We start from the raw sequence: 111,177 nt of genomic DNA, 5'->3' as shown, positions 1-111,177 counted from the left end.
CGCGCGGCGTTGAGCGGCCCGCCATGACCATTGTCGCCATCGGCGATCAGCGGCACGGGTGCGCATGTGCACGCAATCGCGCGGACACGCTCGGCCATTTCCGCCGCACTCACAAGGCCGACATCCGGTAATCCGAAACTCGCGCCCGACACGCCGAAGCCCGTCATGTAGACCACCTCCGCGCCTGCCTTCGCGGCGAGCTTTGCCGACAAGGCGTCATAGGCGCCGGGCGCGACAATGATGCCGGGAGCGGCGAGACGTTCGTGCAGGTTCGTCATGCTCTTTTCTTCTTTCTTTCCTTCGCCGGCGTCTTGCCGATCACCGGCGGCTCTCCCCAGTCGGCAGTGACCAGACGGCCCAGTTCACTCACGGCCTGGCTGCCCAGCCTCTCTTCCAGTTCGGCTTCGAGGCCCATGACAATTTCCATCGCCTCCTGCCGCATCGCCGCCCCTTCCGGTGCGAAACTCACCAGCTTGCAGCGCGCGTCATCCGGGTCCGCCGCCATGTAGACGAGCCCCTTCTCCTCCAGCTCGCGCAAGGCCGTGTTCACGGATTGCCGCGTCACGCCGAGAAGCCGCGCAAGCTCGCTCGGACGGCGCACACCCGCATGAACATAAACCATGCACATGGATTCAAGGCGGCGCACCCCGCCATGTCCGCGCGCATCAAGGCTCTTCTGGAGCGCGCCGTCGAACCAGATGAAACGGTTTAGCAACTGCGCCATCAGCAGTCCGGGTTTTCTTTCCATTTTGGGTTCCGCTTTTCGGCTTGAGTCATTCGTCAGTTTATCTTACATTTCTGCCGGTCATGCAACGGGAGGATGAGCATGCCGAGATTGAGACAGGTCGCGAAGGCGGACGCAGATCCGCTCGCGCAACAGATATACAAGATGCTTTTCGGTGAACGTGACCCGGTGAAGGAACCGGGCACGGCGACCGGCACACCCGGAAACTGGTGGACCGTCTTTGCGCTGGTTCCCGATGCTTTCAAGCACACGACCGAAGGCTTCCAGTTCTATCGAGACCCCAAGCGGAAAATCAGCCCGAAGCTTCGCGAACTGGGGCAGATTCGCGCAGGCTTTGCGCGCGGCTCGCAATTCGTCTTCTCACAGCACTGCAAGGCCTGTCGCGATGTCGGATTCACGGAAGAGCAGATCGAGGCGATCCCGCATTGGCAGATTGCCGATTGCTTCAGCCCGCTCGAACGCGCGCTGCTTGCCTATACGGATTGCCTCGTACTCCAGAGCGGCCGTGTGCCGGAGGCGATCTTCGATGCGATGAAGAAGCATCTTTCGGACGAAGAGATACTTGAGTTCACCTACATCACCGCGACCTATGACATGCATGCGACCATGTCCCGCGCGCTCCGGCTTGAATATGACGATGTTGACGAACGGATCGTCGAGATTGCCGCACCCGAGGGCAGTTCCAACGATGTGATGAATATGGTCGACCAGAAAGAGAAGGACTGACGCAATGGGCTATCATCACCTGGCGCTTGCCGCGCGCGACATGAAGGCGATCCATAATTTCTATGAAGGGGTCATGGGTTTCGAGCTTGTAAAGGTCGAGATCGGCCCCTCGCCCGAAGGCGGCTGGGCTAAACATTTCTTCTACCGCATGGAAGATGACTCGAAGTTCATCGCCTTCTGGGAAATGCACGACATGCCAGGCACGGAGAATTTCGAGACCAATCTCTCCAGGGCCGCCGGCGTTCCAGACCATATCAATCACATTTCCTTCGATGTGAAGGACAAGGCGGAACTCGAACAGCGCCGTCAGCGCTGGCTCGATGCGGGGCTCGATGTGCTGGAAATCGACCATAACTGGTGCCACTCGGTCTACACGAAAGACCCGAACGGCAATTTCGTCGAGTTCTGCCTCACAACCGGCGCCTTCACGAAGGAAGACCGCGAACACGCGCTGGCCGCGTTGAAGTCCGACGACCTGCCGCATTCGAAGCCGCCGTCGAAAATCGATTTTCACAAGCCACAGGCGGCCTGAAATCAACCGTGAGATCTGAACGATGATGGAATTGCTTGCGCCCTGGTATGCGCAGATCAAGTTCCTGCATGTGATCTTCGTCGGAATATGGGCCTTCTCGACCGCCGTCGCCTATCAGAACTACGTGATCCCTGCGTTCCGCCATGCGATGGCGGCACCCGGGGACGCGAAGGCGATCGCGCATCGCAACCGCATGATGGAAGCCTTCGACAAGGGTGTGGTGCTGGAGCATGTCGCCTTTCCGGGCATCCTCGCAACGGGGCTTCTCATGCTCTGGCTCGGCGGCTGGTCGCCCGCGGAATCGTGGTGGCTGACAGCGAAGCTCGCCCTTGTCATTCTGGTCTTCATTCCGATGGAGATCGTCGATTATCGCATCTCGCATTTCTCCAAGCCGAAGCGGCAGATGCGTCTCGACGGCGAGACGGAACGGCTCGAAGCCGCCATCGCCTTCCACTGGAAGTTTCTGCGGATCAGCACCTTCTTTGTCGTGACGACAATTCCGGCTGCGATCTATCTCGCTGTCGTGAAGCCCGGGTGAACGGTCAGAACGACAGGCTGATCTTTCCGGTGAGCGTGTAATCCGGCGTGCCCGCCACCCCGAGACCGGCGATGCCCGTCACCATCTTCATGTCGAGCAGTTCGTCCATTGCCTTCAGAAAGATGCCGGTCTCGACGTCGCCCGTGATTTCATCATCGATCTTCGCGGCCGCGCCCGGCGCCTCCCGCTCGCTGCGGTCGAAGGTCCAGTGCGTCTCGACATTCGCGTAAGGCCGCACCGTCGAAAAGAAGCCGGTATCCACAGCCTCGTAGACAAACCCGTTGCGCCAGGTTGCGCGGCCGCGCGACCGCGCCTCGCCAAAAGCGGACGAAGAATAAAGCTCGATCCGGTTGAGGCTGATCTCGCCGGCAGGCTTGAACTGCAATGCGCCAAACGTCCATGCGCCCTCCAGGCTCGCGCCCGAGTGAAGGCTCGTGCCGCTATAGGTCGCGCTCCACAAGGCAGCGTCCACATGGTCCGTCCGCGTGCCCGCGCCCGCATAGGCGCGCAGGCTCAGATGTTCCGTCAGGCCCTGGGTTACGAAGGGCGAGACATAGAGCGATTCCGCATTCCAGACCGTCGAGGTGTCGCGCCAGGAGCGGCCCCAGCTCATGGCGGCGCCGATCTTCGTCGTTTCAGCGAGCGGCCAAGCCGCGCCGCCCGACACGACGAGCCGGTGTTTCGCACCATTGAGCGTCCACGCTCCGCTCGTATCGCTCCAGACCTGCATATCGTCGGGAAGGAGCGGCTGCGTTTCGTCGAGCAGCATTCTTTCGGCATAGCCCGTCGCGATACGGGCGAAGGGAATGACGTTGTCGCTTCCTTCCACGGCCTCGGCATCGCGCTCCGGCGCGGTTTCCGGCAGCGCAAAGCGTTCGGCGATCCGGCGGCGGTCCTCGTCCGCGAGGCGAGCCTGCTTTCGCTTCGGGGCGTATCGCCGGTCCAGCGCATCCATTTCACCGTCCGAAACCCAGCCCGTGCGGATGCGCTGCGGCGCCTCCGGGGCGCCGCCTGGCGGCGGCATCGTCCGGTTCAACACGGCGAGGTAGCGCACCGCCTGCTCGGCGGTGATTTTCCGTGCGGCACTCAATGTATGAACGGCGGCGACCTGCCAGCCATGCACGATGCGACGGATGTAGCGCAGCGCATAAGCGCGGCGCGCGGGAGCGCTTTTTACGCCGGGCGGCTCGGCGCGGGCCACCGCAGGCCGCATAACATCGTAACCAGCGCGCCACCCCTCTTTCAGCGCGCGAAGACGGGCTTCCTCGAACAGGCCGACGGGCAGACCGAGGCTCGCTGCCGCAGGCCCCGGCTGGCAGCGCGGGCAATCCGCCCTCATCGCGAGGGCGGCAACCGTCAATCCGTCTATTTCATGGAGGTCAGGAAGCGGCGGCAGCGATGCAGGGCGCTCCGTCGTGAAGAAGGAAGAGACGGGCGGCGGCTTCGGGCGGCTCGTGGGAGCGCCGTTCAGAAGCTTCTCATGCGCATCCAGCACCGCGACGTGATCGGAGAAAATTGCCGCATCCGGAGACCCCTCGAAACCGGCGCGCGCAGGCGCGGCGAGCGCCCATGAGAGCAGCCCGCAGACAAGCGCATAGTAGCCGGCGGCGGCGCGCAAACGCCGCTTGGGGTTCGCCATGACGCGATCCTCAGCATCGTCTAATTTTCGGGTTGGTCCGGTTTATGTCGCAGAAGTTCCGCCCGCTGCCCCGGTACCGCCATCACTCTACTGTCGAGCACGGTCAACGGGAAATGAAAAACCCGGCGCAACAGCCCGTTACACCTCGTTTTTCCGCATTTTCCAGACACCGGCGACACACACATGCCATAAAACGGAACTTCATCTGTATACGGATAGATTTCCGTGGAACGATTACGGAAATTATCCCCCGGCTCAGAAGCTCGGTGGCGTACAGGCGGAAACGATCACGCAATCGATGGTGCCGGGATTTCCGAAACGGTGGGGAAGGCGCGAGTCAAAATAATAGGCATCGCCGGGGACGAGACGCCGGACTTCGCCGCCGACGGTGAGCTCCAGGACGCCGGAGATGACAATGCCGCATTCCTCGCCTGCATGGGAGAGCATCTCGTCGCCCGTATCGGCGCCTGGCGCATAGCGTTCGTGCATCATCTGGATGGCACGGCCCTTCGTGTCGCGACCGACGAGGCGGAAGGAGACGTCGCCACCGGCGATTTCGCGCAGTTGCTTCGCCTCGTAGAAGACCCTCGAACGCGGCTTGAGATCCAGCGTCAGAAAGTCGGCTATCGAGATCGGGAAGCCGTCCAGCACCTTCTTGAGCGAGCCGATGGAGGGGCTGATACGGTTCTGCTCGATCAGCGAAATAGTGCCGTTGGTCACCCCCGCGCGCTTCGCCAGCTCGCGCTGGGAAAAGCCGTGCATCTTGCGCAACTCGCGCAGCCGCGCGCCAATATCGGGATTTGCCTCGTCACCATCGGCCTTGTCCAAGCCTTCGGTAACGGGCGCGGTGCTGTGCGCGCGTCTCAAGTCCCCTGCCATTTGTCCAAGATACTAAACACTTATGACAGAGTCACGCAGGAGAATGCTTGCTTTCAGGACGTCGCGGACTTTCAATCGCAGAAATTATTAAACGGAGACCTTGCCCATGAGTGCCGACGCGATGCCGAACGATCTCGAATCCTTCTGGCTGCCCTTCACGCCGAACCGTCAGTTCAAACGCGAGCCGCGCATCGTTTCGCGCGCGAAGGACATGTATTATTACAAGCCGGACGGGACGGCGGTGCTCGACGCAACGGCAGGGCTGTGGTGCTCCAATGCGGGCCATTGCCGCGAGCCCATCGTGAAGGCGATCCAGGCGCAGGCGGGCGAACTCGATTTCGCCCCCTCCTTCCAGTTCGGTCATCCCAAGGTCTTCGAACTTGCGAGCCGCATCGCGGAAATGGCACCCGGCGACCTCGATCATGTGTTCTTCTGCAATTCAGGCTCGGAAGCCGCCGACAGCGCGCTCAAGATGGCGATCGCCTATCACCGTGCGAATGGCGAGGGCACACGCACGCGCCTCATCGGCCGCGAGCGCGGCTATCACGGCGTCGGCTTCGGCGGCATCTCGGTCGGCGGCATGGTCGCGAACCGCAAGTTCTACGGCCCGCTGCTCTCGGGCACGGACCACCTGCCGCATACCTATAACCGTGCCGAGCAGGCCTTCACCGTGGGCGAGCCCGAATGGGGTGCGCATCTCGCCGACGAATTGCAGCGCATGGTCGAGCTTCACGATGCCTCGACCATCGCGGCCGTCATCGTGGAACCGATGGCCGGCTCGACGGGCGTCCTTCCGCCGCCGAAGGGATATCTCAAGCGGCTGCGCGAACTTTGCGACAAGCACGGCATCCTTTTGATTTTCGATGAAGTCATCACAGGCTTCGGACGGCTTGGCCACGCGACGGCAGCGGAACGCTTCGGCGTCACGCCAGACATCATGACTTTTGCGAAGGGCGTCACGTCGGGCACCGTGCCGATGGGCGGCTGCGTGGTGCGCAAGCATATCTACGAGGCCTACCAGACAGGCCCGGACCACATGATCGACCTCTTCCACGGCTACACTTATTCGGGCCATCCGCTTGCCGCCGCTGCGGGCCTCGCGACGCTCGACCTCTACCGCGACGAGGGGCTGTTCGAGCGCTCGAAAAAGATGGAGCCCGTCATGGCGGAGGCCGCGATGGGCCTCAAGGATCACGGCCTCGTGCAGGACATCCGCACCATCGGTTTCGTGGCCGCCTTCGACCTCGCGCCCGTCGAGGGACTGCCCGGCAAGCGCGGCTTCGACGCGATGCGCATCGCCTTCCACGAGGAGAACATGATGGTCCGCGTGTCGGGCGACACCATCGCTTTCTCGCCGCCGCTCATCGCGGAGGAAAAGCATATCGACGAGGCCTTCGACAAGTTCCGCCGGACGCTCGACAAGGTGTCGTGAGAAGCATTCCTTATACGGATAAAATCAGGCGGGGACAGGGCAACTTGTCCCCGCTTCCTTTTGCGTAGCGGGCATAACTCGCGCCCACCGTCACACGAACGTCACTGAAACGTCGTAAACGGCGCGGTTATCCCCGATTGCGGTTTATCCCCGCGTTCAGGGTGCGCGCTTCCCCGACCCGGTTTCCCGAGCGGGACGAGCCAACCGGGAGACGCCATCCGCTTTACCCCCGCCCCCGTTCGGGGACAAAATGGCGGCACATTGTCCCCGCATTACAGCTTCCGCGATCATGCACAGCTCGCAAGCTACCGGGCATAACTCACGCCCACCGTCACACGAACGTCACTGAAACGTCATAAAGGGCGCAGTTACCCCCGCGCGTTTAATATGTTGTGAATTGTCCAGATGAAGAGTCTTCACTTCTTGCCGCCGACCGCGAGATTCACGAAGGGAGTTATGTGAGGCGGAAGATCACACATCCCTGAATGCTGCGATTCAGGTATTTGGCTTTGCGGACGAAAACTCCGCCAACATACCTATCAAATCGCGCATGTTCTTCGGAAGTTCTTCCATCTTCATTGCGTCGACTATTGCCGTAGCCGTCACGCTCACACCATGCGAAGCCTGCGCACTCCTATTTATAAAGCCGATAGCATCTTTACCGGGAATAAGATTCAGTTTCTTGCTCGGATTCGACCAATCACGTTCGAATGCCTCTAGAGTTGACTCCGTCAACTGCGATTCATGCAAAGTGGTCCCAGATTCCCTTCCATACCGTCGGCGCTCTGCAATCAATTGCGATTGAATGTAGTTTTTTTTCAAAACTGAAAACTCTTCGAGCACACCTTCCGTGCACGGCTCAAATTCAGCCGCAACGCCAGTACGTCTAACTTTGTCGCCCACTCGATACGATAGAGCGCGATCAATCGCGGTCGGCACCAGAAGAAAATTCTCAATCTCCTTGCAACTATGAACCACAGCATAATCACAAAATTTCTTACATTGGGTCACTATCTCTCGGCACTCTTCTTCACACCTGTAGTCTCTATCGAGAACAATGGCTGAGAGAATCTTTGCTCCGAGCGTGGTTTCCATACCCGACTTCAGGATGCGCACTCTCTCAGGATTAAACCCCTCGACAGGCACTACCGCGAAATCTCGACGCGAACCCACGCCGTCCTCCCCCAATTTTCTGGCAAACTTTCCCAGTATCTGAAAGTCTTTCCCTTCCACAAACACAGCACGGCGTGTCTTCGCCAGTTGAGTCAGGATGGGGTTCATGTTTGAGCCCAAGGCGCTAAAAACTTCGGTGAGCTGAGATGGGTCTTGAATTCTTTTCGCGCTGCGCCGTACTTTGTTAACCAGCAAAATGTCATCCGCTTCGGCCTCGGAGATAATTTCCGTGGAGTGAGTTGCCAACAAAACATCCGGGCCTAGGTTTCGGAGCAATCCGAGAAGCTGCCTCTGCAAATCTGAATGAAGATAGATGTCCGGCTCATCGATTAGAAACATCGACACATCTCGGGATTGGATTAGATGCGTGAGCATCTGACACCAAACCTGAAAGCCGAACCCTGCCCAGAAGAGTTCTCTCAGCACACGTTGCTCTGGGCAGTACATATGTAAACGTGGCTTGCTGTGACTTGTGTCAACTTCTGGCGGCAAAATATCCATGCCGGGCCAGGTCTGACGAAGCGCCTCTCTGAAATCCTCAAACTTTTCTGGTCGGTGGTACCAGATATTCCGAAAGTTTCTTGCCGCCCGATAGTTAAATAGGGCAAGTCGCGCAGCCTCTTCTTCGTAGAGTTGCTCATGATGCTCTACGGGACCGAGTATCGGAACAAAACCTATTTGGCAGTTAAACTGAGCGCGAAATCCGCTCGGAGTAGTGACGGGGCGAGATTTGGTTTCCGGCAACAGATAGCAGACGCCCTGCTCCGGGAAGTAAAGCGTCAACGTGTTGCGATTAGATAGCTTGAAGACCACATGGGCGGACTCAGAGTCGTCATAGTTGTAGAAAATGTTCTCTTCCGCTACCGAGATTGAGGAAAGATCAACTTCGTATCCACGCACGGCGCCCAGAGGCCCACGCACAAAAGTGGGCTTGCGCGCCCTCGCACGCCTCATTCCTGAAGCCAGTATGCGAAAGGCGGCAAGGATCGTCGATTTGCCTGCGTTATTAGGGCCAACGAGTATGTTGAAATGTCTTAAATCTATCGCAAATGCTTTGAAAGCTTTGAAGTTTTTGAATTCAACTCGAGTGAATTGATCGACGTTTTCCATCGCGAATCTCCCCTACAACGCATCTTAGCAGAGGAATGGCTCTTGCATTCCGCGTGAACCTTCGCTCCCGCTCGGCAAACGCACCAAGCAGGAAAGAGCGTGTCTCCCTTTTCCGCTCGGATGCCGCCTTGCGGCGCGCGGTGCGGCTTGTCCGCCGCCCGCTTCGCTTCCCGCGACGTCCCGCCGCAGGGGGAAGCCCTTGGAGGCGGCGGAGGGCGACCCTATCTGAGTATTGTTCCCTCTAAGGCGGGCCCGCTTCCTCCCCCCTCCCCCTCGAACGGGTCCGCACATTTCAACCTCCCGGCTTCGGCCGGGAGGTTTTTTGTTCCGGGTTACTTCGGTCGAGAGGCTTTTGCCGGGTGCCGAGAGCGGAAGAAGCCCCCCACCCGAAAATCCCCAGGATTTTCGACCTCCCCGCGAGGCGGAGGTGTGAATGCGGGCGGTACCGGGCGCTACACGTCGTTCTTGCCCGCCTTGTGCGCGCTTTCGCGCTCGGCCCAGCCGAAGACGCCTTTCGACATAAGCGAGAGTTCGGTCTTGCGGCGCGCGCCATAGACATTGGCGCGGGCCATATGCGCATCGCGGTTTTCCGGCTCGGCGAGCGTCGCGGCTTCGACCAGATGACAGGCAAGACGCATATCCTCTTCCTTGCCGGTGGCGGCGAGGGTTTCCGCGCGGGCGCAAAGCTTTGCGACGCCGCCCGCGAGATGCGCGATCTCGGCGGCGACGGCGGCATCGGGCGCGGGCTTGAGGCGCGACGGATTGCCGTCATACCAGCCGCCATAGAGGCGCCAGATATTGTGGATGATGAATTCCGGCTCGTCATAGACGGGCTTGAGGTAAGGCTTGTCCATGAAATGCGCGGGCAGCTTCACGCCATGGATCAGATCGTCGAGGCGTGCGCCGTCATTCATCATGTCGAGCGAGCGGGAGACGAGGAATTCGAGCGCGGAGGCGATGGTATCGAGGACGCCCGCAATGCGCGCCTTGCCGGCGATGGGAAGACCATGCGCGGGAAGCAGAAGCTCGGGCTCCTTCGCCGCCATTTCGCGCAGCGCCTTCGCCCATTCGAGCGGGTAGCGCTGCACCTTTTGCGGGTTGCCTGCATTGGGAAAAACCCAGGTGACGAAATCGCCCGAGCAGATCGCCTTGTGCTCCGGCACCCAGGCCCAGAGATGATCATCCGTCTCGCCGATGGCATGGCGCAGATCGAAGCGGAGATCGCCCGCGCGGAACTCCATCGCGTCGCGGAAGGTGACATCGGGATCGACCCAGGGATCGGGACCGAAGCGGCGGACCGGCGGCTTGCCGCCGCTGTTATCCGCGCCGCCCCCCATGCGCAGTTCGGTGGCGGGCGCAAACTGGCGCGCATTGATGGTGAAGTTGTAGCCGTTGGTCTGCTCGTAGCGGCGGAAGCGCGGGCTCACATTTTCATGGCCGGTGATGCGCGGGCGCGGGTGGCCCTTCTCGCAAGCCTCGCAGAGAATGGCGCCGGTGCCGCCGACATGGTCCGCATGGCCATGCGTGTAGCAGATATGGGCGACGGGTTCGTCGGACCATTTGCGGAGCGACTTCATCACGCCGCCTGCGAAGGCTTCCAGGCTCGTATCGAAGAGGACGAGGCCGTCACCGGTGCGGAAGGCGACGACATGGGAGAAGGCCTCGATGAGGGCGACGCCATCGGCGACCTCCGACAGCTCGGTCGTCGGGCGGTTGACCAGCCCCGCGCCTTCATAGATGTCGTTGTCGATGAAGCGCGCGGCGGTCGCGAGAAGGTCGGCCATGTTTCTCTCCCTTTTTGCCCCCGGAAACGGGCGCGAGCGATTTGCGCCGAAGCGTACTCGCGGGAGAGAGATTGTCTACAATGCTTGAAAGGAATTCCGTGGGGCGGAATTATCGGCGGCACCGTGCCTGACGGCGAAAAAGCACCTACTTCTCCGCCTTGCCGACAGTTTCCACATAGGCCCGCAAAACGGCATTGATACGGCTCTGATAGCCTGGACCCTGCTTCTTGAAGAACTCGATCACCGAGCGGTCGAGGCGCATGGTGACGGGCTGGGCGGCTTCCGGCATCAACATTTTCGCGGCGCGGAAGAAGTCGGGCCCGAGTTCGGGAATGTCGGAATAATCGATCTCCCTGTCCAGCTTCGCTTTCAGCCGCGCAAGCTCTTCATCCCGCTTGGGCTTCGCGCCACTCCTTGTAGGCTTTGCGCTCATTCCTGTTGGCCTTTCGTGCCGAGACGATCCGTCTTTTCTCGCCGCGCCATGTGTAGACGACGACGATCACAACAATGCCGTCGATTTCGCCGACGGCGATGAAGCGCCGCTCGACCCCATGCGCCGTTTCGTAGCGGCGGGAGTCTTCGGCGACGAGAACGGGCTCCGTGAAAATCTCGACCGCCAGATCAAAGGAAAGACCATGCTTCTCAAGATTGGCGCGGTTCTTCCGTTCGTCCCATTCGTAGCCAAATATTGTCATTTGTACGTATAATTGTCAATATGGCGGCTCTTGAGGCGTCAGGCACGCCTACGGCTTCTTCAGCCCCAGCATGTTGGCGATCATCTTGTCGAGCATGGTCTTCGGGGCGAGCGCCATCATCAGCTTTTCGGCGAGGCGGCCCTTCACGGCCGAATAGCGGATCTTGGGGTTCGGCACCGTCAGCGCCTTGTGGATGAGACGCCCCAGACGCTCGGCCGGATAGCCCTCGCGCCCCTGCTGGATGAAGACTTTCTGGAATTTTTCGAGGATCGGCAGATAGGGCGAGTTCGAATAGCGCGCGATGTCGATCTCTTCTGCCTTGTCCCAGATCGCCGTCTTCACGGGGCCGGGGCCGATGACGATGACGGGAATTTCAAACAGCATGAGTTCACGGCGGAGCGCCTCGGAGAAACCTTCAATGGCGAATTTCGAGGCTGCGTAGGGGCCGATGAAGGGCATGGCGCGAATGCCGCCCACGGAGGAAATGTTGACGATGCGGCCGGGCGTGCCTTTCAGCGTGCTATCCGCACCAAGCAGCGGCGCAAAGGCCTGCGTGACGAGAAAGGGGCCCGTGACGTTCACATCCATCTGCTTGCGGAAGTCATCCGGGTCCACCTCGATGAGCGGGCCGGAAACGGCAATGCCCGCATTATTGACGAGGCCGGCCAGCGTCTCGCCCTTGAGCGCCGCGCGGACCGTTTCCGCGCCGCGCCGCACGGCGGCTTCGTCCGTCACGTCGAAAATGAGCGGGGTGAACTTGCCGCCGAGCTCCTTTTTCAGGCGCTCTGCATCCGCTTCCTTGCGGACGGAACCGAAGACGTGAAAGCCCTTGTCCGCAAGCACCCTGGCTGCGGCATGTCCGATGCCGGTGGATACGCCCGTGACGACGACAGATTTCATGATTGCTTCTCCCCGATGACCCAAGAAGAACAAATGGTCATTCGTGCTCAGAGGTCAAGCTCGTAACGCAGCCAGTCCGTTCGCCGGGCGAGCTTGTCGTAAAGAAACTGCGCGGTGTTGTTGGTGCGCGCGGTCTGCCAGTAGAGGCGGAGCCAGCCTTCGGCCCGGCCTTTTTCAGCCAGTGCCTCGATCAATGCGCGGCCTGCGCCGCGGCCGCGCGCCGCCTCGTTCACATAGAGGTCTTCGAGATAGCAGACCGGCCGGGGGCTCCATGTGCCGGGGTGAAGGATCGCATGGGCAAAGCCGAGCGGGCCATCCGCCCCTTCCGCGATCAGGCCCACATGGCCGGGGGCGGCGTTCACGAAGCGGGCCCAGGTGTCCTCGCTCACTTCCGGCGCGAGTGCCGTCTCATAGAAAGCGAGATAGCCCGCCCACATTTCGTCCCATGCCGCGCGGTCGCGTGGCTCGAAGGAACGGATGGTGAGCGGGCCGCTCTTCATATCAGGCGGAGGTCGCGCCGCCGTCGATGACCATGGTCTGGCCGGTCATGAAGGCGCCGGCGGGGCTCGCGAGGAAGACCGCCGCGCCCGCGATCTCGTCGGGCATGCCGATGCGCTTCAGGGGCGCGCCCGCCGTGGAGCGTTCCAGGATGTCGGGATTGTCCCAGAGCGCCTTGGCGAAATAGGTCTTGATGAGGCCCGGGGCGATGCAGTTCACGCGGATATTCGAGGGGCCGTATTCGACCGCGAGATTGCGCGCGAGCTGCATGTCGGCGGCCTTGGACACGCAATAGGCGCCGAGAATGGGCGAACCGCGCAAGCCGCCAATGGAGGAGATGATGGTGATCGAACCGTCCTTGCGCTCGACCATCTGCGGCAACACCATATGCGCGAGCCAATGGTTCGACTTGATGTTGGCCGACATGATCTTGTCGAAGGCGTCGTCCGGCAGATCCTTCGAGGGACCGAAATAAGGGTTCACGGCGGCATTGCAGACGAGGCTGTCGACGCGGCCCCATTTCTTCATCGTCGTGTCGACGAGGCGTTCGAGATCGCCCTTGTCGGAAATGTTGCAGGGGACGGCAATGGCGCTGTCCGCATACTTCGCATTGATTTCGCCGGCCACCTTGTCGCAGGCATCGCCCTTGCGGCTCGACACGACGACTTTTGCTCCGTGTTCGGCCATACGGTGGACGATCGCCTCACCGATGCCCTTCGTGGAGCCGGTGACGATGGCCACTTTTCCTGTGAGATCAAACAAACCCATGACGCACCTCCCTCTTTTCATTTCGGCCTTATCATTTCGGCCTTATCATTTCGGCCTTACTGGCCGAATTGCGCGTTTTCCGCCGTCAAATCTGTTCTCGCCGGGCGCTGCCTTTGATAGGCTGGGCATGGACCAGCGGGGTATGGGGTCTTCTTACACCATCGGGCGCTGAAACCACAGACGGGAACTCTCTCGGCCCCGTCTGCGTTTTCAACTCCCGGGCAACATCAAGCGGAGAATAAAATGCTGATGAAGAAATTTGCGGTGCTGGCGATTTGCGCGAGCTTCGGGCTTGCGGCATGCCAGACGCAGGACGCCTATACCGGGGAGCAGAAAACCAGCAAGGCCACCTATGGCGCGCTTGGCGGCGCCCTGATCGGTGCCCTTGGCGGTGCGCTGATCGGCGGCGGCGACTCGACCGACCGGCGGCAGCGCGCGATGATCGCCGCAGGCGTGGGCGCGCTCGCGGGCGGCGGCATCGGCTATTACATGGACAAGCAGGAAGCCGAACTGGCGCAGAGGCTGCGTTCGTCGGGCGTCAGCGTGACGCGTGTCGGCAACGACATCATTCTCAACATGCCGGGCAATGTCACCTTCGCCACCGACTCCTCCGACATCAATGCACGTTTTTACGACGTGCTGAACTCGGTCGCGATCGTGCTGGAGGAATATAACCAGACGCTGATCGACGTGACGGGCCACACGGATTCGACGGGTTCGGACCAGTATAATCTCGAACTGTCGCAGAAGCGCGCGCAGAGCGTTTCGAGCTATCTGATCGGCCAGGGCCTGGACTCGCGCCGCTTCTACATTGTCGGCGCGGGCGAGAGCCAGCCCATCGCGACCAACGACACGGCAGCCGGCCGCGAGCAGAACCGCCGCGTGGAAATCCGCCTGTCGCCGCTGACGACGAGCTGATTTCAGCTTTCATCCCGATACGGAAGGCCCGGTGGAAGCGCCGGGCCTTTTCGGTTTTGAGGAGGCATATCCTCCCACCCTCCCCTTCGGGGAGGGTCGAAATTTGTGAAGCGCCAGCAAAACAAATTTCGGGGCGGGGAAGGTTTCGCTTCCGCGTCCCCCGCCCCGAAAAATTCTCGCTGCCGCTCGAATTTTGTCGACCCGCCCCCAGGGGCGGGTGGGAAGAGAGGCATTGCTTCGATCGCGAACCCAACCCCTAAGGCGCGGGGAACTGCGTCAGCGGGTTATAGGGCAGGTCGGTGCTGCCGTAGTCGAGGCCCATATGGGTGAGCTCGGAGGTCACCTGCGAGCGATGATGGGTCGCATGGTTGAAAAGCTGCGCCCACCAGAATCTGCGCGGCAGACGGCGGCCGGACGGCATTTCGATCGCTTCGTCGAACCAGCTTCCCTCCGCGCTTTCGCAAGACAGGCGCAGCCGTGCATCAAGACCGATGCGCGCGGCGCGGAGATTTTCGAACTCGGTTTCGATGCGGCGCTTCGGATCGAAGGGCGGCGGCGCGATGCCCTGGATGTAGCCGAAGAGATGCGTGTCGACCATGAGGATGTGATCGAGCGTCGCCAGCATGTCGCCGAAGAACATGCCGCGATCACGCGTCAGCCCCTCGCGGGGAAGCAGGGCGAGCAGCTTGTAAAGTTTTTCGTTCTGCCACTGATTGTAGCGCGAGAGTTCGATGGCGATGGGGCCGTAGCCGCTCACCCGAGCAGTCTTTCGATCTCGTCGACCAGCGCCTTGTCGAGCGGGCTCACCTTGCTCGGATAGATGTTCACGAGGGCGCCGTCCGGGCCGATCAGATATTTGTGGAAGTTCCAGCGGGGTCGCGCATCCTCGCCCGCAACTTCGCTCACCCAGAGATAGAAGGGATGCGCCTCGCCTCCCACGACCTGCTGCTTTGCGGTCATTGGGAAGGTGACGGAATAATTCACCTCGCAGAAGGTGGCGATCTCTTCTTCGGTGCCGGGCTCCTGCGCGCCGAAATCGTTCGACGGTACGCCGATGACGGCAAGCCCGCGCTGGCGGTATCTCTCCCAGAGGCCCTGAAGCTCGCGATACTGGGGCGTGAAGCCGCACTGGCTCGCCGTATTGACGATGAGGACAGGCTTTCCCTCGAAGCGCGAGAGCGGCAGCGCCTCGCCCTGAATGGTGCGGAATTCGAATTCAAAGGCCGTCACGTCGCTCGCCATGATCTCGGTCTCCTCGCTCATCACCGGCGCTCATTATAACATGGACAAGACTGACAGCGAGAGAACGGGACCAAAAGGGGCGAATCCATGTGCGATACGCTGGTGGCGCGGGGAGAGACGACGGCGGCAGGGGCCATGCTCTTCGCCAAGAACTCCGACCGCGAGGCGAACGAGGCGCAATATCCGCTGTTCGTCCCGGCGGCGGCACATGAGGCGGGCGCGCGGCTCCGCTGCACCTATATCGAGATCGCTCAGGCCCGGCGCACCCATGCCGTGCTGCTGTCGCGGCCCTTCTGGATGTGGGGCGCGGAGATGGGGACGAACGAACATGGCGTCGTGATCGGCAATGAGGCGGTACATGCGAAGATCGCGCCCTCACCCACGCCGTCGCTCATCGGCATGGACCTGTTGCGCCTCGGGCTCGAACGCGGCGCGAGCGCGGAAGAGGCGCTCGATGTCATCACCTCGCTGCTGGAACAACACGGACAAGGCGGCAACTGCGCCCATAAAGGCCGCTTCGAATATCACAATGCCTTCATCATCGCGGATGCGCGAGACGCCTTCGTACTCGAAACGGTGGGGCGCGAATGGGCGGTGGAGCGGGTCGCCGCCAGACGCAGCATCTCGAACGCCTATACGATCGGCCGCAATTTCGAGCGGGCAAGCCAGGGCGCCGAGGCGCTGGCGCTCGATCACGGGCTGATGGAGGCGGGCGAGGCGCTCGACTTCGCGGGGGCCTTCGCGAACCGGAAGCGCTCGGCACTTGCCAGCGGGCATCAGCGCTGGTGCCGGACAAGCGCGCTGCTGGCGGCACGGCGAGGCGGGCTCACGCCTGCCGACATGATGCGCTTCCTCCGTGACCACGGCGCGCAGGCGGCGCGGCGGGCGGACTGGCGGCCGGACGGCATTCTGGGCGGGGCGGTCTCGGCGCATGCGACCTATGGGCCGGTCCGCCGCTTCGGCCAGACGACCGCCTCATGGGTCGGGGAGATCGGAAACGGGCGCGGCGTGCACTGGCTGACCGGCACTGCGGCGCCCGATACCGGCATCTTCAAGCCTGTCTTTTTCGGGCCGGGCTTCGCGGAGGCGAGGCTGCCCGATTTCGGCCCCGCGCCGGACGACACATATGATGTGCGTACGCGCTGGTGGCGGCACGAGCGGCTGCACCGGGCGGTGCTGCGCAACTATCCCGAACGGATGGCGGCCTATGGGCCCGAGCGCGACCGGCTGGAAGCGGGCTTCATCGAACGGGTCGAGGCCTTTCTCCGGCGGGGCGGGAGCGCGGCGGAGGCAGGCGCGTTGTCGCGCGAGATCTGGCGGGAGGCGGACGCCGCCGAAACCCGCTGGTATGAAAAAGTGAGGAAAATCGCCGAAAACCCGGCATATCTCCCCTCCGGCCCCATGACGGCGCATTGGGGAAGCCTCGCCCGGCAGGCGCGGATGAGGGAGTAGGCCCCCACCCGAAAATACGCGTTCCGCGAATTTTCGACCTCCCCGCAAGGGGGAGGTGAGGGTTTACATAGTTAACGGTTTTTCAAGAGCCTCGCCTTACGGTGAAGAACAGATGAATTTCCGGTGGGCCGTATCTCGTTTTGGGGGGCCTGCGAGATTCCGGGGGATACCGCGCCATGCCGATGCCTTTGCCGCTCAAGCATCTTGCCGCCACCATGCTCTATGCGGTGCCGTCGATCGGGCTTGCCTATGGTCTCATCCATTTCTTCGGCTTCGACCCGAAACTTGCCGCGCTTGGCGGGCTCATTGCCGCGCTGCTCGGTGCGGAAGCCCATGCCGCGATTTCGCGCAGTGTCGAACGCAAGGCCGTGCGCAAGGAATTGCAGGAACTGACGAGCCTCGCGGCCGGGCTTTCGCGCGATCTCGACGATGCCGCCGACAAGATCGTCGAGCTGGAAGAACGCTTCGAGCGCGAGACGACCGAGCGCATGGAACGCATCTTCTCGGAAATCCGCGTGGTCGAAAGCCTCGTGAAGCGGCTCGCCGAAACGCGCGAATTCTCGAACGCGATTGCCGCGCCCGCCGCGGCGGAAGGACCTGCGCCGGAAGCGCAGACGGAGAGCACACAGGCGCTCGCCGACAGCGATGTGCCGCCGCCCAAGCCGGAAAAGCGGCTTGAGGACATGGACGATTCTGAACTGCTGGACACGATCCGCCGTTCGCTCGAAACGAACCGCGTCGATCTCTACCTCCAGCCGGTGGTGAGCCTGCCGCAGCGCAAGACCCTTTATTATGAGGGCCTGTCGCGCCTGCGCACCGACAAGGGCGAGCTCATCATGCCGCGCGACTATATGCGCGTGGCCGAGCCCGCGGGCATGATGCCCACCGTCGACAATATTCTGCTTTTCCGCTGCATCCAGGTGGTGCGCAAGCTCGCGCAGCGCAACAGCAAGGCCGGCGTCTTCTGCAACATCTCCGCCTTCTCGCTGCTGGACGAGGATTTCTTCCCGCAGTTCATCGACTACATGCAGCACAATACGGATCTCGCGCAGCACCTCATTTTCGAGTTCAGCCAGATGACGGTGAACGGCGCAGGCCCTGTGGAACGCGCGAGCCTGGAAGCGCTGGCCGAACTCGGCTTCCGCTTCTCGATGGATCAGGTGACCAACCTGCGTTTCGACGCGGCAACGCTGCACGACCGCAATTTCCGCTTCATCAAGGTTTCGGCTGCGACCATGCTTGAGGGCACGCATATGGCGGGCGACATTCACGCCGCCGACCTGAAGGAACTGCTCAAGCGCAACGGCATCCAGCTCATTGTCGACAAGGTCGAGAATGAGCGCGAGGTGGTTGACGTGCTCGACTATGATGTCGAACTCGGCCAGGGCTATCTCTTCGGCGAGCCGCGCCCGGTGCGCGAAAGCGTGCTGGCCGAGGAGCCCGCCAGCGCCCAGAAGGCGCCGGAAATGCCGCTCGCGGCGGATTGACGTTCCCGGGCAAAACCGGCCTCGCTTCCTTCTTTTGCCTCCCCCTCGCGGGGAGGCCGGATCGCCCTCTTGATCTGAATAGGGCGATCCGGGTGGGGGGGCGCTGCTCCGAAAAATCCCTCCATCATTGGTGCGTGGTTTACCCCCCACCCGAAAATCCACGTTCCGCGAATTTTCGACCTCCCCGCAAGGGGGAGGTGAGAGTCCCCGGGCGCTCGCTTCCGGCCTTGGTTGACAGGGGTGCCCCCCCGGCTATCTTGCCCCGGCAAAACAAGCCGAGAGAGCGAACCCCATGAGCCTTGCCGACCTCAAGCCCGTCATCGAACAGGCCTTCGAAAACCGCGATCAGATCAACGCCCAGACGAAGGGCGAGGTTCGCGACGCCGTCAACGAGGCGCTGAACGCGCTGGACAGCGGCAAGGCGCGGGTCGCCGAGAAGCTCCCGAAAGACATGGGGGGCGAGTGGGAAGTGCATCAGTGGCTGAAAATGGCCGTGCTGCTCTCCTTCCGCCTGAACGACATGACGACCATCGCGGGCGGGCCCGGCAAGGACACAAACTGGTGGGACAAGGTGCCCTCGAAGTTCGACGGCTGGGGCGAGGCTGAATTCCGCTCGGCGGGCTTCCGCGCGGTGCCGAACTGCATCGTGCGCCGCTCGGCCTATATCGCGCCGAATGTCGTGCTGATGCCCTCCTTCGTGAACCTCGGCGCCTATGTGGACGAAGGCACGATGGTCGACACCTGGGCGACGGTGGGCTCCTGCGCGCAGATCGGCAAGAATGTGCATATTTCGGGCGGCGCGGGCATTGGCGGCGTGCTGGAGCCGCTGCAGGCGGGCCCCGTCATCATCGAGGATAACTGCTTCATCGGCGCGCGCTCGGAAGTCGCCGAAGGCGTGATCGTGGGCGAGGGCGCGGTGCTCTCGATGGGCGTCTATCTCGGCGCCTCGACCAAGATCATCGACCGGGCGACGGGCGAAGTGCATATCGGCAAGGTGCCGCCCTACGCGGTCGTCGTGCCCGGCGCGCTGCCCGGCAAGGCAAGCCCGGACGGCTCACCCGCCCCGAGCCTCTATTGCGCCGTGATCGTGAAGACGGTCGATGCACAGACCCGCTCCAAGACCTCGATCAACGAGCTGCTGCGGACTTAATTTTCCGGTCGCATTTGACGGCCCCATTTGACGGCCCCATTTGACGGCATTGGGGGCGCGGGGTACCAAGTTGCCCATGAACGCGCCCGCCACACCCGCCTCGCCCTACGATCCGCTCGAGATCGCCAAGGAACTCATCCGCTGTCCAAGCGTGACGCCGGAGGATGCGGGCGCGCTTTCCGTGCTCGAAAAATGGCTGAAGCCGCTCGGCTTCACCTGCGAGCGGATGCGCTTTTCGGCGGAGGGCACGCCCGATGTCGACAATCTCTATGCGCGGCTCGGGACGGGAAGCCCCCATTTCTGCTTTGCCGGACACACGGATGTCGTGCCGGTGGGCGATGCCGAGGCATGGACCGCCGATCCTTTCGCCGGCGATATCAGGGACGGCATGCTGGTCGGCCGCGGGGCCGCCGACATGAAGGGCTCGATTGCGAGCTTCGTCGCCGCCGCGTCGCGGCTGGTGCAGGACGGCAAGCTCGGCGATGGCTCGATCAGCCTGCTCATCACCGGCGACGAGGAAGGGCCGAGCGTCAATGGCACGGTCAAGATGCTGCAGGCGCTGAAGGCGCGCGGCGAGACATTCGACCATTGCCTTGTCGGCGAGCCGACCAGCGCCGACAGGCTCGGCGACATGGTGAAGATCGGGCGGCGCGGCAGCATCAATGGCTGGCTGACCGTTTACGGCACGCAGGGCCACGTCGCCTATCCGTATCAGGCCGACAATCCGCTGCCCCGTCTGATGGAAATGCTGCGGCGCCTGAACGCCCATGAACTCGACAAGGGCAACGATCATTTTCAGCCGTCGAATTTTGAAGTGACGACCATCGACACGGGCAATACCGCGACCAATGTCATTCCCGGCACGGCGCGGGCGGTGATGAACATTCGCTTCAACGACGAACATTCGGGCGCGAGCCTCGACCGATGGATGCGCAGCGTCTTCGACCAGGTCAGCCAGGAGATGGGCGGGCGCTATACATTCGAGACGAAGATTTCGGGCGAGAGCTTCATCACCCAGCCGGGCGATTTCTCTGCACTGATCGCCGATGCCATCGAAAAGGTGACGGGGATCACGCCCGACCTCTCCACCACGGGCGGCACCTCGGATGCGCGCTTCATCCGCGCCTATGCGCCGGTGGTCGAATTCGGCTTCAGGAATGCCACCATGCACAAGGTGGACGAACAGGTGCCCGCCGATGACTTCGGCAAGCTTGCCGACATATATGAAGCCATTCTGAGCGGCTATTTCGCTGGACGGATATCTTGAACATCGCGGACATCACAAACGGGCTGACCGGTGCGTGGCGCATCACCATGCGCGATGCGCAGGCGAAGGATTGCTTCGACCTGAGCGCGGCGGGCGCGATGCGCAGCTTCGGGGCGCTGCTCCTTGCGCTGCCTGTCATCTTCTTCACATCGACGCTTTCCTGGCGCTTCGCGCGCGAGGCTTTCGATATCGGCGAGGACGTTTCCTACGGGCTCTTCATCACCACGGAACTTGCGAGCACCATCATCTATTGGGCGCTCTTTCTCGCGGCGATGGCGCGCGTCTCGCGCATGCTGAAGCTCGAGGCCTATTTCACGCCCTATCTCATCACCTATAACTGGGGCACGCTGTTCACGACCATCGCCTTCGCACTGCCGCTCATTCCGCATGCGCTGGGCATCTACTCCGCCACGACGGGCTTCATGCTCGCCATGCCGGTCATGGGGCTGCTCGCCTGGTATCGCTGGCAGATCACGCGCGACGTGCTGGGCGCACAGGCGGGGCCGGCATTCGCCATCATCGTTTTCGAAGTGGTGCTGAGCCTTTCCGTCGACCAGATACTGGGCATGCTGCTGATGCCGGGCGTCGGGGTTTCAACATGAGCGCAAGGCGCAACGCCGCAAGCGGAAGAGACAAGCCGATCGGCGTCTTCGACAGCGGCATTGGCGGGATTACGGTATTGAAAGCGCTGCGCAAGGCGCTGCCGCATGAAGATCTCGTCTATCTCGGCGACACGGCGCGGCTTCCCTATGGCACGAAGAGCCCGGAAACGGTCACGGCCTATGCGACGCAGGCGACGAAACACCTGCTCGGCCATGACGTGAAGATGATCGTGATTGCCTGCAACACCGCGTCGGCCGTCGCACTCGGGCCGCTCACACAGGCGCTCGCGCCCATCCCTGTGATCGGCGTGATCGAGCCCGGCGCAAAGGCGGGCGTGAAGGCGACGAAGACCGGCCGCATCGGCGTCATCGCGACGGAAGCGACGGTGAAGGGCGGGGCCTATGCGCGCGCCATCCATGCACTGAAGCCCGAGGCGGACGTGCGCCAGGCGCCTTGCGGATTGTTCGTGACGCTGGCCGAAGAAGGCTGGACGAAAGGCGAAGTGGCGGAGGCAGCCGCGAGACGCTATCTCGCGCCGCTCTTCAAGGGACGGAACGCGCCGGACACGCTGGTCCTCGGCTGCACGCATTTCCCCGTGCTCGCGCGCACGATCAAGAAGGTGGCCGGCCAGGGCGTGAGGCTGGTCGATTCGGCGGCGACGACAGCCAAGGCCGTGGAGGAAGCGCTCGCGAGCCAAAACCTCACGGCCAAGCGCCAGCGCAAGGGCAAGACGCGCTTTCTTGCGACCGACAGCGCGGAACGCTTCGCGCGCGTCGGCGGCATTTTCTTTGGCGAGGAAATCCGGGCGAAGGATGTCGAGCTTGTGGATATCAAGCCGGAGTGAGCCGCCACAGGCCCCTCACCCAACCCTCTCCCCGGAGGGGAGAGGGCTTTAGGGCTCACTCGTAATCCACTTGCAGAAGATAGAGCCCGTCCGGCGGCGCGACCGGTCCGCAGGCCGAACGGTCGGCGGCGGCCAGCGCCTTCTCGACGCCGCGCCGCGTCCACTTGCCCTCGCCCACCACCTTCAAGGTGCCCACGAAGGAGCGCACCTGATTGTGCAGAAAGCTCCGTGCACGGCAGATCACCTCGATCTCGTCGGCATAGCGCGAGACGGTGATTTCGTCGACCGTCTTGACCGGCGATTTCGCCTGGCACTGGACGGAGCGGAAGGTCGTGAAATCATGGCGGCCGACAAGCGCCTGCGCCGCCTCATGCATCGCTTGCGCATCGAGCGGCTTGTGCACCAGCCATGCCTGCCCCCTGTCGAGCGTCAAGGGCGCGCGGCGATTGACGATGCGGTACATGTAGTGGCGCTTCACGGCGGAGAAGCGCGCCTCGAAGGTCTCGGGCACCGCCTCCGCCCCGACGATCGCAACGGGATGCGGCCTCATATGCGCGTTCACGGCGTCGCGCAGCGTGTCGCAGGCGACATCGCGCGGCAGATCGACATGGGCGACCTGCCCCAGCGCATGAACGCCCGCATCCGTGCGGCCCGCGCCATAGACCTTGATGTCCTCGCCGCAAAAGCCCTTGAAACCCGTTTCCAGCACCTGCTGGACGGAGCTGCCATTCGTCTGCGCCTGCCAGCCGACAAAAGGCGAGCCGTCATATTCGATGGTGAGCTTGTAGCGCGGCATCAGGCGAGAACCTTGCCGGGTTCCAGCGGGAAGCCGCGCAGGAAATCGCGCGCGAACATGGGCGATTTCCCGGAGCGCTGAAGCTCCTCGATTTCGAGCGCGCCCTGCCCGCAGGCGATGACGATGGTGCCGAGCACGGACAACACCTCGCCCGGCTTGCCCGACTTCGCGACGGGTGTTGCGCGCAGCACCTTGATGCGCGTGGCGTCCTTGCCCTCGCCCGCCTCGAAAAAAGCGCCGGGAAAAGGCGTGAGGCCGCGGATCATGCAATCGAGTTCCTTTGCCGGGCGCGACCAGTCGATGCGGGCTTCCGCCTTTTCGATCTTTTTTGCATAGGTGACGCCCTCTTCGGGCTGCGGCGCCGGCACGAGACCGCCGCGCGAGAGGGCGGCAAGCGCGCGCACCATCAGCGATGCGCCGGTCTGCGAGAGCCGGTCATGAAGGCTGCCCGCCGTTTCCCGCGCGCCGATTTCGGTGCGCTCGGCGAGCAGGACCGGGCCCGTATCGAGGCCCTCCTCCATCTGCATGACCATGACGCCCGTCTCCTTGTCGCCCGCCATGATGGCGCGCTGGATGGGCGCGGCGCCACGCCAGCGCGGCAGCAGCGAGGCATGAAGATTGAGGCAACCGAGACGCGGCGCCTCCAGCACCGGCTTCGGCAGAATGAGGCCATAGGCGACGACAACCGCCGCGTCGAGATCGAGCGAGGCGAAAGCCTCCTGCTCGGCCTCGCCCTTGAGCGAGGCGGGCGTGAAGACGGGAATGCCATGCTCTTCGGCAAAGCGATGCACGGGCGACGGCTGTTCGGCCATGCCGCGGCCCGCCTTGCGCGGGGGCTGCGAATAGACGGCGACCACCTCGTGACCGGCGGCGAGAATCTCGGCGAGAACGGGAACGGAGAAATCCGGCGTTCCCATGAAGGCGAGCCGCAAGATGCTCAAGCCGGTTCTTTCTGGAATTTCTTCTGCTTGGCGAGCTTCTTCAGCATCATGTCACGCTTGGTGCGCGAGAGATGGTCAATGAAGAGAATGCCTTTCAGGTGGTCCATTTCATGCTGGAGGCAGGTGGCGAGCATCTCGTCGCACTCCTCCTCGCGAATCTCGCCCTGATAGTCGAGATAGCGCACACGGCATTTGGCCGAGCGCTCCACATCCTCGTAGAAATCGGGGACGGAGAGACAGCCTTCCTCGTAGACAGAGGTATCTTCCGAGGACCAGGTGATTTCCGGGTTGATGAAATAGCGGGGCTGGGGCTCCTCGCCTTCGCGGGCGAGGTCCATCACGATGACCTGCTTGGGCACACCGACCTGAATGGCGGCAAGGCCGATGCCCGGCGCGTCGTACATGGTCTCCAGCATGTCGTCCATGAGCGCGCGCAGCTCGCCGTCCACCCGTTCGACGGGGGTCGAGACCTGTTTCAGCCGGGGGTCCGGCGCGGTGATGATTTCGCGTATGGCCATGGGCTTTGAGATAAGCCGGGGCGGCTACCGGGTCAAGCGGCGGCAAGGGGATAGTGATGCGGGACCGGGGCGCCGAAACGCCGGGAATCGGCCTATAGTCGGCTCAAACGGAGACAGAAAATGAACGAAACGCTCATTGCCGGGCTGGTCGTCGGCGCGGCCGTCATTGTGGCGGCCTTGTTGCTCGTCTTTTTTCGCCGGAAAGGCGGCACGGATGCCGCCATTCTGGACGACTTGAAGACCAGGCTGGAGCAGCTGGACGGGACGCAGAAAGCCCAGGGCGGGCAGCTTACCGCGATCCTGAATGCACAGTCGCAAGCCTCGGGCGAACTGACGCGAACGCTTAATGAGCGCCTGACGCAAGGCGTCGAGAGCATTCAGGCCAGCGTACGCGCCATCGGCGAAAAGCTCGACCGGGACGTGGCAGCAATGGAGAAAAGCGCCGTCGAAGGCCGCGAAGGCCTGCGCACGCTCGTGGAACAGAAACTCGACGCCTCGACCACGAAACATTCGGACGCCGCCACCGCGCTGCGTACCGAACTCACGCAGAATTTCGACAAGACCAGCACGCTCATTTCCCAGACGCTTCGCCAGATGAGCGGCGACCAGCAGCAGCGGCTGAACGAATTTTCCGAAAGGATCAAGGCGCTCACGGAACAGTCCGCCGAAGGGCAGGAGAAGCTGCGGCAAACCGTCGAAACGCGCCTTGAGGTTCTTCGCAAGGACAACAGCGAAAAACTCGACGAGATGCGCAAGACCGTTGACGAGAAACTGCAATCGACGCTCGAAAAACGGCTTGGCGAATCCTTCAATACGGTCAGCCAGCAGCTCAAGCATGTCCATGAGGGACTGGGCGAGATGCAGAAGCTCGCGACCGGCGTCGGCGATCTCAAGCGCGTTCTGACCAATGTGAAAACGCGTGGCACATGGGCGGAAATCCAGCTCGGTATGCTGCTGGAAGATTATCTGACGGCAGATCAATTCGTGGTGAATGCGGCCATGAGGCCCAACAGTTCGGAGCGTGTCGAATTCGCGATCCGGTTTCCGGCACGGGATTCGGACGGGGCGGATATGTATCTTCCCATCGACTCGAAATTTCCGCGCGAGGATTATGAGCGGCTGGTCGTTGCCGCCGAAGCCGCCGATCTCAATGCCGTGGAAGCCGCAGCCGCAGCCCTCGAAACCTCGATCAGGAATTCGGCAAAGACGATCTCGGACAAATATATCAGTCCGCCGCATACCACCGATTTCGCCATTCTCTTTTTGCCGACGGAGGGCCTCTTCGCTGAAGTGCTGCGCCGCCCCGGCTTCCTCGACAAGCTGCAACGCGACTACCGCGTGACAGTGGCCGGCCCGACCACGCTTTCCTCGCTCCTCAGCGCCTTCCAGATGGGTTTCCGCTCGCTTGCCATCCAGCAGCGTTCAAGCGATGTGTGGAAGGTTCTGGGCGCGGTGCGCACCGAGTTCGGAAAGCATGGGGCAGTTCTCGACAAGCTCAAGAGCCAGCTCAATGCCGCGTCCAACAGCGTGGATGCGCTGGGCACGCGCACAAGGGCCATGAACCGTCAGCTCAAGGACGTGGAAGCCCTTCCGCTGGAAACAGAGGCACTTCTGAACATCGCCTCGCCCGATGGCGAGGCCGGAGAAGACGAAGCGGCCGACTAACAGCTTCCGCCCGGCACGTGCCGGTCTGGCCGATGCCTCCATATTGCCACGATACAAACCAGCTTTTTTGAGGGACAGCGCCGCTTTCTTTGCTAGGGTCACCACAAGCAGGGGTTGCCGCACCGCAGAAGCGGAGACGGCATAGTGACGGGGGCAAGGCATGCAGGCGCTACACGACTTCGTGGAGATGATCGACGGGTATCTCTGGGGCCCGTGGATGCTTGGCGCATTGGCGCTGACCGGCGTCTTCCTCACCGTCGGGCTGCGCTTCATCCCCTGGCGTAAACTGCCCGAGGCTTTCAAGTTCGCGCTTCAGCCCTCCAAAGGCCCGGGCGACATCTCGCCCTTCCAGGCGCTGATGACGGCGATGGCCGCAACGGTCGGTACCGGCAATATCGCGGGTGTTGCGACCGCCATCTATTTCGGCGGGCCGGGCGCACTCTTCTACATGTGGGTGATCGCGCTTGTCGGCATGGCGACGAAATATTCCGAGGCCGTTTGCGCCGTCGCCTATCGCGAGGTCGACGAGCTCGGCAATCACGTCGGCGGGCCGATGTATTACATCAAGAACGGCGTCGGCGCGAAATTCCCGAAAGTTGCGCTGGTGCTGGCTCCGGCCTTCGCGATCTTCACCGCCTTCGCAGGCTTCGGCATCGGCAATGGCGTGCAGGCGAACTCGGTGGCACTGGCGCTGCGCGATACGTTCGCGGTTCCCGTCGAGGTCACCGGCCTGCTGCTGATGGTCATTGTCGGCCTCGTCCTTATCGGCGGTATCCGCCGTATCGCGGATGTCGCCAGCGCGCTCGTGCCGACCATGATCGTTGTCTATCTCGGCACCGGCCTTGTCATCCTCGCAATGAACTATGCGGCGCTGCCCGGCGCCGTCGCGCTGATTTTCGAATCTGCCTTCACGCCGGTCGCAGCGGAAGGCGGCTTCCTCGGCGCCACCGTCATGCTTGCGATCCGCTGGGGTTTCGCGCGCGGCATCTTCTCCAATGAAGCGGGCCTCGGCAGCGCCGCCATCGCTCACGCGGCGGCAAAGACCGACGATCCGATCCAGCAGGGCCTTGTCGGCATGCTCGGCACCTTCATCGACACGATCATCGTCTGCACGATCACCGGCCTTGTCATCATCACGACGGGTGCGTGGATGAGCGGCGAGAACGGCGCGGTTCTCACCAGCACCGCATTCGGCGGCGCGCTGCCCTATGGCGGCATCATCGTCGCCGTCTGCCTCGCGCTCTTCGCCTTCACCACCTTGCTCGGCTGGAGCTATTACGGCGAGCGGGCCGTCGAATTCCTGTTCGGCGTGAAAGCGATCGTGCCCTATCGCATCGTCTGGGTGCTGGCGGTGCCGGTCGGCGCGGTCACCAGCCTCGACTTCGTCTGGCTGCTCGCCGATGCGCTGAATGCGATGATGGCGATCCCGAACCTGATCGCGCTCCTCATCCTCTCGCCCGCCATCTTTGCGATGACGCGGAACTACTGGGCGAAGGACAAGTAGGGCCGCTCTAGAAGGGGCGGCGGGACTTCATGGCGGCGGCCAGCGTGCCATCGTCCAGATAGTCGAGTTCGCCGCCCACCGGCACGCCATGCGCGAGTCGCGAGACGGCAATGCCGAGGCCGGAAATCCGGTCGGTGATGTAGTGCGCGGTGGTCTGGCCATCGACGGTCGCATTCATGGCCAGCACGACCTCCTTCACCTCGCCGCCCGATAGCCGCTCGACCAGCTTGCCGATATTGAGGTCGTCGGGGCCGACGCCGTCGAGCGCGGAGAGGACGCCGCCCAGCACATGATAGCGCCCCTTATGCGCGCCCGCGCGCTCCAGCGCCCAGAGATCGCCCACTTCCTCCACGATGCACAGCACATTCGGGTCGCGGCGGCCATCCGCGCAGATCGCACAAGGGTCTTGCGTATCGACATTGCCGCAGGTCGAACAGACGCGCGCCTTATCCGCCGCATCCGCCATCGCCTGGGCGAGGGGAATGAGCAGCGTTTCCTTCTTCTTGATGAGCTGAAGCACGGCGCGACGCGCGGAGCGGGGGCCGAGGCCGGGCAGCTTCGCAAGCAGCGCGATCAGGCGCTCGATCTCGGGACCGGTAACGGCCATTCGTGTCAGAGCCCGAGGCCGGGCGGGATCGGCAGACCGCCCGTGACGGCTTTCATCTTCTCCGCGGCCATTGCTTCGGCTTTCGCCTTCGCATCGGCGCAGGCCGCGACCATCAGGTCTTCGAGCACTTCGCGCTCCTCATCCTTCATGAGCGAGGGATCGATCGACACTTTCTTCACCTCGCCCTTGCCCGACATGGTGACGGCGACGAGCCCGCCGCCCGCACGGCCCTCGACCTCGGCGGCCTCAAGCTCGGTCTGCAGGTCCTGCATACGGGACTGAAGCTGCTGCGCCTGCTTCATGATGTCGAACATGTTCTTCACTAGTGCCCCGCTTCCAAAGTTCGCTTTACGTTGCAGCACCCTCCCGAGCGAACTTCGGACGCGAAAGGGCACTAGTAACTCTATATTTCCAGTGTGGTTCCGGTTTTCAGTTCCTGTGATGAGCAGGCCGCAAGGAAGACAGGAACTTCAAAACCACCACACTAGTCGGGCTCCCTGCTGTCATAATCGGCGGCCATCGCATCGAGGTCGATGCCTGGGTCGTCGGGGTCGGCGGGTATCACGTCCTCGCCTTCCGGCAGGGCGAGATCGGGCGAGCGCACATCGACGATCTCCGCGCCGGGGAAGGCGGCGAGTGCGGCCTTCACCAGCGGATCGGTACGTGCGTCTTCCTTGGCGGCTTCCTCGCGCGTTTTCGCCTGCTCGCGTAAGGTCGGTGCGGCGGGCGCCTCGCCTCTCGCAACGGAAACGAACCAGCGCTGCCCGGTCGCCTTCGACAGCGCCTCGGAAAGCTCGTTTGCAATCGTGCTCGGCGTGCCTTCGAGCGGCGCGATCTCGATGCGGCCTGCCTCGAAGCTGACGACGCGCACGCCAGCTTCCAGCGCATGCTTGAGGCGGATGTTGCGCTCCTTCGCGAGCAGCGCCACCACATCCTCGATGCTCGACAGCATGAGGGCCGGAACGGCTTGGGCGGGTGCCGGACGCGGTTCGCTGCGCAGCGACGACACGGAACGCAGTTGCGCGCGCGGACCGTCCGATGAGGGCGCAGCGGTGCGCGATGCGCCCGGCGTACCACCGCCACCGCTCTTCAGCTGTTCGGCGAGTTCTTCCGGGCTCGGCCCGTCCGCGACATAGGCGAGGCGGACCATGACCATTTCGGCGGCGGCAATGGGCCTTGCCGCGCCCTGCACTTCGGTGAGGCCCTTCAAGAGCATCTGCCATGTGCGCGACAACACGCGGATCGGCAGGCTCTTTGCCATTTCACTGCCGCGCTGGCGTTCCGTCTCCGACATGGCGATGTCCTCGCTCGCGCCGTCGACGAGTTTGAGGCGTGTCAGCCAATGCGTGAGGTCGGCAAGGTCGGAGAGCACGACGGCCGGATCGGCGCCGACATCATATTGCGCGCGAAGCTCGTTCAGCGCACCGCCTATATCCCCCTTCATCAGCAGGTCGAAGAGATCGAAGATGCGCGCGCGGTCGGCAAGGCCCAGCATGTCGCGCACATCGTCCTCGCGCACACCGTTCTGCCCATGCGCAATGGCACGGTCGAGCAGCGAGAGCGAATCGCGCGCCGAACCATCCGCCGCCCGGGCGATGAGCTTCAACGCGGCGTCTTCCGCCTCGACATTTTCCTTGCCCGCCACGCTGCCGAGCAGGCCCGCCAGCTCCTCCACCGAAAGACGGCGCAGGTCGAAACGCTGGCAGCGCGAGAGCACCGTCACCGGCACCTTGCGTATTTCCGTCGTCGCGAAGATGAATTTCACATGTGCGGGCGGCTCTTCAAGCGTCTTCAGCAGACCGTTGAAGGCCTGCTTGGAGAGCATGTGCACTTCGTCGATGATGTAGACCTTGTAGCGCGCCGAAACCGGCAGGTAGCGCACGCTGTCAATGATCTCGCGAATGTCGTCGATGCCGGTGCGCGATGCCGCGTCCATTTCCATCACGTCGACATGACGCGATTCCATGATCGCCTCGCAATGAACACCAAGCCCGTCCATATGGATCGTCGGGCTGTCCACGCCCGGCTTCTCGTAGTTGAGCGCCCGCGCGAGAATGCGGGCCGTCGTCGTCTTGCCGACACCGCGCACGCCGGTCAGCATGAAGGCATGGGCGACGCGGTTGGTCTCGAAGGCGTTCTTGAGGGTGCGGACCATCGCCTCCTGCCCCACCAGATCCTCGAAGACGCGGGGGCGGTATTTGCGGGCCAGCACCTGATAGCCAGCGGTATCGGACGCGCGCGCGGGCTCGGCTGCGGCTGCCGGCGCGGGGTCGCCGCCGAGGTCGAAACCGGGCTCCGTCGCCGGATCCGGCACATGGGGCGCGTCTTCGCTCTCGTCACCCGCCAGATTTTCCACGCTGTCAGTCATGGAAATCGCGGGCTCCTCTACGGCTGGAAGGGGGAACAAAGGTGGGAGACTGGACAGCGACCCGAGCGAAACTCGTTACGGCTGCTTCCTTCCGGATCTGACCGGGTTGGCGAGGGACTCGTCCGCGCCAGCCTCCCGAGGGGACTATATCAGGGGAACGGGCCGCGGATGCAAGGTCTTGCGCCCGAATCCGTCCGCTGTCCAAGAAGATTGAGCGAATTTCCGGCCTGTGCCAGTCTGCGCCACCCCGCCATTCAACAAAACAATCCGGAAACGCCAATGGCCCTGCCCGAAAATCCCAATATTTTCGCCAACAACCCGCTCGACCGCGCCAGCTACCGCCGCACCGACAAGGCCTGGATCGCGGAGCAGCTGGCCAATCCCGTCAGCCTCTTCGTGCCGTTCCGGCGTCTGCCGAAGCGCGACTGGGAGCCATTCGTGCTGCCGGAAGCGGCTCCCTCTCAAGGCAAGGATATCGGCTGGCTGCCCGCCGCCCTCATCCCCGAACTCGCGGGCGAGGGATGTCTCGTCTTTCTCGGCATCAACAAGCGCGGCAAGGCCCTTTTCGCGACCGATGTGAGCGAGACGAAAAACGCAGAAGAGCACCCCGCCCTCAAGGGTCAGGGCGCTTTCGAAGATCTGCGCGGGCTCGCCATGGCAGGCGAGATCACGCCGAGCGAACTCGCAATCATGGCGCAGGCGAAGTCGATGATCGACTGGCACAGCCGCCACGGCTTCTGCTCCGTCTGCGGCCACAGGAGCGAAATGGCCGAAGCCGGCTACAAGCGTCAGTGTCCCTCCTGCAAGGCGGAGCATTTCCCGCGCACAGACCCCGTCGTCATCATGCTCGCGATCCATGACGGCAAGTGCTTCCTGGGGCGCCAGAAGATCTGGCCGAAGGGCATGCATTCGGCGCTGGCGGGCTTCGTGGAGCCCGGCGAATCGATCGAGGAGGCGGTGGCGCGCGAACTGGACGAGGAAGCGGGCCTCAAGGTCTCGGAGGTGAGCTATCACTCGACGCAGCCCTGGCCCTATCCCTCATCGCTGATGATCGGCTGCCACGCCGTCGCCGATACGGAAGATTTCGAGATCGACGGCGTGGAGCTTTCCGAAGGACGCTGGTTCACACGGGAAGAAGCCAAGGCGATCATCGCCGGTCAGGGCGACGGAACGGCGTGGTTCCCCCCGCCCTTCGCCATCGCGCATCAGCTCATCAAGGCTTTTGCAGAGGGCTAGGCAGAAGGATACTGCGGCGGCGAAGCGCGGTATGGGCGGTGATGAAGAGGCAGAGCGTACCGAGAAGTTCGGCGCTCTCCTCCATCATGAGGTTTGCCTCCTTGGCGGCGAATACGAGTTCCTTGTCGCCAAGATCGCCCAGCAGATAGGCCGCCAGTCCTGCTGCCATCCACCGGCCTGAGCCCTTCAGCACCCATGCCGCTCCGGCCTGCACCACCGGCATCGTGGCGCGGCGCGAGGACAGGAAGAGCAGGACGGCCAGGAGGCCGGTAACGGCATATTTTATTTCATGCAGGAAAGACGGGACGCTCCAGGCGGCAAACCGCGTATCCTCGAACTCGATTTCGCGCATCAGAAGGGCAAGGATGAGAAGCGCAAGCCACAGAAAGGCGAGGAAAGATATCCTGTCGCGCGCCCGCGTCGCCGCCGCGATGAAGAGCCCGCCGCCCGTCCAGAGAAGCATGCACTGGCTGAGTTCTATCAGCGCGTTCTCTCTATAGAGGCTGATATGGCCGAGAGAGAAGACGAGCTCCAGGCAAACAGCGAATATGGCCGCGCCCGTCAGCCAGTCCCCCATATGCCGGATATCTGGAATGCGGATGACGGCGCCCGTGGCGGGAACAAGGCCGGGTCCGCTATTCTCTGAACGGAGACTGCTGTCTGCACTCAATCTGGATTCCCGCTACTGTTGTCATGGCGCCGGCACGGCGCGCGGCAACGCCAGGACACCGTAGCGCCTTTGGCCCGCTTTATAACAACTTTGTAACAGAGATCGGGTTCCCCGGGGAGCAGGGAAAATCCGCTAGATTTGCCCGCCCGCAAGGCTCGCCCGGTAACCATGCGCCTTGTAGATGCCGAGAATGCGCAGCTCGCTCGTGAAGAACTCCAGTTCTTCGAGCGCCAGGCGGACATTGCGCGAATCCGGGTGGCCTTCAATATCGGCATAGAACTGGCTGGCGTTGAAGCTGCCTTCAAGCTGGTAACTTTCGAGCTTCGTCATGTTGACGCCATTGGTCGCAAAGCCGCCCATCGCCTTGTAGAGCGCGGCGGGTACGTTGCGCACACGGAAGATGAAACTCGTGATCACGGGCCCCTCGTCCGGCCCCGCATCGTCAGGCTCGTTCGCCATGATGATGAAGCGGGTCGTGTTGTGCTCGGCATCCTCGACATTCGCGCGCAAGATATCGAGGTCGTAGATCTTCGCGGCAAGCTCCGATGCGAGAGCCGCCTGCGCCGGGTCGCCCGCCTCCGCAATCTGGCGCGCGGCGCCCGCCGTGTCGGCGGCGACGACAGCCTTCAGCCCCAGTTCGCGGATCACGCGGCGGCATTGACCGAGCGCATGCACATGGCTGTGCACGGATTTTATGTCCTCGATCTTCGTACCCTTGAGCCCGAGCAACTGATGCCGCACGGGCAGGAAGTGTTCGCCCACGATATAGAGGCCGGTGCCGGGAATGAGATGATGCACATCGGCGACGCGGCCCGCGAGCGAGTTCTCGATGGCGATCATGGCAAGGCGCGCGCGGCCCTCGCTTACCGCCGCGAACACGTCCTCGAACGTGTCGCAAGGCAGGACCATCATGCCGGGAAAGGCCTCGCGGCAGGCGATGTGCGAGTTCGCGCCCGCCTCGCCCTGAAAGGCAATAATATTGTCGGCGCTGGCGGTATCCGTCATCACGCAGGTCTCCCGGATAGCGCCGCACGGGCTTTTTCGAGGTCGGCCGAAGTATCGACACCGAGCGGAACGGTGTCAACGAGCGCCACTTCTATTGCCATGCCCGCTTCGAGCGCGCGCAATTGCTCCAGCTTTTCGCGCATTTCGAGCGGCGAAGGCGGCAGCGAAACGAAACGGGCCAGCGCCTCGCGGCGATAACCGTAAATCCCGATATGATGGTAGAGCGGTCCGTCGCCCCAGGGCGCGGTGGCGCGCGTAAAATAGAGCGCGCGCGCGATGCGGCTCTCGCCGAACGAGGTCACCACCTTCACGACATTCTGGTTGGTGCGTTCTTCCTCGTCGGAAATTTCGGCCGCGAGGGTCGAAATGTCGGCGCCCGGACGAACAAGCGCTTCATAGGTGCGGCGGATGAGCGCCGGGTTCAGCGTCGGCAGGTCGCCCTGCACATTGACGATGACGGTGTGGCGCCCTTCCGGGTCGATGCCGCAGACGGCAGCCCACACGCGGTCGGAACCGGAAGGGAGATCGGGATCGGTGAGAACTGCCTCGCCGCCCGCTTCGCGCACAGCATCGGCAATTTCGGCCTCGGCGGCGGCAACGACGACACGGCCCACGCCCGCCTCCATCGCACGGCGCCAGACCTGAACGATCATCGGGGCGCCGCAGATATCGGCGAGCGGCTTGTCCGGCAGCCGGGTCGAGGCCATGCGGGCGGGAATCACCACAATCGGATGCCCGGCAAGGTCGCTCCCCGCCTTCGTCGCCTGCTCCGCCATCTGCCTCAGTCTCCCTTTGCCTGCTGCGCGCGGCTCCGGTGCGACGGATCGCCGCAATTTGAGCCTCTCCTCGCGCCCCGTGCCGCACCGCCGGTGCACCAACGGACCGCCATACAGGTGTTTTTCCTTGATACACGCGGATTTCGCGCACTTATACGGCTTGCGGCACGGCGGCGGAAGCGGCTAATCTCCGCGCCAATTCCGCGGGGGCCTCGCTGAAGGGCGGAAACGCGCATTTTTGCCTGTTTTGCCGCATGGGCTACCGTTCATCAAATAAACGAACCGGCCGGAGCAGGAGCTAATGGACTCTTTCGAATTCAACAAGTTTGCAGGCGCACTGCTCGGCTCCATCCTCTTTATTCTTGCGGTGTCTCTTCTCACCGAGACTCTCTATGAGACGGAAGAAGCCAATCCGCAGGCCTATGCGGTAGCGGCGCTCGAAGAGGGCGGAGAAGGCGGCGGCGCAGCCGAAGCGGTCAAGGAAGTGCCGCTTGCGACGCTCCTCGCGCAGGCCGATGCGGGCCGCGGCGAAAAGGCTGCCAAGAAGTGCGCGGCCTGCCATACGTTCGACGAAGGCGGCGAAGCACGGATCGGCCCGAACCTTTACGGTATCGTCGGCGCGAAGCACGCCCACATGGCCGGCTTTGCCTATTCTTCTGCCATGCAGGAGAAGTCCTCAGAGGCGTGGGGCTTCGAAGAACTCTCTCACTTCATTGAGGATCCGCGCGGTTACATCCCGGGCACGGCGATGAGCTTTGCCGGCATCAGGAAGCCGCAGGAGCGCGCGGACCTGCTGGTCTATCTGAACTCGCTCGGCTCCAACCAGCCGCTCCCGGAACCGCCTGCGGAAGAAGCAGCCCCCGAAGAAGGCGCTGCGGCCGAAGAAGCCGCGCCGGTCGAGGAAGGTGCTGACGCCGGGGAAGGCGAAGAGCCCGCCGCCGAGTAATCCGGCAGCGATACAGGATTTGAAGCGCGCCCGGAGAAATCCGGGCGCGTTTTCTTTTGTGCCAGCCCCCCGGATGACTTTGTTTTAATGGGATAAAACCGCTAAAACAGAGCACAATAAGAAACCGATCGAGGGGGCGCGGCACGGCGGCCCGACATGTCCGGCGCGCTGCATCGGGCAAGAGGGAGAATAAGTGTGCGTGGTTTCATGACCAGGCCGGTGGTAGCCGGTGCGGCCGTCATCTTTTTGATGGTGGCGGCGATCTTCTATTTTTCAGGCGGCGACGAGGCCAGCCGCGAAGCCGGACAAGAAGCGGGAATGGCCGGAGCGACGGCTGCGGGACCGGCGGAAACCGCCGGGAGCGCCGCAGGCCCGGCCGAACAGACTTCCGAAGAGGCGTTCCGCCGCCCGAATGAAGTCGTCATCCCGGTGACGGAAGATGCCGATTTCGATCCGACCATCCCGCGCCACGGCTCCTCGCTTTTCGGCGAGTTGAAATACGGGCCGGATTTCGACCATTTCGACTATGTGAACCCGGATGCGCCCAAGGGCGGCGCGGTGCGCTACGGCGTCTTCGGCAGTTTCGACAGCCTCAATCCCTTCATCGTGAAGGGGCAGGCCGCTGCGGGCAGCAGCACCTATATTTACGATACGCTGATGACGGCGAGCATGGACGAGCCCGCTTCAGAATACGGGCTTCTCGCCGAAAGCGTCCGCCATCCCAAGGACTATTCCTCCGTCACCTACAGGCTGCGCGCGCGGGCGACGTGGCATGATGGCGAGCCGGTGACGCCGGAGGATGTCGTCTGGACCTTCGAAACGCTGAAGAAGAGCCACCCCTTCTACAACGCCTATTACGCAAACGTCGTGAAGGCGGAGAAGACCGCCGAACACGAAGTGACCTTCACCTTCAACCAGACGGGCAACCGCGAACTGCCGCAGATCGTCGGCCAGCTTCCCGTGCTGCCGAAGCACTACTGGACGGGTAAGAACGCGAAAGGCGAGACCCGCAACTTCGCCGAGACAACGCTCGAACCGCCGCTCGGCAGCGGCCCCTATCGCGTGGGCAAGGTCTCGCCCGGCCGCTCCATCACGTTTGAGCGCGTGCCGGACTATTGGGCGGCGGACCTGCCGGTAAATGCCGGTACCAATAATTTCGACAAGATCGTTTTCGAATATTTTCGCGATACGACGGTGGCGCTCGAAGCCCTGAAAGGCGACCGCGTGGACTTTCGCATCGAGAACAGCGCGAAGAACTGGGCGACGGAATATGACGTCCCGCCCGTCCGCCGCGGCGATCTCAAAAGAGAAGAAATCCGCACGATGAACCCGGCCGGTATGCAGGCCTTCGCCTTCAACACCCGCCGCAACAAGTTCAAGGATGCCCGGGTGCGCGAGGCTTTCAACTGGGCTTTCGATTTCGAGTGGATGAACAAGAATCTCTTCTACGATTCCTATACGCGCACCGACAGCTACTTCGCCAATTCAGAACTGGCCGCACATGGCCTTCCGCAAGGCCGCGAACTTGCCATTCTCAAAGAGTTCGAGGACAAGCTGCCGCCGGAAATCTTCACCGAGGCTTACGAGAACCCGAAGACCGATGGCAGCGGCAACAACCGCGCGAACCTGCGCAAGGCGGCCGCGCTTCTCAAGGATGCGGGCTGGACGATCAAGGACGGTAAGCTCACCAGCGAGCAAGGCGAGGTCATGACGGTCGAGTTCCTGCTCGACCAGCCGACATTCGAGCGCGTGGTCGCGCCCTTCCAGCAATCGCTGAAGAGGCTCGGTATCGAGGCGACGATCCGCACCGTCGATACACCGCAATATAAAAACCGCACCGACAATTACGACTTCGACATCATCGTCGATACGTTCGGTCAGTCTCTTTCGCCCGGCAATGAGCAGCGCGAGTTCTGGGGTTGCGCGGCGGCGGAAAAGACAGGCAGCCGCAATACGGCCGGCATTTGCGATCCGGTCGTCGAGAAACTCATCGACAAGATCATCTATGCCGAGAGCCGGGCGGAACTCATTGCCGCGAGCCGCGCGCTCGACCGTGTTCTGCTGTTCGGCCACTATGTCGTACCGCAATGGTATTCGCCGAATACGCGGCTCGCCTATTGGGCGCGCATGAAGCATCCCGAAGAAATGCCGCCCTATTCGAGCGGTTTCCCGACGATCTGGTGGGCCGACAAGGGCGCGGCGCCTGCGGCCCCCGAACGCGGCGAGGCCGAATGAGGCGCAGCGCGGGACGGCTCGGCGCGCTGACGCGGCGGCAGATGCTGGCGCTCACCGGGGGCGCAGCGGCGGCTCTTTCGCTCCCCTTCTCGCCCGCCCGTGCGGCAGGGCCCGCGCGGCGTCATGGCATGTCGATTTTCGGCGAGCTCAAATATGCGCCGGACTTCACGCATTTCGACTATGTGAACCCGGATGCGCCCAAGGGCGGCAGCTTCTCGCAGATCGGCCCGACGGCTGCCTATAACGCCTCCTTCTATACATTCGACACGCTGAACGGTTACATCCTCAAAGGGAACGCCGCGCAGGGTCTCGAACTCCTTTTCGACACGCTGATGGTGCGCGCCTATGACGAGCCGGATGCGGTCTACGGGCTTCTCGCGGAAAGCGTCGAGGTATCGCAGGACGGCAACCGCCTTACCTTCCGCTTGCGCGAGGATGCGCGCTTCCATGACGGCACATCCCTCACCGCGGAAGACGCCGCCTTCTCCTTCATGCTGCTGAAGGAAAAAGGCCATCCGCTGATCGCGCAGAATGTGAAGGAGATGGCCTCGGCGGAAGCGGCGGACAGGCACACGCTCACCATCACGCTGACCGGCGAGCAGACGCGCGACCTGCCGCTCTTCATCGCAGGCACGCTGCCCGTCTTCTCCAGGGCCTTCTATACGGCGCATGATTTCGCCGATGCCTCGCTCACGCCGCCGCTTGGCAGCGGGCCTTACCGCGTCGGCAAGATCCGCGCGGGCCGCGCCATCACCTATGAGCGCGTCGAGGACTATTGGGGACAAAATCTTCCCGTGAACAAGGGGAAGTGGAATTTCGGCGAAGTGCGCTTCGAATATTTCCGCGACCGCACGGCGCAGTTCGAGGCCTTCAAGGCGGGCGGCTATCTCTTTCGCGAGGAGTTCACCTCGAAGACCTGGGCGACGGAGTACGAGTTCCCCGCGGTGAAGGACGGGCGCGTGAAGCTTCTCACCCTGCCCGACGATACGCCGTCGGGCGCGCAGGGCTGGTTCCTCAATACGCGACGCTCGAAGTTCCAGGACATCCGCGTACGCGAGGCGATGGGGCTTGCCTTCGACTTTGCCTGGACGAACAGGAACCTTTTCCACGATCTCTACAAGCGCACAGAGAGCTATTTCGAAAACTCGCCGATGAAAGCGACGGGTGCGCCCGATGCCGACGAGCTTGCGCTGCTGGAGCCGTGGCGCGGCAAGGTGCCCGACGCCGTTTTCGGTCCCGTGGTCACGCCGCCCGCGAGCGACGGTTCGGGGCAGGACCGCAAGCTTCTGCGCCGTGCCGCCGGTCTTCTCGACGCGGCGGGCTGGACCGTGCAGGACGGCAAGCGCCGCAACGCGGCGGGCGAGGTGCTGTCCATCGAATTTCTCGACAATGATCCGATGGTGGAGCGTATCGTCGCGCCGCTTGCGAAAAACCTCCGCCTTCTCGGCATCGATGCGGACAGCCGCACCATCGACACCTCGCAATATCAGCTGCGCCGCGACAATTACGATTTCGATGTCGTCATGCAGCGCTATCCGCTCAGCCTCACGCCCGGCGTCGAGGCTCGCAGCTACTGGTCGTCTGCGTTCGCGAAAATTCCCGGCGGGCGAAATCTTTCGGGCATATCGAACCCCGCGATCGACGCGCTGATCGAGAAGGTCATTGCCGCACCGACACGCGCGGAACAGGAAGTCGCCGCCCGCGCGCTCGACCGGGTGCTGCGCGCCGGACACTACTGGGTGCCGCAGTGGCACAAGAATACCCACCATCTCGCCTTCTGGGACAAGTTCGCCCGGCCGGAGACGAAACCGAAATATCATCGTGGCGTGCTCGCGACCTGGTGGTCCGCGGATGCCATGACCGGGGAGAATTGAGGCTCATGTCCGCCTACATTTTCAGACGCTTCCTGCTGATGATCCCGACCATTTTCGGGATCATGCTTGTCAGCTTCGCGCTCATCCAGTTCGCGCCCGGCGGCCCCATCGAGCGGATCATCGCGCAGCTTCAGGGGACGGAGGTTTCCGCCACCGCGCGGATCGGCGGTGCGTCGGGCGGCGACTTTGGCGCGCAGGGCCAGATGTCCGGCGCCGACAGTTCCATGAACAGCAAATATCGCGGCGCGCAGGGCCTCGACCCGGAATTCCTGAAAGACCTCGAAAAGCAGTTCGGTTTCGACAAGCCCGCGCATGAGCGTTTCATCAAGATGATGTGGGACTATGCGCGCTTCGATTTCGGCGAAAGCTATTTCCGCGATGTGAGCGTGTTGAGCCTCATCGCGGAAAAGCTTCCCGTCTCCGTTTCGCTCGGCCTCTGGACAACGCTCCTCACCTACCTGATCTCGATCCCGCTCGGCATAAGGAAGGCGGTCCGCGACGGCAGCAGGTTCGACACATGGACGAGCGGCGTCATCATTGTCGGCTATGCCGTTCCCGGCTTCCTCTTCGCCGTCTTCCTGATCGTACTCTTCGCTGGCGGCTCCTACTGGTCGGTCTTCCCGCTTCGCGGCCTCACCTCCGACAATTGGGAAAGCCTCAGCCTCTTCGGCAAGGCGCTCGACTATCTCTGGCACATCATCCTGCCGGTCACCGCGCTCGTCATCGGCGCCTTCGCGACCACCTCGCTGCTCACGAAGAATTCCTTCCTCGACGAAATCCGCAAGCAATATGTGATGACCGCGCGCGCGAAAGGCCTGTCCGAACGCCAGGTGCTCTACGGCCATGTCTTCCGCAACGCCATGCTCATCATCATCGCGGGCTTCCCCGGCGCCTTCATAACGGCTTTCTTCACCGGCTCGCTGCTGATCGAGCAGATTTTCTCGCTGGACGGGCTCGGGCTCCTCTCCTTCGAGTCGATCGTCAACCGCGACTACCCTGTCGTCTTTGCGACGCTTTACATCTTCGGCCTGCTCGGCCTTGTCATCAGTCTCATCTCGGACCTCACCTATACATGGGTCGATCCGCGCATCGACTTCGAAACGAGGGAGGTCTGACATGCGCCTTCCCTTTCTGAACCTCCCCTTCCCGGGCATGCGCAAAAAACCGATGAGCCCGATCAACCAGCGGCGCTGGCGGAACTTCAAGGCGAACAGGCGCGGTTACTGGAGCCTCTGGCTCTTCGCCATCCTTTTCGTCGTTTCGCTCTTCGCGGAATTCATCGCCAATGACAGGCCGCTTCTCGTCACCTATCAGGGCGAGGCCTATTTCCCGGTCTTCGTCGACTATCCTGAAACGGATTTCGGCGGCTTCTTCGAAACGGCAGCCGATTACCGCGATCCCGTCGTGAAGGGCCTCATCCAGGATTCCGGCGGCATCATGATCTGGCCGCCGATCGAATATTCCTATCGCACGATCAATCTCGAACGCCGGGCGCTCTCCCCACCTTCCGCCGACAACTGGCTGGGGACGGACGATCAGGGGCGCGATGTCGCCGCGCGCCTCATCTACGGCTTCCGTATTTCCGTTCTCTTCGGGCTCATTCTCACCATCCTTTCCTCGATCATCGGCGTCGCGGCGGGCGCGGTGCAGGGCTATTTCGGCGGCTGGACCGACCTCATCTTCCAGCGCTTCATCGAAATCTGGACGAGCGTGCCGCAGCTCTACCTGCTCATCATCATTGCCGCGATCATCGAGCCCAATTTCTGGATATTGCTCGGCATCATGCTGCTCTTCTCATGGGTCGCGCTTGTCGGCGTGGTGCGGGCCGAGTTCCTGCGCGCACGTAACTTCGAATATGTGAATGCGGCGCGCGCCTTCGGCCTGTCCAACACGAAGATCATGTTCCGCCATCTGCTGCCAAACGCGATGGTGGCAACACTCACCTTCATCCCCTTCATCCTCAATTCGTCGATCACGACGCTGACCGCGCTCGACTTTCTCGGCTTCGGGCTTCCGCCCGGCTCGCCCTCGCTCGGCGAATTGTTGCAGCAGGGCAAGGCCAACCTTCAGGCGCCCTGGCTCGGCTTCACCGGCTTCTTCGCCATCGCGATCATGCTGAGCCTGCTGATCTTCATCGGCGAGGCCGTGCGCGATGCCTTCGATCCAAGGAAGGTGCTGCGATGAGCGCGCCTCTCGTCACCGTAAAAGACCTCTCCGTCGGCTTCCGCATGGACGGCAAGGAAACGATTGCCGTCGACAAGGTGTCCTTCGATATTCGCCCCGGCGAAACGGTCGCGCTTGTCGGCGAGTCCGGGTCGGGCAAGTCCGTCTCGGCGCTCTCGATCATGCAGCTCCTTTCCTATCCGCAGGCTTTTCACCCCTCGGGCGAAATCCTCTTCGAGGGAAAAAACCTCATCGGCGCGGATGAAAAGACGATGCGGCAGATCCGCGGCAACAAGATCACGATGGTCTTTCAGGAGCCGCTGACCTCGCTGAACCCGCTGCACACGATCGAGCGGCAGGTGGGTGAAGTGCTGATCGAGCACAAGGGAATGCGCGGACCCGCCGTCAAGACGCGTGTACTCGACCTGCTGAAGCGCGTCGGTATCCCCAATGCGGAGGAGCGCCTCGGCGCCTATCCGCACCAGCTTTCGGGCGGTCAGCGCCAGCGCGTCATCATCGCCATGGCGCTTGCGAACGAGCCCGGCCTTCTCATCGCCGACGAGCCCACCACCGCGCTCGACGTGACCGTGCAGGCGCAGATTCTCGAACTCCTGAGCGAGCTCAAGCGCGAGATGGGCATGGCGCTTCTCCTCATCACGCATGATCTCGGCATCGTCAGGAAGATGGCCGACCGCGTCAATGTGATGACCAGGGGCAAGATCGTTGAACACGGCCCCACGGAAGGGGTCTTCACCGCGCCGAAAAACGACTACACGAAGCATCTGCTCGCCTCCGAACCCAAGGGCCGTTCGCTCGGCGCGCCGAAGGACGGGCCGGTCGTCATGGAAGCGGACGGCCTCAAGGTCTGGTTCCCGATCAAGCGCGGCCTGCTCCGCCGCACGGTGGGTCATGTCAAAGCGGTGGACGGCGTTTCGCTCTCGCTGCGTCAGGGGCGCACGCTCGGCGTCGTCGGTGAATCCGGTTCCGGCAAGACGACGCTCGGCCTTGCCATGATGCGTCTTCTTTCCAGCGAGGGCGGAATCCGTTTCGAAGGCCGGAATATTCAGGATATGAAATCGAAGGAGCTGCGCCCGCTCCGGCGCGACATGCAGATCGTCTTTCAAGACCCCTATGGCTCGCTCTCCCCCCGTATGTCCGTCTCGCAGATTGTCGGCGAGGGGCTGCAAATCCAGCAGCCGGAACTATCGGCAGAGGAACGCCGCGCCCGCGTCGCGCAGGCGCTTTGCGATGTCGGTCTCGATGCCTCCATGCAGGACCGTTATCCGCATGAGTTTTCCGGCGGCCAGCGCCAGCGCATCGCGATTGCGCGCGCGATGGCGTTGAACCCGCGCTTCGTCATGCTGGACGAGCCTACATCCGCGCTCGACATGTCGGTGCAGGCGCAGATCGTGGACCTGCTTCGCGAGCTTCAGCGCAAGAACAATCTCGCCTATCTCTTCATCAGCCATGACCTGAAAGTCGTGCGCGCACTGGCCGACGACATCATCGTGATGAAGGATGGCAAGGTGATGGAAGCAGGCAGCGCCGACGAGGTCTTCGACCATCCGAAGACGGATTATACCAAAGCCCTCATGGCCGCCGCCTTCGACCTCGAAGCCGCCCCCGCAGGCGTCGTTTCCGAGTAGCCTCCTACCACCCTCCCCCTGTGGGAGGGTCGGAAAATTCAAACGTAGTGCAGAATTTTTCGGGGAGGGGTAAGCGGGGTAAACGGGTGGCAAGCCATTCGCCGAAGGCGGAGAACCCCTCCCCGAAATTCGTTTCGCTGAAGCTCACGAATTTCGACCCTCCCACAGGGGGAGGGTGGTCCTGGCGATTGACTCATCGTATCGGAGGCAGGCCGTCGCGGGACTTCCTCAATGCATGCCAAATCGTTTCGACGACCTCATCTGTCGCTGCAAGAACTTCGTTGTTCCAGCAGCGCAGCACCTCAAAGCCATCAGCATTCAGCCAAAGACTTCTCTGATGATCTCGCGCCGCATGAGGCGCGAGGTTGTGCTGTCCGCCGTCGACCTCGACAACCAGCCTGCGTTCAAGACAGACAAAGTCTACGATGTAGATACCCAGCCTATGCTGACGCCTGAAGTCATAACCTAAAGCTTCGTTTCGCAAACGGCTCCACAAACGGCGTTCCGCGTCCGTCATCTTGCGGCGAAGATTTTTGACCTGCTGGTCTGTCATGGGCTCAGTTTAGGGCCCACCCTCCCCCTGTGGGAGGGTGATCTCGATGGATAGGCGCAGCAAAACCCGGAAAGAGCCCTACCTTCTCACCAGCCTTTTGATGCTCGTCACATGGCCCGTGTCGGAACGCGCGATGCGCGACATGGCGATGTCGAGACGTTCCACGGCAACGCGCATGTGATGGGCGTTCGCATGGATCATGCGTTCCGCGTCCACCATGATGCCGACATGGCCCTTCCAGAAAACGAGGTCGCCGCGCGCGAGCTTCGTGAAGTCGATGGGTTCCGGCAGCGCCTCGCCGAGCGTCGCTTCCTGCATGTCCGTGTCGCGCAAGGAGGCTATGCCTGCGCGTTCCAGCGCCATCTGCACGAGGCCCGAGCAATCGAGCCCTGTGCTGTCGCGCCCGCCCCAGAGATAGGGCACGCCGATGAATTCCTCCGCCACAGCCACGAAGTCGCGCACATGCGAGCCCACTGGCGCCAGATGCGCACCGAAGACCCAGCCGCCGGTTTCGAGTTCGCTGTAATTGCCCCGCGCACCGGCAACCTTCAGCTTCGCGTTCATGGAAAGCGGCGTCGCGGGCCGCGTCTTCAGGTCGGGTTTGGGATAAACGAAAGTGCGCAGCGCCGCGACGGTATGCGTCGGCTCGAGCGCGCGCGGCGAGAGATCGTTCGCCGCGACATAGCCGACATAATCATCCTGCACCGACTGCCCCCAGGCCCAGCCGTTCTTTTCCTCATAGACGCGGAAGGTCTCGCCGAAGAGCAGTTGCGTGTCCATCGGCGCACTGGCTTCCGGGCGGCGCAGCAGCGGCAGAACGGATGTCCGCACGAGCCGGTCCACACCCTCCACGAAGCGGGGCGCCTTCACCTCGCCGCGCAGATGCGCGGCCGCGAGATCGTCACGATAGGCATTCAGGCGATGATCCGGACCGCGCTCGCGGTTCATGTCAGGGCGCCTCGCGAGGAACGGATGATCAGCTCGGCGAATTCCTCCATGAAGCCGGTGCCCTTCATCGTGCGCAACACAAGCACGTTGCGGCGGTCGGCCTCGTCGCGCGAACGCTTCAGCAGATCGAGGCTGCCCAGCGTATCGAGCGCCCGCGTGATCGCGGGCTTCGACACGCCGAGAGCGGCGGCAAGGCCCCGCACGGTATGCGGCGGCGGATCGAGATAGACCGTAAACATGATCGCCAGTTGCCTCGACGAAAGATCCGGCCCGTCATTGCGGACCGATTGCAGTACGACGTCGTGCCACAGAGACAAAGCCTCTACAGGCTTCAACTCCGGGGCTCCCCCATAAAGTTCCGGCATGGCCTCCCCCAGCGCTGCCATGATCCCCGCCCGTCACTTCCGTTCCGGGCCCGGATTAGTCTAACCCGCCATTACGCAGGGGCAAGCCTCACGCGCCGTAGCGCCGCTTCAGAAGGTGATAAAGCGCGCGAATGCCTTGCGCCTCGCCGCCCACGGGGCGGCCCGGCTTTGCCTTGGGCGCCCAGCCATAAATGTCGAAATGCACGTGCGCCCTCGCCTTTTCGACGAAGCGGGCAAGGAAAAGCGCGGCCGTGATGGAGCCAGCGAAGGGGCCATCCGAAATGTGGTTCACATCCGCGATCTTGCTTTCGAGCCAGGCGTCATAAGGCTGCCAGAGCGGCATCCGCCACAACGGATCGGACATGGCCTCCGCCGAGACGGCGATCTCTTCGGCCAGCCCCTCGTCTTTCGTATAGAAGGGCGGCAAATCGGGGCCGAGCGCGGTGCGCGCCGCGCCTGTCAGCGTCGCCATGTCGATGATGAGGTCCGGCGCTTCGCTGTCGGCTTCGGCCAGTGCATCGCCGAGCACGAGGCGGCCTTCGGCATCCGTATTGCCGATCTCGACGGTGAGGCCCTTGCGGCTCTGCAACACGTCGCCGGGCCGGAAGGCATTGCCCGACACGGCATTCTCGACGGCAGGGATCAGCAGCCGCAGCCGGATGTCGAGCTTCGCCTCCATCAGCGCCTGCGCGAGGGCGAGCGTGCAGGCCGCGCCGCCCATGTCCTTCTTCATCAGCAGCATGGCGCTTGAAGGCTTGAGGTCGAGGCCGCCGGTGTCGAAGCAGACGCCCTTGCCGACCAGCGTAACTTTCGGTGCGCCCTCCCTGCCCCAGCGCATGTCGATGAGGCGCGGTGCAATTTCGGCAGCGCGTCCTACCGCATGGATCATCGGATAGTTTTCGCTCAGAAGGTTCTCGCCCTCGATCACGGTGAGCGCGGCGCCATGCGCGCTCGCCACCTCCCCCGCCGCGGCGGCAAGGTCGGCGGGGCTCATGTCGCTTGCGGGCGTGTTGATGAGATCGCGCGCCAGGAAGACCGCGCGCGCGAGGCGGCTCACCTCTTCGCCATCGACGCCCCTGGGCAGGACAAGGCGCGGCCATTCGCGGGCATTGCCTGAATAGCGTGTGAAGCGATAGGTGCCGAGCGCGAAGGCGAAGGCCGCCTTCGAGACATCGCCATGAAGTTCGCCCGCCAGCCGGTAGTCGCCCGCAGGCAGCGATGCGGCGAGCGCGCCCGCCGCAAAAGGGTCGCTCGCGTCGCCGATGCCGAGCAGCACGCCCGCAAGACCGCCGGAACCATCCGGCAGGAGCAGCACCTTGCCCGCCTCGCCCTTGAACCCGGACGTCGCAACCCAAGCGGCGCCGGGCCCCGCATGCGTCTCGCACCAGGCTTCCGCCTCGTTCGCGCGGATCTGCCAGACGGGCGTCGCCGCCACATCCTTGTCGGCGATGAAGATATCGAGCACGCGGGGGCTCCTTTGATTTTGCTGGGACGAAACCTTATAGAGTGGCTGTCAGGCCTGCAACGGCAAGGCATTTGGCGGATAGGCAGAGGGCAGCATGAGCGCGCAGGAATTCGAACTCGTTATCGGCGACAAGAACTGGTCGAGCTGGAGCATGCGGCCCTGGCTTCTGATGCGGCAGGCCGGCATTCCCTTCACCGAGACCTCGATCCGGCTTCGTCAGCCCGACACCAGGGAGCAGATCCTCGCTCATTCGCCGACGGGCTTCGTGCCTGCGCTCAAGTGGCAGGGCGTCGTGATCGGAGACTCGCTCGCGATCTGCGAAACCATCGCCGATCTCTACCCGACGAAGAAGCTCTGGCCCTCCGATACGGTCGCGCGCGCGATGTGCCGGAGCGCGGCAGCCGAAATGCACTCCGGCTTTCAGAACCTCCGCCGCGAGATGCCGATGGCCGTTCTCGAAAAGTATCCGGGTGAGGGGCACACGGAAGAAGCGCTCGCCGATGCGCGCCGCATCGTGTCGCTCTGGCGGGCTTGCCGTGTGCGCTTCGGACGGCAGGCGAGCGAAGATCAGGGATTTCTTTTTGGCGGCTTCAGCGTGGCGGATGCCATGTACGCCCCCGTCGTCACCCGCTTCCTTACCTATGAGGTCGATCTCGCCTCGCTCGGCGACGATGGCACGGTCAGCGCCTATATGAACGCGGTAATGACGCTTCCCTCGATGCAGGACTGGATCAGGGATGCGGAAGCGGAAGAGGCAGCGAAATCCCCGGCTTGACGTTTTGATGACGTTTCGATGACAGTCAGGGCGTCTTGTCCCCGTCTTCCGGCAAGTTTATCCCCAGTTCGCGGTAGTAGCGCGCGGCTCCCTCATGCAGCGGCACAGGGAGCGATGCGACCGCGAGGCGTTCCTCTTCACCCACCTCGCCAGGCAGGAGACCTGGCAGCGCGGGGCCGCTCAGAAGCACGCGATTTCCACTATAGAACAACGCCTTGGTGATGCGGTAGACGAGGTCCGCATCCGCATTTTCGTTCACGATCCAGATCATCGAGACGCCGAGCGTTTTCGTCGGCGGCACGAAGCGGTAGAGATCACCGGCTATTTCGAGGGGTTGAAAATTTGCACCCGGCCGCGTGAGTTGCGCCATACCTTCGCTATCTATCGGTACAATGACGATTGATCCGCGATCGGCAAGGCTTGCGATTTCCGCCGATGGCAATGCATCGACAAGAAAGAACGCATCGAGCTGGCCTCGCAGCATGAGGTCGGCGGCGGCACTCGCATCATAGTCGAGAAGCGTCACCGTGCGGCGGCCAAGTCCATGCACCGCAAGCACCGGAAGCGCGGCCTCACGCGTACCGGAACCCGGTGTGCCAACGGAAACGCGCTTTCCCTCGAGGTCCGCCACTGCGGAAACATTCGCATTGCGGCTTGCGACCAGATAGAGCGCTTCGCGGTAGACGCCACCAATGGCGCGCAGATTGCGGATCGGCGCCTCGCCACGAAAAGGCGTTTCGGCGCGTGTCGCAAGATCGAGAATGGGTGCGGCGACGAGAGCGGAGTCATAATTGCCGGCACTCACCGCACGCACATTCGCGACGGGCCCGGCGGATGATTTCGCTACCGCGACGAGACCCGCGACGCCGCAAGGGAGATCTCTCTCGCAACGCGGCGTTCCGGGCGGGCGGCTGATCGCGGCCGCGAGGCGCTCGCCGACTGCAAAATATTCGTCGCCCGCGCTGCCTGTCCCGACCTGGAAAAAAGTGACCGTTTCGGGCGGCTCTTCAAGGCTCACCGGCGGCCGCAGATAAAAAAGAAGGCCGAGTACCAGGGCGATTGCGACCCCGATCGAAATGGCAAAGGTGCGTGCGGAGATTCGAGCAGCGATCTCACGCCCCTTCTCCAGCAATCGCGAGACCGGCTCTGTGATTTTTTTCATTTCCATAAACCGATCCATACACACCGATACGGGGCGAAAAGGGGGCGCTACCACACGGAAAGCCGCTCATTCCAGGCGATCTTATAATTAATCATTTCTTGACGGGTCTCGCCGAAAATCAGCTTCAATCATACCCCATCAGGACGCTGACGGGACTTCCGGAAACCATGGACCGGGACCATCATGAAGCCATTCGCTGAAAAGACCTTGTGGCCTGCCGCCCGGAAGCGCGGAAGCGTCGTCGCGGCCACTTTCTGCTCTGTGCTTGCTCTGGCCGGCTGCGCCTCGACCGGCGCGACGCCCAAGACGGAACTGACCCCCAGAGAAGCGGCCGAGGCCCAGATCGACGAACCGGCGTTGCGGGAAGCGGCGGTCGAAAGCACCAAGACCCAGGATTATGTTGCCGCCGCTGCCTATTGGGGTGCGCTTTACGAGCGTTCGCCGGGTGATGCGGCGGTTGCCGTTCATTACTCCAAGGCACTCCGTCAAATCGGCTCCATCGAGCAGTCGCTCAACATCATGAAGCGCGCGCAGATCAAATCGCCAGGCAATGCCGAGATCCTTTCCGAATTCGGCAAGGCACTCACGGCGAGCGGTCGCCCCGATCAGGCCTATGCCATGCTCAATGAAGCAGCAGCGACATTGCCGCGTGACTGGACGATCCAGTCGGCGCTTGGCGTCGCGCTCGACCAGATGGGCCGCTACGATGAGGCAAAGAGCCACTACAATCGCGCGCTGAGCCTTTCACCGGACAATCCTTCGGTACTGACCAATCTTGGTCTTTCCTACGCACTTACCGGGGATCTCAATACCGCGGAACGGACATTGCGCAAGGCGGTCGCCGATCAAAAGGCCGATGCCTATGCCCGGCAGAACCTTGCAATCGTGCTGGGTCTCAAAGGCAATTTCGATGAAGCCGAACGACTCGCCCGTGCGGACTTGCCGCCCAATGTCGCCGATAGCAACATGGCCTATCTTCGCGCCATGCTTTCCCAGCCTGCACTCTGGAAACAGATGGAGGCGCTGGACGAGAAACCTGCCGCCGCTGTGCAGCCGGAGAGCAAGCTGAAACCTTCCGACACCGATCAGGTCTCGTCTCTACCGCCGGAAACGGGCACGTCGTTGCGCTGAACCAACGCAGCTCCTCCATCGTTAGACAAAGATGGCGTCCCACGGAAACGTGAGACGCCTTTCTCGTTACGGCTTGTGACCAGCTCAGAAAGTTGCCGTTGCCTTGATGATGGCCGGGCCGAGGATCACGCAGAAGAGCGCCGGCAGAAAGAATACGATCATCGGCACGGTGAGCTTGGGTGGAAGGCCCGCTGCTTTCTTTTCCGCCTCGGACATGCGTATGTCGCGGTTTTCCTGCGCCATGACACGGAGCGCCTGTCCGAGCGGCGTACCGTAGCGCTCGGCCTGGATGAGGCTGGTCGATACCGCTTTCACACCCGGAAGGCCGGTGCGTTTGGCGAGATTCTCATATGCCTGCCGCCGTTCCTGCAAGTAGGAAAGCTCCGCTGTGGTCAAGCCGAATTCCTCGGCAAGCTCCACGGATTGTTCACCGATTTCCGCCGCTACTTTCTGGAATGCGGCTTCGATCGACATGCCGGATTCAACGCAGATGAGCAGCAGGTCGAGTGCATCGGGGAATGCCTTGCGGATCGAGTCCTGACGACGGGCGATGACATTCTGAACGAAGACGTTTGGCAGATAAAAACCTACAAAGGCTGACGCGCAGGAGGCTGCAAACCGCGCCATCGGCTCGAGGCCGAGATCGTTCAGAAACGAGAGATAGAAGAGCGTGAGCACGAAAAGGATCGGCGGCATCACGAAGCGGAAGAAAACGAAGGTGTAAACCGGCCCGGGACCGCGAAAGCCGGCCTGGCGTAGTTTCCCCTTGATTTCGGTGTTTTCGAGCATGTTGCCGTGAGCGAACATCTCGACGACCTTCTTCTTGAACCCAAGGGTTGGCGCCTGGCGGAGCCGCGTCCTCTCCTGCGTGAGCGCCTCGCGGGCGCGGGCGCGCATCGCCTCACGCTCGGTCGAGACGAGCTTCATCCGCGTATTCAGCTTGTTACCGCCCAACAATGGCGTCGTCAGCGTCAGAATAGTCGCAAACGCAGCAAGCGCCGTGAGTAGCATCACGACGTTTTCGATATTGAACATGCTCTCGATGAAATCGAAACTTGCCACTTCGGGATTCCTAGAACTTGAAGTCGATCATCTTCTTCATGACGAAAACGCCGATGCTCATCCAAACCAGACCGGAAACGATGATCATATTCCCGGCGGTTGTCGTGAACAGAACGTCCATGTAATCGGGCGAAGTAAAATAGATCATCAGCATAACGCCTGGCGGCAGCGAGCCAATAATACCGGCAGACGCTTTTGCTTCCTGCGACATTGCCTGAATCTTCGCCCGCATCTTCTTTCTTTCGCGAAGCACCTTTGAAAGATTGCTCAACGCTTCCGAGAGATTGCCGCCGGTCTTCTGCTGAATCGAGAGTACGATCTGGAAGAAGTTCACTTCCGGAAGGGGCATGCGTTCATAAATCTTGTCGAGCCCCTGCTCCAGCGTCACACCGAGGCGCTGGCCTTCCACGATGTCCTGAAACTCGGTGCGAATGGGTTCCGGCGACTCCGTCGCGATAAGCTTCAGACAATCATTAATGGGCAAACCCGACTTTACACCGCGCACAATGACATCGATCGTGTTTGCGAATTCTTCGGCAAAAGCCTTCTGGCGGCGTTTCATGAGATAGGACAAGACCCAACGCGGCAGACCGAAGGCGGCTGCAAAACCACCCAGCAATGCAATGAGCATGGAAAGGCCCGACAGCATGAGACAAAGCGTCACCACAAGGCCGCATACCGCGCTGGCAATATAGAAAGTGCGCGTTTCGATTTCGAGACCGGCTCGTTCTATACGCGTCGAAAGAGGAATACTCTTCTTTTGTTCCTTCTGCTTTTCCTCGAGACTTTTCAGCGTCTCCTGCATCTGTTTGCGGCGTTTTTCGCTGTTGTCTGCTTCGTGCTCGGACGCGCCGGGAGCGAGGCGCGCATTTCCCGCACGCGTCACTCGTGCCACCCGCTTCTGGGATTCCGTCTCCCCGCTGACAAAGGCAAACCCCACCGCACCTATGCACACCGCAGCAAGCAGGGCGATCGCCAGGATAATCAGGGTGGTGTGATCCATTCCGCTTTCCTAGCCTTGGGCGCGGTCGAGCGCAGCTGCGAGGGCGTGGTGCTGATTGTAATACCGGGCACGGTCCCAGAAGGACGGACGGGCGATACCGGTTGATTTGTGTTTACCGAGGATGCGGCCCGATTCATCTTCCCCTTCAATGTCGTAGACAAAGAGATCCTGGGTGATGATGACATCGCCTTCCGTGCCAAGCACTTCCGTAATATGTGTGATGCGGCGTGAGCCGTCGCGCAAACGAGCCGCCTGGATAACCACATCGATGGAGCCGCAGATCATTTCCCGGATTGTCTTCGAAGGCAGGGCGTAACCGCCCATGGTGATCATGCTTTCGAGACGGGAAAGGGCTTCACGCGGGCTGTTCGCATGGAGCGTGCCCATTGATCCGTCGTGACCGGTGTTCATGGCCTGAAGAAGGTCGAATGCTTCCGGGCCACGCACTTCGCCCACGATGATGCGTTCAGGACGCATACGCAGGCAGTTGCGCACAAGCTCGGTCATGGTGACCTGCCCCTGACCTTCGAGGTTCGGCGGGCGCGTTTCCAGGCGCACAACATGCGGCTGCTGCAGCTGAAGTTCGGCCGCATCTTCGCAGGTGATGACCCGTTCGTCCGTATCGATGAAACCGGTGAGACAGTTGAGCAGCGTCGTCTTGCCCGAGCCGGTACCGCCGGAAATAAGAACGTTGCAGCGTACCTTTCCGATGATACCGAGAACCTCGGCACCTTCCTGCGAAATGGAATGATATTCCACGAGGTCGCGCATGGTCAGCTTGTCGCGGCGGAACTTACGAATGGTGAGCGCCGGTCCGTCGATCGAAAGCGGCGGTACGATGACGTTTACGCGGCTGCCATCAGGAAGGCGCGCATCGCAGATCGGACTCGACTCATCCACACGACGGCCGACCTGGCTCACAATCCGCTGACATATGTTCATCAACTGACTGTTGTCGCGGAAGCGGATATTCGTGAGCTCGACCTTGCCATTGACTTCGATGAAGGTACGCTCCGAGCCATTCACCATGATATCGGCGATATCGTCTCGTGCGAGCAAGGGCTCAAGCGGGCCATAGCCCAGAACATCGTTGCAGATATCCTGCAGGAGCGCTTCTTGCTCCGAGATCGACATGACGACGTTCTTGATCGAGAGAATTTCGTTGACGATGTCGCGAATTTCTTCTCTCGCGCTCTCTGCATCGAGCTGAGCGAGCTGCGTCAGATCGATGGTGTCGATCAGCGCGTTGAAGATCGTCGTCTTGATCTGATAGTAGTTCTCCGAGCGATGGTCGCCCCCTCGCGGGGTCGCGGCCACCTTTGCCGGAACAGGCTTCACAGGCGCGGGCTTTTGCACCCCCGCCTTCGGCGCAGGAGTGCTGGCCTGCGGTGACGGCGCATCCTGCTGGGGGCTGGATGCCGGCGCCGATGCGGGCTTGCGCGGGACTGCCTGACCTTCGGTCCGCCTTCCAAACACGTGAACTACCTCCGGTTAACCCTTGCGTGAAAGAAAGCTGAACAGGGACGACTTGGCTGCCTTCGGCGCACGCGCCTCCCGCCCGCAAAGCTGCTGGGCGAGGAAACGAAAACCTTCGGCTGCCTTCCCTTTCGGTTCGAGCTCTTCGATCATCTGTCCATTATTCGCCGCCGTACCAAAAAGGCCGGGATTGAATGGAAGAACGAGCGTCGCGTCACCACCAACGGCTTCCGCGAAATCCTTTACCGGAATCTCCGGACGCTTCGGCATGCCCACCTGATTGAGCACGATATGCGCGGCATTGTCGTTCGGCCGGGCTTGTCGTGTCAGATCCAGAATGTTCTTGGCATTTCGGAGGCTGGCAAGGTCTGGCGTCGCGGTGATGACAATTTCGTCTGCGGCAAGCAGAACCTTCTTGGTCCAGGGAGCCCAGACATGCGGCAAGTCGACGATCACACAGGGAACGCCTTCGCGCACGATGTCGAGAACCGTTTCACAGCTGTCGGCATCCATCTCGAAATCGCGGTCAAGAACGGCCGGGGCTGCAAAAAGACTCAGCCTGTCCGTGCACTTGACGAGAAGACGGTCGAGCAGGACATCGTCCATGCGCTCCGGCGCCATCAACGCATCCGCGATTCCCTGTGCCGGGTCCTGATTAAAGTCGAGACCCGCCGTACCGAAAGGCAAATCCATATCGGTGATGACGACATCTTCGTTCATGCCACTTGAAATGCACCAGCCGATGTTATGCGCGATGGTGCTTGATCCCGTACCGCCCTTCGCGCCAATGAAGGCAATGGTGCGGCCAATGGGCGGCGCATCCGGATCGACATAGAGACGAGAGATGGCTTCTATCACGCCGAGAGGACGAAGCGGCGCCACGAGATATTCGTTCACACCCTGCCGGATCATCTCGCGATAGAGCGAAACATCGTTCATGTGACCGATAACGACCACCTTGGTGCCCGCGTCGCAAACTTCGGCAAGCGCACCGAGCTGGCTGAAGAGCTCGGGTCCGCCATTGCGCGTTTCGACCATGATAAGATTCGGGGTCGCGGTTTGCTGATAGTTCTCTATGGCGGCGGGGATACCGCCCATATGCACCGTGAGGTGCGCCTTTGCGAGACGGCGGTCCTCACCGGCGCGCTGAATGGCGCTGCCCGTGCCTGGCTGCTCGCAGAAGGCATGAATTGTGATCCTCGGTACCGGCTTCAAAACGGCGAGACCTTCCGCTTCTTCAGCAACGGCTATCGGCTGCACCAGGGGTGGCGCCTCTGGAGAGGCCCCCGATGCGGGGCCCGGCATTGGCGGCGCTTCGACCGTTGGTTCCTTGCGTGCGAGATTGCTCATTATTCTACCTCACTCACAGCGCCCGAATCCTGATCAGTACGTTGGGTCGCTGTCGATTCACCGGCACGATATTTTTCGAGAACCGTATTGCGACGCTCCGCGTCGGCGGCGGTCATTTTACGGGGGCCTGCGAGATCGGCTGGATCGGCAATCATCACCGCCAGATTGTTCTGGGTTGCGCAGCCGTGATTGGGCATCAGACCATTGGCAGGATCGAAAGCATAGTCAGCGCTCCAGTCACCGCATGCGGTCGGCTTCGCGATATAGTGCTTGAAGGAAAGGATCAGCGGCGCTCCGCTGTCCGCACCCGAAGCACGATAAGGCGTGTAGGCGAGATCGGTCACTCCGTTCGCCGACAGGATGTCGCGCACATCGCTCAACGCGACCGCAGCTGCGCCAGCATTAGGCGAGCCTGACGGTGTAGAGATGGTGAGGGGTCCGTGGCCACGCTGACGGTAGGCGCTGGCAAAATTCCCGATTGCCGCCTTGTCCGAGGAAGTGAGCCCCGGCTGGCCGGCAACGGCGCCGACATTGAGTGTTGCGACATCCGCTTCCACCGATATTGGATGCGTATAGTTCGCGTCGTACTGCGCCTGTTCGATACCGTTGAAACCGCAGCCGGCAAGACTGGAAGCCAGCACGACGGCGATACTCCTGGCAGCATGCTTTGCGATCTGCTTTGCCATTTCATTCATTCCTTCGCGCTCAATCCACAACGAAGCCAACCGGCCCCTGCAGCGGCTTTTCACCAGGGGTGGCACCACGGGCGCCGTAGGTCGCGTTCAACCGGCCCATGAGGATCGTGTCCATGTCGCTCGCCGGTGCGTATCCATCTGTCGGCAGAACGAGATTCTTGCGGGAAGTCGGATCGACGAGATAAGGCGTCACGATCACGACGAGCTCCGTTTCGTTTTTCTGGTAATCGCGGCTGCGGAAGAGCTGGCCGAGAACCGGCACATCCTTCGCGCCCGGCACACCGTCGATATTCTGACGCGTGGTGTCGGAGAGAAGACCGGCCATGACAATCGAGCCCCCGCTCGGGAGTTCAAGTGTCGTTTCGGCGCGGCGCACCTTGAGACCCGGGACGGTGACGCCCTCGCCGCTGGCCCCCTGCAGGACGAACGCTCCGTCTGACGAGAGTTCGCTCACCTCCGTCGAAATCCTCAGGCTGATGCGGCCCTCGCTCAATACGACCGGCGTGAAGTTCAGGCCGACACCGAAGGGCTTGAATTCAAGTTGCACGTTGCCGTCGCGATCGCGCGAGGTTGGAACGGGGAACTCGCCGCCGGCGAGGAATTTCGCCGATTCACCCGAGATCGCCGTCAGGTTCGGCTCCGCAAGTGTCCGCAGGATGCCATCGCGCTCCAGGGCATCGATTGCAGCTCCAATAGAACCGTCATTGCCGGTGACCGTCGCGCTCCCGTCCAGACCACCAAGCGAGCCGCCCTGGAGGCTCAACGAATTGCTCGTGGCAAGCTGGAGCGCAAGATCGCCGAAGCTCGCCGCGCTCGACAGGTCGACGCCGAGTTGCTTGATGACGTTGCGCTGCATTTCCGCAACCGTCACCTTGAGCATCACCTGCTCCTTGCCCTCGATGCCGAGCATGTTGAGCACGTTTTCCTTGTCGACGCCGATATAACGGGCTGCGAGATCCTGCGCCTTGCTCGCCTCGGTGGCACTCGCCACCATGCCGGAGAGCACGACATGATCGTTTACCGATTCCACATCGATCCGGGCGGCGGGAAAATACTGGCGCAGCGAGTCGCGAAGACCGCTCAGATCACGCGCGACCCGAATTTCCAGGTTGAGGATCTGTTGGCTGTTTTCATTAAAGAAGAATGCGTTGGTCTGGCCGACGGCGAGACCGATGAGATAAGTCCGCTTGTTGGTGCGCACCACCGCATCGACAATTGCCGGATTTGAAACCAGCACATCGCGCGCCGCCACGGGCAGTTCGACAATGGCCGCCTTGTTTAGGCCGAGCACAATGCTGCGCGAGGCCTGCCCCATACCGCCCTGATCGATCTTGACGAGCCGCGCATCACCGGCGTGCAAACTTCCACCCAGCGGCACGAAAGCGAGCGAGATTGCGCAGAGGATAGCGGCGACATGCCGGAAGCTCCGGCCATCCCGCGCGGTGCATACCGCCTTCAGCTTGTTCCACATCCTGTTCATGCCCGGTCCCTCGCCTACTTCACACGTACGGATTGCGTGGTGCCGTAGCGCACAATTTTCACTACCGATCCGCTCGATTCCCTGACCTGCTCTTCCGTGCCGGCGAGATCCTGATCTCCCATGCTGCGAAGCGAGAGCGAGAGCGTGCTATCCGCCTGCGCGACAGAAACAAGCTCGACCTGCCCCGGCGTGAGCTCAAGCGTCGCCGTACGGCCAACTGCAACCTGCTCTCCGGCCTTCTCGTTGAAACGCTGGTCGATCGCGAGAACACGGATGTTGCGGAGAATGGTCTGGCCTTTCTCCACGTCGATCACATCCACCCGATCGTTTGGGAGGATGAAACCGCCCGCGCTCGTTTCCGGTTCGATTCTAATTGCCGCGGCGCGCATACCCGGTTCGATCAGAGCCGACATGAAGCCTGCTCCCGTGAGCGTCACCAGCTTGTCGAGCGTGACCGGCTCGCCGCTCAACAGAGCCGAACGGGCAACGCTATCGGTAAACTCCTCAATCGCGGTCGGCTTCTGCGCGCGAGACACATAAGCGGGGTTCATTGCGGCTTCAGGCCAGCGCTGCCAGCGCAGATCAGAAGATGAGACGCGCTGACCGACATCAAGATTGTTGACCGCGACGAGAACTTCGGCCGTTGGCTCTTCGACAACTTGTTTCACGGGCTCTTCTGTATCGGACGACATAAGCCCACGCGCGAGCAACGCTGCGAGGCCCGCGGCGACGATCGCCATACCCAGAACTCCAATGCGTGCGGCGTTCACTTGCCTGATCCTTTCTTTCCGCATCTCCGGCCTCGGGCCGCAGACGCTCCATTCAATTCAAGCGGCATGTGCCGCTGCCGCAAACCAGACGGTCTGCGGAAAAACCATCAGCCCGCCTATCGCGAGCGCGACACCGTAAGGAATGCCTTCCTTGCGGTCGTGAAGTCTTGCAATCCAGTCCTGGCGCATCATGAAGAGCGGTAGCGGCATCGACCTGAACACCAGAATGAGGAGCGTGAGGACGCCGCCGAATATCGATGCAAGGATGAGGTAGGCGAGAAGATCGCTCATCCCGATCCAGAGCGCCGTCGCTGCGATGAATTTCGCATCGCCGCCGCCGATCCAGCCGAGAGCAAAGAGCCCCATTCCCACAAGCAGCATCAGCACACCCGCCGCCACGTGGAGCGCAACCTCCTGCCACGTCAGCCCCAGGAAGGGCACAAGCACCGCGAACGCCAATGCAAACGCGACCGTCAGCAGGTTCGGGATGGTCATCGTCGTCAAATCCCACAACCCGCCAAAGATCATGGCGAGCGGAAAGACGGCGAGAAAGAGCATGCTCATCACGGCGGACGCCCGGTTTCCCATGGGCCGGATTGACCCGCGCGGGGAGGCCCCATGCCTCCTCGTGCCATGGGATAGTGGCCGCGGGACCGTAAATTTGGAGTAAATGGGGGTTCAAAATGAGCCGAAATGTCCATTAGCCAACTGGACTTACTTCCAACGGAGCGCTGGCTCGGGCAACAAAAAAGCCGCCATACACCTATGTCGTGCATGACGGCTATTTCTTAGCTTACCCGGCCACACAGGCCGGGGCATGAAGAGCGGCTATTACTCGAGAGCAGTGCCGATTTCTTCGAACTTGGCGACGAGATTGTCGCCCACCGTACCAACGGCCGCGAGGATAACAACCGCGATGCCGGCAGCGATCAGGCCATACTCGATGGCGGTCGCGCCGGATTCGTTCTTCGCAAACGACTTCAGAAACTGGCCCATAATAAGCCTCCTTCAATTCATTGACTGTCGACAGCACCTAACCTGACGGACATCAAGGCCGCCGGGCGCCCTTTCGGACTGGAGGCAAGATTAGCCGGGCACCCTTACTTAATTGCTAACGAATACTCTAGAATTTCGCTTCTTCTTATTCACACATTCAATATTGTATATGTATAGATAAAATAACTATTGTTCCTAAACGACATTTCCTGAATAGTTTTATTTGGGCATGGAATATGCGGTCGAGAAAGATTTAGAGTAGCGTTAATTCCGGGTTAAGACGTCTTGGAGACTTTCCTCACCGGAGCCTGGCCCGTCGCCTGCCCCCCCTTCTCTTTCCGGGTACTTTCGCGCCCCATTTTGAGCCGGAACAGTTTTGCTCAATCTAGCTCACACAAAGCCTTGAGGGCCGCTTCATCGGCGACGATGAGCCCTGGATAATTGCGGCTCGCGATTCCCTTGCGTACCAATTCCGCGATCGCGCGGGCCACGACCTCTTCGGTAGTATCGACGCGGGCGGCAAGTACCCGGTGGCGTGGAAGACGGTCGATGCGCAAGCAGTCCCCTCCCGCGTCATCCCGCTGCGGTTCAGCCAGAGCCAGAAGTTCCCTGTAAACCCGCTGCGCTCCCGTTCCTTCGGAGACGTTTCCCTCCGCTTCGGGCGATGGCGTACCGGTCTCTTTGGCCCTTAACAGCCGCGCATACTGGCAGAGGAGCGCCCGCGAGACCGATTCTTCGCGTGAGAGAAGCTCAAGAAAGCGGGATTCCGGCAAAGTAGCTATGAGCCCCACTTCCCGGGCGACCGCAGTGAGGTCTGTTTCGATCACACCAAGGGCAGTCATTTCCCCGAACTGCCCTCCGGCGTTGACGTCTGTATAGGCGATACGTCCAGCATTACCCATGCTGCGTGCGAGGCGAACCGAACCCTCGACAACGAATATGACGCCGTCCATGCCGCCGGCCTGCGCGAGGTTGAGGATGATTTCGTTCCCGGCGACAGCGCGCCACTCGCATTCAACCGCAAGAAGCGCGAGCTCGCGAGAAGGGAGCGAAGAGAGAATATGAATGCCGGCGAGGGAACCTGTGTGACCGGACGTAACTTTCCGTCCGCTATGCGCCTCGCGTTTCATCTGTTTCGCACTCCTCGACTGTCCTCCTGCAGCCTAGCGGGGGGCATTTAATCCCCCGTTAAATTCCCGCGGCAAGGCTTACGGTCAACAGATCATTTACTCTTGGGGCATAGTCTCCATGGCAACCGGCGCATCATGCGCCCAGACCAGCCGCAAGGAAGGCAGCAATACGATGCGTGCTTACCGGACCAAGAAGAAAGCCCTGCGCCGTGTACTTTTCGGTGCCGGTTGCGCCGCCCTCGTTGCGAGCGCCGCACAAGCCGACGACTTCAAGGTTGAACTGAACGAGACGAAGGCGCTGCATCTCGCAAAGCCGGTTTCCACGGTTATTGTCGGAAACCCCGCGATTGCCGATGTCGCCGTCGAAGGCTCGAAACTCATCTATGTCATGGGGCGCAGCTTCGGAACCACGAACCTCGTCGCAACCGACAGCGAAGGGAAGGCCGTACTCAACCTCGACGTCAGCGTCGTTTCCCAGAGCGCCTCTTCGGTAACGCTTACGCGGGGCACGGGCGGCCAGCTGTCCTACAACTGCACACCGCGATGCGAACGCGTCGCGGGCGTTGGCGACAATCCAGACTCCTATGACGCAATCATGAAGCAAGTCTCCGGTGCGCTGAGCACAGGTGCGGGCGCGACCCAAGGCGCATCGACCATGCAAGCCCCCGCCGCCGAATAGAAGACTCCGCACCACTCCATCAAAGTAAAAGGCCGCCCTTCAAGGACGGCCTTTTTCTTTTGGTACACTTGCGATGAGATATGAATCTACTGGCTGATGCGAAGATTGGAGAGCGCCATTGCGATAGACGTGAAGACTTCTGTCAGCTGGCTCGTCTGTGTCACATCGAAATACATCTCAGGCTTCGTCGCGCAATTCTTCAAGAGTGTCGCGTTACCCTGAATCGTTCGGATCGTATAAATCTTGATTCCATCGGCCTTCATGGCCGTACAGATCGACGAGGTCCGGCTGTCGATTGCCGAACCTGATGTCTCCCAGCGATTTTCCGTGTTCTCGCCGTCCGTCAGGAAGACAATCACCTTGTCGAGATCATCCGCCGGTGCCGTGGCCGCCGATAGCGGGTGGCTCTGCGTCAGCATATTCCATCCCCAGGCAAGGCCGATCGTCGTGTTGGTATTTCCGTTGGGCTCCAGCTCGTCGATCTTATCGTGGAGCTCGTCCCAGTCAGTGGTAAGCGGCATGATCTCGGGGATGTTGCAGCTTTCATCCGAGGCCGGATACTTCGTGGCATCATTCGATGTCGGGATCGTGTTCTTGATGTCGTAATTCTGATCCCGGTCGATGATACAGCCCTTCCAACTGTTCTTGCTAACATTGACGGTCTTCGTCGTCGTCCACCACCAGACAGTGGTGATCACCTCGTAGCTCCACTTGATCCAGGATGCGTTCTTGTTGCTTTTGCCGACGTTGATGTCCGTATCAAAGGGAACGATCGAAACCTTGATATCGCCCGGGACAGCGCCAGAGGTTTCGAGAATATCGAGCAACATGTCGGACGCATCCTTGAGCGCCGTCATGCGGCCGCCGCTACGCATCGAACCAGTCACGTCCAGAACAAGTGCAAGTTCAAGTTTCCGCCCCTGCCGGGTAACCTCGGAGCTGGCGCCGATATCGAGCGTATTGATGCCCACAATGCCCATGATAGAGGTCGGAAGTTCGGCCGCGGCACTCAGCATCACCGTATTGCCGCTCTGAACGACGCTGACGGAGCCGGGCACACCAAGCTTGTCGGCGGGATAGTTCGCATTGAAATAGGCTTGGGCCACCGTCTCGAGTTCAGCTTGCGTCTTGCCGGTCATGCCGCCAACGGCGAGCGCGGCGGCGTCAAGTGCAGCCTTCAGCCGGTTCTCGACTATATAGGCCCGGGAAATATCGACGGCGGCACCCGCAGCGACGAGAATCGGGATCGCGGCGATCGCAAAGATCATTGCGAAGTTGCCGCGCCGGTCCGCTAGGAAACTGAAAAGAAGAGCTTTCAGGGGCCTCATGGAATCGATCCGCCCTTGGTTGCCGTCGCTTAGACAAAGTCCGGCGCATGGCAGTTAAATGTGCACCTTCTTTTCTAAGGTTCTGCTCGTTAAGAAGGGATGAATCCCGGCGGCGGCTGGCACGCGGTTACCTTTTGGTAACGGCGAAAGCAGTATCAAGAAAACAGCGCCACGCAGATTTTCAGGGCGCGAGGGCAGCCCATGAGCAAGCAGGATCGAGAGACGGCCAATAAAGTGCGCTTCCCGCTCTTCTTCGGGCGCCGCTTTGCTCGCGCTGAGGATGGCGCCACCGCCGTTGAGTTCGCACTTCTCGGCATTCCCTTCTTCGCGCTTCTCTTCGCCCTCATCGAAGTCTGTGTGATCTATTTCGCGACGGCCAATCTCGACAGCGTGGTGGCCGAAGCCGGACGGATCATACGTACCGGGCAGGTCCAGTCGACCGGAATGTCCGAAGCACAGTTCAAGAGCCATATCTGCGGCGAGCTGACGCTCATCAATGATTGCGAGTCGAACCTGCGCGTCGATGTTCGCAACTTCACCTCCTTCGACAGCCTCGCCTATCCGCCGCTGATCGATGAAGATGGGAATATTGTTGACAGCACCGTTTTCCAGCCAGGTGCAGCGGGCGATATCGTGCTCGTGAATGTCTACTATTCCTATGGTGTGGTCAGCCCCGGCATGGTCGGACTTTCCAATGTCGAGGGCGGCGGGCGGCTGATAGCTGCGGCGGTTGCATTCCGCAACGAGCCGTTCGGCAGCATTCTGCCGACGAGCTGAGGGAGAGCGACGATGACGGACATGTCAGGATCGGGACGCTGCGCTGGAAACAAGAGCATTCTCGGCCGGATTTTCTGCGATCGCCGCGGCGTTGCCGCGGTCGAGTTCGCATTGATCTTTCCACTGATGATCACGTTTTATTTCGGTGCGGTCGAAAGCACAAATATGCTGACGGCAAACCGGCGCGTTACCTCCGTCGCCTATACCGCCGCCGACATCACGGCGCAGGCCATCTCCGTCAGCAATTCCGACATGACGGATATTTTCGCAGCCAGTTCCGCCATCCTGCGCCCCTTCAGCATCACGCCTCTATCGATCCGCATTTCGAGCGTTGTCGCCAATTCGAGCGGTGTGAACAAGGTCGCCTGGAGTGACGGCTACCAGATCGCCGGCCGCTCCGTGAACTCGACCATGACGCTTCCGGCGGGCCTGACCACAGCCGGCACCAGCGTCATTGTGGCAGAGGTCGTCTATGAATATTCCTCGCCCATCAGCGAAACGGTGACCGACACGGTCACCTTCAGCGACACTGCCTATCTGAAGCCACGGCGCGCATCGCAGGTCTCCAGAACAAATTGATCGTGATCCATCGGAGCGCGAAACGACCGCGAGCTGTGCGTTAACCATGATTGGCAGGCGGGCTGTCGCATTTCTGCCGCAGCCTGCGACAGGCCTTTGCCGGAATACGCAAAGCCTTCAGCCGCATGAGCACCGCGCTGCATGCCACGCCGCCATCCGGCGAGTGGAAAACTTTACTCAAGTACATGAAAATAAAAGGAAATCGGGCTGGCGGAGGGAGAGGGATTCGAACCCTCGATACGGTTTCCCGCATACACGCTTTCCAAGCGTGCGCCTTCAGCCACTCGGCCACCCCTCCTGATCGTCCCTGGAAGCGGACGATTGCGGCGGCACTATACGCAACAAAAACCCTGAAGCAACCGGAGAAACAGGGTCTAGTCCTTTGATCCGCCAAACTTCTTCATACAACTGTGCTTGTTTGGCACACTCGATCCAGCTACCGTTCGGCGTTCTTTTTCTATAACACCGCGTTGGGCTGGGGGGCTCGTGTCATGGTCGTTTTCAGGCTTCTTGGATTTCTTTTCATTGTCGCTGCCTTGATGGCGCTGGGCTCGGATGCATTGCTTTCGCTCGAAAACGGCGAAGTCACCATGCGGTCATTCAGCGAGTTCTGGGCCCTGCTGCATGAAGGAAGCCGCGATGCTTTCACTGGCTGGGCAAGCTCTGGCGCGCCGGAAGGCCTCAGGATGCCGATTGATACCGTAATGGGTTTCCCGGCTTGGGGTGTGCTCGGCATCGTCGGTATCGTGCTTGCGGGCCTCATTGCGCTGCTTCGCCGCGCCGACTGACGACGGAGCTGTACCGGCATCGAAAAAGCCGTCCCGAGGGACGGCCTTTTCTTGTTCCTTGAAGACGGCTGGTGCCCTAGTTCGCGTCCATCTTGAGGGCTGAAATGAAGGCATCCTGCGGAATCTCGACGCGGCCGAACTGCCGCATCTTCTTCTTGCCTTCCTTCTGCTTCTCCAGAAGCTTGCGCTTGCGGGTAATGTCGCCGCCATAGCACTTTGCCGTCACGTCCTTGCGCATGGCCGAAATCGTTTCGCGCGCAACGACGCGCCCGCCGATTGCCGCCTGGATCGGAATCTTGAAGAGGTGCTTGGGGATCAGTTCCTTCAGTTTCTCACACATGACGCGGCCGCGCTGTTCCGCACGTGAGCGATGCACGATGGTCGCCAGCGCGTCCACCGGTTCCTCGTTGACGAGGATCGACATTTTCACCAGCTCGCCCGGCTCATAGCCTTCGATCTGGTAGTCGAAGCTCGCATAGCCACGGCTCACCGACTTTAACCGGTCGTAGAAGTCGAGCACCACTTCGTTCAACGGCAAGTGGTACACCAGCATGGCGCGCGAGCCTGCGTAGGTGAGATCTATCTGCGTGCCGCGCCGGTCCTCGCAGAGCTTCAGCACCGCACCGAGAAACTCGTCCGGCACAAGGATCGTCGCCTTGATCCAGGGCTCCTCGATATGGTCGATGCGCGTCGGGTCCGGCATGTCGGCCGGGTTGTGCATCTCCTTCATCGAGCCGTCCACCATGTGGAGCTGATAAATGACCGAGGGCGCCGTGGTGATGAGGTCGATGTTGAATTCGCGTTCAAGGCGCTCGCGCACGATTTCGAGATGGAGAAGCCCCAGAAAACCGCAACGAAAGCCGAAGCCAAGCGCGGCGGATGTTTCCATCTCGTATTCGAAGCTCGCGTCGTTCAGCCGAAGCCTGCCCATCGCGTCGCGCAAATCCTCGAAATCGGCGGCATCCACCGGAAAGAGACCGCAGAAAACGACGGGCTGGGCCGGCTGAAAGCCCGGCAGCGCCTTGGCGGTGGGGCGCTTTTCTTCCGTCACCGTGTCGCCGACGCGCGTATCGGCCACTTCCTTGATTGAGGCCGTAAAAAAGCCGATTTCGCCCGGCGTCAGGCTCGCCACGTTCTCCTTCTTCGGCTTGAAGATACCGACCTGGTCGATCGTGTAGGTGCCGCCCGTCTTCATCATTTTGACGCGCTGGCCCTTCTTCATCTCGCCGTCGATAATGCGCACCAGAACGACGACGCCCAGATAGGCGTCATACCAGCTATCGACCAGCATCGCCTTCAGGGGGGCCGCCTGGTCGCCCTTGGGCGCTGGCAGCCGGTTCACGATCGCTTCCAGCACATCGGGAATGCCGATACCGCTTTTTGCCGAAATCTCGACCGCTTCCGAGGCATCTAGGCCGATCACATCCTCAATCTGCTGGCGCGTCCGCTCGGCATCGGCGGCAGGCAGGTCGATCTTGTTCAGGACAGGTACGATCTCGTGGTTCACATCGAGCGCGTGATAGACGTTGGCAAGCGTCTGCGCCTCGACACCTTGGCTTGCGTCCACGACAAGGAGCGAGCCTTCGCAGGCGGCGAGCGAGCGGTTCACCTCATAGGCGAAGTCCACATGGCCAGGGGTGTCGATCAGGTTCAGCTCATAGGTCTCGCCGTTATTCGCCTTGTATTCGAGGCGGACGGTCTGGGCCTTGATGGTGATGCCGCGCTCGCGCTCGATATCCATCGAGTCGAGCACCTGCTCCTTCATCTCACGCACGGTCAGCCCGCCGCAAAGCTGGATGAGCCGGTCGGCAAGGGTCGACTTGCCGTGGTCAATATGGGCGATGATCGAGAAATTGCGGATATGGGAAAGGTCGGTCATGGGGCCTTCTGTGCTCGGACGGGCCCATATAGCATTGGCCGGGGTTTAAGCCAATTGGCGCCTTTCATCCCTGCCAGTCGGCCCGGCGCTTCTCCATCCAGGCCTTGACCCCTTCCTTGTAGTCGGGGTGCCTGATCATCTCCTCCAGAAGCCGCTCGGCAGCTACCACCGCGCCGGCTGCGCCCCGGTGGAGATCGGTATAGACCTGCTTCTTCGTCTCCCGGAGCGAGCCCGGCGAGACGCCGTCGGCCATCTTCCGCGCATAATCCATCACATGCGGCATGAGCTCGTCATCGGCCACCAGCTTGTTCAAAAAGCCCATTTCCATCGCCTCTTGCGAGGTGAAGACGCGGCTTGAGAGCAGGATATCGTTAGCATGAGTGAGGCCGACGATCCGGGGCAGAACCCAGGAAAGGCCGAATTCCGCCGGAAAATTGAACCGGCCATGGGCGGCGGTGAACTTCGCGCCGGGGACGCAGAAGCGCAGATCCGCATAGGCCGCGAGCACGAGGCCGACGCCTGCCGCCGCACCGTTGATCGCGGCGATAACGGGTTTCGTCAGCCCGAAATGATAGGCGAAGGTGGCATCGAACTCGTCAGCCACGCCATAGCCCGGCTTGGCGATATCGTCGCCCGTTCCGCTGTCGTAGCGGCCCTTTTCGGAGTGCCCCTCAAGGGCAGCCATGTCCGCGCCCGCGCAAAAGGCCTTTCCTTCCGGGTCGCCCGTCACGACGATCACGCGCACTTGCGGGTCGCGGTCGGCTTCGGCCAGCACCCAGCGATATTCCGTATGCATCCGCCCCGTCCAGGCATTGCGGCGCTTCGGGCGCGACAGCGTGATGGTTGCGATGCCGTCTGCCAACTCGTAGCGGAGCGTCTTCAGTTCCATCGCCCTACTCTCCGCTTTCGATATAACTGCGGATGATCTCGACAATTCGCACGGGTTGCTCCGGCAACATGGCGTGACCTGCGTTCGGCAGTTCGACCAGCGTCGCGCGCTCCCCCAGCCGCTCCTTCAGATCACGCGCGTTCGCGGGCAGCGCAATGGTGTCTTCCAGCGCCTGCACAACGAGGATCGGCTGACCGCCCGCTTCCCACCAGTCTTCAACCGGCGTCCGGCGCACGGCGGAGGATTGCATTCGCATGACTTCGCGGTACCAGCCGCCGCGCCAGATTTCGGGGTCGTTGCCCTTTGCAAAGAAGCCATAGCGCACGCATTCAATGTGCTCTTCGGGCGAAAGCCTTTCATCGAAGGAGCCGATCAGCGCTTTGCGCGCTTCTTCCGGCATTTCGATAAGTCCGCCGCAAGCAAGAAGACCGACATGGGAAACGAGTTCGGGTCTGTCCGCCGCGGTCGTCCGTGCGAGCCGGTTGCCGAAGGCATGGCCGATCAGCATGACGGGCGCTGTCGCCTGCGTTTCGATCACGGCGGCGACGTCCTGCGCGAGATCGTGCAGTGAGAGCTTTTCCATCGGACCTTCGCTGCCGCCGATGCCTCGCGGCTCCGGCAGCGTGACGCGAAAACCTTCACCGGCAAGCATCGAGGCAACTTCATCGAAATCGCTTCCGGGCCGCCCGAGCGAGGCCAGCATGACGATGGGCCTGCCGTCCGCCGGGCCGATGCAGCGGCCCGTCAGCGCGACAGGGCGTCCTTCGCCGTCCGTCCTTGAGATGCGGTAGCTCTCGAAATCCATTCACCTCTCCCCAAGCGGGTAATGGACAGCCTAGCCTCTCAGCGTGCCGCCCGTCGCCTTTTCGACCGCTGCAACGATCTTCTTCGACACGGCGTCGATTTCCTCGTCCGTCAGCGTCTTCTCGACCGGCTGCAACGTTACCTCGATAGCGAGCGACTTCTGCCCTTCGCCGAGTGACCCGCCCTCGAAGACATCGAAGAGCGAGACGTCGACAATGAGCTTCTTGTCGGTCCCCCGCGCAGCGCGGATCACCTGATCCGCCGTCACGTTCTCCGCCACAACGAAAGCGAAGTCGCGGCGAAGCGGCTGCAAGTCCGACATATCGAGCGGCGGCTTCGCGCGCGTTGCCTTGCGCTTCGGTTCCGGGATCGCGTCCGGGAAAATCTCGAAACCGACGATCGGCCCTGCGACATCCATCGCATCCAGCACGCGCGGATGCAGTTCGCCGAAATAGCCAATGACGTTTTTCGGGCCGAGGCGGAACACGCCGGACCGTCCGGGGTGATACCAGGAGGGGGCATCCGCCGCGATCTGGAAATTCGCAACAGGTGCGCCGAGCGCTGAAAGAAGCGCAACCGCATCCTCTTTCGCGTCCATCGCCTCGACAGAGCCGCTCTTGCCCTGCCAATGACGGCCCGCGCCTTGCGGGCGCGCCGTGCCCCGGCGCAGCCCCGTCGCCGCGAGTATCTGGCCCGACGGTTCGTCGCTCTCGAATTGCTGGCCGACTTCGAACAGCGCGATATCCGAAACCCCGCGCGCCAGATTTCGGCCCGCCGCCGCGATCAGCCCTGCAAGCAGGCTCGGCCGCATATGGCTCATCTCGGCGGAAATCGGGTTCGCGAGTTTCAGCGCAGGCGTTGCATTGCCGCCGCCGAAAAGACCGGCTTCCCGCTCCGCAATGAAGGACCAGTTGACGGCTTCGACCAGCCCACGCGCGGCAAGCGCACGGCGCGTGGTTCGTTCGCGACGCTGGCGGGGCGAGAGCACGGGCTTTGCCACCGCGTGAAGGCGGGGCAGCGGCGTCGATTTCACTTCGGAAAGTCCATGCACGCGCACAACCTCTTCCACGAGGTCCGCCGCCCCGTCGATATCGGGCCGCCAGGACGGCACCGCAACGGAGAGAAGCGCGCCCGCATCCGACACGCCGAAGCCGAGCGCGGTGAGGATTGTCACCGCTTCCGATTTCGGCAGCGAAAGGCCGGTCAGCTTTTCGATACGCGCGGGATCGAACTCGATCACCTTCGCCGTGTCCGGCACCTTGCCCGCCACGACGACATTCGACGCCTCGCCGCCGCACAGGCTCAGGATCATCTTTGTTGCAAGTTCGAGGCCCGGCAGCACGAACTCCGGATCGACGCCGCGCTCGAAGCGGTAGCGCGCATCCGAGACAATACCGGTATCGCGGCCCGTGCGCGCCGTGCGATAGGGATCGAAATATGCGCTTTCGACGAAGACATCCGTGGTTTCTTCCGTCGAGCCGCTTTCCTCGCCGCCCATTACGCCGCCAAGACCGAGCACCTTCTCGTCGTCGGCGATGACAGTGAAATGCGGCTCCATCTCGTAGGTCTTGCCGTCGAGCGCCAGCAGCGTCTCGCCCTTGCGGCCGAGCCGCGCGCGGATATTGCCCTTGAGCTTCGCCGCGTCATAGACGTGCAGCGGGCGCGCGCGGTCGAGCGAGATGAAGTTCGTGATATCGACCAGCGCATTGATCGGACGCAGCCCCACGGCTTTCAGATAAGTCTGCAACCATTCGGGCGAAGGACCGTTCTTCACACCGCGAATGAGGCGGCCCGCGAAGACGGGACAGGCGCTCGCTGCATCCGCCGGAAAGTCGAGTTCGATGCCGAGCGGACTTTCGAACTTGCCCTCGACCGGCGTGAGGTCGCCTTCAAGCAGGCGGCCAAGACCCGCTGCCGCGAGGTCGCGCGCGACGCCATAGACGCCGAGACAATCGGGACGGTTCGGCGTAATCGCGATTTCAATGACGGGATCGTTCCGGCCCAGCACTTCGGCCGCAGGCGTACCCACCTTCCAGTCACCCGTCAGATCGATGATGCCTTCATGTTCGTCCGAGAGTTCAAGCTCGCGCTCGGAACACATCATGCCATTCGATTCGACACCGCGAATTTTGGTCGGCTTCAGTACCATGCCGTTCACGGGGATCGTCGCGCCGGGCGGGGCGAAGACACCGGTCATGCCGGCGCGCGCATTCGGCGCGCCGCAGACGACCTGTAACTGTTTCACTTCTCCCTCGACAAGCGCCTCGACCTTCAACACCTGCAGCTTGTCAGCGTCGGGATGAGGGCCTGCCTCCAGCACCTTAGCGACTGAAAAGACTTCGAGCTTCTTTGCCGGGTCTTCGACGCCCTCGACCTCAAGGCCGAGCATGGTCAGCTTTTCGACGATAATGTCGAGCGTCGCATCGGTTTCGAGCGGGTTCTTCAACCAGGAGAGGGTGAATTTCACGACGAGAGCCCTCCCGCAAGCGTCGGCACATCGAGCGCCGCAAAACCGTAGTGGCGGAGCCAGCGCAAATCGCTCTCGAAGAAAGCGCGCAGATCCGGGATGCCGTATTTCAGCATGGCGAGCCGGTCGAGACCGACACCGAAAGCAAAGCCCTGGTATTTATCCGGGTCGATGCCGGCCGCTCGCAGCACGTTCGGGTGAACCATGCCGCAGCCGAGAATTTCCAGCCAGTCGTCGCCTTCACCGATGCGGATCTCGTTGCCGAGGCGCGCGCAGCGTACATCGACTTCCATCGACGGTTCGGTGAAAGGAAAGAAGGAAGGACGCATGCGCAGCTCCACGCCCTCGACCTCGAAGAAGGCGCGCAGGAATTCCTCCAGCGTCCATTTAAGATGGCCGAGATGCGTTGTCTCGTCGATGACGAGGCCTTCGATCTGGTGGAATTGCGGCGTGTGCGTCTGGTCGCTGTCGCAGCGATAGGTGCGGCCGGGACAGATGAAGCGGAAGGGCGGCTCGCCCGCTTCCATGGTGCGCACCTGCACCGGGCTCGTATGCGTGCGGAGCAGCATCCGCGATCCATCCGCCTTCGGCTCGAAATAGAACGTGTCGTGCATTTCGCGCGCGGGATGCCCTTCCGGGAAGTTCAGCGCACCGAAATTATAGTGGTCCGTCTCGATGTCCGGCCCCTGCTCCACGGCAAAGCCCATATCGGCGAAAATCGCGACCACCTCGTCCCAGACCTGGCTCAGCGGATGAATGCGGCCCGTCTCCAGCGCGCTCGCCCGGACGGGCAGCGTCACGTCGATCTTCTCGCCCGCGAGGCGCGCTTCAAGCTGAAGCTCATGCAGCGCGTCCTTGCGCGCGGCGATCGCATCGGTCAGCCGGTCCTTGAGGCCGTTCAGCTTCGGCCCCATCTCCTTGCGCTCTTCGGGCGACATGCGCCCCAGACCCTTCATCAGCTCGGAGACGCGCCCCTTCTTGCCGAGAGCGGCCACGCGCACGGCTTCGAGCGTGTCGATATCCACCGCATCGGCAATAGCCGCGGTGAACTCCGCTTCCAGCTTTTCCGGGAGTGTTTCGAGATCGGTGTTGTCGGTCATCTTCTCACCGGCTTCTGATCGTTTCGCGAAAACGCAAGCTCACCCAAACCACCCGCGCCTGCCTTTCGGCAAGCTCTCGGGTGATATGAGGGAACGGCGTGCGAACGATGGTATCGACCGGCGATCCGCCTCACCCCCGAGAGCGGCACGCGCGCAATGGCGCGGGCCCCGGACGGGTGACCGGCTCTGGTGTCGGGACAGGCAGCCCTTACTGCAGGGCCGACTGTGCCTGGGCGACCAGAGCCTTGAAGGCCTCGGGCTCATGGATGGCGAGATCGGAGAGAACCTTGCGGTCCACCTCGATGCCAGCCTTGGCGAGGCCGTCGATAAATCGCGAATAGGTCAGTCCGTGCTCGCGGACACCGGCGTTGATGCGCTGGATCCAGAGCGCGCGGAAGTTGCGCTTTCTCGTGCGACGGTCGCGATAGGCATATTGGCCAGCCTTCTCCACCGCCTGATTGGCTGTGCGGAAGGTATTCTTGCGACGGCCGTAATAGCCCTTCGCCTGCTTGATGATCTTGCGGTGCCGGGCATGGGCGGTAACGCCCCGTTTGACGCGCGACATGAGAATTCTCCTCGAAAGAAAATGGGACCTAAGCGGTTATTTCAGGCCGTAGGGCGCGAAAATCTTCACAATCCGCTTCGCATCGGGCTCGGCGACGAGCGTCGTGCCGCGCAGGTTGCGGATCTGCTTGTTGGTCCGTTTGATCATGCCGTGCTGCTTGCCGGTCTGGCCGCGCTTCACTTTTCCGGTGGCCGTGAAGCTGAAACGCTTCTTCACACCACTCTTGGTCTTCAGCTTGGGCATTTTGCTCTCCGTGTTTTGGGAACCCGCCTTGAAGACCTTGAATTCATTGAAGAATTCGGAAGGTGGCGGGTCCGGGTCTTGGCATTACGGGCGGTCACGGCATGCCCTACAGGCCGGGCCACCCCGAAGCCGCGGATTTATAAGGGAAAAGGCGGGCGCGTCAAGGCTTTGAAGCGCGCTCGCACCCCGCCCGGGCCTGTGTCATAACCGCCCGCAAACAAGGAGGGCCCATGAGCCGCTTTTTCGGAAAAGTCTGCCAGAATGGCTATGTCGTGCGCGACATCGAAGCTGCCCTGAAACACTGGACGGAAGTCCTCGGCGTTGGCCCCTTCTACTATATCGACCGCGTTCAGTGCGACTGGTTCACCTATAAGGGCGAGCCCTCTCCGGTCGAAATGAGCATCGCGCTCGGCAATACGGGCGACCTTCAGATCGAGCTGATCCAGCAGCGCAATGACGCGCCGTCCATGTATATGGATTTTCTGAATGCGGGCCGCGAAGGCCTTCAGCACATGTCCTACTGGACCAGCGATTATCAGGCCGCCTATGACCGCGCGCTGGCGGCGGGCTACAAGGTCGGCCATGAAGGGCAGATCGGGGGACCGCAGGGCCGCTTTGTCTATTTCGATACCGAGACGCATCCCGGTACGGTGATCGAGATGTCGGACATCTCAGGCTCAAAGGGCAAGTTCTTCGAGCATATCCGCAAGGCCGCCATCGGCTGGGACGGCAGCGAGCCGGTGAGGCCCGTGCGTTAAGTTACACGGACCCCACCCCGCTCAGGTCAGCCGCAATAGACCCTGGAAACATTCTCTTCCTCGTCGAGCTCGACATTGAGCCGGTCGGGACGGAAGTCCTTCGTCACCGCTTCACCGGGACGAATCACGCGGATGGTCGCGACGGCCTCACCAGCCGTGATCTCGCTTTCGGCTTCCGAATAGGCCTTGCCGGTCCACACGCCAAGGGCATCGGCCGCCGCCTGGCAACCAGCCGCCGCCTCGTTATCGGCACCAGCCGCCGCTTCCTCGTCCATCGACATGCCGTCTTCGTCGGCCGCGGGCATGTTCCCTGCCGGCATTTCGTTCTCGGGCATCTCGCCGCCGGGCATCTCGCTGCGCGGCATGGTGTTGTCGGCGCTGTCCATGCCCGGTTCCACATCGCCCGGCTCGGCCGTCATCGGCACGGCATTATCGACGGCGGGCGCCTCTTGTGGCGTCGCATCGGCAGCCTGCTCCTCTTCGTTCTGGTCGCACGCGGCAACCGTCACCAGCGCGGCGAACGCCACGGAGCCGAGCAGGTGCTTGACCGAATATTTCATTCTCTCTCTCCCGTTGATGGTGAGCTTCCTCCGGCATGAATGCCGCCGGTTCAAAAAAACCCGGCTTTCCGGCTTTTCCATGGCATATTCCGCCGCCGTCCGGCTTTTTGCGTTCGGCCGCTCTCCATTAAATGCATGCGGGCTCTCGTGGTTCCATGAGGGAACCCCGCAGGCGCCCCCTCACCCCGCCGTCTTGTCCTCATACATTTCGTCGTAGGTCCGCTGCCAGATCAGCTTCGAACCGTCTTCGCGGCCGAGCATCGTGATCGGGTCTTCGTTGTCGATGTGGCCGTAGAGACCCCGATAGACGGAATAGCCGCATAGTTCCTGTAGCCGCCGCGGGAACTTGCGCGCCTCATCCAGGGGAATGCCGAGCTGCTGGTTCTCCTGCTGGCGGATAAAACCCGCGCAATAATAATTCGCAACGGCGAAGCGGCGATCCTGCGAGCGGTTCGTGCCCCCCGCATGCCAGAGGCTCCCATGCCAGAAGAGTACCGAGCCCGCGGGCATCTCGCCCGCCACCGTATCGACATCGATGTCGTAGTCCGGCATGCCGCTCGCCTTGTGACTTCCGGGCACGAGGCGTGTCGCGCCGTTCTCCTCCGTGAAGTCCGAGATCGCCCAGACACAGTTCAGCGTGAAGGGCTGATGGGGCTTCTGCACCGGAATGAGCTGATCGTCCGCATGCAGAGGCTGTGCGCCTTGACCGGGACAGAGCGTGATCGCACTCACCGATGACACCAGCAATTCCTCGTCCAGCACCTTTTCGGCGAAGGGAAGCGTCGCATCATGGATCGGGATCTTCCAGAAAGCCGGCCCGTGTGCGAGCAGGTTGTAGATGCGGACCGTGCGCTTGCCTTCGAAGTCCGTGTCGCGGAAGCCCATGTCGTTGTCGCGTTCCACGCGCAGCAGCTCTTCCCTGATTTCAGCGACAAGCTCCGGCTCGATCACATTCTCGAAGATCACATAGCCGTCGCGTTCGAAGTCGGCATATTTCGCCTCCAGATCAATGCTTCCTTTCGGCATGTCTCCCCCTTTTCTGTTTCAGACTTTCCCTCCGGCAGCTCGCTCCTCCTGCCCGTCGCGAGCCTAGCCCTTGAGACAGGTATTTTCCAGTTTTGCGTATTATTGATACGTATTTTATTTGCATGGTGCCGCCTTGCCAGGGTGGAAAGCATTTCTTATAGTGTATATACACTATTACAGGCGGTCAGGGAGCATGATGATGGCGCATGAGGCGGGAACGAGCGAAGAGCATCCCGATGTGGCGCGCTGGCGGGCCGCCGGCAGCGCGAAAGCGGAAACGATCACCTCGGAGAGCCTGCACAAGCTGATGCTAGAGTGCGGCGCGGATGATTGCGGCTTCGTGGCCGTTTCAGATCCCGCCATTGCCGATCAGCAGGCGTGGATTTCGGCGCTTCTTCCCGGCGCAAAAACACTCATCAGCTTCGTCGTCCGCATGAACCGGGACACGGTGCGCACCTCCGTCCGCTCGGTCGCGAATGAAGAATTCCACCAGACCTATGACGATGTGAACCATGTCGCGCGGAAAGCCGTGCGGCAGCTCGAGGCGATGGGCATTGGCGCGGTAAACCCGGCCGCTGCCTTTCCGATGGAAGCGCAAGCCTATCCCGCCGGCATGCGCGTCATCTCGCACAAGCCCATCGCGGAAGCCGCGGGCCTCGGACGCATGGGCCTCCACCGTAATGTCATCCATCCGCGTTTCGGCAGCTTCATCCTGCTCGGCACCATCGTCATCGACCGCACGCTCGACGAGGTTTCCAAACCCCTCGACTATGCGCCCTGCCTCGACTGCAAGCTCTGCGTCGCCGCCTGCCCCGTGGAAGCCATCGGCATGGATGGCTCGTTCAACTTCTCCGCCTGCTACACACATAATTACCGCGAGTTCATGGGCGGGTTTACCGACTGGGTACACGAGGTCGTGGAGGCAAAGGATGCCGACGATTACGACACGCGCGTGCCCCCCGGCGAAAGCGTCTCGATGTGGCAGAGCCTCTCCTTCAAGCCCGGCTACAAGGCCGCCTATTGCCTGAGCGTCTGCCCGGCAGGCTCCGATGTGCTCGGTCCCTACATGGAAGACAAGGTCGAGTATCGCAAACGCATCCTCGACCCGTTGCTTGCCAAGCCCGAGACCGTCTATGTGCTGAAGAATTCGGATGCAGAAGAAAGTGTGCCCCGGCGTCTCAAGACAAAAGAGATCAAGCTCGTCGACTACAACATTCCGGCCGACAACCCCTTCTCCTTCCTGTTCGGTCTCACTCTCACCTTTCAGCGCCGCAAGGCGCGCGGGCTCGATGCAACGCTTGCGCTTGCCATAAGCGACCACGGGCCGCTTCACGCGACGGTGCGTGTACACAAGTCGCGTGTCGAAGTGGATTTCAAGGCACCGGAAACATGGGATGCCGCGCTGACGCTCGACTGGACGACGCTGAACGCGATCTTCCGCGACGGGCTTTCCCTCGCCGATGCGGTCGCTCGACATGGCGCCGTGCTGGAGGGTGACATGGCAAAGGCGCAAGCGATCCGGGATTGTTTCCCGGTCTACCGGGTCGACTAGGTCTTTTCGATCAACTGTCCGAGCGACTTCTTCACCGAAGGCCAGTTCGCACCCAGGGCCTCTTCCACCTGCGTCTGCGCACTGCGCCACAGGGGAAGCGCCTGTGTCAGCTTCTTGCGTCCCGCCCTGGTGAGCGCAAGGCCGAGCGAGCGGCCTTCGCCGCTCGGCGCCGCCTCGATCAGTCCCTCATCCTCCAGAAGCTTCACGTTGCGCACGAGGCTTGAGCGTTCAAGCGCCAGCAGATCCGCAAGCGCCGTCAGCGATTTCGCGCTTCCCTCCTCCACCGCGATCAGCAGCGTGAACTGCGTGATCTTCAGACCGGCGGGACGAAGCGCCTTGTCATAGGCGCGCGTCAGCTTCCGCGCGGCCATGCGCGCGCGCAGTGCTGCACAGTTCTCGCGTACTTCCTGTTCGCTGACCGACTGACCCATTTTCCGCCACCCGTTTTGTGTAGATACACAATAAAAGGGCAAGCCCGGCCGCGCAAGCCGCGCGGCCGGGCCTCATGCAAGGCGGATTTACTCCGCCGCGCTTGAACTGCTGTTCACCTGCGCCTTTTTCACCGAAGCCTGCACCACCGGGATCTCGTGATCCTCAAGCGGCTTCATCCAGTTTTTCCGTTTCAACGCCGCCTCGATATAAGGCGCGAGTTCGGCCTGCTTCTTCGCCTCACGCTCCGCCGCTTCCTGTTTGAACTCGGGCATCACTTCCTTCGCGAAGAGTTCGAGCGACTCGCAGATATGCGCGTGTTTGTTGCGGCCGGCCTGCTGCATGAAGATCACCTGATCGACGCCCGCATCTCGGAAGGCGCGCAAATGGGCGCGCATGTCGTCCGGCGTGCCGATGCCCGTCGCGATCGCCTCGGCGCGCTTCGCCGCGTCGATCACTTCCTGCGTGCGGTTGCCGCGCGCCTTGATGTAGTCGCCCCACATGTCGGTGCGGCCGGGCACCGTGTCGTGCGCGACGAGCGCGTTCAGCGCATAGCCGAAGAACTCGAAGCCTTCATGGCCGCGGCGGATCGCTTCCTCGCGGTCCTCATGCAGCGAGAAATTCGAGACCATGGCGATGTTTGCATTCACCGAATGGCCGATGGGCCTGCACTCGTCGGATTTGATGATGCCGTAATAGATTTCGGACCATGCCTTGGCCTCTTCGGGATCGACGAAGGAAAAGGCGAGCGCGCCCACGCCCAGCGATGCCGCCACACGGATCGTGTCGCGGTTGGTGCAGGCCATCCACATGGGCGGGTGGGGGCGCTGCACGGGCTTCGGCAGCACGTTGCGGCAGGGCATCGAGAAATAGTTTCCCTCGAAGCCCGGATAGGGGTCGAGCACCATCATATTGGCGATCTGCTCGCCCGCCTCGATCGCCATGGCGCGTTTTTCCTTCGCCGGAATATGGAAGCCGCCAAGCTCCAGTCGCGTCGCGCCCTCGCCGATGCCGAATTCGACGCGCCCGTTCGACATGATGTCGAGCGTCGCGAGGCCTTCAGCCGTGCGCGCGGGATGGTTGTAGTTCGGGATCACCTGGCGGATGCCGTGACCGAGGCGAATGTTCTTCGTCACCGATGCCGCCGCCGCGAGAAAGACCTCCGGCGAAGACGAATGCGAATATTCGTCGAGGAAGTGATGCTCCACTTCCCATGCATGGTCGTAGCCGAGCTTGTCCGCCAGAACGATCTGTTCCAGCGCCTCGTGAAACAGACGCTGCTCATCGCCCTCATTCCAGGGCTTCGGCAATTGCAGTTCGTAAAACACTCCGAATTTCATGGACCACTCCTCCCCGATATTTTTTCGACGCCCGTGCGGATTTCCCCGCCGCGCGCCTGTTTCGTTTTTCAATGGGAAGAGTGTAGACGCCAAAAAGGCGCGGTGCGACCTTCGCCGCTACGGGGCGCGAAATCCTGTCAGTTCCCGTCCGCCGCCCTCAGTTCCGCCGCCCTCAGTGAAGTCCGCTCGGCAGGGGGCCCTCATGATGATGCTGGCGTCGCGCCATGCGGATGCCGAGTTCCCGTTCTGCAGCCTGGCGGCGCAGGGCGCTCCTGTCCGTTTCCAGAATGCAGCGCAGTTCCTCGTCGCTATGCAACCGCAGGTCGACAGGCCCCGTACGCTCGACGGCAAGACGCATCACTTCCTGCGACTCGTAGAAAGAGCGCTTGCGCCGTGTGCGGGTCGTCAGACGCCGCCAAAGTTCAGAAATCGACATTTGCTCACCGGTCTTTGTCGCGGACACAAGGTGCCTTCGAATTCCGGCATTCCGACCCTGTTGTGAAGCACTCTCGAAGGCGCTTCTTTGCGGTCTCGAAAAAGAGATTAGGGCAACGGACGGGGGAATGCCAGAAGACAACTCACGCTACGAAGGTCTGGCGAATCTATGATGACGACCGCTGATCCTGCGACACGTGATAGAGCCGCAATGGAGCAAAAACATGGCCTCTCACGCCATTTATGTGACGACCCTAGCTTTCGCGCCGGGTCCGCTGCACCATTGCGGAGCGAATTAATGGAGACAATCAAATGAAGAAGCCGCTTCATGTGGCCCATCGCGGCGGCGCGGGGCTCTGGCCGGAAAATACGATGGCGGCCTTTGAGCGCGCCATCGCTGCCGGCGCCGATGGAATCGAACTCGACGTACATCTTTCGAAGGACGGGCTCCTCGTCGTCCATCACGACGAAAGCCTGAAGCCGTCCATCGCACGGGGACCGGACGGCGAATGGCTTGTGCGCCCGACACCGCTGCTGAAGGATCTCACCCATGAGGAAATGCAGGCCTATGACATAGGGCGGCTCTGCCCCGGGGCGGGCTATGCGGCTCGCTATCCCGATCAGTTACCCGCCGATGGCGCGCGTATTCCGCTGCTGTCGGATGTCTACGGCCTCGTGAAGGAGAAGGCCAAGGCGGGGTTCCGCCTCTATGTCGAGCTCAAGACCGCGCTTCTCGACCTTACGCAGTCGGCGGACCCGCGCGCGCTGGCCGATGCCGCGGTCGCGCTCACCCGCGAGCATGGGCTGGAAGAAACCGTTACCTTCGTCTCCTTCGACTGGCGCGCACTTGCCCGGGCGAAGGAAAAGGCACCCTATATTCTCAATGCTTTCACGACGCTGCCCTTCTTCCAGCTCGACCCGGAAGATGCCTCCGCCGCGCGGGATGTGCCGGGTTCGCAGGACGATCTCATCCGCCAGGCTTCCGCCAATGGCGCGCCGTGGATGAACGGCTACGACTGGCGCAACCAGAACGGCGCGACATTCGTCGAACGCATGCTGCGCGCCATCGCTTCGGGCCCCGCCGATGGCTGGTTTTCATGGGCGGGCGACGTAACGCCGGAGACGGCGGCGCAGGCAAGAGCGCTCAGCCTTGCCGTCTCCTGCTGGACGGTCGACGAAGAAGCGGAGATGAAGCGGCTCGCGGCGCTCGGCGTCGAGGCGATCCTCACCGACCGCCCGGACAGGCTGGCAAAGGTTCTCGGCTGACCTCGAAAGAAAAAGGCCCGGCAGTGCCGGGCCTTTCCTCATTCGCGATGCGGCTGCCTCAGCGCGGCGCCAGCACCATGATCATCTGACGGCCTTCGAGGCGGGGGTAGAGCTCGACCTTGGCGATCTCGTCCACCTGCTCCTTGACCTTGTTCAGGAGCTGCATGCCGAGTTCCTGATGCGCCATTTCGCGGCCACGGAAGCGAAGGGTCACCTTCACCTTGTCGCCTTCCTCGAAGAAACGAAGCATGGAGCGCATCTTCACATCGTAGTCATGCACGTCGATGTTCGGGCGCATCTTGATTTCCTTGACCTCGACGGTCTTCTGCTTCTTGCGCGCCTCATTGGCCTTTTTCTGGGCCTGATATTTGAATTTCCCGTAGTCGAGAAGCTTGCATACGGGAGGCTTCGCGTTGGGCGACACCTCGACCAGATCCAGCCCGGCCTCTTCGGCCATGCGGATCGCTTCGTCGGTGGGAATAACGCCGCGCTTTTCGCCCTCGGCGTCAATGAGCAACACGGTCGGCTCATCGATCATGTCGTTTATGCGCGGGCCCTCTTTCGTGGGCGGCGCCTGCATCGGTCTGCGAGCTATGAACACTTCTCCTTCTATCGGTCTGGATGCCTGATCGCGCCCGGGAAAAGGGCATGACACCGGGACAATTCAACCGCCCGGGCGTTCCGCTCCGTTCCCGGCGGTGCCCCACACGGACACCTTCCAGAAAATTCCTGCACAGCTATAGATTTGAAGCCACCCGCCCGCAAGTCAAGAAAGGTGCGGGCCTCCGGCCTCGAAGGCCTCTCCGGGCGCTCTTTCGTGCCATTGTGGCCTCGGCCACACACACAAACGCATAAAGCGCGTCGCCCGGCTACCTTCAAGATCATAAATATGGGGCGCAGAGGCCCATGACAAGCGCCGCGCCCGTGCGAGAAAGGCGCCGGCGCCCCGCGCCGCGCCGTCTTCCCAGCTCATATCGGCAAGATCGCCAGCCTTTCGGCGGCCTTCGGGCGTGGTCAGCAGAATCAGGCGGGCCCCCTCATGCGCCGCCCTGATCGTGGCAAGGGCGGCCCGCACATGGGCCTCGCCGCCCGCACCCAGCCAGATCGCGACCACCGCCCTGCCCGTATCAGCCACGGCGCTTCGCGATCAATTGCGCATAAATCCCGAGGGTCGCATCGCACATCGCGCCCACCGAATAATGCGCCCGCGCATTTGCGAGGCCTGCCTCACCCATCGCCGCGCGGGCTTGTGCGCCCATCTCCATCGACCGGGCCATCGCGTCGGCCAGTGCGCCCGCATCGCCGGGCGCCACGCGAAAGCCCGTCTTGCCCTCGATCACGGTTTCGCGCTGCCCGCCCGCATCCGACACGATGACCGGGCGCGAGGCCGCCTGCGCCTCCACCGCCGTCCGTCCGAAGGGCTCTGCCTTGATCGACGGCGACAGCACGACATCGCCAAGCGCGTAAGCCGCCGCCATGTCCTCGCCATGCCCGACAAGGCGTACCCGGCCCTGAAGCCCCGCCGCCTCGATGGCGCTTTCGAGTTCGCCGATATAGCCGTCGCGCCCTTGCGCATCGCCTGCCAGCAGCAGCGTGAAATCGCTTGAGCCCCGCTCGACGAGCAGTCGCGCCGCCTCGATGGAAACCAGTTGCCCCTTCCAGCGCGTCAGCCGCGCCGCATGCACGAAGACGGTGCCGGATTGCCCGCCCACGCCCCAGCGCCGCGCCAGCGCCTCGACGCGCGAGGGCGTCACATTTGCATAGGTTTCGAGGTCGATGCCGCGCGGCACGGTGAAGATGCGGCCTTCATCGGGCGCATGAACGGCGCGGATATTTTCTGCCGTATAGGCGGAATTGGCGATCACGGCATCGCCGCGCACCATCACCGAATTATAGAAGACCTTGAGGCGCGGCTTCTCATGCACACGCGAATGATAGGTCGTGACGAAGGGCACCTTCGCGCGCCGCGCCGCCGCCAGCGCGCTCCAGGCGGGCGCCCGGCTGCGCGCGTGAACGAGGTCGACATTCTCGCGTGCGATCACGCGGGCCAGCCGCTCGACATTCAAGGCCATGACGACGGGGTTCTTCGAATGCACAGCCATGTCGAGATGTTCGGCGCCCAGCACCGCCAGTTCCGGCACCATCCGCCCGCCCCGGCTCGCGACGAGGGCGCGGCCGCCCGCCGCCACGACCGCGCGCGCCACATCGATCGTGGTGCGCTCCGCCCCGCCGGTTTCGAGCGCGGGCACGACCTGGAGAACCGTCGGGCGGGGCGAGAGATTTTCGAAGGGGTTGGCCAAGCGGGGGAATCCCTGTTGGATGCTTGTCGAAAACGACGACTCGGAAAATCCGACAATGACCGACAGCCCTGCCCCCCGCAAGCTTGCCCGCCCCGGTTATGAAGGTAGCGCGCAAGAAGACCTCGCCTATCTGATCGAGGCGCCGGAAACACCGGCTCACGGCACCGGCCTCACCTGGCTCGGCGGCTTCAAGTCGGACATGACGGGTACGAAGGCCACCGCACTCGCGGACTGGGCGCGCGCCGCCAACCGTCACTTGCTGCGCTTCGACTATTACGCACACGGGGCATCCACCGGCGATTTCCGCAAGGCGACCATCGGGCGCTGGCTCGACGATGCGCTTGCCGCCATCGACCAGCTCGCCGAAGGCCCGCAGGTACTGATCGGGTCCAGCATGGGCGGCTGGATGGCGCTTCTCGCCGCGCTGGCGCGACCCGGGCGCGTGAAAGGCCTCGTCCTCATCGCGCCCGCGCCGGACTTCACGCAAGAGCTGATGTGGAAGGGATTTTCAGACGAGGTGAGAGAGACGCTCACGCGTGACGGTCTCTACCGCGAGCCCTCCGATTATGGTGACGAGCCTTATGAGATCACCATGAAGCTGATCGAAGAGGGGCGAAACCACCTCATTCTCGACAAGCCGATCCCGCTCACCTGTCCCGTGCGCATCCTGCAAGGCATGAAAGACCCGGACGTGCCGTGGCAACATGCGATGCGTCTGTTGGACGCGCTCGAAAGCACCGACGTCACCATCAATCTTTCAAAATCAGGCGATCACCGGCTTTCGACGCCGCAAGATATTGCGCGCCTCACGCAGACGATAGAAGCGCTGCTGGTAGAAATAGAAACCTGACCGCGCGTCGGGCCTCTCATCCCACCCTCCCCTTGGGGAGGGTCGATAATTTGTAAGCGAAGCGAAACAAATTTCGGGGCGGGGGCTGCGTTGCTGCACTCACCTCCATGCGCCGTCTCTTCCGCTCCCCCCGCCCCAAACCGCTTTCAGCGGTTTGACCCTCCCCGAGGGGAGGGTGAGACGAAAACGGTAGCGGATCGAAATCAATCCACCTGTGGCAGCATCCGGTCGGCTTTACGGAAATAGGCGCGCGCGAAGTCGAGCAATTGCCCGTCGCTTGGATGATCGACCGTCTCGATGCCGACGACATGCTCGGCAATTGCAGCATGTTTCGCCTGCAACCGCTTCAGGAAGCCGAGCTTCGCATTGGCCGGTCCAACGACGAGAATTTCGCCCGCACCGATGAGCTTTTCCGCCACTTCGTCGAAAAACGCACCATCTTCGGATTCGCGCCAGCTTGCCTTGCCCGTGCGCGCCGACTGCTTGCGCGTCGCCTTGTGCTTCACCGTCACCTTGTCGGCATTCGCATCCTCGGCGTTGAAGTCCAGAATACGCGCCTCGTGATGGTCGATCCAGACAACGGCATGGAAATGTTGGGTCATGGCGGCCTCCCTGTGAATTTCCGCCAGTATAACCCCTTGGCCCCTCCCTGCGCTGCGGCAGAATGGCCTGCGTCGGAACGCCCTTCTCAGACCGTCGCGAGCAGCGCCTTCAATCCCTCGCGGTAGGTCGGATAGGCAAGCTTCACACCCAGCTCTTCATGAAGCCGTGCATTCGAGACGCGCCGCGATGCCATGTAGAAGCTCCGCGCCATGGGTGACAAACCGGCTTCATCGAAGGGGATCTCGGGGGGCGGGGTGCGTTCCAGAAGTTCCGCCGCATAGGCAACGACGACAGGCGCGGGCGCCGGTTCGTCGTCGCAAACATTATAGATCGCGCCGGGATTGGGCCTCGCCATGGAGGCTTCCAGCACATTCGCGATATCCTCCACATGGATGCGCGAGAAAATCTGCCCTTCCTTCACGATCCGCTTTGCCGTGCCGTCGATCACGCCCTGAAGCTGGTTGCGGCGCGGCCCGTAGATCCCGGCAAGCCGAAAGATGTGGAGCGGCAGCGCGCTTTCCGCCGCGAGCGCTTGCCATTCGCGCTCCGCTGCGGCGCGGCGGTCGCTTCGCGTCACATTCGGGTCAAGCGGCGTCTCCTCGCTCACCCAGCCGCCCTTGCGGTCGCCATAGACGCCGGTGGTCGAAAGATAACCCGCCCATTTTATCTGCGGCGCGATCCGCTTCAGGAGGTCGCGATGCGCCGCAAGGACGGGGTCGCCCGCTTCTCCCGGCGGGGTCGAGATCAGCAGATGCGTCACGCCCTCAAGCGCGCCCTCCGGGTCGGCCAGCGGCTTGCCGCCATCGAAAATGAACGGCTCGATGCCCTTGTCCCTCAGCGTCGAGGCCTTTTCCTCGCTGCGGCAGGTGCCCGCAAGCGCAAAGCCGCGCGCCGCAAGGCGGTCCGCGAAGACCCGCGCGCTGTAGCCGCAGCCGAAACAAAAGAGCTTTCCTTCACCCGGCATCGTTTCCTGTTCCTTCTTTCACTCGCAAAAAGACGCGGCTTTCACTTGCAAGAAAGAGGCGGCGGGGTAAGGCTGTGCGTCATGAAAAACCAGTCCATGCAGCGCCCTGCTTTCGGCCTTCTTCTCGCATCCGTCCTTCTTCTCGCACCGGTAGCGGCGCGCGCGCAAGAGACGCAGGCAAGCCCCGAGAATTACGAGGCCTGCGTGGCGCTTGTCGAAAGCGACGCCTCGGCGGCGCTCGGCATGGCAAAATCCCTGAAGGCGCAGCGCGGCGAGGCGGAAGCGGGCGGTACGCATTGCGAGGCGCTGGCGCTGATGAAGCTCGGCCGCGCGGCGGAAGCGGGCGACGCCTTTTTCGATCTGGCCGAGCGGCTGCTGCGGGCCGACGATGCGCTTCGCTCCGATGTCTATGCGCAGGCAGGCGACGCCTGGGTGCTGGCGGGCGAGTTCAAGCCGGCCATCCGCGCCTATGACAATGCGATTGCGCGCACACCGGGCAGTGCCACCTTCTATGAAGGCCGCGCGCGGGTGAAGGGTCTGGCGGGAGAATGGGAGGGCGCGCGCGACGATGCGGCGGAAGCCCTCGCGCTTGAGCCGAATTTTCCAGCCGCCCTGCTGATCCGGGCCGCAGCGAACCGCACGCTCGGCTATCCGCGCGCCGCGCTGGTCGACGCCAATAATGCCGTCAAACTCAATCCGCACAGTCTCGACGCGCTGCTCGAACGCGGTCTCGTTCACCAGGCGCTGGGCGACAAGCCGAGCGCATGGGGCGACTGGTCGAAAGTCGTGAAATACGCGAAGGACACGGGCCACGAGGAAGATCCGGCCGCCCTTGCCGCCGCGCATTACCTCAGCCAGTAGCGCCACTCGCCGCGCACGTCTTCGTCTTCCTCGGCTTGCGCCGACGCCGACGCGCGCTCTTGCGCCTCATCGGGCGCCAGGCGTCCAAGCGCCCAGACCGCCATGGCGCGCACCAGCGGCGACAAATCGCCGAGCAATGCACGCGCTTCTTCCGCCAGCTCCTTCTCGCGCGAATTACCGATCGCGATCAGCACATTTCGTACAAAACGGTCGCGGCCTATGCGTTTGACCGGCGAGCCGGAAAAGAGCGACCGGAACGCCGCATCGTCAAGCCGGGCCAGTTGCGCCAGCAGCGGCGCCTTCAGTTCCTCTCGCGCATGGAACGCTTCCTCGCGTGTGCGGCTGGCAAACTTGTTCCAAGGGCATACGGCCAGGCAATCGTCGCAGCCATAGATGCGGTTGCCCATCGGCGCGCGGAATTCGCGCGCGATGTGCCCCTTGTGCTCGATGGTGAGATAGGAGATGCAGCGCCGCGCATCGAGTTCATATGGCGCCGGAAAAGCCTTCGTCGGACAGACATCGAGACAGCGGCGGCATTCGCCGCAACGGTCGTCATGGGCCTCGTCCGCTTCGAGGTCGAGCGTCGTGAAAATCGCGCCGAGGAAAAACCACGAGCCGAGCCTGCGCGAGACGAGGTTGGTGTGTTTGCCCTGCCAGCCAAGACCCGCGGCGGCCGCGAAGGGCTTTTCCATCACCGGCGCGGTATCGACAAAGACCTTCACATCCGCGCCGCTCGTCTCCGCCAGCCAGCGCGCCACCTGTTTCAGCCGCTTTTTCACGAGGTCGTGGTAGTCGCGGTTCTGCGCATAGACGGAAATCGCCGCGCGGTCCCGATGCTCAAGCGTCTCCAGAGGATCGCTGTCCGGCCCGTAATTCATCGCCAGCATGATCACGGATTTCGCCTCCGGCCATAATGTGCCGGGGTCGGCGCGGCGCGCCGCCGTTTCCGCCATCCAGCCCATCTGCCCGTGACGGCCGAGATCGAGCCAGCGATCCAGTTTTGCGGGCAGGTCGGCGCGGGCGCCGCTGCGCGCAATGCCGATATCGTCGAAGCCCGCCTCTTTCGCGCGGACGGCAAGCGCCTCGCGCAATGCCGTCAGGCTGCCTGGGTCAGAAGTCGAGATTGGCATAGAGTTTCGGCGGCGGCATGCCGGCCACATGGTCCGCGAGGATGCCGCGAAAGCCGGGGCGCGACTTGATGCGCACATACCAGTCCTTCGCGCCCTGATACTGCGCCCAGGGCACATCGCCCACATAGTCGAGGCAGGAGAGATGCGCGGCGGCGGTGAGATCGGCCAGCGTCAGCGCCTCGCCTGCCAGCCAGTTCCGTTCTTCCATCAGGTAGCAGATATAGTCGAGATGGTAGCGCAGGTTGTGAAGCGCCGCGCGCACCACCGTCATGTCGGGCGCGCCGCCGCCTTCCGCCGTGCTCAGAAAGCGCCGCGTCACCTTTTCGAAGATCAGTCCGTCCGACACTTCCTGCGCGAATTTGCGGTCGAACCAGTCGACGAGACGGCGCACCTCCGCGCGTTCCGCCGGCTCTTCCGGCAGGAGCTTCAATTCCGTCGAGGTTTCTTCGAGATATTCGCTGATCGGCATCGAGCCCGAAATCGGTTCACCGCCATCTTCCATCAGCACCGGCACCTCGCCCGCCGGGTTCAGCATCAGGAATTCCTCGCGGCGTTCCCAGTCGCGCTCCTCCACCAGCTCGAAGTCGAGGCCCTTTTCGGCCATGACAAGGCGCACCTTGCGGCAGGCGGGGGAAATCGGCAGATGATAAAGCTGGCGCATGAAATCGCAGGGTCCGCAGGCGTTGTTGCTTGTCGTTATTTCGCGTCGGTGCCGGGCGTATTGCCGGCGGCAAGTTCCTCGATGATCGGGCAGTCGGGCCGGTCGTCGCCCTGGCATTTATGCATGAGCGTCGAGAGCGTCGCCCGCATGGCGCGCAGGCTCCCGATCTTTTCGTCGATCTCGGCGACATGGGCCGCCGCAATCGCCTTCACATCCGCACTGGAGCGCTCACGGTCGCGGTAAAGCGCGAGCAGATCGCGGCATTGCGCCACCGTGAACCCCAGCGAGCGCGCGCTCGCAATAAAGCGCAGCGTATGTACATCCTCGTCCGAATAGGCCCGGTAGCCGTTCGCATTGCGGTCCGCGCTCTCGATCAGCGCGATGTCCTCGTAATAGCGAATGGTCTTGGCGGGTACGCCGGAGCGCGCCGCCGCCTCTCCGATGTTCATGCTCTCAGCTCGCGTTGATGCGCTCGAACTGCCCGCTGCGACGGAAACGGTAGAGATAGGTCGGCAGCACGATTTCGAGGGCGGTCGGCTGAACGCCGAGGCCGCCGAGTGTGCGCCCTTCGCTTTCGGCCGCCTCGCTCACCACATTGTCGATGGCGAGCAGCCGCACCTGATCCGGCGTCAGCGGCGGATTGGGAATGAACTGCGTGAAGAAGGCCATGAACTTCGCCGCGAATGCGGGCACCGGCAGCAAGATGCGCTTGCGGGCAATATTCACCAGCAGGTCTTCCATCAGTCCACGGAAGGTTTTCACTTCGGGGCCGCCGAATTCATAGGTCTTGCGTTCCGTGCCGTCGCGCTCGACGAGCCGCGCCACGCCTTCCGCCACATCCTTCACATAGACGGGCTGGAGCTTCATGCTTCCGCCGCCGATCAGCGGCAGCATGGGAGAAAACCGCGCCATTGCGCCGAAGCGGTTGAAGAAATCGTCTTCCGGTCCGAAAACGATGGAGGGGCGCACGATCACCGCCGCGGGGAATGCCTGACGCACTGCCTTTTCGCCCGCAGCCTTGGCGCGGCCATAGTCGGACGGGCTCTTCTCGTCGGCGCCGATCGCGGACACATGGACGAGCTTCTTCACGCCCGCTTCCGAGCAGGCGCGTGCGACGCGGCCCGCGCCTTCCGCCATCACGGCGTCGAATGTCTGCTTGCCGCTTTCATGCAGCAGGCCGACGAGATTAACGACCGCGACCGCGCCGCGCACAGCCATGCGCACGGACGCCTCGTCGCGAATATTCGCCTGGACGGGCTCGACCTGCCCGACAACGCCCATGGGCCGAAGATAATGGGCATCGTTCGGGCGGCGCACCGCCACGCGAACCCGGTAGCCGCGCCGCGCCAGGGCGTGAACGATATGGCGGCCGAGGAAGCCCGAACCGCCGAAGACCGTCACCATGCCCGCCGTCGGCCGCATGCTCTCCATCATTTCCCGGTCTGCGCTGTCCACGTCCATCTGCCCATGCCTTTCGTCTGAACGTCCCGCCGGGCCCGTTATTCCCGCCGGGCGCGGCATTCGCCCCCTTGATAGCCTATGCGGGCGGCGCGGCAAAGAGCGCGCAAACATGACCGGCGCGCGCGTCCTCCATTGACATTGCCTCGGGCCCTATTTAAGCAACTGCGCACGTGCCCAGGTGGCGGAATTGGTAGACGCACCAGCTTCAGGTGCTGGCGCTCGCAAGGGCGTGGAAGTTCGAGTCTTCTCCTGGGCACCATTCCTTTCCCGCGGCGGCTTTCCTCCATCATGGAATGCCGCTGCTCGCCGGCCCCCGCCAGGGGCCAAGCGGAGCCAGAACATGGCGGTCACGCTGCACAGGGGCGATCTTCCGGCAGACCTCGATTTCGGTTCGAGCGTCGCGGTCGATACCGAGACGATGGGGCTCAAGCCCGAGCGTGACCAGCTCTGCGTGGTTCAGCTTTCGGCCGGCGACGGCAACGCCCATATCGTGCAGCTCGACCGGGGCACCTATAACGCGCCCAATCTGCGCGCGCTGATGGGCAATCAGGACGTCCTCAAGATTTTCCATTTTGCGCGTTTCGACGTCGCGATGATGCAGCGCTATCTCGGCGTCGTCACCTCGCCGGTCTATTGCACCAAGGTCGCCTCCAAGCTCGTGCGCACCTATACGGACCGCCACGGCCTCAAGGATCTCGCCCGCGAACTGGCGAATGTCGACATGTCGAAGCAGCAGCAGAGCTCCGACTGGGGCGCACGCGACCTCACAGAGGCGCAGCTTGCCTATGCCGCCTCCGACGTTCTGCACCTGCACGATATCAAGGCCGTGCTCGACGAGATGCTCGCCCGCGAGGGCCGCACGGAACTCGCCAAGGCCTGCTTTGCCTTCCTGCCGGTGCGCGCCGCGCTCGACCTCGCCGGCTGGCCGGAAGAAGACATCTTCTCCCACTGACCGCCACCCCCAGGGCATTCCGGCGCGTTAATTGACGCATTATGGCGCTTCCGCGCATACTGACGGCCCGCTTCGGCGGGTATTTTCGTGCCCGTCACACGGGCAGGTTGGAGCGAACAAGGCATGAGCGAGCGATCCGGCGACGACAGGCCCGGCGAGAACAGGCCCGGCGCCGGAGCGATCCGCAAGAGGCCGTCGCGCGCATCGGGCGCCCCGTCCTATCGCGGCCGCACCGAGCGCCGCGAGGGCCGCTACAGCCGCTTCGTCTCGCTGATGAAAATTGCGCTGCCGCTCGGCGCCTTCCTGCTCCTCATCGTCGTCCTGTTCTATTCCGGCGTCTTCCGCGGCAAGGACGGCCTCGACACGGCCTTCCACGAGATCGACACGCAACCCGGCGATCTGCGCATGGTCAGCCCCCGCGTGGCGGGCCTGACGGGCGACGGAACGCCCTATGTCGTCACCGCCGACAATGCGACGCAGGATCCCTCTCAGCCCAACTTCGTCACCTTCGACAATATCCAGGCCGACGTGAAGGCGGACAGCGAGGAGAACTGGCTGTCGCTGACGGCCTCGCAGGGGCGCTACAATTCCGAAACACAGATGCTCGACCTCACGCAGAAGATCGATATCTTCACGACATGGGGCTACGAGATGCATGGCGAGCAGGCCACCGTCGATTTCGAGCGGGGGACGCTCGTGAGCGAATCCGAAGTGCAGGGCCACGGCCCTTTCGGGACGCTGCGCGCCGACCGGATGAGTGCCGATCATGCGACGCAGGTGCTTCGCTTCGACGGCAACGTGAAAATGCTGATCCTGCCGGATCAGCCGAGTCAGGGGGAACAAGAGTGAAAGCCCATTCGAAAGCAGGCCAGCCGGTGACCGGATCGAAAAACCGGTATGGGGCGGCTGCGGCGTGCGCGCTTCTGCTTGCCGGTCTCCTCCACGCGCTTCCCGTCGCCGCACAGGAAAACGTGCTGGGCGGCGGCTTCCGCACCGATCCCAGCCAGCCCATCGAGGTCGAGGCGGATGCGCTCGAAGTCCAGAACGACAGGAAAAGCGCGACCTTCAGCGGCAATGTCCGCGTCGTCCAGGGCGATATCCGCCTGAAATCGGACCGGCTCACCGTCTTCTATTCGAACGGGCAGTCAGCCGGTCAGGCGGGTGGCTCGCGCATCAGCAAGATCGCCGCTTCCGGCAATGTCCTCGTCTCCGCGCCCGACAACCAGACCGCGAGCGGCGACTGGGCGAACTATCTCGTCGGCACGCGCCAGCTCGAAATGGGCGATTCCGTCACCCTTCGCCAAGGCGAAAACATTATTCGCGGCTCGCGGCTCACCGTCGACCTCGCAGGGGGCCGCGCCCGCGTAACGGGTGGAGAAAATGGCGGAAGCGGGCGGGTAAAAGGTCTTTTCCAGCCCCCGTCGGAGTAAAATTCCGAAAGAAGGCTTGGTTAATCCCTTCACTTCATACAATTTTAATGCCAAGTGACGTTTGATGGCATTGTTAATGAGAAGTGGGGTCCTATGACGGGCGAAACGGGGACAATCGGCAAAGATGAAGCGACCGCAGGCGAAGGCCGGGGCGGACCGCATCTCGTGGCCGAAAATCCGGGCCTCTCGGTCGAGAAGATCGGCAAGAGCTTCAAGGGCCGCCCGGTCGTTCGAGGCGTCAGCTTCGATGTCCAGCGCGGCGAGGCCGTCGGCCTTCTGGGCCCCAATGGCGCGGGCAAGACCACCGTCTTCTACATGATTACCGGGCTCATCGCGCCGGACTACGGCACGATCCTGCTCGACGGGCACGATGTGACCGATTTCCCGATGTACCGGCGGGCGCGCCGGGGTATCGGCTATCTGCCGCAGGAAGCCTCGATCTTCCGGGGCATGACCGTCGAACAGAACCTTCGCGCCGTGCTTGAAGTCGTCGAACCGGACCGCGACCGCCGCGAGGCCGAACTCGACGACCTCCTCGCCGAATTCTCGATTACCCATCTTCGCCGTACGCCCGCCATCGCCCTGTCGGGCGGTGAGCGCCGCCGCGTGGAAATCGCGCGCGCGCTCGCAACGCAGCCCTCCTTCATGCTGCTCGACGAACCCTTCGCCGGCATCGACCCGATTGCAATCGGCGACATCCGCGATCTCGTCGCCCATCTGAAGGATCGCGGCATCGGCGTGCTGATCACGGACCATAATGTGCGCGAGACGCTCGAACTCATCGACCATGCCGTCATCATCCATGACGGCACGGTTCTGATGGAGGGCGATCCCGCCGACATCGTCGGCAACGAGGATGTACGGCGGCTTTATCTCGGCGAACGGTTCAGCCTGTAGTGGCAAGGGGCTGACAGGGGCATGGCACTAGCACCGAGACTCGAGCTTCGCCAGGGACAATCCCTGGTCATGACGCCTCAGCTTCAGCAGGCGATCAAGCTGCTGCAGCTGTCGAATCTCGAACTTGCCGACTATGTCGAGCAGGAGCTTGAGCGCAATCCGCTGCTCGAAGCGGGCACCGCCGAGCCCGCCGAGCGCAACACCGAGCGCGATGCCCATGAAGGCGAGCGCGAACAGGTGATCTCCTCGGAGACCTCGCTCACGCTCAGCGAAGATGGCCCCCCTCCCGGCCGCGATGGCGAACTCGATACGGATTACGACAACGTCTATGCCGATGAGAGCCGTTCCGATGCGCAGAACGATGCGGCTGCGGCTGCAACGCCCGGACAGACATCGTCGGACTGGCAGAACGTCAAGGGCGGCAGCAGCGGTGGCGGCAGCGGCGACGGAGATTTCAGTTTCGAGGCAACGCTGGCGCGCGAAGCGACGCTTGCAGAGCATCTCACCGAACAGATGCATACGGCGCTGAAGACACCGGGCGACCGCCTGATCGGTTCCTATCTGATCGACCAGGTGAACGAGGCGGGCTACATGACCGCCGATGTCGCAGAGGTCGCCGAACGCCTCGGCACCGATGTCGAGGATGTCGAAGCGGTGCTGCAGGTCTTGCAGTCCTTCGATCCGACCGGCATCTGCGCGCGCGACCTGAAGGAATGTCTCGCGCTGCAACTGGCCGAGCGCGACCGCCTCGATCCCACGATGCAGCTTTTCCTCGAACATCTCGAACTTTTTGCGCGGCGCGACTTCGAGCAGCTCATGAAGATCACGGGTGCCGACCGCGAAGACATTGCGAGCATGGTGGAGGATATTCGCGCCTGCAATCCCAAGCCCGGTCTCGCCTTCGGCACGGAGCCGGTTGTGCCTGTCGTGCCGGACGTTTTCGTGCGTTCGCGCGCGGATGGAAGCTGGGCCGTCGAGATCAATTCGGAAACGCTGCCGCGCGTTCTCGTCAATCAGCAATATTATGCGGAAGTCACGAAGCTTTCGGGCGACCAGAGCGCCAAGGCCTATATTTCCGAGTGCCTCAACAATGCGAACTGGCTGGTGAAAAGCCTCGACCAGCGCGCCCGCACCATCCTGAAAGTCGCCTCCGAGATCGTGCGTCAGCAGGATGCCTTCCTCGTCCACGGTATCCAGCATCTGAAACCGCTCAATCTCAAGACCATCGCTGAAGCGATCTCGATGCACGAATCGACCGTGTCGCGTGTCACCGCGAACAAATATGTCGCGACGCCGCGCGGTATCTTCGAGATGAAGTATTTCTTCACCTCCTCCATCGCCTCCTCGTCGGGCGGTGCGGCGCATTCGGCCGAGGCCGTCCGCCACCGCATCAAGGAACTGATCGACGTGGAGCGCCCCGATGCCGTCCTTTCCGACGACAACATCGTCGATATCCTGAAAGGCCAGGGCGTGGACATCGCCCGGCGTACCGTCGCCAAGTATCGGGAAGCACTCAACATTCCCTCTTCGGTGCAACGCAGGCGCGAAAAAAAGGCCTATGCCTGAGTCTTTCCAGACTCACTTTCGAGCCCCCGCTCGTGCCTCCTATCCCATTGATAAAAAAGGCTTTTGACGGTTTATCCGGGCTGTGGTTGACACCCATGATGGGGCCAACTAGTTTCCACGCGCTCAAACGCCCCCGGGGCTTCGTCCCCGGTGGTGAGGCGGTGGGTTGAGCCGCTGAGGCGGCATGTACAATGGCAAATTCGAGCGCCCCGGGATGCCGGGCGAAATTGGAAATGCGGCCGCCTGCAGAAGGCGGTAGTCAGGCCGAACTGTTCGGCAACCGTCTGTTGTAGCGTAGTGGGCCCAGGAAGGTCTTTCATGCAGGTTCAGGTAAGCGGCCATCATCTCGACGTGGGAGATGCTCTCCGCACACATGCGACCGAACGGCTCGAAGCCGCGGTCACGAAATATTTCGACCGTCCGGTGGACGGACAGGTCACCTTCTCCAAGCAGGGCCATGAGTTCCGCGCCGATTGCTCGGCGCATCTGAGCTCCGGCCTGCGGGTCAATGCGCAAGGCTCCGCGAACGAGGTCTATGCCTCCTTCGAAGCCGCGCTGGAGCGCCTAGAAAAAAGGCTGCGCCGCTACAAGCGCCGGCTGAAGAATCACAACAATACCAACAAGGCCGAACTGCCGGCCGAGGCCTATCCCTCCTATGTCATCGAAGCCGGTGACGAGCAGGAGGAGATTGCCGAGGACGCGCAGCCCGTCATCATCGCCGAAGGCACCACCGCGATCCCCGTTCTCAGTGTCGGGGATGCCGTGATGCAGATGGATCTCAGCGATGCGCCCTTCGTTATGTTCCGCAGTGGCAGCGAAGGCGGGCTCAATCTCGTCTATCGCCGCACCGACGGAAATGTTGGCTGGATCGATACGGGCCGTGATGCTCAAAAGGCTTGAAACACTGAAGGCGAAACCCCGGGCCGGCGAAAGCCGCGCGATGCCGGGAAAGCCACAGACAGAGACGCGGGAACGCCCCGTGCGTCTGGCGGCTTCGCAGAACAGGATTCGGATTATGGAGCTTGAAGATCTGGTGCAGCCGGAGGGCGTCGTCGCTCACCTGAAAGTCACCAGCAAAAAGCAGGCGCTGCAGGAGCTGTCCGAGCGCGCCGCGAAGATTACCGGGCTCTCCGAGCGCGCGATCTTCGAGACGCTTCTCGAACGCGAACGCCTCGGCTCGACAGGCGTCGGTCAGGGCATTGCCATTCCGCATGGCAAGCTGCCGGAGATCGATCGTCTCTACGGCCTCTTCGCGCGGCTCGATACGCCGATCGACTTCGAGTCCGTGGACGACCAGCCGGTCGATCTCATCTTCCTGCTGCTCGCGCCGGAGACGGCGGGCGCCGACCACCTGAAGGCGCTGGCCCGCATCTCGCGGCTCCTGCGCAATCCCTCGGTGGTCGAGAAGCTCCGCGCCTCGGAAGACGCCTCCGCCCTTTTCGCGATCCTGACCGAGCCTGCCGCCACCAACGCGGCGTGAGCCTGTCTCGCTGAAAACAAAAGCCCCGCGCTTGTGAAAAGCGCGGGGCTTTGCCGTTTCGTTCTCTCGTCTGCGTTCAGTGGACGCTCACCGGCTCCAGATCATATTGCCGCGCGCCGGCAAAAGCGGCGTCGCGATTGTCGAGCACGGCCATGCGCTGTCCGTTTGCGGCGTGGACCGCATAGAGGCGCGTGTCGGCCGGCACGTCGAGTTCCGAGCCGAGTTCGCCTGCCAGATCACCGGCGATCACCTCGCGCACATAGACGATGTTCGGCGTACCGGCCTGCGCGAACATTTCCGGCGTCAGCTTGCGGAAATCGCTCACGCCCCAGCCGGTCGTTTCCTCGTCTGCGGCGTCGAAATCGGATTCGTTCTGCATCGTAGTTCTCCTTTCCGGCCCTTCCTTGTTACACGAAGCAAAGGGCTCTGGTCCGTCACACGGACAATCGGGCGGGTGCCGGACGATCAGACCGCGCCGCGCGCGGTGCGCGCCTCAGACGATGACGCAGGCTCCTCGCCCTTGTTCTCACCCGTGATGTCGATCTTGCGCACCATGCGCACCGTTTCCGGTTTTTCGAGATCGATCATCAGAAGACCTTTCTCAAGCCGCGCCGCTCTCACCTCGATGCCGTCGGCCAGCACGAAAGAACGCTGGAACTGGCGGGCGGCGATGCCGCGGTGGAGATAGGTGCGGTCTTCATCGTCGAGCTGGCGGCCGCGAACGACGAGCTGGTTGTCCTCGACCGTGACCGAAAGCTCGTCACGGGAGAAACCGGCAACCGCCAGCGTGATCCGCAGGGCCTCGCCCTTGCCGGAGGCGAGCTGTTCGACGTTGTATGGCGGATAGCCATCCGAGGCCTTGGCCACTCTGTCGAGCAACCTTTCGAGCCCGTCGAAGCCCAGCAAAAAAGGGCTGTTGAACTGCATCACGCGGGTCATGTCCCAAAGTCCCGTTATCCGAGCGACTTTGCAATTTGCGGCCCGCCAGGCGGCGCCGCTTCCCCGTATATGTGGGGAGCGCGGGCGGGCGATGCAAGACAAGTGCGAGACAGTTGCAAGGCACTTGCAACACGAGCGTTTCCGCGCCTTTTTTCCTCTATTTCCCAGCCTTTATTGCGGAAAACCATACGGGCGGGCTTGAAATAGAAGGCTCGCCGGTCAAAGTGACTGGGGGAGGCGGAACTCAAGAATAAAAGGTAGATGTCATGCTTGAACTCCCACCCCTTCCCTATGAGCAGGACGCCCTGGAGCCGCATATCTCGGCGAAAACGCTGTCGTTCCACTACGGCAAGCATCACAAGGGCTATGTCGACAAGGCGAACTCGATGATCGAGGGCACGGATCTCGAAAAGCTCGGCCTGATCGAACTCATCCGCAAGGCGGCGAAGGACGATTCCAAAAAGGGTCTCTTCAACAATGCCGCCCAGGTCTGGAATCACGACTTCTATTGGAACTCGATGAGCCCCAAGGGCGGCGGCGAGCCGAAGGGCGCGCTGGCAAAGAAGATTGCCGAGGATTTCGGCTCCTTCGACGACTTCAGGAAAGCCTTCAAGGATACAGGCGCCGGCCAGTTCGGTTCGGGCTATGCCTGGCTCGTGATCGGTTCGGACGGCAAGCTCAAGGTCTATGGCACACCCAATGCCGAGACGCCGATCGCGGACACGAAGGACGTGCCGCTCATGACAACCGATGTCTGGGAGCACACCTATTACCTCGACTACCAGAACCGCCGGCCGGACTATCTCGACGTCTTTCTCGACAAGCTCGTGAACTGGGAATTCGCGGAAGCGAATTTCGAAAAGGCCGGTCTCCAGACCGCCTGACCGCGCTCTTTCGCGCATCCTTTCCAGCGTCCCGGGCGGTGGAGCGGCAATTGCCCGCCGCCGCCCGGCACGTCCCTCCCCTCGCGAATCCCCAATGTTTCCGCCCTTTCCGGCGGCCTCCCGGCGACATAAATGTCACGCGGAAATACCCTTACTTTCTCTACGGGAAAATAGCAGTTGCAGGCGCCAGTTGCGCATGCTACTGCGAGTCATTCTCACGATGAGAAATCAGGGGGCGGCAAGGGCTGCATTCGCATGGACATAACCGCCACAGACAGGACGATCCGCGTCACGAAGGAGGGCTCGACGCCCGCCCTCGACAGCGCGGACCTGTTCAGCGGCGCACGCGAAATCGTCATTCGCCACGGGGCCGAGCTCTACCGGCTCAGGCTCACCAACAGCAACAAGCTGATCCTGATCAAGTGAGGAAAACCGGCCACAAGCCGGCATGCACATAACCCGAAGGCAACCGAGCCAGCCAGACCCGCCACCGAGCGGGGGCCAGCCAGCCAGGAATGCTTCATTCACGCATCACTGGGACTGGCAATGAAAAAGCACACGGGGCAACGCTCCCTCCACTCACTCCTTCTCGCGACGGCATCCGTCTTCGCAATCTCCACGGCAATTTCCACGGCGGCCTCCGCGCAGGAAGCCGCCAGCGAAGAGCAGCAGGCCGAGCAGACGGCGCCCCAAGAACCCCCCAAGGCGACGCAGCTCGACGCCGTCACCTCCACCGCGACGCGCAACCCGACCGCGATCAAGGACGTCGCGGGCACGGTCTCCGTCATCACGGCGGAAGAGCTCGAACGCCGCAACGCCAATTCGATGGAAGACATCGTGCGCTACGAGCCGGGCGTCTCTGTGGGCGATTCGTCCTCGCGCGCCGGTTCAGGCAACTTCGTCATTCGCGGCATCGGCGGCAACCGTGTGCTCGTTCTCGTCGACGGCCTGCCGACGCCCGATTCACCGATCACCTCGACGGCGGCCGGCAGCTACACGCGCGACTATGTCGATATCGACAGCATGAAGCGCGTCGAAATCATCCGCGGCCCCTCCTCCGCGCTTTACGGCTCGGACGGCATCGGCGGCACCGTCGCCTATGTGACGAAAGATCCGGCGGATTATCTCGCGGGCTCGGACAAGGACTGGTATGCGAGCATCAAGGGCGGATATGACAGCGCCGACGAAAGCTTCATGGAGTCGCTTACCGGCGTGAAGCGCGCGGGCAATGTCGAAATGCTCGGCATCTACACGCGCCGCGACGGCCATGAAGTCGAGCCGAACTCCAACGCGCTTTACAATCCGCAGGATTATTCGTCGAATTCCTTCCTCGGCAAGCTCGTCTTCAACGGGCTCTGGGGCAACTCGCTGAAGTTCACGGCACAGTTCGACGAAAGCGAATCCGACATCGACATGCTCACCGATGTGGGGGGCGGCGTTCCTTCCACTTCGCCCATCTTCTTCTTCGCGACCGTCGATAGCTCCCAGGCGAAAGATGAGACGCAGCGCATGCTCGTGAGCGCCGACTACTCGCACAACACCCCCTTCGCCCTCGCCGACAGCATGAATGCGAAGGTCTTCTACACGCGGGTCGACCGCACGGAACACACGACGCAGACACTGAGCGATCCGGCCTTCGACTACTACCGCGTCTCCGACATGGAGTTCGAGCAGGACATTTTCGGCGCCGACCTGCAGTTCAACCTCGCGCGCGACTGGGCGGGCGTGGCTCACAACTTCACCTATGGCGGCACGGTCGACTACACGGAAACCACGCGTCCGCGCTTCCGCTCGGAAACGAACCTCACGACGACCGCCACTTCGTCCTACTTCCCGTTCAACAACGAAACCTTCCCGAACAAGAATTTCCCGGACACGAAGACGATCAAGGCCGGCCTCTATGTTCAGGACAGCATCGAGATGGGGCGCTTCGGCATCATCCCGGCGCTGCGGTTCGACTATTTCAAGCTGCACCCGGAAATAGACCAGCTCTTCCTCAACTCCACCGCGGGCGCGGTTCCCGTTCACGATCAGGAAGAGACGGAAGTGTCGCCCAAGCTCGGCCTCACCTTCGATGTCACGGAGGAATACACGCTGTTCGCGCAGTATGCGCATGGCTTCCGCGCACCGCCCTATGACAATGCGAACTTCGCCTTCTCCAATCCGGGCTATGGCTATGAAGTCCTGCCGAACCCGAACCTGAAGCCGGAAACCTCGGATGGCTACGAAGCCGGTGTCCGCGGCGCTTTCCCGGACGGCTCCAGCTTCTCGCTCTCGGCCTTCTACAACGAGTATGAAGACTTCATCGAGACGCAGATGGTCGGCTTCGGCGGCGGCGGCATCATGCAGTTCCAGTATCAGAACCTGTCCGAAGTCACGATCTACGGTGCGGAAGCCAAGGGCGAATACCGCTTCCTGCCGGAATGGGCGGTCCGCGGCAGCTTCGCCTATGCCCGCGGCGAGGACGACCAGACGGGAGCGCCGATCGATTCCGTCGACCCGATGAAGGCCGTGCTCGGCATCGCCTATGAAGGCGACGTCTGGGGCTCGCAGCTCGTTACGACGCATGCCTGGCGTCATGACCGCGTCTCGACAGCGGGCAACTTCGAGGCACCGTCCTACACGGTGGTCGATTTCATGGCCTATTACGAAATGTCGGACACCTTCACGCTGAACGCTGGCGTCTTCAACATCTTCGACGAGGAATATTACAACTCGCAGGATGTGATCGGGCTGGCCGCAGGCAGCGCCATCGTCGGCCGTTACGCCCAGCCGGGCCGCAACTTCGGCGTCAACGCCACGTTCCGGTTCTGATGGAAAGCTGAGCCATGAGCATGACCGCCACCGCTAACGGACAGATGACCAGCATGAGCGACGGTTCCTCCGCTCTTGCCTGGAACCATCGTGCGCTCCGTAAGCCGGTGGCGGTCTCGCTTCTTCTTCATGCCACCGTCTTTGCGAGCCTCTTCGCATGGTGGCAATCCGACGGTGCCTCCGCGCCGCGCGGCCTCCCCGACGGCATGTCCGTCACCTTTATTGAGCTTTCCGGCATCGAACCTTCCGATCCCGCTCCCGCCGCGCCGCAGGTTCCGCAGGAATTTCAGGCCGCGCCGGTCGAGCCGCCGATCGCACCCGAACCCGAACCCGTTATCGACCATGTGCCGGAGCCCGTCGTTCCGGTTAAACCGCCGGTTAAACCGGAAGTCGCGCTTGAATCAAAGCCCGAGCCGCGCCCGGAGGTCCGCAAGCCCGAGCCTGCAAAGGCCGTCGCGCAGCAATCCGCACAGCCGCAGAAAACCGCCTCCCTCACCCCGGCCTCGCTTCACACCGGTACGGGACAGAAAACCGGACAGGGCGCACCAAAAGGTTTCGAGGAAACCGAAGGTCAGCAGACGGATGAGGTCATCGTCCTCAATCCGCGCTACCGCATGAGGCCGCAGCCCCCGCATTACCCGGATCGCGCCCGCTCGCTCGATCAGCAGGGCGTGGTCAAGGTCCGCATCAAGCTCGATCACCGGGGCGATCCGATGGATGTCGCCATCCTCGCAAGCTCCGGCTATGCGCTGCTCGACCACGCCGCCCTCAAGGCCGCGCGCAAGTGGCGCTTCGAACCCGAAATCCGCAATGGCCGTCCGGTCGTTGCCTTTGTTGAAATGCCGGTAGAGTTCGTTCTTACCGACGCCCGATAACAGGTCCGGTATCGCCTGGGCAGATGAAAGGAAGCATCATGTCTGTCAATTCGTCTCTCTCCGCTCTCCTGGAGCGCCGTGCAGCCATCCTCGCCGAGGAACCGAAACTGCGCGCCCGCAATCTCGCTGAAAAGCTCGGTATCTCCGAAGCCGAACTTGTCGCCCTCGGCAGCGCCGAAACAAAGGTCACGCGGCTCCGCCCCGAATGGCAGCAGATCATCGCCGGCGTCGGCGCGCTTGGCCGCGTCATGGCGCTGACGCGAAACGAATCCGTCGTCCATGAGCGCAAGGGCGTTTACGGCGCCCTCGAAGGCGGCGGGCATGTCGGCCTTATCGTCGGCGAGGATATCGACCTGCGCATCTTCTTCATGCACTGGAAGTTCGGCTTCGCCCAGGTCGAGCGCATGGAAGACGGGAGCCTCCGCCGCAGCCTCCAGTTCTTCGACGGGCATGGCACCGCCATCCACAAGATCTACCAGACCGAACAGACGGACATCGCCGCCTTCGACGCGCTGATCGAGCGTTTCGCAACGGAGGCAAGCCCCGTCGAGGTCACGGCGGTTCCTGCGCTGAAAAAGGCCCGGCCCGACAGCGAGATCGATGTCGCGGGTTTCCGCGCGGCCTGGGATGCGCTGAAGGATACGCATGAGTTCCACGGCCTCCTCAACAAGTTCAAGGTCGAGCGCGTTCAGGGGCTCCGGCTCGCAGGCGAAGGCCGTGCGGCCCGTGTGCCCGCGGGCGCGCTTCGCACGGCCTGTGAAGCGGCGAATTCGCGCGGCGTGCCGATCATGGTCTTTGTCGGCAATCCCGGCATGATCCAGATCCATACCGGCCCGGTGGAAAACCTGAAGCCGATGGGCCCCTGGTTCAACGTGCTCGACGAGAAGTTCAACCTGCATCTGCGCGAAGACCATATCGACAGCGCCTGGGTCGTCTGGAAGCCGACGGAAGACGGCACCGTCACCTCGCTCGAACTTTTCGACAAGGACGGTGTGCTCATCGCAACACTTTTCGGCAAGCGCAAGCCCGGCGTTCCCGAAGACGAAGCCTGGCGCGAGATCGTCAACGGCTTGCCCGAAAAGGAAGCGGCGTAAGACGCTGCTCGCCGCCAAAACATAAATGTCACCCCGGCGAAAGCCGGGGCCCATGGGCGGACGATACCAATCGCCACCAGTCAGATGGTTCCCGGCTTTCGCCGGGATGACACTTTTTCTTTCAAGGCAAGGAAACCAATGAGCCTTCTGAATTTCCGGCACCATGTCTTCGCTGGCGCACTCCTCGCGGCGGCGTTCGCCTCCCCCGCCCACGCCGAAGAGCCCCGCATCGTCAGCGTCGGCGGATCGACCACCGAAATCGTCTATGCGCTCGGTGCGGAGAGCGATCTCGTCGGCGTCGACTCGACCAGCCTCTACCCGAAGGCGGCGCGCGAATTTCCCGATGTCGGCTATGTCCGCCAACTTTCGGCGGAAGGTCTCCTCTCGCTCCGGCCAACGCTCATTCTCGCAGGCGCGGAAGCAGGCCCCGAAGCCGCACTGACCCAGACGGAAGCGGCGGGCGTCCGAATCGTGAAGCTCGAAGAGGGTTACACGCCGGAAGAGGTCGCAAAGCATATCGAAGCGATCGGCGCCGCGCTTGGCCGTGAGGAAAAAGCCGCCGAGGTCGCCGGTATCTTTCGCGCCGACGTGAAGGCGGTTCTGGCCGAGGTCGCGCAGATCAAGACACATCCGCGCGTTCTCTTCATGCTCCAGGCGGGGCGCGGGCCGATGCTCGTCTCCGGCAAGCACACGGCGGCGAACGCCATGATCGAGCTTGCAGGCGGCGTCAATGCCGTCAGCGAGTTCAGCGGCTACAAGCCCTTCTCGCCGGAAGCAGCGACGCTCGCCGCTCCCGACGTCATTCTCATGGCGAGCGATACGGTCGAGGCGCTTGGCGGGGCGGAGGCCGTTCTCTCGCAGACGGCGCTCGCACCCACGCCCGCCGCGCGCGACGGCCGCCTCGTTTCGATGGACGCGCTCTATCTCGCGGGCTTCGGGCCGCGGCTCGCCCATGCGATCCGCGATCTCGCGGCGGAGCTTCATCCCGAACATGAATTCGCGCCCCTTCCGGCGCGTCCCTGGACGGAGGCCGAATGAGCGAGATCGCGGAAGGTCAGGCTCACGTCTCGCGCGCGCTGAAGCGTCCGGCGATCCTCGCCGGTCTCGCGGCGCTTCTCGTCGCGGCCTTCCTTCTCTCTCTCGTCACCGGCGCGGTTCCCGTCAGCGTCGGCGATGTGCTGCGCTCTCTCTTCGGCATGGACGTCGACAGTCAGACCGCTGCCGTCATCCAGATGATCCGGCTGCCGCGCTCGCTGCTTGCCGTCGTTGTCGGCGCGGCGCTGGCCGGCTCCGGCGCTGCCTTTCAGGGCCTCTTCCGCAATCCGCTTGCCGATCCGAGCCTTATCGGCGTTTCCAGCGGTGCAGCCTTCGGCGCTGTCCTCGTTATCGTTTTCGGCGGGCTCATCGCCACGGCCCTTCCCTTTCTCGCCTCGCCCTTCCTTCTTCCCTTCTTCGCCTTTGCAGGCGGCATCGGCGCGACCTTCGCCATTCAGGGTCTTGCGCAGTCGCGCGGTCAGGCGGCGACCGCGACCCTCCTCCTCGCAGGCATTGCCATCAATGCGCTCACATGGGCGCTGACCGGCTTCACCATCTACATGGCGAACGATGCCCAGATCCGCGACTTCACCTTCTGGAGCATGGGCAGTCTCGCGTCGGGCGGCTGGAAGGCGTTCTGGCTCAGCGCCGTGCCCGTCACCCTCGCGCTCGGGGTCATCCTCTCGCGCGCCCGTGCGCTCGATGCCATGCTGCTGGGCGAGCGCGAGGCACTGCATCTCGGCATCCCCGTTCATCGCCTCAAGCATATTGTCATGATCGCCGCCGCGCTCGCGGTCAGTTCGTCCGTCGCGGTGAGCGGCGTCATCGGCTTTGTCGGCATCGTCGTGCCGCATGTCGTGCGCATGCTGGCCGGTCCCGATCACCGCATCGTGCTGCCGGGCTCCATTCTCGCAGGCGCCGCACTTCTTCTCGCCGCCGACAGTTTCGCGCGCATCGTCGTCGCGCCCGCCGAGCTTCCCATCGGCCTCGTCACGGCGGCCATCGGCAGCCCCTTCTTTCTCTGGCTTCTCACGCACCGCAAGAGGTCGCTGTGATCGAGGCGCGCAACATATCGGTCCTTGTCGGCCGCAAGCATCTTCTCGACAGCGTCGATGCCACCGTCGCGCCGGGCCGCGTCACCGCGCTGATCGGTCCCAATGGCGCGGGCAAGTCGACGCTCATCTCGGTGCTTGCGGGGGAGCGCCGTCCCGACGGGGGCGATGTCATGCTCGAAGGCGCGCCGCTTGCCGCGCATGGGGGGCAGGCCCTCGCGCGGCGCCGCGCCGTACTGCTTCAGGATTCCGGGCTCGACTTCGCCTTCACCTGCGAAGAGGTCGTCGAGCTTGGCCGCCTTCCCTTTTCGGGGACCCCCGAACAGCATGAAGATGGTGATGCTATCGACGCCGCCTGCCGCCTTGCGGGGATCGACACCTTCCGTCACCGCTCCTGGCAAACGCTGTCGGGCGGCGAAAAGCAGCGCGTGCAGTTTGCGCGCGCCATTGCGCAGGTCTGGCGCCCGGCGGGGAAATCCGGCCCGCCGCGCTACCTCCTTCTCGACGAGCCCACTTCGGCTCTGGACCTTCGTCATCAGCGCATGGTGCTCGACATTGCGCGCCGCCTCGCCGAAGAAGGTGTCGGCGTCCTCGCCGCGATCCACGATCTCAATCTCGCCATCGCCTATGCGGACGATGTGGTTCTGTTGCGCGGCGGCCGTCTCCTTGCCGCCGGTCCGGTCGGCGAGGTCATGACGAGCGAGGGGCTCGGCGCCTGTTTCGAGGTCGAGGTGGAAATCCTCACCCGCGAAAACGGGTCGCGCGCGGTGCTGGTCTAGTTATCCCCTCCTCGCATCGCTTCCGGGGGACGGGAAATCCCCGAAGCGGGCATAAAAAAGCCGGGCAGGAAATCATCCGTACCCGGCTCATTTTTACATTGTGACGTTTCGATGACGTTCGTGTGACAGTCCGCCCGTTTCGGGGCCTGTTTATCCCCGTTACTGCCAGCCTGCGCGGTCGAATATGCGCACCGCTTCGGCCTGGTTTTCACCCAGCGCGCTCGCATTGATTGCGTCTTCCTTGAAGGGGCCTGTGCCCTTCACCGGGGATGTCTTCATCACGCCCGGCACCGCCGTATATTCGTGGTTCAGCTGGGTGAAGGCGTTCTGCGCCCAGTCCCCGGTCAGGAACTCTATGAATTTAATGGCGTTTTCGCGATTGGGTGCGTATTTCATCACGCCCGCGCCGGAGATGTTTACATGCGTGCCGCGGTCATCCTGGTTCGGAAAGATGAGGCCCACCTTCTCCGCGACCGCCACATCGGCGGCATCGTCCGAGCCGAGCATGCGGCCGATATAATAGGTGTTCACCACGGAAATCCGGCATTCGCCCGCCGCAACCGCCTTGATGTTCGACGTGTCGTTGCCCTGGGGTTGCTGCGCGAGGTTCGCCATCACGCCTTTTGCCCAGTTTTCTGCGGTTTCCTGGCCTTCATGCTCGATCAGCGAGGCCAGCAGCGAAATGTTGTAGATGTTCGACGAGGAGCGCATGCAGATCTCGCCCTTATGCACGGGGTCGGCAAGGTCGTCATAGGTCTCGAGCTTCTCCGGGCGTCCCATCTCCTTGTTGTAGATGATGATCCGCGCGCGCTTCGAGAGGCCGAACCAGAGCCCGTCCGGGTGGCGCAAATGCGCAGGAATCCGCGATTCCAGCACCTCGGAGCGCACCGGCGAGAAGAGCCCCTTCTCCTCCGCGCGCCACAGCCGGCCCGCATCGACCGTCACCAGAATATCCGCAGGGCTCTGCTTTCCTTCGCGCTCGATCCGCGCGATCAGCTCGTCGCTGCCGCCCTCGATCAGATTTACGCTTATGCCCGTTTCCTCGGTGAAGCGGTCGTAGAGTTCGAGGTCCGTGTCGTAGTGACGGGCGGAGTAGATATTGACCTCCTGCGTCTCGGCTTTCGCACCGGCGGCGGCAGCAAGACCAGAGGCAAGGATGAGAACGGCTGTGAGCAGACGAAACATGGACTGTCCGTAATTTTTTGATAACGACTTGCAATTGCAGGCGGGAGCCTACCCCGAGGACCAGCCCCCGCGCAAGCAGGCCGAGAGGACGAAAGGTCGCGTCAGGCCGCGAAAACGAAGGTTCCGCAGGGATCGAAACGCACGGAAACGGCCTCGCCAATGGCAAAGCCATCAAGCTCATCGACGCGGGCGCGAAGCGGTTCGAGGTTCGGGAAGCCCTCGCTCGACAGGAGGATCAGCCAGTCCCGCCCGAGAAACCGGATATCGCCGATGCGGAAGGCGTCGTTTGCGCCATTGGCAAGTTCCAGGCTCACGGCTTCGGGCCGCACGATCACCTCGGCCGCCATGCCCTGGCTGAAGTTTTCAGCCGGCAAGGAGCCATAGGCCGTCACCGCTGCCCCGTCATCGATTACGGCCGGAAACCGCTGCGCCTCGCCGAAAAGCGAGGCCACCAAAGCACTTGCGGGGTTCGCATAGAGCTCGTCGGGCGTTGCGCACTGGGCGATCTGCCCGCCTTCCATCACGGCGATCCGGTCGGCGATTTCCATCGCCTCGTCAGGATCGTGCGTCACCACCAGCGTCACGACACCGGCGTCTTTGAGCGCGCGGCGGGCTTCTTCTCTCAGCTCGCGGCGGCGCGTCACATCGACGCTCGCAAAGGGCTCGTCGAGCAGCATGGCCGCGGGCGAGGGCGCAAGCGCGCGCGCCAAGGCGACCCGCTGCTGCTGTCCGCCCGACAGCGTATGGGGATAACGGCTCTCGAAGCCTGCAAGCCCGACAGACTTCAAGCGGCTCGCGACAATGTCCTGAATTTCGCCTTTCGGCTTTCCGGCGAGGCCGAAGGCTATGTTTTCCGCGACGCTCAGATGCGGGAACAACGCATGGTCCTGAAACACCATGCCAAAGGAACGCTTCTCGGGCGGCACGTCCCGGCCCGGTGCGGCAAGCCGCGCACCGCCAAGGTCGATGCTTCCCTCCTGCAGCGCCTCCAGCCCCGCAGCAAGCCTGAGCAAGGTCGTTTTGCCGCTTCCCGACGGCCCCAGCAGGCAAAGGATCTCGCCCGGGCGTGCTTCCAGCGACACGCCGGACAGCACCCGATGGCCGCCATAGCTGTGGCCGACATTGCGGAAGGCCAAAGACATCAAAAACACCTCTCGAGACCGGGCTTTTCTGCCGCATATCGTGCGAATGCGTAGCAAAATTACTTTGCCGCCCGTCGCGGTATTTGTCACAACAAGCCCATGTCAGTCACGGAAAAAGATCGCCACCCCGGGGGCGCGCGTTTCGGGGAAAGGGTGAAATTGCGGCTTGGTTCGGGCTGGACGCTCACCGCGCTCGTCATTGCGCTGATCGTGCTCGCCCCCTCTCTCACGGTGCTCTGGAGCCTCACGGCGCCGGCGAGCGAGAACTGGGCCCATCTGCGTTCGACCGTTCTTCCGGGCTATATCTTCAATACGTTGCAGCTCATGGCGCTCGTCGCCGCGATGACCGCCTTCATCGGTGTCGGCACGGCATGGCTCACCGTTTCCACGCGGTTTCCCGGCCGCCGCTTCTTCAACTGGGCGCTCGTCCTGCCACTTGCGACACCCGCCTATATCGTCGCCTATGTCTATACGGACCTTCTTTCCTTCGCCGGGCCTGTGCAAAGCGCACTCAGAGGTATCACCGGCTGGCATGTCGGGGATTACTACTTTCCCCCGGTACGCTCCCTGCCAGGTGCGGCCGTGATGCTGAGTCTCGTTCTCTACCCATATGTCTACCTTCTTGCGCGAACCGCCTTCGAGCGGCAGTCCGCCGCCCTTTTCGATGCGGCACGCATTCTCGGCGCAAAGCCGTGGCGCGCCTTTCTGCGCATCGCACTGCCTTGCGCGCGCCCGGCAATTGCAGGCGGCCTCGCGCTTGTGCTGATGGAAACGATCTCGGACTTCGGTGTCGTCGACTACTTCGCCGTCCCCACGCTCACCGCCGGTATCTTTCGCACATGGTTCAATCTCGGCGATGCACTCTCCGCCGCCCAGATCGCTGCCTGGCTGTTCATTTTTGCCATTGCGCTTGTCTTCATCGAGGTTGCGGGACGGCGGGGCCGCGTGGCCAATCCGCTATCGCGCGACATGGCGCCCGCGCCCCGCAAACTCGGACCGCTGGCGGGCCCAGCCATCACCATTGCCTGCGCGTTGCCGGTCATTCTCGGCTTCGTCGTCCCCGTGGCGGTTCTGCTGCGCTACGCCATCATCGAAGGCGACCCGATGCTCGGCCGCAACTTCCTCGACTTCGCCCGGAACAGTCTGCTCGTGGCCGCCCTGGCCGCCGCCCTTGCGACCGCATTGGCTCTTCTGCTTGCCTATGGCGAGAGATTGCATCCGACGCGTTTCAACCGCGTGTCGATCCGTCTTGCGACGCTCGGCTATGCGCTACCCGGCGCGATGATCGCCATCGGCATTCTTACGCTCTCGACAGGGATCGATCATGCCTTCGCGGATGCCGTTGAAGGGCTCGGGTTTTCACCCGGACTTATCCTCACCGGATCGGTCGCGGGGCTAGTCTTTGCCTATGTGGCGCGCTTTTTGACTGCGGCCTACAACGCCACGCATAGCGGGCTCGAAAAAATCCATCCGACACTCGATGCCGCCGCACGAAGCCTCGGGGCCACCCCGCACCGTGTTCTTTCCGCCGTCCACGTGCCCCTGCTGCGTGGCGCCCTCGCAAGCGCGGCCCTCATCGTCTTTATCGACGTAATGAAAGAGTTGCCGGCAACGCTTCTTCTCCGCCCCTTCAACTTCGAGACGCTGGCGACACGCACCTACCGCCTCGCCTCCGACGAAAAGCTCGGTGAAGCCAGCACTGCCGCGCTGATGATCGTGCTGCTCGGCCTCATACCGGCGATCCTGCTCAGCCTGTCGATCTCAAGAAGCGGCGCGCGGCCCGCCATCGTGCCGCCCTACACGGAAAAGTGAAGTTTTCCGGCGTCCGTTCGCACGGTTCAGAACCGAAAGCGGCGGACTAGCGTACAAGTTGAGGCTATTGTCATCCTCGTGTCGACACACCGTGCCACTATGACCTGTTTGAATCGCGTATTTGCCGGAGCGCCCATGCGCCCTCTGATACCCCTCGCCCTTGCCTTCATGCTGTTTGCCCTGCCCGCGCAAGCAGAGGACGAACCGCAGAATGTCATCGTCACCTCGGTGAAAAGCGATGGCTTTGTCGACAGGGTGGAAGCGCTCGGCACAACCTTTGCCAATGAGAGCGTAACGGTCACCGCGAATGTGTCGGACAAGATCGTCGAGATCCACTTCGAGGACGGGCAGGAAGTCGAGAAAGGCTATCTCCTCGTCGCACTCCAGCGCACGGAACAGCGCGCCGCGCTCGCTGCGGCGGAAGCGGTTCTCAGTGAACGCAAGACGGCCTATCAACGGGCGCGCGAGCTTGAAAGCCGCCAATATACGACAACCGCACAGCTCGAAGAGCGCCTTGCCGCGCTGCGCGAAGCGGAAGCAAACCGCGATGCCGCGGCAGCACGCCTTTCCGACCGCGAAATCCGGGCGCCCTTCGATGGCATTGTGGGCCTTCGCAATATCAGTGTCGGCACCCTCGTGACGCCCGGTAGCGTCATCACAACGCTCGATGACCTCGATCCCATCAAGCTCGACTTCACCGTTCCCGCCGCCTACCTCGCAACGATCCGGCCCGGCCTCGACATCGTCGCGGCCACCACGGCGCTGCCCGACACCCAGTTCAGGGGCGAAATCCGGAGCGTCTCGAGCAAGGTCGACCCTGTAACACGCTCCTTTACCGCCCGCGCCCTGATCGACAATCCCGACCATGCATTGAAGCCGGGCCTTCTGATGACAGTCCAGCTTCTGCGAAACCCGCGACAGGCGCTGATCATCCCCGAAGAAGCCCTCATTCCGGTCGGCACACAGAATTTCGTCTTTGTAATCGATGGAGGAGAAAGCCCCGTCGCCCTCCGCCGCGAAGTTCACACGGGCGCGCGCCGCTTCGGGGAAGTCGAGATATTGAACGGCCTCAGCGAAGGCGAACGCGTCGTCACGCATGGCACCATGCAGCTTCGCGACGGGCAGCCTGTCCACATCATGGAAGAGCAGGGGGCCATCAAAACGCTGGGCGGGCTGACCGACGAAACCACAACCGTGCGCTAACGAGGCGGGTATGAAGCTTTCGGACATCTCCGTTACAAGGCCGGTTTTTGCCGCCGTCATCAGCCTGTTGCTCGTCGCGTTCGGTCTTGTCGCCTTTGACCGCCTGCCCCTTCGCGAATATCCAGATATCGATCCGCCCATCGTCTCGATCACCACCGACTATCGCGGTGCTGCTGCGGCCGTCATCGAGACACGCATTACAGAACCCGTCGAAGAACGCATCGCAGGAATCGAGGGTATCTCCTACATCGAGTCCTCCAGCCAAGATGGCCGCTCGCGCATAACCATCGAGTTCAACCCGGGACGAGACGTCGATGCCGCCGCGAACGACATACGCGACCGCGTATCGGGAATCGTGGACGACCTCCCCGCAGAGGCCGATCCGCCCGACATCCGCAAGGAAGACTCAAGCGACGACGTCATCATGTGGCTCAACCTCGTGAGCGACCGCATGAGCGTTCTGGAGATGACGGATTATGCGGAACGCCATCTTGTCGACCGTTTCTCGACGCTTGACGGGGTGGCCCGGGTAAGACTTAGCGGTGAACGCAGCTATGCCATGCGGATATGGCTGGACCGGAATGCACTGGCGGCACGCGGATTGACGGTTGGTGATGTCGAGCAGGCGCTGATCGCGGAGAATGTCGAGCTTCCCGCAGGCAATATTGAATCCGCACAACGACAATTTACGACTCGCGTCGAACGCAGCTTCAAGACGCCAAAGGATTTTCGCGAACTTGTCCTCTCTCAAGGTGAAGACGGCTATCTGGTGAGGCTTGGCGATGTCGCGCGTGTCGAACGCATGGCCGCCGAGGACAGAACTTTCTTTCGCGGAAACAAAGTGAAGATGATCGGCGTCGGCATCATCAAGCAGTCGACGGCAAATACGATCACCGTGACGGACGGCGTCAAGGCCCAGGCGGCACGCATGGCGTCCTCACTGCCTGAAGGAATGGCGCTGAAGCAGAGCTACGACACCAGTGTATTCATCGAGTCGGCGATCAGCGAAGTTTACAAGACGCTTGGCATCGCGATCTTCCTCGTGGTTCTGACGATCTTTGTCTTTCTCGGCAGTGCACGCGCAACACTTGTGCCCGCGGTCACCGTGCCCGTGTCGGTCATCGCGACCTTCCTCGTTCTCTATATGCTCGGCTTTTCCGTCAATCTGCTGACCCTGCTGGCGCTCGTTCTTGCCATCGGGCTCGTTGTCGATGACACAATCGTGGTGCTTGAAAATATCTATCGCCGCATGGAAGCAGGCGAGACGCCGCTCGTCGCGGCTTTCAACGGCGCGAGGCAGGTCGGCTTCGCCGTCATCGCAACCACGATCGTCGTGATTTCGGTCTTTCTGCCGCTGGCTTTCATCGAAGGGTCGGTTGGGCGGCTGTTCTCGGAGTTCGCGATAACCATGTCGGCGGCCGTCGCCTTTTCGAGTCTCGTCGCGCTGAGCCTTTCGCCAATGCTCTCCTCGAAGATCCTGAAGCCGACCTCCAATCACACGCGTTTCAATATCGCAGTGGATAAAGCTTTCGAGAAAGCACAGAATTGGTATGCCTCATCGCTCGAAAGGACGCTCCATCGACCGGCGCTCATGTTCAGCCTACTCGGCGTCCTTGCCGTTCTGGCCTATGGGCTTTTCACGATACTTCCTTCGGAATATGCGCCGCAGGAAGACCGGGGCGCCTTTTTCGTGATGGTGAACGCGCCAGAGGGGGCGTCCTACACCTATATCGAGGCCTATATGGACGAGATCGAAGACCGGATGATGCCGCTGGTCGAGAATGGCGAAATCAACCGATTGCTCGTCCGTGCGCCACGCTCTTTCGGCGGCGGCGCCACGTTCAATACCGGTATCGTCGTCGCCGTGCTGAACGACTGGAGCGAGCGCCGCTCCGCCTGGGAAATCATGGACGATGTGAAGGCTCGCACGGCCGATCTGCCTGGCGTCACCACCTCGCCTGTGATGCGACGGGGTTTCGGAGGCGGCACATCGAAGCCGGTGCAATTCGTCCTCGGCGGCGGAACCTATGAAGAGCTCCGGGAATGGCGTG

General features: G+C 62.3%; 112 protein-coding genes, 2 tRNA genes and 1 other RNA gene (2 of these 115 only partly in view). 50 read left to right on the top strand and 65 right to left on the bottom strand.

What is annotated here, in order from left to right; translation table 11 throughout:
- On the bottom strand, window positions 1–278 hold the 5' portion of the coding sequence (locus ABJO61_RS14185; protein WP_348327281.1) for an isocitrate lyase/PEP mutase family protein. The gene continues 589 nt to the left of window position 1, outside the view; the window shows 278 of its 867 coding nt (coding positions 1–278); it begins with the start codon at window positions 276–278; its stop codon lies beyond the left edge, outside the window.
- Entirely contained in the window at window positions 275–748 is a 474-nt protein-coding gene (locus ABJO61_RS14180) for a MarR family transcriptional regulator (protein ID WP_348327278.1), read from the bottom strand. Before ABJO61_RS14180 ends, ABJO61_RS14185 begins: the two co-directional genes overlap by 4 nt.
- A 78-nt stretch (window positions 749–826) precedes the next feature.
- On the opposite strand from ABJO61_RS14180, the gene ABJO61_RS14175 reads away from it, so the two are divergent.
- Genes ABJO61_RS14175 through ABJO61_RS14165 form a run of 3 tightly spaced genes read left to right on the top strand, consistent with a single transcriptional unit; the run spans window position 827 to window position 2,541 of the window.
- Complete coding sequence (locus tag ABJO61_RS14175) at window positions 827–1,471, top strand: carboxymuconolactone decarboxylase family protein (protein WP_348327275.1); 645 nt, start codon at window positions 827–829, stop codon at window positions 1,469–1,471.
- A 4-nt stretch (window positions 1,472–1,475) separates the two neighbouring features.
- Complete coding sequence (locus ABJO61_RS14170; RefSeq protein WP_348327272.1) at window positions 1,476–2,003, top strand: VOC family protein; 528 nt, start codon at window positions 1,476–1,478, stop codon at window positions 2,001–2,003.
- A gap of 22 nt (window positions 2,004–2,025) precedes the next feature.
- Window positions 2,026–2,541, top strand: coding sequence for a hypothetical protein (locus ABJO61_RS14165; protein ID WP_348327269.1), 516 nt, complete (start codon window positions 2,026–2,028; stop codon window positions 2,539–2,541).
- A gap of 4 nt (window positions 2,542–2,545) precedes the next feature.
- Here ABJO61_RS14165 and ABJO61_RS14160 read toward each other — a convergent pair whose 3' ends face one another.
- Both ABJO61_RS14160 and ABJO61_RS14155 read right to left on the bottom strand, forming a co-directional pair.
- Entirely contained in the window at window positions 2,546–4,180 is a 1,635-nt protein-coding gene (locus ABJO61_RS14160) for a hypothetical protein (RefSeq protein ID WP_348330591.1), read from the bottom strand.
- 255 nt (window positions 4,181–4,435) lie between these two features.
- Entirely contained in the window at window positions 4,436–5,059 is a 624-nt protein-coding gene (locus ABJO61_RS14155; protein ID WP_348325817.1) for a cupin domain-containing protein, read from the bottom strand.
- A gap of 106 nt (window positions 5,060–5,165) precedes the next feature.
- Here ABJO61_RS14155 and ABJO61_RS14150 point away from each other — a divergent pair, with 106 nt between their 5' ends.
- Window positions 5,166–6,491 carry an aspartate aminotransferase family protein gene (locus ABJO61_RS14150; protein ID WP_348325819.1) on the top strand — a complete coding sequence of 442 codons (1,326 nt, stop codon included), beginning with the start codon at window positions 5,166–5,168 and terminating at the stop codon, window positions 6,489–6,491.
- 495 nt (window positions 6,492–6,986) lie between these two features.
- Here ABJO61_RS14150 and ABJO61_RS14145 read toward each other — a convergent pair whose 3' ends face one another.
- From ABJO61_RS14145 to ABJO61_RS14115, 7 genes are all read right to left on the bottom strand, one after another.
- Window positions 6,987–8,774: an AAA family ATPase gene (locus tag ABJO61_RS14145; RefSeq protein WP_348325821.1), complete on the bottom strand. Its 1,788-nt coding sequence runs from the start codon at window positions 8,772–8,774 to the stop codon at window positions 6,987–6,989.
- Window positions 8,775–9,226: 452 nt separating this feature from the next.
- Window positions 9,227–10,558: an alkyl sulfatase dimerization domain-containing protein gene (locus ABJO61_RS14140; RefSeq protein ID WP_348325823.1), complete on the bottom strand. Its 1,332-nt coding sequence runs from the start codon at window positions 10,556–10,558 to the stop codon at window positions 9,227–9,229.
- Between the two features lie 145 nt (window positions 10,559–10,703).
- Window positions 10,704–10,991, bottom strand: a complete 288-nt coding sequence (locus tag ABJO61_RS14135) for a BrnA antitoxin family protein (RefSeq protein ID WP_348325825.1) — start codon at window positions 10,989–10,991, stop codon at window positions 10,704–10,706.
- Window positions 10,945–11,253 (bottom strand): BrnT family toxin, encoded by a 309-nt coding sequence (locus ABJO61_RS14130; protein WP_348325827.1) that lies wholly within the window; start codon window positions 11,251–11,253, stop codon window positions 10,945–10,947. Before ABJO61_RS14130 ends, ABJO61_RS14135 begins: the two co-directional genes overlap by 47 nt.
- A 48-nt stretch (window positions 11,254–11,301) precedes the next feature.
- Window positions 11,302–12,153, bottom strand: a complete 852-nt coding sequence (locus tag ABJO61_RS14125) for an SDR family oxidoreductase (protein ID WP_348325829.1) — start codon at window positions 12,151–12,153, stop codon at window positions 11,302–11,304.
- A 47-nt stretch (window positions 12,154–12,200) separates the two neighbouring features.
- On the bottom strand, window positions 12,201–12,653 hold the full coding sequence (locus ABJO61_RS14120) for a GNAT family N-acetyltransferase (protein ID WP_348325831.1): 453 nt from the start codon (window positions 12,651–12,653) through the stop codon (window positions 12,201–12,203).
- Between the two features lies 1 nt (window position 12,654).
- On the bottom strand, window positions 12,655–13,419 hold the full coding sequence (locus tag ABJO61_RS14115; RefSeq protein WP_348325833.1) for an SDR family oxidoreductase: 765 nt from the start codon (window positions 13,417–13,419) through the stop codon (window positions 12,655–12,657).
- A 246-nt stretch (window positions 13,420–13,665) separates the two neighbouring features.
- Here ABJO61_RS14115 and ABJO61_RS14110 point away from each other — a divergent pair, with 246 nt between their 5' ends.
- Entirely contained in the window at window positions 13,666–14,337 is a 672-nt protein-coding gene (locus ABJO61_RS14110; RefSeq protein WP_348326085.1) for an OmpA family protein, read from the top strand.
- 256 nt (window positions 14,338–14,593) lie between these two features.
- Here the strand turns inward: ABJO61_RS14110 and ABJO61_RS14105 are convergent, their stop codons facing one another.
- The gene (locus tag ABJO61_RS14105) at window positions 14,594–15,094 is read right to left on the bottom strand and encodes a DinB family protein (protein WP_348325835.1); all 501 of its coding nucleotides are present in this window, start codon (window positions 15,092–15,094) and stop codon (window positions 14,594–14,596) included.
- Window positions 15,091–15,600 (bottom strand): glutathione peroxidase, encoded by a 510-nt coding sequence (locus ABJO61_RS14100; RefSeq protein ID WP_348325837.1) that lies wholly within the window; start codon window positions 15,598–15,600, stop codon window positions 15,091–15,093. The genes ABJO61_RS14105 and ABJO61_RS14100 overlap by 4 nt, the downstream gene beginning before the upstream one ends.
- Before the next feature lie 66 nt (window positions 15,601–15,666).
- Here ABJO61_RS14100 and ABJO61_RS14095 point away from each other — a divergent pair, with 66 nt between their 5' ends.
- The 6 genes from ABJO61_RS14095 (at window position 15,667) to murI (ending at window position 22,382) form a co-directional block, all read left to right on the top strand.
- Entirely contained in the window at window positions 15,667–17,031 is a 1,365-nt protein-coding gene (locus ABJO61_RS14095; protein ID WP_348325839.1) for a hypothetical protein, read from the top strand.
- Window positions 17,032–17,207: 176 nt separating this feature from the next.
- Window positions 17,208–18,518: an EAL domain-containing protein gene (locus ABJO61_RS14090; protein ID WP_348325841.1), complete on the top strand. Its 1,311-nt coding sequence runs from the start codon at window positions 17,208–17,210 to the stop codon at window positions 18,516–18,518.
- A 292-nt stretch (window positions 18,519–18,810) separates the two neighbouring features.
- Entirely contained in the window at window positions 18,811–19,668 is an 858-nt protein-coding gene (gene dapD, locus ABJO61_RS14085) for a 2,3,4,5-tetrahydropyridine-2,6-dicarboxylate N-succinyltransferase (protein WP_348325843.1), read from the top strand.
- A gap of 76 nt (window positions 19,669–19,744) precedes the next feature.
- Complete coding sequence (gene dapE, locus ABJO61_RS14080) at window positions 19,745–20,935, top strand: succinyl-diaminopimelate desuccinylase (protein ID WP_348325845.1); 1,191 nt, start codon at window positions 19,745–19,747, stop codon at window positions 20,933–20,935.
- Window positions 20,932–21,537 (top strand): hypothetical protein, encoded by a 606-nt coding sequence (locus tag ABJO61_RS14075; RefSeq protein ID WP_348325846.1) that lies wholly within the window; start codon window positions 20,932–20,934, stop codon window positions 21,535–21,537. Before dapE ends, ABJO61_RS14075 begins: the two co-directional genes overlap by 4 nt.
- Window positions 21,534–22,382: a glutamate racemase gene (gene murI, locus ABJO61_RS14070; RefSeq protein WP_348325848.1), complete on the top strand. Its 849-nt coding sequence runs from the start codon at window positions 21,534–21,536 to the stop codon at window positions 22,380–22,382. The genes ABJO61_RS14075 and murI overlap by 4 nt, the downstream gene beginning before the upstream one ends.
- A 55-nt stretch (window positions 22,383–22,437) precedes the next feature.
- On the opposite strand, the gene truA is transcribed toward murI, so the two are convergent.
- Genes truA through def form a run of 3 tightly spaced genes read right to left on the bottom strand, consistent with a single transcriptional unit; the run spans window position 22,438 to window position 24,637 of the window.
- Window positions 22,438–23,178, bottom strand: coding sequence for a tRNA pseudouridine(38-40) synthase TruA (gene truA, locus ABJO61_RS14065; RefSeq protein WP_348325850.1), 741 nt, complete (start codon window positions 23,176–23,178; stop codon window positions 22,438–22,440).
- Window positions 23,178–24,110 carry a methionyl-tRNA formyltransferase gene (gene fmt / locus ABJO61_RS14060; protein WP_348326087.1) on the bottom strand — a complete coding sequence of 311 codons (933 nt, stop codon included), beginning with the start codon at window positions 24,108–24,110 and terminating at the stop codon, window positions 23,178–23,180. Before fmt ends, truA begins: the two co-directional genes overlap by 1 nt.
- Before the next feature lie 5 nt (window positions 24,111–24,115).
- Window positions 24,116–24,637, bottom strand: coding sequence for a peptide deformylase (gene def, locus ABJO61_RS14055; RefSeq protein WP_348325851.1), 522 nt, complete (start codon window positions 24,635–24,637; stop codon window positions 24,116–24,118).
- A gap of 120 nt (window positions 24,638–24,757) precedes the next feature.
- On the opposite strand from def, the gene rmuC reads away from it, so the two are divergent.
- Entirely contained in the window at window positions 24,758–26,302 is a 1,545-nt protein-coding gene (gene rmuC, locus ABJO61_RS14050; RefSeq protein ID WP_348325853.1) for a DNA recombination protein RmuC, read from the top strand.
- A gap of 160 nt (window positions 26,303–26,462) precedes the next feature.
- Window positions 26,463–27,806: a sodium:alanine symporter family protein gene (locus ABJO61_RS14045; RefSeq protein ID WP_348325855.1), complete on the top strand. Its 1,344-nt coding sequence runs from the start codon at window positions 26,463–26,465 to the stop codon at window positions 27,804–27,806.
- Between the two features lie 7 nt (window positions 27,807–27,813).
- On the opposite strand, the gene recR is transcribed toward ABJO61_RS14045, so the two are convergent.
- From recR to ffs, 4 genes are all read right to left on the bottom strand, one after another.
- Window positions 27,814–28,413, bottom strand: a complete 600-nt coding sequence (gene recR / locus ABJO61_RS14040; protein ID WP_348325857.1) for a recombination mediator RecR — start codon at window positions 28,411–28,413, stop codon at window positions 27,814–27,816.
- A 5-nt stretch (window positions 28,414–28,418) separates the two neighbouring features.
- The gene (locus ABJO61_RS14035) at window positions 28,419–28,736 is read right to left on the bottom strand and encodes a YbaB/EbfC family nucleoid-associated protein (protein ID WP_348325859.1); all 318 of its coding nucleotides are present in this window, start codon (window positions 28,734–28,736) and stop codon (window positions 28,419–28,421) included.
- A gap of 161 nt (window positions 28,737–28,897) precedes the next feature.
- Complete coding sequence (locus ABJO61_RS14030) at window positions 28,898–30,781, bottom strand: DNA polymerase III subunit gamma/tau (protein ID WP_348330588.1); 1,884 nt, start codon at window positions 30,779–30,781, stop codon at window positions 28,898–28,900.
- Between the two features lie 39 nt (window positions 30,782–30,820).
- Window positions 30,821–30,919, bottom strand: an RNA gene (gene ffs, locus ABJO61_RS14025) — signal recognition particle sRNA small type.
- A 141-nt stretch (window positions 30,920–31,060) separates the two neighbouring features.
- Here ffs and nudC point away from each other — a divergent pair.
- On the top strand, window positions 31,061–32,017 hold the full coding sequence (gene nudC, locus ABJO61_RS14020) for an NAD(+) diphosphatase (protein WP_348325863.1): 957 nt from the start codon (window positions 31,061–31,063) through the stop codon (window positions 32,015–32,017).
- Here nudC and ABJO61_RS14015 read toward each other — a convergent pair.
- From ABJO61_RS14015 to ABJO61_RS14005, 3 genes are all read right to left on the bottom strand, one after another.
- A complete protein-coding gene (locus tag ABJO61_RS14015) occupies window positions 31,995–32,687 on the bottom strand; it encodes a hypothetical protein (protein ID WP_348325865.1) in 693 nt (230 codons plus the stop codon). The two genes, nudC and ABJO61_RS14015, sit on opposite strands and share 23 nt — an antisense overlap.
- 132 nt (window positions 32,688–32,819) lie before the next feature.
- Window positions 32,820–33,692, bottom strand: a complete 873-nt coding sequence (locus tag ABJO61_RS14010; RefSeq protein ID WP_348325867.1) for a prephenate dehydratase — start codon at window positions 33,690–33,692, stop codon at window positions 32,820–32,822.
- Window positions 33,692–34,468: a 3-deoxy-manno-octulosonate cytidylyltransferase gene (locus ABJO61_RS14005; RefSeq protein WP_348325869.1), complete on the bottom strand. Its 777-nt coding sequence runs from the start codon at window positions 34,466–34,468 to the stop codon at window positions 33,692–33,694. Before ABJO61_RS14005 ends, ABJO61_RS14010 begins: the two co-directional genes overlap by 1 nt.
- A 301-nt stretch (window positions 34,469–34,769) precedes the next feature.
- On the opposite strand from ABJO61_RS14005, the gene ABJO61_RS14000 reads away from it, so the two are divergent.
- The 6 genes from ABJO61_RS14000 to ABJO61_RS13975 all read left to right on the top strand — a co-directional run bounded on the left by ABJO61_RS14000 (window position 34,770) and on the right by ABJO61_RS13975 (window position 43,332).
- Window positions 34,770–35,414, top strand: a complete 645-nt coding sequence (locus ABJO61_RS14000; protein WP_348325871.1) for a cytochrome c family protein — start codon at window positions 34,770–34,772, stop codon at window positions 35,412–35,414.
- A 195-nt stretch (window positions 35,415–35,609) separates the two neighbouring features.
- Entirely contained in the window at window positions 35,610–37,649 is a 2,040-nt protein-coding gene (locus tag ABJO61_RS13995; RefSeq protein WP_348325873.1) for an extracellular solute-binding protein, read from the top strand.
- Window positions 37,646–39,523, top strand: a complete 1,878-nt coding sequence (locus tag ABJO61_RS13990; RefSeq protein WP_348325875.1) for an extracellular solute-binding protein — start codon at window positions 37,646–37,648, stop codon at window positions 39,521–39,523. Before ABJO61_RS13995 ends, ABJO61_RS13990 begins: the two co-directional genes overlap by 4 nt.
- Window positions 39,524–39,528: 5 nt before the next feature.
- Window positions 39,529–40,638: a microcin C ABC transporter permease YejB gene (locus ABJO61_RS13985; protein WP_348325877.1), complete on the top strand. Its 1,110-nt coding sequence runs from the start codon at window positions 39,529–39,531 to the stop codon at window positions 40,636–40,638.
- 1 nt (window position 40,639) lies between these two features.
- Window positions 40,640–41,707, top strand: a complete 1,068-nt coding sequence (locus tag ABJO61_RS13980) for an ABC transporter permease (RefSeq protein WP_348325879.1) — start codon at window positions 40,640–40,642, stop codon at window positions 41,705–41,707.
- Entirely contained in the window at window positions 41,704–43,332 is a 1,629-nt protein-coding gene (locus tag ABJO61_RS13975) for an ABC transporter ATP-binding protein (RefSeq protein ID WP_348325881.1), read from the top strand. Before ABJO61_RS13980 ends, ABJO61_RS13975 begins: the two co-directional genes overlap by 4 nt.
- A 193-nt stretch (window positions 43,333–43,525) precedes the next feature.
- Here ABJO61_RS13975 and ABJO61_RS13970 read toward each other — a convergent pair whose 3' ends face one another.
- The 4 genes from ABJO61_RS13970 to ABJO61_RS13955 form a co-directional block, all read right to left on the bottom strand.
- Window positions 43,526–43,885, bottom strand: a complete 360-nt coding sequence (locus tag ABJO61_RS13970) for an endonuclease domain-containing protein (protein WP_348325883.1) — start codon at window positions 43,883–43,885, stop codon at window positions 43,526–43,528.
- Between the two features lie 78 nt (window positions 43,886–43,963).
- Window positions 43,964–44,833 (bottom strand): NlpC/P60 family protein, encoded by an 870-nt coding sequence (locus ABJO61_RS13965; RefSeq protein WP_348325885.1) that lies wholly within the window; start codon window positions 44,831–44,833, stop codon window positions 43,964–43,966.
- Window positions 44,830–45,219, bottom strand: coding sequence for a MarR family winged helix-turn-helix transcriptional regulator (locus ABJO61_RS13960; protein ID WP_348325887.1), 390 nt, complete (start codon window positions 45,217–45,219; stop codon window positions 44,830–44,832). Before ABJO61_RS13960 ends, ABJO61_RS13965 begins: the two co-directional genes overlap by 4 nt.
- A 67-nt stretch (window positions 45,220–45,286) precedes the next feature.
- A complete protein-coding gene (locus ABJO61_RS13955) occupies window positions 45,287–46,663 on the bottom strand; it encodes a leucyl aminopeptidase family protein (RefSeq protein WP_348325889.1) in 1,377 nt (458 codons plus the stop codon).
- Window positions 46,664–46,757: 94 nt separating this feature from the next.
- Here ABJO61_RS13955 and ABJO61_RS13950 point away from each other — a divergent pair, with 94 nt between their 5' ends.
- Complete coding sequence (locus ABJO61_RS13950; protein WP_348325891.1) at window positions 46,758–47,438, top strand: glutathione S-transferase family protein; 681 nt, start codon at window positions 46,758–46,760, stop codon at window positions 47,436–47,438.
- Window positions 47,439–47,463: 25 nt separating this feature from the next.
- Here the strand turns inward: ABJO61_RS13950 and ABJO61_RS13945 are convergent, their stop codons facing one another.
- Window positions 47,464–48,600 (bottom strand): TAXI family TRAP transporter solute-binding subunit, encoded by a 1,137-nt coding sequence (locus ABJO61_RS13945; RefSeq protein WP_348325893.1) that lies wholly within the window; start codon window positions 48,598–48,600, stop codon window positions 47,464–47,466.
- 183 nt (window positions 48,601–48,783) lie between these two features.
- Between ABJO61_RS13945 and ABJO61_RS13940 the strand changes: the two genes are divergently transcribed.
- Entirely contained in the window at window positions 48,784–49,731 is a 948-nt protein-coding gene (locus tag ABJO61_RS13940) for a tetratricopeptide repeat protein (RefSeq protein ID WP_348325895.1), read from the top strand.
- A gap of 84 nt (window positions 49,732–49,815) precedes the next feature.
- Here ABJO61_RS13940 and ABJO61_RS13935 read toward each other — a convergent pair whose 3' ends face one another.
- The 10 genes from ABJO61_RS13935 to ABJO61_RS13890 all read right to left on the bottom strand — a co-directional run bounded on the left by ABJO61_RS13935 (window position 49,816) and on the right by ABJO61_RS13890 (window position 59,693).
- Window positions 49,816–50,766, bottom strand: coding sequence for a type II secretion system F family protein (locus tag ABJO61_RS13935; RefSeq protein WP_348326089.1), 951 nt, complete (start codon window positions 50,764–50,766; stop codon window positions 49,816–49,818).
- A gap of 37 nt (window positions 50,767–50,803) precedes the next feature.
- Window positions 50,804–51,796, bottom strand: coding sequence for a type II secretion system F family protein (locus ABJO61_RS13930; protein ID WP_348325897.1), 993 nt, complete (start codon window positions 51,794–51,796; stop codon window positions 50,804–50,806).
- A 9-nt stretch (window positions 51,797–51,805) separates the two neighbouring features.
- Window positions 51,806–53,134, bottom strand: coding sequence for a CpaF family protein (locus ABJO61_RS13925; RefSeq protein ID WP_348326091.1), 1,329 nt, complete (start codon window positions 53,132–53,134; stop codon window positions 51,806–51,808).
- Between the two features lie 153 nt (window positions 53,135–53,287).
- Entirely contained in the window at window positions 53,288–54,622 is a 1,335-nt protein-coding gene (locus ABJO61_RS13920; RefSeq protein ID WP_348325899.1) for a CpaE family protein, read from the bottom strand.
- Entirely contained in the window at window positions 54,622–55,308 is a 687-nt protein-coding gene (locus ABJO61_RS13915; RefSeq protein WP_348325901.1) for a CpaD family pilus assembly protein, read from the bottom strand. The genes ABJO61_RS13920 and ABJO61_RS13915 overlap by 1 nt, the downstream gene beginning before the upstream one ends.
- Before the next feature lie 19 nt (window positions 55,309–55,327).
- Complete coding sequence (locus tag ABJO61_RS13910; RefSeq protein ID WP_348325903.1) at window positions 55,328–56,797, bottom strand: type II and III secretion system protein family protein; 1,470 nt, start codon at window positions 56,795–56,797, stop codon at window positions 55,328–55,330.
- A gap of 14 nt (window positions 56,798–56,811) precedes the next feature.
- A complete protein-coding gene (gene cpaB, locus ABJO61_RS13905; RefSeq protein ID WP_348325905.1) occupies window positions 56,812–57,537 on the bottom strand; it encodes a Flp pilus assembly protein CpaB in 726 nt (241 codons plus the stop codon).
- 87 nt (window positions 57,538–57,624) lie between these two features.
- Entirely contained in the window at window positions 57,625–58,131 is a 507-nt protein-coding gene (locus ABJO61_RS13900) for a prepilin peptidase (RefSeq protein WP_348325907.1), read from the bottom strand.
- A 267-nt stretch (window positions 58,132–58,398) separates the two neighbouring features.
- Entirely contained in the window at window positions 58,399–58,563 is a 165-nt protein-coding gene (locus tag ABJO61_RS13895; protein ID WP_348325909.1) for a Flp family type IVb pilin, read from the bottom strand.
- 380 nt (window positions 58,564–58,943) lie between these two features.
- Complete coding sequence (locus ABJO61_RS13890) at window positions 58,944–59,693, bottom strand: Crp/Fnr family transcriptional regulator (RefSeq protein WP_348325910.1); 750 nt, start codon at window positions 59,691–59,693, stop codon at window positions 58,944–58,946.
- A gap of 118 nt (window positions 59,694–59,811) precedes the next feature.
- Between ABJO61_RS13890 and ABJO61_RS13885 the strand changes: the two genes are divergently transcribed.
- Window positions 59,812–60,372, top strand: coding sequence for a pilus assembly protein N-terminal domain-containing protein (locus tag ABJO61_RS13885; protein WP_348325912.1), 561 nt, complete (start codon window positions 59,812–59,814; stop codon window positions 60,370–60,372).
- Between the two features lie 86 nt (window positions 60,373–60,458).
- Here ABJO61_RS13885 and ABJO61_RS13880 read toward each other — a convergent pair whose 3' ends face one another.
- The gene (locus ABJO61_RS13880; RefSeq protein WP_348325914.1) at window positions 60,459–61,700 is read right to left on the bottom strand and encodes a TadE/TadG family type IV pilus assembly protein; all 1,242 of its coding nucleotides are present in this window, start codon (window positions 61,698–61,700) and stop codon (window positions 60,459–60,461) included.
- Between the two features lie 201 nt (window positions 61,701–61,901).
- Between ABJO61_RS13880 and ABJO61_RS13875 the strand changes: the two genes are divergently transcribed.
- Window positions 61,902–62,477 carry a TadE/TadG family type IV pilus assembly protein gene (locus tag ABJO61_RS13875; RefSeq protein ID WP_348325915.1) on the top strand — a complete coding sequence of 192 codons (576 nt, stop codon included), beginning with the start codon at window positions 61,902–61,904 and terminating at the stop codon, window positions 62,475–62,477.
- 12 nt (window positions 62,478–62,489) lie between these two features.
- Window positions 62,490–63,056 (top strand): TadE/TadG family type IV pilus assembly protein, encoded by a 567-nt coding sequence (locus ABJO61_RS13870; RefSeq protein WP_348325917.1) that lies wholly within the window; start codon window positions 62,490–62,492, stop codon window positions 63,054–63,056.
- A gap of 208 nt (window positions 63,057–63,264) precedes the next feature.
- Here ABJO61_RS13870 and ABJO61_RS13865 read toward each other — a convergent pair.
- Window positions 63,265–63,354: transfer RNA gene (locus ABJO61_RS13865), tRNA-Ser, on the bottom strand.
- A gap of 193 nt (window positions 63,355–63,547) precedes the next feature.
- On the opposite strand from ABJO61_RS13865, the gene ABJO61_RS13860 reads away from it, so the two are divergent.
- Entirely contained in the window at window positions 63,548–63,844 is a 297-nt protein-coding gene (locus ABJO61_RS13860) for a hypothetical protein (RefSeq protein WP_348325919.1), read from the top strand.
- Between the two features lie 76 nt (window positions 63,845–63,920).
- On the opposite strand, the gene lepA is transcribed toward ABJO61_RS13860, so the two are convergent.
- From lepA to rpmI, 7 genes are all read right to left on the bottom strand, one after another.
- On the bottom strand, window positions 63,921–65,723 hold the full coding sequence (gene lepA / locus ABJO61_RS13855) for a translation elongation factor 4 (protein WP_348325921.1): 1,803 nt from the start codon (window positions 65,721–65,723) through the stop codon (window positions 63,921–63,923).
- A 64-nt stretch (window positions 65,724–65,787) separates the two neighbouring features.
- On the bottom strand, window positions 65,788–66,612 hold the full coding sequence (locus tag ABJO61_RS13850; protein ID WP_348325923.1) for an enoyl-CoA hydratase-related protein: 825 nt from the start codon (window positions 66,610–66,612) through the stop codon (window positions 65,788–65,790).
- Window positions 66,613–66,616: 4 nt separating this feature from the next.
- On the bottom strand, window positions 66,617–67,417 hold the full coding sequence (locus ABJO61_RS13845; protein WP_348325925.1) for an alpha/beta hydrolase: 801 nt from the start codon (window positions 67,415–67,417) through the stop codon (window positions 66,617–66,619).
- Window positions 67,418–67,447: 30 nt separating this feature from the next.
- Complete coding sequence (gene pheT, locus ABJO61_RS13840) at window positions 67,448–69,883, bottom strand: phenylalanine--tRNA ligase subunit beta (RefSeq protein ID WP_348325927.1); 2,436 nt, start codon at window positions 69,881–69,883, stop codon at window positions 67,448–67,450.
- On the bottom strand, window positions 69,880–70,983 hold the full coding sequence (pheS, locus tag ABJO61_RS13835) for a phenylalanine--tRNA ligase subunit alpha (protein ID WP_348325929.1): 1,104 nt from the start codon (window positions 70,981–70,983) through the stop codon (window positions 69,880–69,882). The genes pheT and pheS overlap by 4 nt, the downstream gene beginning before the upstream one ends.
- A 208-nt stretch (window positions 70,984–71,191) precedes the next feature.
- A complete protein-coding gene (rplT, locus tag ABJO61_RS13830; protein WP_293335940.1) occupies window positions 71,192–71,548 on the bottom strand; it encodes a 50S ribosomal protein L20 in 357 nt (118 codons plus the stop codon).
- A 36-nt stretch (window positions 71,549–71,584) separates the two neighbouring features.
- The gene (rpmI, locus tag ABJO61_RS13825) at window positions 71,585–71,791 is read right to left on the bottom strand and encodes a 50S ribosomal protein L35 (RefSeq protein ID WP_293208190.1); all 207 of its coding nucleotides are present in this window, start codon (window positions 71,789–71,791) and stop codon (window positions 71,585–71,587) included.
- A 230-nt stretch (window positions 71,792–72,021) separates the two neighbouring features.
- On the opposite strand from rpmI, the gene ABJO61_RS13820 reads away from it, so the two are divergent.
- A complete protein-coding gene (locus tag ABJO61_RS13820) occupies window positions 72,022–72,549 on the top strand; it encodes a VOC family protein (protein WP_348325931.1) in 528 nt (175 codons plus the stop codon).
- 26 nt (window positions 72,550–72,575) lie between these two features.
- Here the strand turns inward: ABJO61_RS13820 and ABJO61_RS13815 are convergent, their stop codons facing one another.
- Together ABJO61_RS13815 and ABJO61_RS13810 are read right to left on the bottom strand one after the other, a co-directional pair.
- Complete coding sequence (locus tag ABJO61_RS13815; protein WP_348325933.1) at window positions 72,576–73,109, bottom strand: I78 family peptidase inhibitor; 534 nt, start codon at window positions 73,107–73,109, stop codon at window positions 72,576–72,578.
- Window positions 73,110–73,289: 180 nt separating this feature from the next.
- Window positions 73,290–74,135, bottom strand: coding sequence for a phytanoyl-CoA dioxygenase family protein (locus ABJO61_RS13810; protein WP_348325935.1), 846 nt, complete (start codon window positions 74,133–74,135; stop codon window positions 73,290–73,292).
- A gap of 193 nt (window positions 74,136–74,328) precedes the next feature.
- Here ABJO61_RS13810 and ABJO61_RS13805 point away from each other — a divergent pair, with 193 nt between their 5' ends.
- Window positions 74,329–75,687: a 4Fe-4S ferredoxin gene (locus ABJO61_RS13805; RefSeq protein WP_348325937.1), complete on the top strand. Its 1,359-nt coding sequence runs from the start codon at window positions 74,329–74,331 to the stop codon at window positions 75,685–75,687.
- Here ABJO61_RS13805 and ABJO61_RS13800 read toward each other — a convergent pair.
- The 3 genes from ABJO61_RS13800 to ABJO61_RS13790 form a co-directional block, all read right to left on the bottom strand.
- Entirely contained in the window at window positions 75,684–76,118 is a 435-nt protein-coding gene (locus ABJO61_RS13800; RefSeq protein ID WP_348325939.1) for a MarR family winged helix-turn-helix transcriptional regulator, read from the bottom strand. The two genes, ABJO61_RS13805 and ABJO61_RS13800, sit on opposite strands and share 4 nt — an antisense overlap.
- Before the next feature lie 87 nt (window positions 76,119–76,205).
- A complete protein-coding gene (locus tag ABJO61_RS13795) occupies window positions 76,206–77,456 on the bottom strand; it encodes an LLM class flavin-dependent oxidoreductase (protein WP_348325941.1) in 1,251 nt (416 codons plus the stop codon).
- Window positions 77,457–77,628: 172 nt separating this feature from the next.
- Entirely contained in the window at window positions 77,629–77,892 is a 264-nt protein-coding gene (locus ABJO61_RS13790) for a hypothetical protein (protein ID WP_348325943.1), read from the bottom strand.
- Between the two features lie 311 nt (window positions 77,893–78,203).
- On the opposite strand from ABJO61_RS13790, the gene ABJO61_RS13785 reads away from it, so the two are divergent.
- On the top strand, window positions 78,204–79,157 hold the full coding sequence (locus ABJO61_RS13785) for a glycerophosphodiester phosphodiesterase family protein (protein ID WP_348325945.1): 954 nt from the start codon (window positions 78,204–78,206) through the stop codon (window positions 79,155–79,157).
- 58 nt (window positions 79,158–79,215) lie between these two features.
- On the opposite strand, the gene infC is transcribed toward ABJO61_RS13785, so the two are convergent.
- The 3 genes from infC to ABJO61_RS13770 all read right to left on the bottom strand — a co-directional run bounded on the left by infC (window position 79,216) and on the right by ABJO61_RS13770 (window position 81,457).
- On the bottom strand, window positions 79,216–79,737 hold the full coding sequence (gene infC / locus ABJO61_RS13780) for a translation initiation factor IF-3 (RefSeq protein ID WP_348326092.1): 522 nt from the start codon (window positions 79,735–79,737) through the stop codon (window positions 79,216–79,218).
- Between the two features lie 186 nt (window positions 79,738–79,923).
- Window positions 79,924–80,292, bottom strand: a complete 369-nt coding sequence (locus ABJO61_RS13775; RefSeq protein WP_348325947.1) for a hypothetical protein — start codon at window positions 80,290–80,292, stop codon at window positions 79,924–79,926.
- On the bottom strand, window positions 80,285–81,457 hold the full coding sequence (locus ABJO61_RS13770) for a glycosyltransferase family 4 protein (protein ID WP_348325949.1): 1,173 nt from the start codon (window positions 81,455–81,457) through the stop codon (window positions 80,285–80,287). Before ABJO61_RS13770 ends, ABJO61_RS13775 begins: the two co-directional genes overlap by 8 nt.
- A 55-nt stretch (window positions 81,458–81,512) precedes the next feature.
- On the opposite strand from ABJO61_RS13770, the gene ABJO61_RS13765 reads away from it, so the two are divergent.
- Window positions 81,513–82,307 carry an alpha/beta hydrolase gene (locus ABJO61_RS13765; RefSeq protein ID WP_348325951.1) on the top strand — a complete coding sequence of 265 codons (795 nt, stop codon included), beginning with the start codon at window positions 81,513–81,515 and terminating at the stop codon, window positions 82,305–82,307.
- Window positions 82,308–82,510: 203 nt separating this feature from the next.
- Here the strand turns inward: ABJO61_RS13765 and ABJO61_RS13760 are convergent, their stop codons facing one another.
- Complete coding sequence (locus tag ABJO61_RS13760) at window positions 82,511–82,909, bottom strand: translational machinery protein (RefSeq protein WP_348325953.1); 399 nt, start codon at window positions 82,907–82,909, stop codon at window positions 82,511–82,513.
- An 86-nt stretch (window positions 82,910–82,995) separates the two neighbouring features.
- Window positions 82,996–83,874 carry an SDR family oxidoreductase gene (locus ABJO61_RS13755; protein ID WP_348325955.1) on the bottom strand — a complete coding sequence of 293 codons (879 nt, stop codon included), beginning with the start codon at window positions 83,872–83,874 and terminating at the stop codon, window positions 82,996–82,998.
- 81 nt (window positions 83,875–83,955) lie between these two features.
- Between ABJO61_RS13755 and ABJO61_RS13750 the strand changes: the two genes are divergently transcribed.
- Window positions 83,956–84,735, top strand: coding sequence for a hypothetical protein (locus tag ABJO61_RS13750; RefSeq protein WP_348325957.1), 780 nt, complete (start codon window positions 83,956–83,958; stop codon window positions 84,733–84,735).
- On the opposite strand, the gene queG is transcribed toward ABJO61_RS13750, so the two are convergent.
- From queG to ABJO61_RS13730, 4 genes are read right to left on the bottom strand one after another with little or no spacing between them, the layout of a single operon-like run.
- Complete coding sequence (queG, locus tag ABJO61_RS13745; protein ID WP_348325959.1) at window positions 84,720–85,865, bottom strand: tRNA epoxyqueuosine(34) reductase QueG; 1,146 nt, start codon at window positions 85,863–85,865, stop codon at window positions 84,720–84,722. The genes ABJO61_RS13750 and queG overlap by 16 nt on opposite strands.
- Entirely contained in the window at window positions 85,846–86,526 is a 681-nt protein-coding gene (locus tag ABJO61_RS13740; RefSeq protein ID WP_348325961.1) for a glutathione S-transferase family protein, read from the bottom strand. The genes queG and ABJO61_RS13740 overlap by 20 nt, the downstream gene beginning before the upstream one ends.
- 35 nt (window positions 86,527–86,561) lie before the next feature.
- The gene (gene cueR / locus ABJO61_RS13735) at window positions 86,562–86,975 is read right to left on the bottom strand and encodes a Cu(I)-responsive transcriptional regulator (RefSeq protein WP_348325963.1); all 414 of its coding nucleotides are present in this window, start codon (window positions 86,973–86,975) and stop codon (window positions 86,562–86,564) included.
- 4 nt (window positions 86,976–86,979) lie between these two features.
- The gene (locus ABJO61_RS13730) at window positions 86,980–87,987 is read right to left on the bottom strand and encodes a complex I NDUFA9 subunit family protein (protein ID WP_348325965.1); all 1,008 of its coding nucleotides are present in this window, start codon (window positions 87,985–87,987) and stop codon (window positions 86,980–86,982) included.
- A 172-nt stretch (window positions 87,988–88,159) separates the two neighbouring features.
- Between ABJO61_RS13730 and ABJO61_RS13725 the strand changes: the two genes are divergently transcribed.
- The 8 genes from ABJO61_RS13725 (at window position 88,160) to ptsN (ending at window position 94,312) form a co-directional block, all read left to right on the top strand.
- Window positions 88,160–88,246: transfer RNA gene (locus tag ABJO61_RS13725), tRNA-Leu, on the top strand.
- Between the two features lie 81 nt (window positions 88,247–88,327).
- The gene (locus tag ABJO61_RS13720) at window positions 88,328–88,939 is read left to right on the top strand and encodes a ribonuclease H-like domain-containing protein (RefSeq protein ID WP_348325967.1); all 612 of its coding nucleotides are present in this window, start codon (window positions 88,328–88,330) and stop codon (window positions 88,937–88,939) included.
- Between the two features lie 123 nt (window positions 88,940–89,062).
- Window positions 89,063–89,788, top strand: coding sequence for an LPS export ABC transporter periplasmic protein LptC (gene lptC, locus ABJO61_RS13715; protein ID WP_348325969.1), 726 nt, complete (start codon window positions 89,063–89,065; stop codon window positions 89,786–89,788).
- Window positions 89,785–90,369 (top strand): lipopolysaccharide transport periplasmic protein LptA, encoded by a 585-nt coding sequence (gene lptA / locus ABJO61_RS13710; protein WP_348325971.1) that lies wholly within the window; start codon window positions 89,785–89,787, stop codon window positions 90,367–90,369. The genes lptC and lptA overlap by 4 nt, the downstream gene beginning before the upstream one ends.
- A 93-nt stretch (window positions 90,370–90,462) precedes the next feature.
- Window positions 90,463–91,266, top strand: a complete 804-nt coding sequence (lptB, locus tag ABJO61_RS13705) for an LPS export ABC transporter ATP-binding protein (protein WP_348325973.1) — start codon at window positions 90,463–90,465, stop codon at window positions 91,264–91,266.
- Between the two features lie 21 nt (window positions 91,267–91,287).
- Window positions 91,288–92,832 carry an RNA polymerase factor sigma-54 gene (rpoN, locus tag ABJO61_RS13700; protein ID WP_348325975.1) on the top strand — a complete coding sequence of 515 codons (1,545 nt, stop codon included), beginning with the start codon at window positions 91,288–91,290 and terminating at the stop codon, window positions 92,830–92,832.
- Between the two features lie 318 nt (window positions 92,833–93,150).
- Window positions 93,151–93,732, top strand: coding sequence for a ribosome-associated translation inhibitor RaiA (gene raiA, locus ABJO61_RS13695; protein WP_348325977.1), 582 nt, complete (start codon window positions 93,151–93,153; stop codon window positions 93,730–93,732).
- 115 nt (window positions 93,733–93,847) lie between these two features.
- Entirely contained in the window at window positions 93,848–94,312 is a 465-nt protein-coding gene (ptsN, locus tag ABJO61_RS13690) for a PTS IIA-like nitrogen regulatory protein PtsN (RefSeq protein ID WP_348325979.1), read from the top strand.
- A gap of 76 nt (window positions 94,313–94,388) precedes the next feature.
- On the opposite strand, the gene ABJO61_RS13685 is transcribed toward ptsN, so the two are convergent.
- On the bottom strand, window positions 94,389–94,691 hold the full coding sequence (locus tag ABJO61_RS13685) for a DUF1150 domain-containing protein (protein WP_348325981.1): 303 nt from the start codon (window positions 94,689–94,691) through the stop codon (window positions 94,389–94,391).
- An 86-nt stretch (window positions 94,692–94,777) separates the two neighbouring features.
- Window positions 94,778–95,251, bottom strand: coding sequence for an Hsp20 family protein (locus tag ABJO61_RS13680; RefSeq protein ID WP_348325983.1), 474 nt, complete (start codon window positions 95,249–95,251; stop codon window positions 94,778–94,780).
- A gap of 266 nt (window positions 95,252–95,517) precedes the next feature.
- Here ABJO61_RS13680 and ABJO61_RS13675 point away from each other — a divergent pair, with 266 nt between their 5' ends.
- From ABJO61_RS13675 to ABJO61_RS13640, 8 genes are all read left to right on the top strand, one after another.
- Window positions 95,518–96,135, top strand: coding sequence for a superoxide dismutase (locus tag ABJO61_RS13675; RefSeq protein ID WP_348325985.1), 618 nt, complete (start codon window positions 95,518–95,520; stop codon window positions 96,133–96,135).
- Between the two features lie 255 nt (window positions 96,136–96,390).
- Complete coding sequence (locus ABJO61_RS13670) at window positions 96,391–96,561, top strand: hemin uptake protein HemP (protein WP_348325987.1); 171 nt, start codon at window positions 96,391–96,393, stop codon at window positions 96,559–96,561.
- Window positions 96,562–96,681: 120 nt separating this feature from the next.
- Window positions 96,682–98,949, top strand: coding sequence for a TonB-dependent hemoglobin/transferrin/lactoferrin family receptor (locus ABJO61_RS13665; RefSeq protein WP_348325989.1), 2,268 nt, complete (start codon window positions 96,682–96,684; stop codon window positions 98,947–98,949).
- Between the two features lie 14 nt (window positions 98,950–98,963).
- Window positions 98,964–99,824: a TonB family protein gene (locus ABJO61_RS13660; RefSeq protein ID WP_348325991.1), complete on the top strand. Its 861-nt coding sequence runs from the start codon at window positions 98,964–98,966 to the stop codon at window positions 99,822–99,824.
- 38 nt (window positions 99,825–99,862) lie between these two features.
- A complete protein-coding gene (locus tag ABJO61_RS13655; protein ID WP_348325992.1) occupies window positions 99,863–100,918 on the top strand; it encodes a ChuX/HutX family heme-like substrate-binding protein in 1,056 nt (351 codons plus the stop codon).
- 138 nt (window positions 100,919–101,056) lie between these two features.
- Window positions 101,057–101,956, top strand: coding sequence for an ABC transporter substrate-binding protein (locus ABJO61_RS13650; protein ID WP_348325994.1), 900 nt, complete (start codon window positions 101,057–101,059; stop codon window positions 101,954–101,956).
- Complete coding sequence (locus tag ABJO61_RS13645) at window positions 101,953–103,008, top strand: iron ABC transporter permease (RefSeq protein WP_348325996.1); 1,056 nt, start codon at window positions 101,953–101,955, stop codon at window positions 103,006–103,008. The genes ABJO61_RS13650 and ABJO61_RS13645 overlap by 4 nt, the downstream gene beginning before the upstream one ends.
- Window positions 103,005–103,784 (top strand): heme ABC transporter ATP-binding protein, encoded by a 780-nt coding sequence (locus ABJO61_RS13640; protein WP_348325998.1) that lies wholly within the window; start codon window positions 103,005–103,007, stop codon window positions 103,782–103,784. Before ABJO61_RS13645 ends, ABJO61_RS13640 begins: the two co-directional genes overlap by 4 nt.
- Before the next feature lie 159 nt (window positions 103,785–103,943).
- On the opposite strand, the gene ABJO61_RS13635 is transcribed toward ABJO61_RS13640, so the two are convergent.
- Together ABJO61_RS13635 and ABJO61_RS13630 are read right to left on the bottom strand one after the other, a co-directional pair.
- Window positions 103,944–104,969 carry a Fe(3+) ABC transporter substrate-binding protein gene (locus ABJO61_RS13635; protein ID WP_348326000.1) on the bottom strand — a complete coding sequence of 342 codons (1,026 nt, stop codon included), beginning with the start codon at window positions 104,967–104,969 and terminating at the stop codon, window positions 103,944–103,946.
- Between the two features lie 101 nt (window positions 104,970–105,070).
- The gene (locus tag ABJO61_RS13630; protein WP_348326002.1) at window positions 105,071–106,111 is read right to left on the bottom strand and encodes an ABC transporter ATP-binding protein; all 1,041 of its coding nucleotides are present in this window, start codon (window positions 106,109–106,111) and stop codon (window positions 105,071–105,073) included.
- 153 nt (window positions 106,112–106,264) lie between these two features.
- On the opposite strand from ABJO61_RS13630, the gene ABJO61_RS13625 reads away from it, so the two are divergent.
- From ABJO61_RS13625 to ABJO61_RS13615, 3 genes are all read left to right on the top strand, one after another.
- A complete protein-coding gene (locus tag ABJO61_RS13625) occupies window positions 106,265–107,923 on the top strand; it encodes an iron ABC transporter permease (protein WP_348326004.1) in 1,659 nt (552 codons plus the stop codon).
- 135 nt (window positions 107,924–108,058) lie between these two features.
- Window positions 108,059–109,126 carry an efflux RND transporter periplasmic adaptor subunit gene (locus ABJO61_RS13620; protein ID WP_348326006.1) on the top strand — a complete coding sequence of 356 codons (1,068 nt, stop codon included), beginning with the start codon at window positions 108,059–108,061 and terminating at the stop codon, window positions 109,124–109,126.
- 10 nt (window positions 109,127–109,136) lie between these two features.
- A protein-coding gene (locus ABJO61_RS13615; RefSeq protein WP_348326008.1) for an efflux RND transporter permease subunit crosses the window boundary here: on the top strand, window positions 109,137–111,177 show its 5' portion. The gene runs 1,100 nt beyond the window's last position; the window shows 2,041 of its 3,141 coding nt (coding positions 1–2,041); its start codon is at window positions 109,137–109,139; its stop codon lies beyond the right edge, outside the window.

This window comes from Parvibaculum sp., assembly GCF_039973015.1.
In the GTDB taxonomy this organism is placed as follows: domain Bacteria; phylum Pseudomonadota; class Alphaproteobacteria; order Parvibaculales; family Parvibaculaceae; genus Parvibaculum.
This window is presented reverse-complemented; position numbering and strand designations above follow the sequence as displayed.

Excerpts from the sequence above, each read along its gene's own strand:
- ABJO61_RS14180 (WP_348327278.1), bottom strand. The coding sequence starts at position 748 with ATGGAAAGAAAACCCGGACTGCTGATGGCGCAGTTGCTAAACCGTTTC.
- ABJO61_RS14175 (WP_348327275.1), top strand. The coding sequence starts at position 827 with ATGCCGAGATTGAGACAGGTCGCGAAGGCGGACGCAGATCCGCTCGCG.
- ABJO61_RS14170 (WP_348327272.1), top strand. The coding sequence starts at position 1,476 with ATGGGCTATCATCACCTGGCGCTTGCCGCGCGCGACATGAAGGCGATC.
- ABJO61_RS14165 (WP_348327269.1), top strand. The coding sequence starts at position 2,026 with ATGATGGAATTGCTTGCGCCCTGGTATGCGCAGATCAAGTTCCTGCAT.
- ABJO61_RS14160 (WP_348330591.1), bottom strand. The coding sequence starts at position 4,180 with ATGGCGAACCCCAAGCGGCGTTTGCGCGCCGCCGCCGGCTACTATGCG.
- ABJO61_RS14155 (WP_348325817.1), bottom strand. The coding sequence starts at position 5,059 with ATGGCAGGGGACTTGAGACGCGCGCACAGCACCGCGCCCGTTACCGAA.
- ABJO61_RS14150 (WP_348325819.1), top strand. The coding sequence starts at position 5,166 with ATGAGTGCCGACGCGATGCCGAACGATCTCGAATCCTTCTGGCTGCCC.
- ABJO61_RS14145 (WP_348325821.1), bottom strand. The coding sequence starts at position 8,774 with ATGGAAAACGTCGATCAATTCACTCGAGTTGAATTCAAAAACTTCAAA.
- ABJO61_RS14140 (WP_348325823.1), bottom strand. The coding sequence starts at position 10,558 with ATGGCCGACCTTCTCGCGACCGCCGCGCGCTTCATCGACAACGACATC.
- ABJO61_RS14135 (WP_348325825.1), bottom strand. The coding sequence starts at position 10,991 with ATGAGCGCAAAGCCTACAAGGAGTGGCGCGAAGCCCAAGCGGGATGAA.
- ABJO61_RS14130 (WP_348325827.1), bottom strand. The coding sequence starts at position 11,253 with ATGACAATATTTGGCTACGAATGGGACGAACGGAAGAACCGCGCCAAT.
- ABJO61_RS14125 (WP_348325829.1), bottom strand. The coding sequence starts at position 12,153 with ATGAAATCTGTCGTCGTCACGGGCGTATCCACCGGCATCGGACATGCC.
- ABJO61_RS14120 (WP_348325831.1), bottom strand. The coding sequence starts at position 12,653 with ATGAAGAGCGGCCCGCTCACCATCCGTTCCTTCGAGCCACGCGACCGC.
- ABJO61_RS14115 (WP_348325833.1), bottom strand. The coding sequence starts at position 13,419 with ATGGGTTTGTTTGATCTCACAGGAAAAGTGGCCATCGTCACCGGCTCC.
- ABJO61_RS14100 (WP_348325837.1), bottom strand. The coding sequence starts at position 15,600 with ATGAGCGAGGAGACCGAGATCATGGCGAGCGACGTGACGGCCTTTGAA.
- ABJO61_RS14095 (WP_348325839.1), top strand. The coding sequence starts at position 15,667 with ATGTGCGATACGCTGGTGGCGCGGGGAGAGACGACGGCGGCAGGGGCC.
- ABJO61_RS14090 (WP_348325841.1), top strand. The coding sequence starts at position 17,208 with ATGCCGATGCCTTTGCCGCTCAAGCATCTTGCCGCCACCATGCTCTAT.
- dapD (WP_348325843.1), top strand. The coding sequence starts at position 18,811 with ATGAGCCTTGCCGACCTCAAGCCCGTCATCGAACAGGCCTTCGAAAAC.
- dapE (WP_348325845.1), top strand. The coding sequence starts at position 19,745 with ATGAACGCGCCCGCCACACCCGCCTCGCCCTACGATCCGCTCGAGATC.
- murI (WP_348325848.1), top strand. The coding sequence starts at position 21,534 with ATGAGCGCAAGGCGCAACGCCGCAAGCGGAAGAGACAAGCCGATCGGC.
- truA (WP_348325850.1), bottom strand. The coding sequence starts at position 23,178 with ATGCCGCGCTACAAGCTCACCATCGAATATGACGGCTCGCCTTTTGTC.
- def (WP_348325851.1), bottom strand. The coding sequence starts at position 24,637 with ATGGCCATACGCGAAATCATCACCGCGCCGGACCCCCGGCTGAAACAG.
- rmuC (WP_348325853.1), top strand. The coding sequence starts at position 24,758 with ATGAACGAAACGCTCATTGCCGGGCTGGTCGTCGGCGCGGCCGTCATT.
- ABJO61_RS14045 (WP_348325855.1), top strand. The coding sequence starts at position 26,463 with ATGCAGGCGCTACACGACTTCGTGGAGATGATCGACGGGTATCTCTGG.
- recR (WP_348325857.1), bottom strand. The coding sequence starts at position 28,413 with ATGGCCGTTACCGGTCCCGAGATCGAGCGCCTGATCGCGCTGCTTGCG.
- ABJO61_RS14030 (WP_348330588.1), bottom strand. The coding sequence starts at position 30,781 with ATGACTGACAGCGTGGAAAATCTGGCGGGTGACGAGAGCGAAGACGCG.
- nudC (WP_348325863.1), top strand. The coding sequence starts at position 31,061 with ATGGCCCTGCCCGAAAATCCCAATATTTTCGCCAACAACCCGCTCGAC.
- ABJO61_RS14010 (WP_348325867.1), bottom strand. The coding sequence starts at position 33,692 with ATGACGGATACCGCCAGCGCCGACAATATTATTGCCTTTCAGGGCGAG.
- ABJO61_RS14005 (WP_348325869.1), bottom strand. The coding sequence starts at position 34,468 with ATGGCGGAGCAGGCGACGAAGGCGGGGAGCGACCTTGCCGGGCATCCG.
- ABJO61_RS14000 (WP_348325871.1), top strand. The coding sequence starts at position 34,770 with ATGGACTCTTTCGAATTCAACAAGTTTGCAGGCGCACTGCTCGGCTCC.
- ABJO61_RS13990 (WP_348325875.1), top strand. The coding sequence starts at position 37,646 with ATGAGGCGCAGCGCGGGACGGCTCGGCGCGCTGACGCGGCGGCAGATG.
- ABJO61_RS13985 (WP_348325877.1), top strand. The coding sequence starts at position 39,529 with ATGTCCGCCTACATTTTCAGACGCTTCCTGCTGATGATCCCGACCATT.
- ABJO61_RS13980 (WP_348325879.1), top strand. The coding sequence starts at position 40,640 with ATGCGCCTTCCCTTTCTGAACCTCCCCTTCCCGGGCATGCGCAAAAAA.
- ABJO61_RS13975 (WP_348325881.1), top strand. The coding sequence starts at position 41,704 with ATGAGCGCGCCTCTCGTCACCGTAAAAGACCTCTCCGTCGGCTTCCGC.
- ABJO61_RS13970 (WP_348325883.1), bottom strand. The coding sequence starts at position 43,885 with ATGACAGACCAGCAGGTCAAAAATCTTCGCCGCAAGATGACGGACGCG.
- ABJO61_RS13965 (WP_348325885.1), bottom strand. The coding sequence starts at position 44,833 with ATGAACCGCGAGCGCGGTCCGGATCATCGCCTGAATGCCTATCGTGAC.
- ABJO61_RS13960 (WP_348325887.1), bottom strand. The coding sequence starts at position 45,219 with ATGGCAGCGCTGGGGGAGGCCATGCCGGAACTTTATGGGGGAGCCCCG.
- ABJO61_RS13950 (WP_348325891.1), top strand. The coding sequence starts at position 46,758 with ATGAGCGCGCAGGAATTCGAACTCGTTATCGGCGACAAGAACTGGTCG.
- ABJO61_RS13945 (WP_348325893.1), bottom strand. The coding sequence starts at position 48,600 with ATGAAAAAAATCACAGAGCCGGTCTCGCGATTGCTGGAGAAGGGGCGT.
- ABJO61_RS13940 (WP_348325895.1), top strand. The coding sequence starts at position 48,784 with ATGAAGCCATTCGCTGAAAAGACCTTGTGGCCTGCCGCCCGGAAGCGC.
- ABJO61_RS13935 (WP_348326089.1), bottom strand. The coding sequence starts at position 50,766 with ATGTTCAATATCGAAAACGTCGTGATGCTACTCACGGCGCTTGCTGCG.
- ABJO61_RS13930 (WP_348325897.1), bottom strand. The coding sequence starts at position 51,796 with ATGGATCACACCACCCTGATTATCCTGGCGATCGCCCTGCTTGCTGCG.
- ABJO61_RS13920 (WP_348325899.1), bottom strand. The coding sequence starts at position 54,622 with ATGAGCAATCTCGCACGCAAGGAACCAACGGTCGAAGCGCCGCCAATG.
- ABJO61_RS13915 (WP_348325901.1), bottom strand. The coding sequence starts at position 55,308 with ATGGCAAAGCAGATCGCAAAGCATGCTGCCAGGAGTATCGCCGTCGTG.
- ABJO61_RS13910 (WP_348325903.1), bottom strand. The coding sequence starts at position 56,797 with ATGAACAGGATGTGGAACAAGCTGAAGGCGGTATGCACCGCGCGGGAT.
- cpaB (WP_348325905.1), bottom strand. The coding sequence starts at position 57,537 with ATGGCGATCGTCGCCGCGGGCCTCGCAGCGTTGCTCGCGCGTGGGCTT.
- ABJO61_RS13900 (WP_348325907.1), bottom strand. The coding sequence starts at position 58,131 with ATGAGCATGCTCTTTCTCGCCGTCTTTCCGCTCGCCATGATCTTTGGC.
- ABJO61_RS13895 (WP_348325909.1), bottom strand. The coding sequence starts at position 58,563 with ATGGGCCAGTTTCTGAAGTCGTTTGCGAAGAACGAATCCGGCGCGACC.
- ABJO61_RS13890 (WP_348325910.1), bottom strand. The coding sequence starts at position 59,693 with ATGAAACGCGAGGCGCATAGCGGACGGAAAGTTACGTCCGGTCACACA.
- ABJO61_RS13885 (WP_348325912.1), top strand. The coding sequence starts at position 59,812 with ATGGCAACCGGCGCATCATGCGCCCAGACCAGCCGCAAGGAAGGCAGC.
- ABJO61_RS13880 (WP_348325914.1), bottom strand. The coding sequence starts at position 61,700 with ATGAGGCCCCTGAAAGCTCTTCTTTTCAGTTTCCTAGCGGACCGGCGC.
- ABJO61_RS13875 (WP_348325915.1), top strand. The coding sequence starts at position 61,902 with ATGAGCAAGCAGGATCGAGAGACGGCCAATAAAGTGCGCTTCCCGCTC.
- ABJO61_RS13870 (WP_348325917.1), top strand. The coding sequence starts at position 62,490 with ATGACGGACATGTCAGGATCGGGACGCTGCGCTGGAAACAAGAGCATT.
- ABJO61_RS13860 (WP_348325919.1), top strand. The coding sequence starts at position 63,548 with ATGGTCGTTTTCAGGCTTCTTGGATTTCTTTTCATTGTCGCTGCCTTG.
- lepA (WP_348325921.1), bottom strand. The coding sequence starts at position 65,723 with ATGACCGACCTTTCCCATATCCGCAATTTCTCGATCATCGCCCATATT.
- ABJO61_RS13850 (WP_348325923.1), bottom strand. The coding sequence starts at position 66,612 with ATGGAACTGAAGACGCTCCGCTACGAGTTGGCAGACGGCATCGCAACC.
- ABJO61_RS13845 (WP_348325925.1), bottom strand. The coding sequence starts at position 67,417 with ATGGATTTCGAGAGCTACCGCATCTCAAGGACGGACGGCGAAGGACGC.
- pheS (WP_348325929.1), bottom strand. The coding sequence starts at position 70,983 with ATGACCGACAACACCGATCTCGAAACACTCCCGGAAAAGCTGGAAGCG.
- rplT (WP_293335940.1), bottom strand. The coding sequence starts at position 71,548 with ATGTCGCGCGTCAAACGGGGCGTTACCGCCCATGCCCGGCACCGCAAG.
- rpmI (WP_293208190.1), bottom strand. The coding sequence starts at position 71,791 with ATGCCCAAGCTGAAGACCAAGAGTGGTGTGAAGAAGCGTTTCAGCTTC.
- ABJO61_RS13820 (WP_348325931.1), top strand. The coding sequence starts at position 72,022 with ATGAGCCGCTTTTTCGGAAAAGTCTGCCAGAATGGCTATGTCGTGCGC.
- ABJO61_RS13815 (WP_348325933.1), bottom strand. The coding sequence starts at position 73,109 with ATGAAATATTCGGTCAAGCACCTGCTCGGCTCCGTGGCGTTCGCCGCG.
- ABJO61_RS13810 (WP_348325935.1), bottom strand. The coding sequence starts at position 74,135 with ATGCCGAAAGGAAGCATTGATCTGGAGGCGAAATATGCCGACTTCGAA.
- ABJO61_RS13805 (WP_348325937.1), top strand. The coding sequence starts at position 74,329 with ATGATGATGGCGCATGAGGCGGGAACGAGCGAAGAGCATCCCGATGTG.
- ABJO61_RS13800 (WP_348325939.1), bottom strand. The coding sequence starts at position 76,118 with ATGGGTCAGTCGGTCAGCGAACAGGAAGTACGCGAGAACTGTGCAGCA.
- ABJO61_RS13795 (WP_348325941.1), bottom strand. The coding sequence starts at position 77,456 with ATGAAATTCGGAGTGTTTTACGAACTGCAATTGCCGAAGCCCTGGAAT.
- ABJO61_RS13790 (WP_348325943.1), bottom strand. The coding sequence starts at position 77,892 with ATGTCGATTTCTGAACTTTGGCGGCGTCTGACGACCCGCACACGGCGC.
- ABJO61_RS13785 (WP_348325945.1), top strand. The coding sequence starts at position 78,204 with ATGAAGAAGCCGCTTCATGTGGCCCATCGCGGCGGCGCGGGGCTCTGG.
- infC (WP_348326092.1), bottom strand. The coding sequence starts at position 79,737 with ATGCAGGCGCCGCCCACGAAAGAGGGCCCGCGCATAAACGACATGATC.
- ABJO61_RS13765 (WP_348325951.1), top strand. The coding sequence starts at position 81,513 with ATGACCGACAGCCCTGCCCCCCGCAAGCTTGCCCGCCCCGGTTATGAA.
- ABJO61_RS13760 (WP_348325953.1), bottom strand. The coding sequence starts at position 82,909 with ATGACCCAACATTTCCATGCCGTTGTCTGGATCGACCATCACGAGGCG.
- ABJO61_RS13755 (WP_348325955.1), bottom strand. The coding sequence starts at position 83,874 with ATGCCGGGTGAAGGAAAGCTCTTTTGTTTCGGCTGCGGCTACAGCGCG.
- ABJO61_RS13750 (WP_348325957.1), top strand. The coding sequence starts at position 83,956 with ATGAAAAACCAGTCCATGCAGCGCCCTGCTTTCGGCCTTCTTCTCGCA.
- queG (WP_348325959.1), bottom strand. The coding sequence starts at position 85,865 with ATGCCAATCTCGACTTCTGACCCAGGCAGCCTGACGGCATTGCGCGAG.
- ABJO61_RS13740 (WP_348325961.1), bottom strand. The coding sequence starts at position 86,526 with ATGCGCCAGCTTTATCATCTGCCGATTTCCCCCGCCTGCCGCAAGGTG.
- cueR (WP_348325963.1), bottom strand. The coding sequence starts at position 86,975 with ATGAACATCGGAGAGGCGGCGGCGCGCTCCGGCGTACCCGCCAAGACC.
- ABJO61_RS13730 (WP_348325965.1), bottom strand. The coding sequence starts at position 87,987 with ATGGACGTGGACAGCGCAGACCGGGAAATGATGGAGAGCATGCGGCCG.
- ABJO61_RS13720 (WP_348325967.1), top strand. The coding sequence starts at position 88,328 with ATGGCGGTCACGCTGCACAGGGGCGATCTTCCGGCAGACCTCGATTTC.
- lptC (WP_348325969.1), top strand. The coding sequence starts at position 89,063 with ATGAGCGAGCGATCCGGCGACGACAGGCCCGGCGAGAACAGGCCCGGC.
- lptB (WP_348325973.1), top strand. The coding sequence starts at position 90,463 with ATGACGGGCGAAACGGGGACAATCGGCAAAGATGAAGCGACCGCAGGC.
- rpoN (WP_348325975.1), top strand. The coding sequence starts at position 91,288 with ATGGCACTAGCACCGAGACTCGAGCTTCGCCAGGGACAATCCCTGGTC.
- raiA (WP_348325977.1), top strand. The coding sequence starts at position 93,151 with ATGCAGGTTCAGGTAAGCGGCCATCATCTCGACGTGGGAGATGCTCTC.
- ptsN (WP_348325979.1), top strand. The coding sequence starts at position 93,848 with ATGGAGCTTGAAGATCTGGTGCAGCCGGAGGGCGTCGTCGCTCACCTG.
- ABJO61_RS13685 (WP_348325981.1), bottom strand. The coding sequence starts at position 94,691 with ATGCAGAACGAATCCGATTTCGACGCCGCAGACGAGGAAACGACCGGC.
- ABJO61_RS13680 (WP_348325983.1), bottom strand. The coding sequence starts at position 95,251 with ATGACCCGCGTGATGCAGTTCAACAGCCCTTTTTTGCTGGGCTTCGAC.
- ABJO61_RS13675 (WP_348325985.1), top strand. The coding sequence starts at position 95,518 with ATGCTTGAACTCCCACCCCTTCCCTATGAGCAGGACGCCCTGGAGCCG.
- ABJO61_RS13670 (WP_348325987.1), top strand. The coding sequence starts at position 96,391 with ATGGACATAACCGCCACAGACAGGACGATCCGCGTCACGAAGGAGGGC.
- ABJO61_RS13665 (WP_348325989.1), top strand. The coding sequence starts at position 96,682 with ATGAAAAAGCACACGGGGCAACGCTCCCTCCACTCACTCCTTCTCGCG.
- ABJO61_RS13660 (WP_348325991.1), top strand. The coding sequence starts at position 98,964 with ATGAGCATGACCGCCACCGCTAACGGACAGATGACCAGCATGAGCGAC.
- ABJO61_RS13655 (WP_348325992.1), top strand. The coding sequence starts at position 99,863 with ATGTCTGTCAATTCGTCTCTCTCCGCTCTCCTGGAGCGCCGTGCAGCC.
- ABJO61_RS13650 (WP_348325994.1), top strand. The coding sequence starts at position 101,057 with ATGAGCCTTCTGAATTTCCGGCACCATGTCTTCGCTGGCGCACTCCTC.
- ABJO61_RS13645 (WP_348325996.1), top strand. The coding sequence starts at position 101,953 with ATGAGCGAGATCGCGGAAGGTCAGGCTCACGTCTCGCGCGCGCTGAAG.
- ABJO61_RS13635 (WP_348326000.1), bottom strand. The coding sequence starts at position 104,969 with ATGTTTCGTCTGCTCACAGCCGTTCTCATCCTTGCCTCTGGTCTTGCT.
- ABJO61_RS13630 (WP_348326002.1), bottom strand. The coding sequence starts at position 106,111 with ATGTCTTTGGCCTTCCGCAATGTCGGCCACAGCTATGGCGGCCATCGG.
- ABJO61_RS13620 (WP_348326006.1), top strand. The coding sequence starts at position 108,059 with ATGCGCCCTCTGATACCCCTCGCCCTTGCCTTCATGCTGTTTGCCCTG.